105 protein-coding genes and 2 tRNA genes (2 of these 107 cut by a window edge) are annotated in these 113,741 nt (G+C 66.9%); 34 read left to right on the forward strand and 73 right to left on the reverse strand.

The window, feature by feature from the left end; all coding sequences use genetic code 11:
- The 7 genes from ABIC21_RS08690 to ABIC21_RS08720 form a co-directional block, all read right to left on the reverse strand.
- A protein-coding gene (locus tag ABIC21_RS08690; RefSeq protein ID WP_354350003.1) for an ABC transporter permease crosses the window boundary here: on the reverse strand, positions 1-1,498 show its 5' portion. It extends 1,292 nt beyond the left edge of the window; the window shows 1,498 of its 2,790 coding nt (coding positions 1-1,498); it begins with the start codon at positions 1,496-1,498; its stop codon lies beyond the left edge, outside the window.
- Positions 1,499-1,702: 204 nt separating this feature from the next.
- Positions 1,703-3,298 (reverse strand): phosphoglycerate dehydrogenase, encoded by a 1,596-nt coding sequence (gene serA / locus ABIC21_RS08695; RefSeq protein ID WP_354350004.1) that lies wholly within the window; start codon positions 3,296-3,298, stop codon positions 1,703-1,705.
- 116 nt (positions 3,299-3,414) lie between these two features.
- The gene (gene ilvC, locus ABIC21_RS08700; RefSeq protein ID WP_354350005.1) at positions 3,415-4,440 is read right to left on the reverse strand and encodes a ketol-acid reductoisomerase; all 1,026 of its coding nucleotides are present in this window, start codon (positions 4,438-4,440) and stop codon (positions 3,415-3,417) included.
- 81 nt (positions 4,441-4,521) lie between these two features.
- Complete coding sequence (gene ilvN, locus ABIC21_RS08705; protein ID WP_069952167.1) at positions 4,522-5,034, reverse strand: acetolactate synthase small subunit; 513 nt, start codon at positions 5,032-5,034, stop codon at positions 4,522-4,524.
- A 2-nt stretch (positions 5,035-5,036) separates the two neighbouring features.
- On the reverse strand, positions 5,037-6,935 hold the full coding sequence (locus ABIC21_RS08710) for an acetolactate synthase large subunit (RefSeq protein ID WP_354350006.1): 1,899 nt from the start codon (positions 6,933-6,935) through the stop codon (positions 5,037-5,039).
- A 417-nt stretch (positions 6,936-7,352) separates the two neighbouring features.
- Positions 7,353-9,074: a dihydroxy-acid dehydratase gene (gene ilvD, locus ABIC21_RS08715; protein WP_354350007.1), complete on the reverse strand. Its 1,722-nt coding sequence runs from the start codon at positions 9,072-9,074 to the stop codon at positions 7,353-7,355.
- A 98-nt stretch (positions 9,075-9,172) separates the two neighbouring features.
- Positions 9,173-10,141, reverse strand: coding sequence for a LysR family transcriptional regulator (locus ABIC21_RS08720; protein WP_354350008.1), 969 nt, complete (start codon positions 10,139-10,141; stop codon positions 9,173-9,175).
- A gap of 104 nt (positions 10,142-10,245) precedes the next feature.
- Between ABIC21_RS08720 and ABIC21_RS08725 the strand changes: the two genes are divergently transcribed.
- The 3 genes from ABIC21_RS08725 (at position 10,246) to ABIC21_RS08735 (ending at position 12,523) form a co-directional block, all read left to right on the forward strand.
- Positions 10,246-11,202 carry a sunset domain-containing protein gene (locus tag ABIC21_RS08725; RefSeq protein WP_354350009.1) on the forward strand — a complete coding sequence of 319 codons (957 nt, stop codon included), beginning with the start codon at positions 10,246-10,248 and terminating at the stop codon, positions 11,200-11,202.
- Positions 11,203-11,253: 51 nt separating this feature from the next.
- Positions 11,254-12,330 (forward strand): PQQ-dependent sugar dehydrogenase, encoded by a 1,077-nt coding sequence (locus ABIC21_RS08730; RefSeq protein ID WP_354350010.1) that lies wholly within the window; start codon positions 11,254-11,256, stop codon positions 12,328-12,330.
- 117 nt (positions 12,331-12,447) lie between these two features.
- Positions 12,448-12,523, forward strand: a tRNA-Lys gene (locus ABIC21_RS08735).
- Between the two features lie 181 nt (positions 12,524-12,704).
- On the opposite strand, the gene ABIC21_RS08740 is transcribed toward ABIC21_RS08735, so the two are convergent.
- The 5 genes from ABIC21_RS08740 to ABIC21_RS08760 form a co-directional block, all read right to left on the reverse strand.
- Positions 12,705-12,884: a hypothetical protein gene (locus ABIC21_RS08740; RefSeq protein WP_354350011.1), complete on the reverse strand. Its 180-nt coding sequence runs from the start codon at positions 12,882-12,884 to the stop codon at positions 12,705-12,707.
- Positions 12,881-13,291 (reverse strand): hypothetical protein, encoded by a 411-nt coding sequence (locus tag ABIC21_RS08745; RefSeq protein ID WP_354350012.1) that lies wholly within the window; start codon positions 13,289-13,291, stop codon positions 12,881-12,883. The genes ABIC21_RS08740 and ABIC21_RS08745 overlap by 4 nt, the downstream gene beginning before the upstream one ends.
- Before the next feature lie 196 nt (positions 13,292-13,487).
- On the reverse strand, positions 13,488-14,222 hold the full coding sequence (locus ABIC21_RS08750; RefSeq protein WP_354350013.1) for a hypothetical protein: 735 nt from the start codon (positions 14,220-14,222) through the stop codon (positions 13,488-13,490).
- A 187-nt stretch (positions 14,223-14,409) separates the two neighbouring features.
- Positions 14,410-15,021 (reverse strand): hypothetical protein, encoded by a 612-nt coding sequence (locus ABIC21_RS08755; protein ID WP_354350014.1) that lies wholly within the window; start codon positions 15,019-15,021, stop codon positions 14,410-14,412.
- Positions 15,018-15,203, reverse strand: a complete 186-nt coding sequence (locus ABIC21_RS08760; protein ID WP_354350015.1) for a hypothetical protein — start codon at positions 15,201-15,203, stop codon at positions 15,018-15,020. Before ABIC21_RS08760 ends, ABIC21_RS08755 begins: the two co-directional genes overlap by 4 nt.
- A 100-nt stretch (positions 15,204-15,303) precedes the next feature.
- Here ABIC21_RS08760 and ABIC21_RS08765 point away from each other — a divergent pair, with 100 nt between their 5' ends.
- Entirely contained in the window at positions 15,304-16,305 is a 1,002-nt protein-coding gene (locus ABIC21_RS08765; RefSeq protein ID WP_354350016.1) for a CAP domain-containing protein, read from the forward strand.
- 119 nt (positions 16,306-16,424) lie between these two features.
- Entirely contained in the window at positions 16,425-16,559 is a 135-nt protein-coding gene (locus ABIC21_RS08770; RefSeq protein WP_354350017.1) for a hypothetical protein, read from the forward strand.
- A 27-nt stretch (positions 16,560-16,586) separates the two neighbouring features.
- Here ABIC21_RS08770 and ABIC21_RS08775 read toward each other — a convergent pair whose 3' ends face one another.
- On the reverse strand, positions 16,587-16,727 hold the full coding sequence (locus ABIC21_RS08775) for a hypothetical protein (RefSeq protein WP_354350018.1): 141 nt from the start codon (positions 16,725-16,727) through the stop codon (positions 16,587-16,589).
- 108 nt (positions 16,728-16,835) lie between these two features.
- Complete coding sequence (locus ABIC21_RS08780; RefSeq protein WP_354350163.1) at positions 16,836-17,309, reverse strand: MarR family winged helix-turn-helix transcriptional regulator; 474 nt, start codon at positions 17,307-17,309, stop codon at positions 16,836-16,838.
- A 129-nt stretch (positions 17,310-17,438) separates the two neighbouring features.
- Here ABIC21_RS08780 and bcp point away from each other — a divergent pair, with 129 nt between their 5' ends.
- The 7 genes from bcp to ABIC21_RS08815 all read left to right on the forward strand — a co-directional run bounded on the left by bcp (position 17,439) and on the right by ABIC21_RS08815 (position 26,763).
- Positions 17,439-17,912, forward strand: coding sequence for a thioredoxin-dependent thiol peroxidase (gene bcp, locus ABIC21_RS08785; RefSeq protein ID WP_354350019.1), 474 nt, complete (start codon positions 17,439-17,441; stop codon positions 17,910-17,912).
- Between the two features lie 198 nt (positions 17,913-18,110).
- Positions 18,111-18,752: a GAP family protein gene (locus ABIC21_RS08790; RefSeq protein ID WP_354350164.1), complete on the forward strand. Its 642-nt coding sequence runs from the start codon at positions 18,111-18,113 to the stop codon at positions 18,750-18,752.
- Positions 18,753-18,840: 88 nt separating this feature from the next.
- A tRNA-Leu gene (locus tag ABIC21_RS08795) sits at positions 18,841-18,922 on the forward strand.
- 241 nt (positions 18,923-19,163) lie between these two features.
- The gene (locus ABIC21_RS08800; RefSeq protein WP_354350020.1) at positions 19,164-19,838 is read left to right on the forward strand and encodes a fasciclin domain-containing protein; all 675 of its coding nucleotides are present in this window, start codon (positions 19,164-19,166) and stop codon (positions 19,836-19,838) included.
- Positions 19,839-20,173: 335 nt separating this feature from the next.
- On the forward strand, positions 20,174-21,841 hold the full coding sequence (locus ABIC21_RS08805; protein ID WP_354350021.1) for an ABC transporter substrate-binding protein: 1,668 nt from the start codon (positions 20,174-20,176) through the stop codon (positions 21,839-21,841).
- Positions 21,842-21,920: 79 nt separating this feature from the next.
- A complete protein-coding gene (locus ABIC21_RS08810; protein WP_354350022.1) occupies positions 21,921-23,426 on the forward strand; it encodes a malate:quinone oxidoreductase in 1,506 nt (501 codons plus the stop codon).
- A gap of 70 nt (positions 23,427-23,496) precedes the next feature.
- Positions 23,497-26,763 carry an efflux RND transporter permease subunit gene (locus ABIC21_RS08815; RefSeq protein ID WP_354350023.1) on the forward strand — a complete coding sequence of 1,089 codons (3,267 nt, stop codon included), beginning with the start codon at positions 23,497-23,499 and terminating at the stop codon, positions 26,761-26,763.
- 26 nt (positions 26,764-26,789) lie between these two features.
- Here the strand turns inward: ABIC21_RS08815 and ABIC21_RS08820 are convergent, their stop codons facing one another.
- The 4 genes from ABIC21_RS08820 to ABIC21_RS08835 form a co-directional block, all read right to left on the reverse strand.
- Positions 26,790-31,028 carry a Pls/PosA family non-ribosomal peptide synthetase gene (locus ABIC21_RS08820; protein WP_354350024.1) on the reverse strand — a complete coding sequence of 1,413 codons (4,239 nt, stop codon included), beginning with the start codon at positions 31,026-31,028 and terminating at the stop codon, positions 26,790-26,792.
- 81 nt (positions 31,029-31,109) lie between these two features.
- Positions 31,110-32,531: an aspartate kinase gene (locus ABIC21_RS08825; protein ID WP_354350025.1), complete on the reverse strand. Its 1,422-nt coding sequence runs from the start codon at positions 32,529-32,531 to the stop codon at positions 31,110-31,112.
- Between the two features lie 113 nt (positions 32,532-32,644).
- Positions 32,645-33,916, reverse strand: coding sequence for a diaminobutyrate--2-oxoglutarate transaminase (ectB, locus tag ABIC21_RS08830; RefSeq protein WP_354350026.1), 1,272 nt, complete (start codon positions 33,914-33,916; stop codon positions 32,645-32,647).
- A gap of 320 nt (positions 33,917-34,236) precedes the next feature.
- Entirely contained in the window at positions 34,237-35,253 is a 1,017-nt protein-coding gene (locus ABIC21_RS08835) for a M20/M25/M40 family metallo-hydrolase (protein WP_354350027.1), read from the reverse strand.
- 243 nt (positions 35,254-35,496) lie between these two features.
- On the opposite strand from ABIC21_RS08835, the gene ABIC21_RS08840 reads away from it, so the two are divergent.
- Entirely contained in the window at positions 35,497-36,627 is a 1,131-nt protein-coding gene (locus ABIC21_RS08840; RefSeq protein WP_354350028.1) for an LLM class flavin-dependent oxidoreductase, read from the forward strand.
- Positions 36,627-37,088, forward strand: coding sequence for a MarR family winged helix-turn-helix transcriptional regulator (locus ABIC21_RS08845; protein WP_354350029.1), 462 nt, complete (start codon positions 36,627-36,629; stop codon positions 37,086-37,088). Before ABIC21_RS08840 ends, ABIC21_RS08845 begins: the two co-directional genes overlap by 1 nt.
- A 103-nt stretch (positions 37,089-37,191) precedes the next feature.
- Here the strand turns inward: ABIC21_RS08845 and ABIC21_RS08850 are convergent, their stop codons facing one another.
- The 3 genes from ABIC21_RS08850 to ABIC21_RS08860 form a co-directional block, all read right to left on the reverse strand.
- Positions 37,192-37,998 carry a transglutaminase-like domain-containing protein gene (locus ABIC21_RS08850; RefSeq protein ID WP_354350030.1) on the reverse strand — a complete coding sequence of 269 codons (807 nt, stop codon included), beginning with the start codon at positions 37,996-37,998 and terminating at the stop codon, positions 37,192-37,194.
- Positions 37,999-38,072: 74 nt separating this feature from the next.
- The gene (locus ABIC21_RS08855; protein WP_354350031.1) at positions 38,073-38,918 is read right to left on the reverse strand and encodes a hypothetical protein; all 846 of its coding nucleotides are present in this window, start codon (positions 38,916-38,918) and stop codon (positions 38,073-38,075) included.
- 29 nt (positions 38,919-38,947) lie between these two features.
- Positions 38,948-39,097: a hypothetical protein gene (locus ABIC21_RS08860; RefSeq protein ID WP_354350032.1), complete on the reverse strand. Its 150-nt coding sequence runs from the start codon at positions 39,095-39,097 to the stop codon at positions 38,948-38,950.
- Between ABIC21_RS08860 and ABIC21_RS08865 the strand changes: the two genes are divergently transcribed.
- Together ABIC21_RS08865 and ABIC21_RS08870 are read left to right on the forward strand one after the other, a co-directional pair.
- On the forward strand, positions 39,096-39,770 hold the full coding sequence (locus ABIC21_RS08865; protein ID WP_354350033.1) for a DUF1684 domain-containing protein: 675 nt from the start codon (positions 39,096-39,098) through the stop codon (positions 39,768-39,770). The two genes, ABIC21_RS08860 and ABIC21_RS08865, sit on opposite strands and share 2 nt — an antisense overlap.
- A 4-nt stretch (positions 39,771-39,774) precedes the next feature.
- The gene (locus ABIC21_RS08870; protein WP_354350034.1) at positions 39,775-40,275 is read left to right on the forward strand and encodes a GtrA family protein; all 501 of its coding nucleotides are present in this window, start codon (positions 39,775-39,777) and stop codon (positions 40,273-40,275) included.
- 74 nt (positions 40,276-40,349) lie between these two features.
- On the opposite strand, the gene ABIC21_RS08875 is transcribed toward ABIC21_RS08870, so the two are convergent.
- The 6 genes from ABIC21_RS08875 to ABIC21_RS08900 form a co-directional block, all read right to left on the reverse strand.
- Positions 40,350-41,507: a cysteine desulfurase family protein gene (locus ABIC21_RS08875; RefSeq protein ID WP_354350035.1), complete on the reverse strand. Its 1,158-nt coding sequence runs from the start codon at positions 41,505-41,507 to the stop codon at positions 40,350-40,352.
- The gene (gene nadC, locus ABIC21_RS08880) at positions 41,504-42,496 is read right to left on the reverse strand and encodes a carboxylating nicotinate-nucleotide diphosphorylase (protein ID WP_354350036.1); all 993 of its coding nucleotides are present in this window, start codon (positions 42,494-42,496) and stop codon (positions 41,504-41,506) included. Before nadC ends, ABIC21_RS08875 begins: the two co-directional genes overlap by 4 nt.
- Positions 42,493-44,436 (reverse strand): L-aspartate oxidase, encoded by a 1,944-nt coding sequence (locus ABIC21_RS08885; protein WP_354350037.1) that lies wholly within the window; start codon positions 44,434-44,436, stop codon positions 42,493-42,495. The genes nadC and ABIC21_RS08885 overlap by 4 nt, the downstream gene beginning before the upstream one ends.
- Positions 44,433-45,746 (reverse strand): quinolinate synthase NadA, encoded by a 1,314-nt coding sequence (nadA, locus tag ABIC21_RS08890; RefSeq protein WP_354350038.1) that lies wholly within the window; start codon positions 45,744-45,746, stop codon positions 44,433-44,435. Before nadA ends, ABIC21_RS08885 begins: the two co-directional genes overlap by 4 nt.
- Positions 45,743-46,453 (reverse strand): NUDIX hydrolase, encoded by a 711-nt coding sequence (locus ABIC21_RS08895; RefSeq protein ID WP_354350165.1) that lies wholly within the window; start codon positions 46,451-46,453, stop codon positions 45,743-45,745. The genes nadA and ABIC21_RS08895 overlap by 4 nt, the downstream gene beginning before the upstream one ends.
- Before the next feature lie 220 nt (positions 46,454-46,673).
- On the reverse strand, positions 46,674-47,147 hold the full coding sequence (locus tag ABIC21_RS08900; RefSeq protein WP_354350039.1) for an Lrp/AsnC family transcriptional regulator: 474 nt from the start codon (positions 47,145-47,147) through the stop codon (positions 46,674-46,676).
- Between the two features lie 175 nt (positions 47,148-47,322).
- Between ABIC21_RS08900 and ABIC21_RS08905 the strand changes: the two genes are divergently transcribed.
- The 7 genes from ABIC21_RS08905 to ABIC21_RS08935 all read left to right on the forward strand — a co-directional run bounded on the left by ABIC21_RS08905 (position 47,323) and on the right by ABIC21_RS08935 (position 55,544).
- Positions 47,323-48,735, forward strand: coding sequence for an amino acid permease (locus tag ABIC21_RS08905; RefSeq protein WP_354350040.1), 1,413 nt, complete (start codon positions 47,323-47,325; stop codon positions 48,733-48,735).
- Between the two features lie 152 nt (positions 48,736-48,887).
- The gene (locus ABIC21_RS08910) at positions 48,888-49,946 is read left to right on the forward strand and encodes a thiamine pyrophosphate-dependent enzyme (protein WP_354350041.1); all 1,059 of its coding nucleotides are present in this window, start codon (positions 48,888-48,890) and stop codon (positions 49,944-49,946) included.
- Positions 49,939-51,009, forward strand: coding sequence for an alpha-ketoacid dehydrogenase subunit beta (locus ABIC21_RS08915; RefSeq protein ID WP_354350042.1), 1,071 nt, complete (start codon positions 49,939-49,941; stop codon positions 51,007-51,009). Before ABIC21_RS08910 ends, ABIC21_RS08915 begins: the two co-directional genes overlap by 8 nt.
- Entirely contained in the window at positions 51,002-51,331 is a 330-nt protein-coding gene (locus tag ABIC21_RS08920) for a biotin/lipoyl-containing protein (RefSeq protein ID WP_056426240.1), read from the forward strand. The genes ABIC21_RS08915 and ABIC21_RS08920 overlap by 8 nt, the downstream gene beginning before the upstream one ends.
- Positions 51,332-51,335: 4 nt before the next feature.
- Entirely contained in the window at positions 51,336-52,163 is an 828-nt protein-coding gene (locus ABIC21_RS08925) for an alpha/beta fold hydrolase (RefSeq protein WP_354350043.1), read from the forward strand.
- 430 nt (positions 52,164-52,593) lie between these two features.
- Positions 52,594-53,775 (forward strand): hypothetical protein, encoded by a 1,182-nt coding sequence (locus ABIC21_RS08930; protein ID WP_354350044.1) that lies wholly within the window; start codon positions 52,594-52,596, stop codon positions 53,773-53,775.
- A 587-nt stretch (positions 53,776-54,362) separates the two neighbouring features.
- On the forward strand, positions 54,363-55,544 hold the full coding sequence (locus tag ABIC21_RS08935; RefSeq protein WP_354350045.1) for a hypothetical protein: 1,182 nt from the start codon (positions 54,363-54,365) through the stop codon (positions 55,542-55,544).
- Between the two features lie 85 nt (positions 55,545-55,629).
- On the opposite strand, the gene ABIC21_RS08940 is transcribed toward ABIC21_RS08935, so the two are convergent.
- The 3 genes from ABIC21_RS08940 to ABIC21_RS08950 all read right to left on the reverse strand — a co-directional run bounded on the left by ABIC21_RS08940 (position 55,630) and on the right by ABIC21_RS08950 (position 59,207).
- The gene (locus ABIC21_RS08940; RefSeq protein ID WP_354350046.1) at positions 55,630-56,985 is read right to left on the reverse strand and encodes an MFS transporter; all 1,356 of its coding nucleotides are present in this window, start codon (positions 56,983-56,985) and stop codon (positions 55,630-55,632) included.
- A gap of 193 nt (positions 56,986-57,178) precedes the next feature.
- Positions 57,179-58,633 (reverse strand): 4-hydroxyphenylacetate 3-monooxygenase, oxygenase component, encoded by a 1,455-nt coding sequence (gene hpaB / locus ABIC21_RS08945; RefSeq protein ID WP_354350047.1) that lies wholly within the window; start codon positions 58,631-58,633, stop codon positions 57,179-57,181.
- 37 nt (positions 58,634-58,670) lie between these two features.
- Positions 58,671-59,207, reverse strand: a complete 537-nt coding sequence (locus ABIC21_RS08950; RefSeq protein ID WP_354350048.1) for a flavin reductase family protein — start codon at positions 59,205-59,207, stop codon at positions 58,671-58,673.
- A 187-nt stretch (positions 59,208-59,394) separates the two neighbouring features.
- On the opposite strand from ABIC21_RS08950, the gene ABIC21_RS08955 reads away from it, so the two are divergent.
- A complete protein-coding gene (locus ABIC21_RS08955) occupies positions 59,395-60,111 on the forward strand; it encodes an IclR family transcriptional regulator (protein ID WP_354350049.1) in 717 nt (238 codons plus the stop codon).
- Between the two features lie 116 nt (positions 60,112-60,227).
- Positions 60,228-61,751 (forward strand): 5-carboxymethyl-2-hydroxymuconate semialdehyde dehydrogenase, encoded by a 1,524-nt coding sequence (hpaE, locus tag ABIC21_RS08960; RefSeq protein ID WP_354350050.1) that lies wholly within the window; start codon positions 60,228-60,230, stop codon positions 61,749-61,751.
- Between the two features lie 89 nt (positions 61,752-61,840).
- Here hpaE and ABIC21_RS08965 read toward each other — a convergent pair whose 3' ends face one another.
- From ABIC21_RS08965 to ABIC21_RS08990, 6 genes are all read right to left on the reverse strand, one after another.
- A complete protein-coding gene (locus ABIC21_RS08965) occupies positions 61,841-63,259 on the reverse strand; it encodes an MFS transporter (RefSeq protein WP_354350051.1) in 1,419 nt (472 codons plus the stop codon).
- Positions 63,260-63,390: 131 nt separating this feature from the next.
- The gene (locus ABIC21_RS08970) at positions 63,391-66,495 is read right to left on the reverse strand and encodes an AAA family ATPase (protein WP_354350052.1); all 3,105 of its coding nucleotides are present in this window, start codon (positions 66,493-66,495) and stop codon (positions 63,391-63,393) included.
- Positions 66,492-67,670, reverse strand: coding sequence for a metallophosphoesterase family protein (locus ABIC21_RS08975; RefSeq protein WP_354350053.1), 1,179 nt, complete (start codon positions 67,668-67,670; stop codon positions 66,492-66,494). Before ABIC21_RS08975 ends, ABIC21_RS08970 begins: the two co-directional genes overlap by 4 nt.
- A gap of 145 nt (positions 67,671-67,815) precedes the next feature.
- Positions 67,816-68,784, reverse strand: coding sequence for an MIP/aquaporin family protein (locus tag ABIC21_RS08980; protein ID WP_354350054.1), 969 nt, complete (start codon positions 68,782-68,784; stop codon positions 67,816-67,818).
- Positions 68,785-68,855: 71 nt separating this feature from the next.
- On the reverse strand, positions 68,856-69,233 hold the full coding sequence (locus ABIC21_RS08985; RefSeq protein ID WP_354350055.1) for a DUF202 domain-containing protein: 378 nt from the start codon (positions 69,231-69,233) through the stop codon (positions 68,856-68,858).
- A complete protein-coding gene (locus ABIC21_RS08990; protein WP_354350056.1) occupies positions 69,230-69,586 on the reverse strand; it encodes a YidH family protein in 357 nt (118 codons plus the stop codon). The genes ABIC21_RS08985 and ABIC21_RS08990 overlap by 4 nt, the downstream gene beginning before the upstream one ends.
- A gap of 132 nt (positions 69,587-69,718) precedes the next feature.
- Here ABIC21_RS08990 and ABIC21_RS08995 point away from each other — a divergent pair, with 132 nt between their 5' ends.
- Positions 69,719-70,834, forward strand: coding sequence for an ADP-ribosylglycohydrolase family protein (locus ABIC21_RS08995; protein WP_354350057.1), 1,116 nt, complete (start codon positions 69,719-69,721; stop codon positions 70,832-70,834).
- 54 nt (positions 70,835-70,888) lie between these two features.
- Here ABIC21_RS08995 and ABIC21_RS09000 read toward each other — a convergent pair whose 3' ends face one another.
- Entirely contained in the window at positions 70,889-71,449 is a 561-nt protein-coding gene (locus ABIC21_RS09000) for a DUF4395 domain-containing protein (protein WP_354350058.1), read from the reverse strand.
- A gap of 79 nt (positions 71,450-71,528) precedes the next feature.
- Positions 71,529-72,548 (reverse strand): 3'-5' exonuclease, encoded by a 1,020-nt coding sequence (locus tag ABIC21_RS09005; RefSeq protein WP_354350059.1) that lies wholly within the window; start codon positions 72,546-72,548, stop codon positions 71,529-71,531.
- A 136-nt stretch (positions 72,549-72,684) separates the two neighbouring features.
- Here ABIC21_RS09005 and ABIC21_RS09010 point away from each other — a divergent pair, with 136 nt between their 5' ends.
- Positions 72,685-73,452 (forward strand): VTT domain-containing protein, encoded by a 768-nt coding sequence (locus ABIC21_RS09010; RefSeq protein WP_354350060.1) that lies wholly within the window; start codon positions 72,685-72,687, stop codon positions 73,450-73,452.
- 233 nt (positions 73,453-73,685) lie between these two features.
- Here the strand turns inward: ABIC21_RS09010 and rdgB are convergent, their stop codons facing one another.
- The 6 genes from rdgB to clpS form a co-directional block, all read right to left on the reverse strand.
- Complete coding sequence (gene rdgB / locus ABIC21_RS09015; RefSeq protein ID WP_354350061.1) at positions 73,686-74,375, reverse strand: RdgB/HAM1 family non-canonical purine NTP pyrophosphatase; 690 nt, start codon at positions 74,373-74,375, stop codon at positions 73,686-73,688.
- The gene (gene rph / locus ABIC21_RS09020) at positions 74,372-75,130 is read right to left on the reverse strand and encodes a ribonuclease PH (RefSeq protein WP_354350062.1); all 759 of its coding nucleotides are present in this window, start codon (positions 75,128-75,130) and stop codon (positions 74,372-74,374) included. Before rph ends, rdgB begins: the two co-directional genes overlap by 4 nt.
- A 101-nt stretch (positions 75,131-75,231) precedes the next feature.
- Positions 75,232-76,029 carry an MBL fold metallo-hydrolase gene (locus ABIC21_RS09025; RefSeq protein WP_354350063.1) on the reverse strand — a complete coding sequence of 266 codons (798 nt, stop codon included), beginning with the start codon at positions 76,027-76,029 and terminating at the stop codon, positions 75,232-75,234.
- Positions 76,026-77,066 carry a glutamate racemase gene (gene murI, locus ABIC21_RS09030; RefSeq protein WP_502935977.1) on the reverse strand — a complete coding sequence of 347 codons (1,041 nt, stop codon included), beginning with the start codon at positions 77,064-77,066 and terminating at the stop codon, positions 76,026-76,028. Before murI ends, ABIC21_RS09025 begins: the two co-directional genes overlap by 4 nt.
- A 121-nt stretch (positions 77,067-77,187) precedes the next feature.
- On the reverse strand, positions 77,188-77,754 hold the full coding sequence (locus tag ABIC21_RS09035) for a DUF2017 domain-containing protein (protein WP_354350065.1): 567 nt from the start codon (positions 77,752-77,754) through the stop codon (positions 77,188-77,190).
- Positions 77,747-78,130, reverse strand: coding sequence for an ATP-dependent Clp protease adapter ClpS (clpS, locus tag ABIC21_RS09040; protein WP_354350066.1), 384 nt, complete (start codon positions 78,128-78,130; stop codon positions 77,747-77,749). The genes ABIC21_RS09035 and clpS overlap by 8 nt, the downstream gene beginning before the upstream one ends.
- A 154-nt stretch (positions 78,131-78,284) precedes the next feature.
- On the opposite strand from clpS, the gene ABIC21_RS09045 reads away from it, so the two are divergent.
- From ABIC21_RS09045 to ABIC21_RS09055, 3 genes are all read left to right on the forward strand, one after another.
- Positions 78,285-79,613 carry a nicotinate phosphoribosyltransferase gene (locus ABIC21_RS09045; RefSeq protein ID WP_354350067.1) on the forward strand — a complete coding sequence of 443 codons (1,329 nt, stop codon included), beginning with the start codon at positions 78,285-78,287 and terminating at the stop codon, positions 79,611-79,613.
- A complete protein-coding gene (locus ABIC21_RS09050; protein WP_354350068.1) occupies positions 79,613-80,311 on the forward strand; it encodes an isochorismatase family protein in 699 nt (232 codons plus the stop codon). Before ABIC21_RS09045 ends, ABIC21_RS09050 begins: the two co-directional genes overlap by 1 nt.
- Positions 80,312-80,396: 85 nt before the next feature.
- Positions 80,397-80,747 carry a hypothetical protein gene (locus ABIC21_RS09055; RefSeq protein ID WP_354350069.1) on the forward strand — a complete coding sequence of 117 codons (351 nt, stop codon included), beginning with the start codon at positions 80,397-80,399 and terminating at the stop codon, positions 80,745-80,747.
- A gap of 166 nt (positions 80,748-80,913) precedes the next feature.
- On the opposite strand, the gene ABIC21_RS09060 is transcribed toward ABIC21_RS09055, so the two are convergent.
- From ABIC21_RS09060 to ABIC21_RS09095, 8 genes are all read right to left on the reverse strand, one after another.
- Positions 80,914-82,698 (reverse strand): DEAD/DEAH box helicase, encoded by a 1,785-nt coding sequence (locus tag ABIC21_RS09060; RefSeq protein WP_354350070.1) that lies wholly within the window; start codon positions 82,696-82,698, stop codon positions 80,914-80,916.
- Positions 82,699-82,927: 229 nt separating this feature from the next.
- Positions 82,928-83,236 (reverse strand): DUF3039 domain-containing protein, encoded by a 309-nt coding sequence (locus ABIC21_RS09065; RefSeq protein ID WP_502935983.1) that lies wholly within the window; start codon positions 83,234-83,236, stop codon positions 82,928-82,930.
- 90 nt (positions 83,237-83,326) lie between these two features.
- Positions 83,327-84,109, reverse strand: a complete 783-nt coding sequence (gene nagB, locus ABIC21_RS09070; protein WP_354350072.1) for a glucosamine-6-phosphate deaminase — start codon at positions 84,107-84,109, stop codon at positions 83,327-83,329.
- A 106-nt stretch (positions 84,110-84,215) separates the two neighbouring features.
- Positions 84,216-85,787 (reverse strand): transporter, encoded by a 1,572-nt coding sequence (locus tag ABIC21_RS09075; RefSeq protein ID WP_354350073.1) that lies wholly within the window; start codon positions 85,785-85,787, stop codon positions 84,216-84,218.
- Positions 85,769-86,575 (reverse strand): ABC transporter ATP-binding protein, encoded by an 807-nt coding sequence (locus ABIC21_RS09080; protein ID WP_354350074.1) that lies wholly within the window; start codon positions 86,573-86,575, stop codon positions 85,769-85,771. Before ABIC21_RS09080 ends, ABIC21_RS09075 begins: the two co-directional genes overlap by 19 nt.
- A 76-nt stretch (positions 86,576-86,651) precedes the next feature.
- A complete protein-coding gene (locus ABIC21_RS09085; RefSeq protein ID WP_354350075.1) occupies positions 86,652-87,752 on the reverse strand; it encodes an NADH:flavin oxidoreductase/NADH oxidase in 1,101 nt (366 codons plus the stop codon).
- The gene (locus ABIC21_RS09090; protein WP_354350076.1) at positions 87,752-88,762 is read right to left on the reverse strand and encodes a tetratricopeptide repeat protein; all 1,011 of its coding nucleotides are present in this window, start codon (positions 88,760-88,762) and stop codon (positions 87,752-87,754) included. Before ABIC21_RS09090 ends, ABIC21_RS09085 begins: the two co-directional genes overlap by 1 nt.
- A gap of 134 nt (positions 88,763-88,896) precedes the next feature.
- A complete protein-coding gene (locus tag ABIC21_RS09095; protein ID WP_354350077.1) occupies positions 88,897-90,678 on the reverse strand; it encodes a DUF8094 domain-containing protein in 1,782 nt (593 codons plus the stop codon).
- A 328-nt stretch (positions 90,679-91,006) separates the two neighbouring features.
- On the opposite strand from ABIC21_RS09095, the gene ABIC21_RS09100 reads away from it, so the two are divergent.
- Positions 91,007-92,179, forward strand: coding sequence for an AI-2E family transporter (locus ABIC21_RS09100; protein ID WP_354350166.1), 1,173 nt, complete (start codon positions 91,007-91,009; stop codon positions 92,177-92,179).
- A gap of 83 nt (positions 92,180-92,262) precedes the next feature.
- On the opposite strand, the gene ABIC21_RS09105 is transcribed toward ABIC21_RS09100, so the two are convergent.
- A complete protein-coding gene (locus tag ABIC21_RS09105) occupies positions 92,263-93,075 on the reverse strand; it encodes an alpha/beta hydrolase (protein ID WP_354350078.1) in 813 nt (270 codons plus the stop codon).
- Positions 93,076-93,122: 47 nt separating this feature from the next.
- Positions 93,123-93,476 (reverse strand): Rv1322 family protein, encoded by a 354-nt coding sequence (locus ABIC21_RS09110; protein WP_354350079.1) that lies wholly within the window; start codon positions 93,474-93,476, stop codon positions 93,123-93,125.
- A gap of 59 nt (positions 93,477-93,535) precedes the next feature.
- On the opposite strand from ABIC21_RS09110, the gene nucS reads away from it, so the two are divergent.
- Positions 93,536-94,231 (forward strand): endonuclease NucS, encoded by a 696-nt coding sequence (gene nucS, locus ABIC21_RS09115; protein ID WP_354350080.1) that lies wholly within the window; start codon positions 93,536-93,538, stop codon positions 94,229-94,231.
- A 310-nt stretch (positions 94,232-94,541) separates the two neighbouring features.
- Entirely contained in the window at positions 94,542-94,745 is a 204-nt protein-coding gene (locus ABIC21_RS09120) for a cold-shock protein (RefSeq protein ID WP_024365900.1), read from the forward strand.
- Positions 94,746-94,942: 197 nt separating this feature from the next.
- On the opposite strand, the gene ABIC21_RS09125 is transcribed toward ABIC21_RS09120, so the two are convergent.
- The 14 genes from ABIC21_RS09125 to ABIC21_RS09190 all read right to left on the reverse strand — a co-directional run bounded on the left by ABIC21_RS09125 (position 94,943) and on the right by ABIC21_RS09190 (position 108,523).
- Positions 94,943-97,498 (reverse strand): bifunctional lysylphosphatidylglycerol flippase/synthetase MprF, encoded by a 2,556-nt coding sequence (locus ABIC21_RS09125; protein WP_502935978.1) that lies wholly within the window; start codon positions 97,496-97,498, stop codon positions 94,943-94,945.
- Positions 97,495-98,889: an alpha/beta hydrolase gene (locus ABIC21_RS09130; protein ID WP_354350081.1), complete on the reverse strand. Its 1,395-nt coding sequence runs from the start codon at positions 98,887-98,889 to the stop codon at positions 97,495-97,497. The genes ABIC21_RS09125 and ABIC21_RS09130 overlap by 4 nt, the downstream gene beginning before the upstream one ends.
- A gap of 5 nt (positions 98,890-98,894) precedes the next feature.
- Positions 98,895-99,326 carry a DUF2550 domain-containing protein gene (locus ABIC21_RS09135; RefSeq protein WP_354350082.1) on the reverse strand — a complete coding sequence of 144 codons (432 nt, stop codon included), beginning with the start codon at positions 99,324-99,326 and terminating at the stop codon, positions 98,895-98,897.
- 10 nt (positions 99,327-99,336) lie between these two features.
- The gene (locus tag ABIC21_RS09140; RefSeq protein WP_104172348.1) at positions 99,337-99,621 is read right to left on the reverse strand and encodes a F0F1 ATP synthase subunit epsilon; all 285 of its coding nucleotides are present in this window, start codon (positions 99,619-99,621) and stop codon (positions 99,337-99,339) included.
- Between the two features lies 1 nt (position 99,622).
- The gene (gene atpD / locus ABIC21_RS09145; protein WP_354350083.1) at positions 99,623-101,077 is read right to left on the reverse strand and encodes a F0F1 ATP synthase subunit beta; all 1,455 of its coding nucleotides are present in this window, start codon (positions 101,075-101,077) and stop codon (positions 99,623-99,625) included.
- Between the two features lie 80 nt (positions 101,078-101,157).
- On the reverse strand, positions 101,158-102,051 hold the full coding sequence (locus ABIC21_RS09150) for a F0F1 ATP synthase subunit gamma (RefSeq protein WP_354350084.1): 894 nt from the start codon (positions 102,049-102,051) through the stop codon (positions 101,158-101,160).
- A gap of 76 nt (positions 102,052-102,127) precedes the next feature.
- On the reverse strand, positions 102,128-103,765 hold the full coding sequence (gene atpA / locus ABIC21_RS09155; protein ID WP_354350168.1) for a F0F1 ATP synthase subunit alpha: 1,638 nt from the start codon (positions 103,763-103,765) through the stop codon (positions 102,128-102,130).
- 87 nt (positions 103,766-103,852) lie between these two features.
- The gene (locus ABIC21_RS09160; RefSeq protein WP_354350085.1) at positions 103,853-104,677 is read right to left on the reverse strand and encodes a F0F1 ATP synthase subunit delta; all 825 of its coding nucleotides are present in this window, start codon (positions 104,675-104,677) and stop codon (positions 103,853-103,855) included.
- Entirely contained in the window at positions 104,677-105,225 is a 549-nt protein-coding gene (locus ABIC21_RS09165; protein ID WP_056426116.1) for a F0F1 ATP synthase subunit B, read from the reverse strand. Before ABIC21_RS09165 ends, ABIC21_RS09160 begins: the two co-directional genes overlap by 1 nt.
- Before the next feature lie 58 nt (positions 105,226-105,283).
- A complete protein-coding gene (gene atpE, locus ABIC21_RS09170; protein WP_009356484.1) occupies positions 105,284-105,487 on the reverse strand; it encodes an ATP synthase F0 subunit C in 204 nt (67 codons plus the stop codon).
- An 80-nt stretch (positions 105,488-105,567) separates the two neighbouring features.
- Complete coding sequence (gene atpB, locus ABIC21_RS09175) at positions 105,568-106,368, reverse strand: F0F1 ATP synthase subunit A (protein ID WP_354350086.1); 801 nt, start codon at positions 106,366-106,368, stop codon at positions 105,568-105,570.
- Positions 106,369-106,459: 91 nt separating this feature from the next.
- Complete coding sequence (locus tag ABIC21_RS09180; protein WP_354350087.1) at positions 106,460-106,789, reverse strand: hypothetical protein; 330 nt, start codon at positions 106,787-106,789, stop codon at positions 106,460-106,462.
- Positions 106,782-107,267, reverse strand: a complete 486-nt coding sequence (locus ABIC21_RS09185; RefSeq protein ID WP_354350088.1) for a hypothetical protein — start codon at positions 107,265-107,267, stop codon at positions 106,782-106,784. Before ABIC21_RS09185 ends, ABIC21_RS09180 begins: the two co-directional genes overlap by 8 nt.
- Before the next feature lie 122 nt (positions 107,268-107,389).
- Positions 107,390-108,523: an MraY family glycosyltransferase gene (locus ABIC21_RS09190; protein WP_354350089.1), complete on the reverse strand. Its 1,134-nt coding sequence runs from the start codon at positions 108,521-108,523 to the stop codon at positions 107,390-107,392.
- Positions 108,524-108,819: 296 nt separating this feature from the next.
- Here ABIC21_RS09190 and ABIC21_RS09195 point away from each other — a divergent pair, with 296 nt between their 5' ends.
- Entirely contained in the window at positions 108,820-109,716 is an 897-nt protein-coding gene (locus ABIC21_RS09195; RefSeq protein ID WP_354350090.1) for a glycosyltransferase, read from the forward strand.
- Here the strand turns inward: ABIC21_RS09195 and ABIC21_RS09200 are convergent.
- From ABIC21_RS09200 to rho, 5 genes are all read right to left on the reverse strand, one after another.
- The gene (locus ABIC21_RS09200; protein WP_354350091.1) at positions 109,713-110,480 is read right to left on the reverse strand and encodes a WecB/TagA/CpsF family glycosyltransferase; all 768 of its coding nucleotides are present in this window, start codon (positions 110,478-110,480) and stop codon (positions 109,713-109,715) included. The genes ABIC21_RS09195 and ABIC21_RS09200 overlap by 4 nt on opposite strands.
- On the reverse strand, positions 110,477-111,253 hold the full coding sequence (locus tag ABIC21_RS09205) for an L-threonylcarbamoyladenylate synthase (protein ID WP_354350092.1): 777 nt from the start codon (positions 111,251-111,253) through the stop codon (positions 110,477-110,479). The genes ABIC21_RS09200 and ABIC21_RS09205 overlap by 4 nt, the downstream gene beginning before the upstream one ends.
- 36 nt (positions 111,254-111,289) lie before the next feature.
- Positions 111,290-112,162, reverse strand: a complete 873-nt coding sequence (gene prmC / locus ABIC21_RS09210) for a peptide chain release factor N(5)-glutamine methyltransferase (RefSeq protein WP_354350093.1) — start codon at positions 112,160-112,162, stop codon at positions 111,290-111,292.
- Positions 112,163-112,179: 17 nt separating this feature from the next.
- Positions 112,180-113,253, reverse strand: coding sequence for a peptide chain release factor 1 (gene prfA, locus ABIC21_RS09215; protein WP_354350094.1), 1,074 nt, complete (start codon positions 113,251-113,253; stop codon positions 112,180-112,182).
- A gap of 232 nt (positions 113,254-113,485) precedes the next feature.
- Positions 113,486-113,741, reverse strand: partial view of a transcription termination factor Rho gene (rho, locus tag ABIC21_RS09220; protein ID WP_354350095.1) — the end only. It continues 1,892 nt past the right edge of the window; 256 of the gene's 2,148 nt are visible here — the last part of the coding sequence; its start codon lies off the right edge, out of view; its stop codon occupies positions 113,486-113,488.

Consider the following 113,741-nt stretch of genomic DNA (forward strand, 5'->3'; position numbering starts at 1 on the left):
GGTTGACGTCGCCGGCCACTTCCTTGACCTGCTCGGCGTCGAACGTTCCATAGACCATGGCGAGCGGCGTGGCGAGCTTCTTGCCGGTCTCGAGGTCTTCGCGGTAGGCGCGCTCGTCCACGGGCTTGCGCTGTGTTTGGTCGACGGCGGCGCCGTTGGCTGCTTTCTCCGGGAGACGGTTCACGGTAACCCAGTCGCCGGGGGTGGCGCTCTTGTCGACAGCACCGTTGCCCGCGGTCTCGCCGTCCTGATACTTGGGCGCGGAAGCGAAGTCCGTGCTCCACGTCGCGGGGTTGTAGAGGCCTTGGCTGAAGCCCCCGGTGTCACCGAGCAGCTGCGTCAGGTCCTTGGACCCCGGCCAGGCCAGCGCGAAGGGGGACTTCGAGACGAACGGCAGGTAGTCCTTGTCCAGCGAGCGGGTCACCGTCCCGACATCCTTGACCACGTTGCCGGAATCGTCGATTTCCTCGATCTTGACCGAGTACTTCAGGTCAAGGGACGTGCCGGAGCGGACGATCAGCGGGATCGCCTGCGAGTCCTCGGTCAGCAGCCCGTTGCGCCTGGCCTGCTGGTACTGGCTCATCAGCGGGGCCCAGTACTTGAGCTTGACGCCGAGGAAATCGGGGCCTTCCTTGAGTTCGTCCATGCCGATGCCGGTGGTGAAGAGGCTCTCGAAGTGGCGGCCGATGGCGCCGGCGTTGCGGGCGTCCGCGGGCGGCGCCTTTTCCAGCGGGGCGAGGAAGTCGCCGGCGCTGCCGAGCAGGGCGCGTTCGGCGACGGGGTCGACGGCGACGACGGATTCCGTCACCTGCGGAGCGAGCGGAAGTGAGACCGAGAGATTGAAGAGGTTGTGCTCGGAGCCGCCGGCCGGGGCCGGGAACTTGATGCCGGTCTCCCCCTCCGGGGCATCGATGCGGACGTTCTTGCCGCCGGCAACCTGCTCTTCGACGAGCCGGGCCTTGCCGAGGGAGCCTTCGGCCATGGTCTTGAACAGGGTTTGGTCGGACTTGCCGTCGGAGCTGACGGCGCTGGCGGTCAGCCGGTAGTTCTTCAGCGTGTCGGACAGGACCGACTCCGCGGCCGGCCATTTGCTCGGATCGGTGGCGCTGGGGTCCCCGGCGGTGCCGGCGAGCCCGGCGTTGAACCCGAGGTAGTCGGTGGCATCCAGGCGCGGGGACTCGAGGTTCTGGGTGACGCGGGAGACGAGGCTGATGGGGGCCGCCACGGAGGTGCCGGAAAGCTTGCGGAGGGACTCCAGCTGGTCGAAGCTGATGCCGCCCTGGCCGGTGGCGATGTCCGGCTGCATGAGCCCGCCGTTGTCGTCGGCCTTGGCCTGGACAAGAATGTCGTAGAGCCCTCGCGAGTTCTGGTCGACGGTCCGGTTCAAGGCGGCCTGCGACTGACCCTGCACGAGGACCGACAGGCACATGGCCGCGATCAAAATGGACGCGGTCAGCAGAAGCACTCGGCTTCTGATGAACCTCTGGACGGCGTTCATTGGGCTCCTGAAAGCTGGATTGCGTGCGCACACCTCAGTTCATTCCATGCGGAAGTGAAGGCGTCCCCTGCCGGGTGTGCAAAAGTAAAGGCCGGGCTGCCGGCCGGATCCGAAATTCGGACCTAGCCATTGTACGCAGACCAGCCGTAGGTTCGCGGACACCGGCGGCGGCTCTGACTGCCGCCGGTGTCCACGCTGAAGACATCAGTCCTCGAGGTCGACCTCGCGCACCATGTCAGCGCCGATGCCGGCCTTGATGGCGTCCAGGACCTGCTGCGGGACCGAGCTGTCTATGGTCAGCAGTGCGAGCACCTGGCCGCCCTCATCCTGCCGCGCGACCTGCATGCCGGCGATGTTGATGTTGTTCATGCCCAGGATGTGGCCGATGGTGCCGATCACGCCGGGGCGGTCCGAGTAGGCGACCACCACGAGGTGTTCGCTGATCGGGATCTCCACCTCGAAACCGTTGATGCCGACCAGCTTCTGGACCTGCTTGGGCCCCGTCAGCGTGCCGGCGACGGAGATCTGCGTGCCGTCGCTGAGGGCGCCGCGCAGGGTCAGGACGTTGCGGTAGGACTCGGTATCCGGCGTCGTGATCAGGCGGACGTTGATGCCGCGCTGCTCGGCGATCACGGGGGCGTTGACGTACGAGACCTGCTCGGTCACGATGTCGGCGAAGATGCCCTTGAGCGCCGCGAGTTCGAGCACCTTGACGTCGAGGGACGAGATCTCCCCGGCGACCTCGACGTCAAACTGGGTCAGCGAGGCGTGCGTCATGGCGGTGAAGATGCGGCCCAGCTTCTCCATCAGCGGTATGCCGGGGCGGACGTCCGGGGCGATGACGCCGCCGGCGACGTTGACGGCGTCGGGAACCAGTTCCCCGGCCAGGGCGAGGCGGACGGATTTGGCGACCGAGACGCCGGCCTTTTCCTGCGCTTCGTCCGTGGAAGCGCCCAGGTGCGGGGTGACCACCACGTTGTCGAGCTTGAAGAACGGCAGGTCGGTGCTGGGTTCCTTGACGAAGACGTCGACGCCGGCACCGGCGATTTCGCCGGACTCCAGCGCAGCGTAGAGCGCCTCCTCGTCGACGAGGCCGCCGCGGGCGACGTTGACGACGTACGCGGTGCTCTTCATCTTCTTGAAGGACTCCGCGCCGAGCATGCCGACGGTCTCAGGCGTCTTGGGCATGTGGATGCTGATGAAGTCCGACTGCGCGAGCAGCTCGTCCAGGGTCACCAGCTGCACGCCGAGCTGGGCGGCACGGGCCGAGGTGATGTAGGGGTCGTAGGCGAGGATCTTCGTGTCGAAGCCCTTCAGGCGGGCGGCGACGAGGGCGCCGATCCGGCCCAGGCCGATGATGCCGATCTTCTTCTCGAAGAGTTCGATGCCGGTGTACTTGGAGCGCTTCCACTCGCCGTCCTTGAGCGCGGCGCTGGCCTGCGGGATGTGGCGGGCCAGGCTCAGGATATGGCCGACGGTGAGTTCCGCGGCGGAGACGATGTTCGAGGTGGGGGCGTTCACCACCATGACACCGGCCTGCGTGGCGGCCTTGATGTCGACGTTGTCGAGGCCGACGCCTGCGCGGGCGATCACCTTGAGGTTCTTCGCGGCGGCGATGGCCTCGGCGTCCACCTGGGTGGCGGAGCGGACCAGGATCGCGTCGACGTCGGCGATCGCAGAGAGCAGCTGGGAACGGTCGGCGCCGTCGGTCTGCCGGATTTCAAAGTCCGGGCCAAGGGCATCGATCGTGGCGGGCGAAAGTTCCTCAGCGAGGAGTACTACAGGTTTGGTGCTTGTCACCGGTGACCTCTTTAGCTCTCTTGTATATCAGGTGGGGATTTTGGTGCAACGGGTGGTGCCTACAGCAGGGAAGCCGGACCCCAGTGATGGTGTCCGGCTTCCCTGCCGGTCAGTGCCTAGCGGGCTACTGAGCCTTCGGTGTAGTCGTCTTCGTTCTTGATCCAGGAGAACAGCTTGCGCAGTTCGCGGCCCGTGGCCTCGATCGGGTGGTCCTCACCCTTCTTGCGCAGTGCCTTGAACTCGGGGGCTCCGGCGTCCTGGTCGTCGATGAAGCGCTTGGCGAAGGTGCCGTCCTGGATGTCCGCCAGGACAGCCTTCATGTTTTCCTTCACGTCCGGGGTGATCACGCGCGGGCCGGAGACGTAGTCGCCGTACTCAGCGGTGTCGGAGACGCTCCAGCGCTGCTTGGCGATCCCGCCTTCCACCATGAGGTCCACGATGAGCTTGAGCTCGTGCAGCACCTCGAAGTAGGCAACCTCGGGCTTGTAGCCAGCCTCGGTGAGGACCTCGAAGCCGTACTGGATCAGCTGGGAGGCGCCGCCGCAGAGGACAGCCTGCTCGCCGAACAGGTCCGTTTCGGTCTCTTCGGTGAAGGTGGTCTCGATGACGCCCGCACGGGTGCCGCCGATGGCCTTGGCGTAGGACAGGGCCAGTTCCTTGGCCTTGCCGGACGGGTTCTGCTCGACGGCGATCAGGTCGGGCACGCCGCGGCCGGCTTCGAACTCGCGGCGGACGATGTGGCCCGGGCCCTTGGGGGCAACGAGGGCGACGTCGACGTCTGCCGGGGGCTTGATGTAGCCGTAGCGGATGTTGAAGCCGTGGCCGAAGAACAGGGCGTCGCCCGGCTGCAGGTTCGGGGCGATGTCCTCGGCGTAGACGTGGCGCTGGACCTGGTCCGGGGTGAGGACCATGATGAGGTCGGCTTCGGCGACGGCGTCCGCGACGTTCAGGACGCGCAGGCCCTCGGCCTCGGCCTTGGCGCGGGACTTGGAGCCTTCCTTGAGGCCGACGCGGACGTCAACACCGGAATCGCGCAGGCTGAGGGCGTGGGCGTGGCCCTGGGAGCCGTAACCGATGACGGCGACGGTGCGGCCCTGGATGATCGACAGGTCGGCGTCGTCGTCGTAGAACATTTCAGTCACTGGGGTGTCTCCTTTTGAGTGGATTCTTGGGTGGTGCTTGTCGGTGAAAATTTGTCGAAAGCTGGTGCCTTGCGCGGTTTCTTACGCGCTGCGTAGGGCCCTGTCGCTCATGGAGCGGGATCCCCGCCCAACGGCCAGGGTGCCGGACTGCACGATTTCGCGGATGCCGAAGGGCTCCAGCACTGAGAGCAGTGCCGTGAGCTTTTCGGGGTGGCCCGTTGCCTCAATGACCACGGACTCTGTGGAGACGTCGACCACTGATGCGCGGAACAGGTCTGCAGCCTGGGTGACCTGCAGCCGTGTTGCGGCATCCGCACGTACCTTGACCAGGATGTGGTCACGCTGTACGGAAGATTCGGAGGTGAGTTCAACGATCTTGATCACGTTGACCAGCTTGTTCAGCTGCTTGGTGATCTGTTCGATGAGCTCACCGTCGGCGTCGACGACGACGGTCATCCGGGACATGCCCGGAACTTCGGTCGGGCCGACGGCCAGGGAGTTGATGTTGAAGGCCCGGCGGGCGAAGAGGCTGGCGACGCGGGTCAGCACACCGGGCTTGTCTTCGACCAGAACGGACAGTGTGTGGCGGGTCATGTTCAGTCCTCCTCTTCCCATTCCGGGGTCATGTTGCGGGCAACCTGGATCTGGTCATTGCTGACTCCGGCGGGGACCATCGGCCACACCATGGAGTTGGGGCTCACGACGAAGTCAATGACCACGGGGCGGTCGTTGATCTCCAGGGCCTTCTGGATGGTGGCGTCGATGTCCTCGTCGCGGTCGCAGCGGAACGAGGCGCAGCCGTAGGCGTCCGCCAGCTTGACGAAGTCCGGGATGCGGACGGTGTCGTGGCCGGTATTGAGGTCGGTATTGGAGTAGCGGCCCTCGTAGAACAGGGTCTGCCACTGCCGCACCATCCCCAGCGAGGAGTTGTTGATGATGGCAACCTTGATCGGGATCTTGTTGATCGCGCACGTCGCCAGTTCCTGGTTGGTCATCTGGAAGCAGCCGTCACCGTCGATGGCCCACACCACGCGGTCCGGGTTGCCCACCTTGGCGCCCATGGCGGCCGGCACGGCGTAGCCCATGGTGCCGGCGCCGCCGGAGTTCAGCCAGGCGTGCGGGCGCTCGTACTTGATGAACTGCGAGGCCCACATCTGGTGCTGTCCCACGCCGGCGACGTACACGCCTTCGGGGCCGGTGAGGGCGCCGATGCGTTCGATCACGCGCTGAGGGGCGCTGAGGCCGTCGTCGGGTTCGGTCCAGCCCAGCGGGTAGGTCTCCTTGAGGTTGTTCAGGAAGGCCCACCAGTTGGTGTAGTCCGGGGTGCCGGAGACGGCGAACAGGGCGCGCAGGGCCTCGCTAAGTTCCGGGATGATCTCCTTGACCGAGCCCACGATCGGGACATCGGCGGTGCGGTTCTTGGAGATTTCGGCCGGGTCGATGTCCGCGTGGATGACCTTGGCGTTCGGGGCGAAGGACTTCAGGACGCCGGTCACCCGGTCGTCGAAGCGGGCCCCGAGCGTGATCAGCAGGTCCGACTGCTGCAGCGCGGTCACGGCGGAGACCGTGCCGTGCATGCCCGGCATGCCGACATGCTGGGGGTGCGAGTCCGGGAACACGCCGCGGGCCATCAGGGTCGTGACCACGGGGGCGCCGGAGAGTTCGGCAAGTTCCAGCAGTTCCGCCGAGGCGTGCGCCTTGACGACGCCGCCGCCCACGTAGAGCACGGGCTTGCTGGCCGCCGCGATGAGGCGGGCTGCCTCGCGGACCTGCTTGTTGTGGCCCCGGAGGACCGGGTGGTAGCCGGGGAGGTCGATCTTCGGCGGCCAGGAAAAGGTCATCTGACCCTGCTGGGCGTCCTTGGCGACGTCCACCAGGACGGGACCCGGGCGGCCGGTCGAGGCCAGGTGGAACGCCTCGGCCATGACGTGCGGGATGTCGTTAGGGTCGGTCACCAGGAAGGAGTGCTTCGTGATCGGCATCGTAATGCCGACGATGTCCGCTTCCTGGAAGGCATCGGTACCGATGACTCCGCTGGAGACCTGGCCGGTGATGGCCACCATCGGCACGGAGTCCATGTGGGCATCCATGATGGCGGTCACGAGGTTGGTGGCACCCGGACCCGAGGTGGCGATGCAGACGCCGACCCGTCCGGTGACCATGGCATAGCCTTGCGCGGCGTGGCCGGCTCCCTGTTCGTGACGGACCAGAATGTGGTTCATTCGGGAGGCCATCAAGGGGTCATAGGTGGGCAGGATCGCGCCACCGGGCAAACCAAAAATATCGTCCACGCCGAGTTCTTCGAGCGAACGGACAATTGCTTGTGAACCGGTCATCACCGTCGGGGGTACGACGTTGTTCGGTCCAAGGACAGGAGAGACGGCAGCAGTGTCGGCGCCGGCGTCAGCCGGACGCTCGGCGCGTTCCGGAGCCTTGTGGGCTCCAGCGGACTTAGTGGCCATCAGCGAGGGGCTGATCGGCGATCCTTTGCTCATCGGACTCTTCCTTTGTGGATCTTCGGTTGGATCTTCAGTGATCGTGGAACTGCTGGTGTTGCGTGATGCTGGTGTACTGGTGGTGCTGGTGTACTAGTGGTGCTGAAATAAAAAAACCCCTCAGCCGGGCGGCTCTTCGAGGGGTTTGCGCGTGACGGTTCGTTACCAGTGAAGGCTATGGAGCCACGCGCTTGGTAAGGACGACGGAGACACCTGCAGAGGCGCCGACGGTAACGAATGCGATCATGCGTTCAGTTTTCCCTCATAGTGAGACGCGTGTCAACGAGCCCGCGCCATGTCTCACTATCTGGACTTCGTTGTCCACTGATTGAACTCATCCCCAACTAGCTCGCAGTTACGGGCCGCTCTGACCGCTCAAAACGGCCTCAAGTGCGAGCTAGTTGGGCCCAGCGGCTTCTAGCCGCAGTAGGCGCCGGTGGAGGCGCTGTGGACGAGCTTGGCGTACTTGGCGAGCACACCCTTGGTGAACTTGGCCGGGAGCGGCTCCCAGCCGACCTTGCGGGCTTCGAGCTCCGCCTCGTCGACCAGGAGGTCGAAGCTGCGGGCGGCGATGTCCACGCGGATCCGGTCGCCGTCCTTGACGAAGGCGATGGGGCCGCCGTCGACGGCTTCCGGGGCAACGTGGCCGATGCAGAGGCCTGTAGTTCCGCCGGAGAAACGGCCGTCGGTCAGCAGCAGCACGTCCTTGCCCAGTCCCGCACCCTTGATTGCGCCGGTGATGGCCAGCATCTCGCGCATGCCCGGTCCGCCCTTGGGGCCTTCGTAGCGGATGACGACGACGTCGCCGGCCTTAATCTGGCCCTTGTCGAGCGCGTCCAGGGCGCCCTGCTCGCGTTCGAAGACGCGGGCGGTGCCCTCGAAGACGTCGGCGTCGAAGCCCGCGCTCTTCACGACAGCACCCTCGGGAGCCATCGTGCCGTGCAGGATCGTGATGCCGCCGGTCTTGTGGATCGGGTTGTTCATGGCACGAAGGATCTTGCCGTCCAGGTCCGGCGGGTTGATCGCCGCGAGGTTCTCCGCGACGGTCTTGCCGGTGACGGTGAGGCAGTCCCCGTGCAGCAGACCGGCGTCGAGCAGCGCCCGCATAATGACCGGAACGCCGCCGATCTTGTCGACGTCGGTCATGACGTAGCGGCCGAACGGCTTGAGGTCACCCAGATGCGGGATCTTGTCGCCAATGCGGTTGAAGTCATCCAGGGTCAGCTCAACCTCGGCCTCGCGGGCGATGGCGAGCAGGTGCAGCACGGCGTTGGTGGAACCGCCGAAGGCCATGGTCACGGCGATCGCGTTCTCGAACGCCTTCTTGGTCATGATGTCGCGGGCGGTGATGCCCTTGCGCAGGAGGTTGACCACCGCTTCACCCGACTTGCGGGCAAACTCGTCGCGGCGGCGGTCGGCCGAGGGCGGCGCGGCCGAGCCGGGCAGGGACATGCCCAGTGCTTCGCCGATGCAGGCCATCGTGTTGGCGGTGTACATGCCGCCACAGGCGCCTTCGCCGGGGCAAATGGCCTTTTCGATGCGGGTCAGGTCTTCGAGGCTCATCTTGCCCGCGGCGCAGGCGCCGACTGCTTCGAACGCGTCGATGAGGGTGACTTCCTTTTCGGAGCCGTCCTCAAGTTTGACCCAGCCCGGCATGATCGAGCCGGCATAGAGGAAGACGGCGGCAAGGTCCAGACGGGCGGCCGCCATGAGCATGCCGGGCAGTGACTTGTCGCAGCCGGCCAGCAGCACCGAGCCGTCGATGCGCTCGGCCTGCATGACCGTTTCCACGGAGTCGGCGATGACCTCGCGGGAAACCAGGGAGAAGTGCATGCCCTCGTGGCCCATGGAGATGCCGTCCGAGACGGAGATCGTGCCGAACTGCATGGGGAAACCGCCGCCGGCGTGCACGCCTTCCTTGGCGCCCTGGGCAAGCCGGTTCAGGGAGAGGTTGCAGGGAGTGATTTCATTCCAGGAGCTGGCCACACCAATCTGCGGCTTGGCGAAGTCGTCGTCCCCCATGCCGACCGCCCGGAACATCCCGCGCGCCGGGGCGGCGTGGATTCCGTCGGTAACGACCCGGCTGCGGGGCTTGATGTCCGGTTTGGTGTCTGTCGCTGTTTGGGTGTCCTCACTCATGGGTCAAAGTCTAGGGCTCTGCCGCGGGGCCCAACGACCCGGAATGGAGGATTAAGCGTAAAACCGGGAATGTTTCGACCAAATAGTGGACTTCCGTCTCACTGTATGGACACATGGGGGTCGGCGATCCAATTGAGGTGAGCGGCGTCACGAAGTTCCGGGGCTTGCGCAACGGCCTGCGCCTCCGCCCTGAGCAGCGTGAGCACCTGCTGGATGGTGGTCCGGGCCGCCACGTCGGGGCGGGCGAGGGCAACGATGCTGCGGCTGGCCTTGACCCCGGCCAGCGGGCGCAGCACGAAGCCGCGGCCCTGGTTTTTCAGGGCGGTGTAGCGCGGCAGCAGGCTCAGCCCGTGCCCGGCGCTGACCAGGGCCTCAAGGACCCTCAGGTCGGGGAACGTCTGGGCGCGAACCGCAGGGGAATCGGCCTGCACTTCGATCTGGCGGAGCACCGTGTCGAACGGGAACCCGTCGGGTACGCCCATCCACGGGAAACCGATGACGTCTTCCGCCCGCAGCGTCGACTTTCCCGCGAGCGCGTGGCCTTCGGGGACGGCGACGTCGAGGGGCTCGTCGAGTAGCGGCACGACAGTAAGTCCGAGCCGGGCAAAGACATCGGGCCCATCGACGCTGTGCGCCAGCACGATGTCGTAGTCGGACGTCAGGCCGGCGAATCCGGCCACGTTGGGGTCCTCGAAGTGGGCCTGGAAGCGGAGCCCGTCAATGGATTTGACGCGGTGCAGGAGACCGGGCAGGAACATCTCGGCGGCGCTCGGGAAGAACGCGGCTTTGACATGGGTCTGCCAGCCGCGCCGGTAAGTGTCGATGGTCGCTTCCGCGCGGGCCATGGCGGTGGAAACCTCGGCGGCGGCCCCTGCCATCGCGAGTCCGGCCTCCGTGAGGCGCACTCCGCGGCCCGACTTCTCGACCAGGACGACCCCCAGTTCCTCCTGCAGGGTCTTTAGCTGCTGCGAGACGGCTGAGGGCGTCACGTTCATGGCTTCCGCCGTGGCGCCCACGGTGCCGCGGTCGGCCAGCTCGCGGAGAATGCGCAGTCGCTTGAAATCCATGATGTGAGGCTACAGGGCGGCGACTTGGAGGGTGGACAGGCCCCTTGAGGCAGACGTACCGTCAAGCGACGGCAACCTTGCCTCATGGACAGAAAGGCTCTGCTATGGATTGGATTATCTGGCTCGTCGTCATCGTCGTGATTGTCGCGATCGTCTGGTGGCTGCTTAATCGCAACAGCTCCCGCCGCAGCTCCGGCTCAGCCGGCCCCGGGACCGCCGTCACACCCGATTCCGCCACTCCCCATCTGCACGACGTGGACAACGACGCCACGCACCGTGGCGCCCTTTCCGACGGCGGGTCTGGCCCGTCCGCGTCGGCCGCCGGCCTTGCCTCGACGCCCACGGCTGCCGGTTTCCACCAGGCCGAACCCGAAACCGAACCGGAACCGGCGCCCGACGCAGCGGCCGCCGCTGAACCTTCCACTGAAGCCGCGGCTGTGGCGGCCCCGGCCGGGGCTGGCCCCGAGTGGGAAACCCAGTGGTCCGAGACCCCGCCGGCCGAGCCGCATGCCGAACTCCATCAGCAGCCGGGCGCCAGCAGCCGTGGCGACCAGACGATGGGCGCTACCGCCGCCGGTGCGGCGACAGGAGCCCCGGTGCACCACCGGGAATACACCGAGCCCCACGCCCCCACGCTCCCCGGCGCCGAATCCGCCGCGGCTGAGACGGAGACAGAGGCTGGCGTGGACGCGCAGGACGAAGCAGGCCGGACTGCCGCGCCGGCTACACATCCGGCGCAGGCGCCGGCTGAAGCCACCACTGCCGAGGCCGAGACCCGGCAGACTGCCATGTCCGCGGCGGCGTCCGAAACGGCAGCGGGCCACACCGCCGAACCCGCCGGCCATCTCGCCGTCGACCAGCCGTATGGCGAGGGATCGGCAGCACCAGCGCCTGACGGCAGCGGCCCGGAGGGCTTCACGGTCAAGGGCAACGCCTCCTCGATGGTCTACCACGACGAGACCAGCCCCGCCTTCGAGTCAACCCGCGCCGAGGTCTGGTTCCTGTCCGCGGCGCACGCCGAGGCTGCAGGCTTCCGGCCGCCGCGGCGGACGCGGCAGTAGCCCGGTGAACGGGCTGCCTGGGCCCGGGGAACGGATCCCGGGGCGCCGTTGATGACGACCAAGTTGGGGCGGTGGGCGGGCCTTCCGGTCGCCGTCGCAATTCTATTAAGCGGCTGCACCCCGGGCGGCGGGGGCGGCAGCACCTCGCCCGCCCCCGAGCAGCCGACGGTTGCAGCGAAAATCGACGCCGAACTGCAGCTGCCGTGGTCCACGGTCTTCCTGCCCGACGGCACAGCCGTCATTTCCGAACGCGACAGCGCCCGACTCCGGAGCATCGAGCCCGGCTCAGGCAACGGGCGGGCCGGCACCATTGGGACGGTGCCCGACGTCGTACCCGGGGGCGAAGGCGGGCTGTTGGGGCTGGCACTGTCCCCGGACTACGCGAGGGACCGGCACCTCTACGCCTACTTCACCTCCGCGAATGACAACCGGATCGCGCGGCTGCGGCTCGAGGAGCGTGCCGGGAAACTGGAGCTGGGACCCTCGGAAGTCATCTTCACCGGAATCCCCAAGGCCTCCACCCACAACGGCGGCCGGATCCGGTTCGGACCGGACGGCCACCTGTACGTCGGCACCGGCGATTCGCAGCGCCGCGGACAGCCACAGGACGCCAACGCCCTCGGCGGCAAGATCCTGCGCCTCACACCGGAGGGACGCCCCGCTCCGGGGAATCCCTTCGGCGACAACCCGGTGTACAGCCTGGGCCACCGCAACGTCCAGGGGCTCGCCTGGGACAGCGCCGGCAGACTGTGGGCGAGTGAATTCGGGCCCGATGTCGACGACGAGCTGAACCTGATCGTCCCTGGCGGCAACTACGGCTGGCCGGAGGTGACCGGCGCCCCGCACCGCACCGGGTTCCTTGATGCGAAGGTGGTGTGGCCGTCCACGGCGGAGTCCTCCCCCAGCGGGCTCGAAATCGCCGGCGACACGGCCTACCTGGGCGCCCTTCGCGGACAGAGACTGTGGTCGGTTCCCCTGAACGGCGAATTCGCCGGTGATCCTGTGAGCTATTTCACGCGGACGTACGGGCGGATCAGAAACGTTTCGCTGGCTCCGGACGGGCGCCTGTGGGTGCTCAGCAACAACAGAAACCCTGATTTTGTGCTGGTTTTGCAACTGCCGGAGTAGCTCCCGCGCCGGCCGCCCGGCCCGATTTCACACTCCGCCCAAACTCGTGTAGAGTTTCATGTCGTTGCGGAGAACAACGCGGGAACAAAAAGACCGCGCTGAACGAAAACAACAGATGCACCTCTAGCTCAACTGGCAGAGCAATTGACTCTTAATCAATGGGTTCCGGGTTCGAGTCCCGGGGGGTGCACCAGCAAAGGAAACCCCGTCTTCACTGGCCGAAAGCCATGAAGGCGGGGTTTTGCTTTGCCCGGATTAGGCGCAAGGGGCTTTCTGTGGGTTATTGATTCCGACGTTCTTCCGCCCGCATGAGCAACCGAGGACGGGATTGGGCTGGGGGCCCGTTGGGCAAGGAGGTCCGGCAGGGGAAGGGATCAGACCGGCTTCTTGGCCAGGTCTTTCACCCATTCGGGGGTGACTTTGCCCAGCCTGCGGTCGGTAACCAGCCGGAGGCGGGCGGCCCGGATCTTGACGCGCTCCTCCGCACGGGAAGGAACGGCCTGGACGCGCTGCGTCCCGGCCTGCGGGTACTTGTTCTGCGAAACGGTGCTCACTGGTCGACCTCCTCTGCTGCCTCGTCTGTTTCTTCATTGTCCGGCACAGCGGCACGTGAGTCCAGCACCGCCTCCTCTTCCTCGAGCGGCTCCTGCCACGCTTCCTCAACGATCTTCAGCTCTTCCCTGGTCGCCAATCTGCTCGCAGCGAGGACCTCCAGAACGGCCAGGCCCATGGCCTGCCGGTCCGGATCCGAGTCGAAAGAGGCGTCCAGACCCCATTGCGCGCGACGCCACCACTCGGCCCGGTTATCCGCGCGGCGCTTTTGCCACAGGGCGGCCGCGGCGATCAGGCCGGCAACGACGGCGGCGATCAGCGGGGCGAACGCCGCCCACACCTGCCAGGCCTCGGGCGGGGCGGATTGGAGAATGATGGTCGCCGGAGACGGCGAAGGAGTCGGTGCCACGGGGCCATTCTAGGCGCGGACACCGACGGGCCCGTTCACGCTGCCGCGGGCAGTCGCTGGTACTCCTGGGGCGTCAGGGCGAGGCCGTCGAGGGCTTCACGTTCATGCCGGTTGCCGAGGGCCGCGGTCAGCTCCATCATTTCGTCGCGCGGGGCGTCGCGCGGGCGAGGACCGCTTCTGTCATCAAGGGTGCCTGCTAGGTTTCCCGCGGCGCCGGAGGTGTCAGTCCGGCGAAAGGTTCGAGCCGCTCCGTGAACTCATCCCGGTCCGCGTCACGCAGGAGCCCGTTCGCGCCATAGCTGAGGCTGACCGTGTCCAGCTGCCAGCCAGACCCGGAAGGTGGGGCAAGGCGTTCCTTGAAACGGCCTGTTGCGTCCTTGGAGAGGTCCTGGAAGGTGAAGGACAGCCACTGGCCAGCGGGCCCCTGTGCCATCCCGGACACGATCACCTGAGTCTCCGGCGTCAGTCCGCCAAGGTCACTCATGCGCTGCTCATCAGTCCACCGGTCGAGCGTGTCGATGACGGGCGCCGAGTACCCGTACCTGGCGATGACCGTCCCGACGATTTCCAACGCACGCTGTTTGTCCGCCCAGTCCCGGGGCACGCTGGTGCTTTGCGAGGGAAGCGCATTCACGACAGTCAAAAGGGATTCACCTCCGAAGTAATTCTGGATCCGGTGGACAAATGGGTCGAAATCGTCCCGCCCTTCCGTTGGCGGCGCCCATTCCAGCCCAAGCTCCGCCGTTAGGGCAGCCCGGACCTCGGCGATCATGTCTTGCCCCGCGGCATGCGCCTCCTCGGGGGTGGGACCGTGCAGAATTTCCTGGGGGTTGACTCCTGCGACGCCCGGATACTCACGCCAGTACACAGTGCGCTCCCTTCCATCGGCGTCCGTGACCACAGTGACGCGGCCAACGGCCTGGCTGATCATGAAGTCCCCAACTGCGACGGCAGGAATCGCGATCAAGGCACCCACAATGACGAAAATCGCGACGGTCCTCTGCCTCCGGCCGGACCATGTTCTGGAGTTCCTGTTCATCTACTCCCCCAAGCTGCTCTTACCCAGAGGCTACAACGCCGCCGAAGGACCGGACAGCAACGTCAAGTCCAAGGAGACCTTAAGGCTTCCAGGTACTGCGCGGCTGCGGATCCTTTGTCGACAACGCCTTCTGACCGCTCACTGGCCACACCGCCAGGCCACCGGCGAGCACGGCAGCCAAGCCAAGCGGCCATGGAAAGAGTGGTTCCCATGCGAATGCCGGAATCATGGCCGGTAGCGCGGACACCAGCCCCACGCCCGCCCGCTGGGGCAGTCGCCCGCTGCGGAGGGCCTCCACGCCGAGCATGAACACTCCAATGAGAGCAGTGAACAAGCCTGCCAGCAGAACCAGCCACGCAGCCGTCCGGGCATTATCCGGATCATATGGGAGGTCCGAGAAGATCCGGAATTCAGCGAAGTTCCCGGCCATCATCGCGATAAACCCGATTACGACTATCGTGGCGCCGGCCTTGCCCAGCAGGGTGGCGCCGAATCGGTAGCGGGCAGTGAGTCCCAGAAAGCCACAGGCCATGAGTGCGAATGTGAATATCCATAGCTGCGCCGCTGCTTCGTACCTTTCATATTGGGCCGTGCCGGGAGAACCCCACGCGGGCATAAAGGAAGCGATGGCAATCCATGCGACCCCTCCAACAATTCCGAGTACACCCGGCACTGCATAACGCGGTTTCATCCGTCCCACTCTCGCGCGTCATCCCCAGCACGTATGGCGAAATAGTAGTCCTGGAACGTATATTCCGGGGCTTTCTCAGTGCTTGCTGTCAGGCGTGCGACCAGGTTTTCGAACCGGTAGCGGGTGTCGCCGACGACGACCTTGTCGATGACCGTGATGACGGCGGATCCTGCGACGTTCATTGCCTCGTTGCATGGGTCCCGGCGAGCCGGTGGCTTCAACTGGCCATCGGGAACGTACGATCCTGGCGGACGCATAATCCGCCCGGCTATGAAGGGACACATGAACATCAGCAAGAGACTGGGCGCATCACTGCTGACCGCGGCACTGGTCCTGGGACCGATCGCCGCAGCTACCGCCAGTCCGGCAGAGGCAGCCACCCAGGCCGCGCCCTCCACACTGAGTCTCTTCAAGGCGAGCAACCGGAAGACCATCATCGAGACCTTCGACGGCATCAACGCCTTCCGCGCGTCCAAGGGCCTGAAGCCCCTGAAGTTCAACGTCGCCGTCGCCTCCATCTCCCAGAAGTGGAGCAACCGGATGGCTGCGAGCAGGGAGTTCACCCACAACAGCGATTACGTTTCCGGTGCCCCGGCCGGATGGGATGCCGCGTCGGAAAATATCGCCTGGTACACCTGGGCGCCCAGCGGCCAGCGGTTCGTCGACATGTGGATCGACTCGCCTGCCCACAACGCGCAGATGTCCCGTCCCGGTGATGACTACATGGGCATCGGCATCAGCTCCCGGAACGGGGCAACTTACGCGACCGCCAACCATTTCAGCTACCGTGACGGGATCATCCCGGCCGGCTCCTACAACCACCCCCGCGACTATTTCAATGGCCGTCCGGCCCTCAGCGGTGCCGCCACCGTCACCGCCCCGGCCCCGGCATTCCACTGGACCACGGGCCGGTACACCATCCCCGCCCGGGCCGGGGTGACCTACTCCGTGGAAGGAAAGATGCTGAAAGCAGGGACGCACAAGGCCCGTAACCGGAAGGTCGTCATCACCGCCAAAGCGGTCCCCGGCTACAAACTGTCCGGCCCTTCGAGCTGGAGCGGCGATTTCCGCAGGACGGCGGCTCCGGTGAGGCCGGCCATGAGCAGCAAGTCCAACCGCTACACGATCCCGAAGCAGGCCGGCGTGACTTTCCTGGTGAACGGCAAGGCCGTCAAAGCCGGAACGTACAGGGCGCCCAACGCCAAGACGCTGAAGTTCACCGCAGAGACCGCCTCGCCCACCTATCGGCTCACGGGCACAGCAGCCTGGTCCTACCGCTTCTGATCCTCACACTGTGTCTGCAGCCTGCGTGGGTGCCTCTCAGGCCCTCAGCGTCTTGGACCACGGGGCGGCGTGCTGCCGGTAGAGTCGGCTCCAATCATCCGAATGGGAGTGGGGAACCGATGAGGCTTGAGGGATGGCACGTGATGGTGCTCCTGTCGATGCTGGTGATGGCCGCCGTCGTCGTCGTGGTCGTAACGTTCATCGTCCGCTGGACACTGCGTTGGACCCGGAGGAAGAACGGCGGCGGCGGCTAGGACCCGCACTCGGGCAGACCCGTGCGTTCAGGATTTACGCCGGACTGCAACGGCCAGCTGGAAGTGGATGGGCAGCGCCAGCTGCACCGGTGATGCCCCGACGGGCTCGTCGAGCAGCTCGTTGATCGAGGTCTGCCCTTCCAGCTGCACAGTCGGGTTGGTGTCCATCCCTCGAGCCTATGCGCAGACTGCGCCCGGTCCGCTGAGGGACACGGATCTGGCGGGAACGGAGGGTGAAGAGTCCAAGACAAGTCTTGCGTTGGCTGGAAGCGCGGCCTAGTTGGCCTCGACCGGCAAGCTGGGTTCCGCTGTGGTGACAATCGTCTTTACGTCGGCCGAGGAAATCCTGGTTGCCAGTTCCGTGACGACTGCCTGGAGTTCCTGGCGCAGGACATCGGGATCGATGGAGGCGGCGGCGAGCACGGACCGTTCCATGTCCGCGGCTTCAGCAACGGCCTCGCGGCCCCGGTCGGTCAGGGATACGACGTGGCTGCGCCGGTCGGAGGCGCTCCGCTGGCGGGAAATATGGCCGTGTGCTTCCAGCCGGCTTAGGGTCTTTCCCATCGTCTGCGCCTGGACGCGCACCAATTGGGCAAGTTGAGCCTGGGTCATGGGTCCGTTGACGGAGAGCACTTCCATGGCGATGACCCCGGCATGGGTCAGGCCAATGGCCCCCAATTTTTCGTTCCAGGAGTGTTCAACAAGGCGTGCTGCCGTGGACAATAGGCGCCCAGTGGGCCAGCGATCCATATCAGGCATACCAAAGAGTATAGCGAGCGAACGATTCGGCGCCGCCACCAACGCTCATTAGGCTGGTATCTCGCCACCTGGGGACCACGCGCTGTCCACCCGGTGTCCAACCCCGAGAAGGAGCACAACGTGCCTGAACGACTCATCCCCGGTGATACGGCGCCGGCTTTCACGCTGAAGAATGCGGAAGGGCAGGACGTCTCCCTCGGGGACTTCCGCGGCCGCAGCACCGTCGTCTACTTCTACCCGGCCGCTTCCACCCCGGGGTGCACAAAGCAGGCCTGCGATTTCCGGGATTCCCTGGCGTCGCTGCAGCAGGCCGGCTACGAGGTAGTGGGCATTTCCCCCGACACCGTGGACAAGCTCGCGAAGTTCGCAGCCGCGGAGGGACTCACCTTCCCCCTGCTGTCAGACCCCGACCACACGGTAGCCGAGGCCTACGGGGCCTGGGGCGAGAAGAAGAACTACGGCAAGACGTACGAAGGCCTGATCCGGTCCACGGTGGTCGTCGACCCCAACGGCCAGGTTCTCGTCGGCCAATACAACGTCCGGGCCACCGGGCATGTCGCAAAGCTCCGCCGGGACCTTAGAATCGACGCCTAGACGCACTCGTTCAGTCGCCCGGGTGCCCCTCAGCATCAATCCGTGGCAGCCCCATTCACCGCGGTGCAGTTCCCGAGCGCCGCGCTCACCCGCTGTAGGTGATGCGTGCCAGGATTCTGCGGGCATACGTTCACTGAAGGTCCAGGTCACTCCGACGTCACGGGATGGAGTACTGTGCTTGAACTCGTTGCGGAGTTGGTGCCACAGGCTGTTGGCATGGCGGCCAGTCCTCTTCCGCTGATCGCGGCGCTACTGACGATCCTTTCCCCGAATGGCCGGGGCAGGAGCATTGGCTTTGCCGTGGGCCGGGTTTTCGCGGTCCTGGTGACGGTGGTTGCGGTCGCCGGTTTGTCCGAACTCGCCACCCAGGGGTCAGGCGGTACCCGCGCGGGCGCAGTCCTCAGGCTCGTGCTTGGCCTCGTGTTCGTCCTCCTGGCACTCTCCAAGCTCCGTTCGCGGCCGAGAGACGACGCCGAAGCGAAGACCCCCGCATGGATGCTGGCCCTGGACGGGATGTCGCCGGCAAAGGCCCTGCGGACGGGATTCCTGGTGACCGCAATCAATCCGAAGGAACTGATCTTCGGCATAGCGGCCGGCGTCGTGATCGGCAGCGCCACGCTCCCATTCGGCATGGTTGCCGCGGCCCTGTTCATCTATACGGGAATCGCGACGATCACCGTCGTGGTGCCGGTTGTGGCGTATCTACTCATCGGCGCTCCGGTGCGCCGAGTGCTGGAACCGGTCCGGACATGGTTGGTTCGCTACTACAACATCATCATCGCGGCCGTGCTCGCCATCATTGGCGCAGTCATGATCGGCAAAGGCCTCGTGGGCTTCTAGGTGTTCCGTCAGCCTGGGCTGCGAAATGTACAATGGAGCCTGGCATCCGCTGTCGACGGTCTTGGCACCTGACAGGCGACGACGCCGCGCGCGAGTGGTGGAATTGGCAGACACGCAGGATTTAGGTTCCTGTGCCTTCGGGCGTGGGGGTTCAAGTCCCCCCTTGCGCACACGAGAGAGCCCCGGTCTTCGGACCGGGGCTCTCTCGTTTTTACTCTGAAAGCTGCGCACGAATTGCTCAGAATCATGCGCACAAAAAAGAATTTTCATCCTGCACCCATCCGTTTCCCCGGACCCCGCGAATACCCATTGAGACACCAACCAAGGGTCGGTGCCCAACAAGTCGGAACAGGGCCAAAGCGGCAACAGTTCGCCGCTGGCAACGATCGGCACAACAAAGGAGAAACCGAAATGCAGACCATCAAGCGCACGACTCTTTCCGTTGCAGGAATCGCCGCTGCAGCCATGCTCAGCCTCACTGCCTGTGGCGGAGCAGCCACCACGGCACCTGCCTCCTCGGCTCCGGCCGCCACGCCGATGGAATCAAGCATGGCACCGTCACCGTCCACCAGCTCGGCAGCAGCCATGGATCCGGCCGCCAACCTCGTCGGGGCCGGCTGCGCAGGCTACGCCGCACAGGTCCCCAGCGGCGCCGGCTCGGTCTCCGGAATGGCCCTTGACCCGGTAGCGGTCGCGGCCTCCAACAACCCGATCCTCACCACCTTGACCGCCGCAGTGTCCGGCAAGCTCAACCCCAAGGTCGACCTGGTGGACACCCTGAACGGCAGCGAGTTCACGGTCTTCGCTCCGACGGATGACGCCTTCGCCAAGATCGACGCCGCCACGATCGAAACGCTGAAGACGGACGATGCCCTGCTCAGCAAGATCCTGACCTACCACGTTGTTCCGGGCAAGATCAGCCCGGACGAGATCGTCGGCACGCACGCCACGGTCCAGGGTGGTTCCGTGACGGTCACCGGCACCAAGGACGCCCTCAAGGTCGACGACGCCAACGTCGTCTGCGGCGGCGTCATGACCGCCAACGCCACTGTCTACATGGTGGACTCCGTCCTGATGCCCAAGTAGACAGCACTGAACGCTCCTGCTGCGGTTCCAGCCTGACTCACTGGACCAACTAGGAGAAAGGAAGGCCCGCACCGATGGTGCGGGCCTTCGTTTTTGTTCCTCTGGTATGCCACGTGGGCAGCGCCTGCGTTGGGCTCGGGCAGGGCCTCCGCCCGGCCCTGCATGGCTCACAGTGACCGTCCGGGCCGGTCAACTAGAATGGCCCTGTTCCGCAGCCGGCGGTCCATCCAGTACCCCGAGGTGATACCCGAGTGCCCAAAAGTACAGTGTCCAGCCGTACCGCACGCCCCAGCGATGCCGGTCCAGCACTGGCCCACGGAGCGCGGACCCGTGCTATGCGCCGCATCGCAGCCGGTCTTGGTGCTGCGCTCCTGGTGCTGCCGCTCGCCGCCTGCACCGGCACCCCCGGACCGGGGCCCGCCTCCGCCAGCTCCACTGATGCCGCTGCCAGCCCCACGAACGCCGCCCCCAGCGCCGTGTTCACCTTCGGCACGGCCTCGCAGCCGCTTGGCCTGGACCCGGCCCTCGTTTCCGACATCGAGTCCTACCGGATCACCCGCCAGGTCCTGGAGGGACTCGTCGGTGTGGACCAGACCACCGGAGAGCCCACGCCGCTGCTGGCCACCGAGTGGGCGTCCAGCAGCGACGGCAGGGCCTATACGTTCAAGCTCCGGGAGCAGGTGACCTTCCAGGACGGAACCGCCTTCGACGCCGCGGCCGTCTGCAGCAATTTCAACCGCTGGTTCAACTTCCCCGACATGCTGCGACAGCAGGCGCCGGGGACGACGTTTAAGGGCGTCTTCAAGGCCCACGCCGATCAGGCATCGCTCTCCATTTACAAGGGCTGCACCGCCGTGGCCCCGGACAACGTGACAATCGAGCTGACCCAGCCCTTCACCGGGTTCCTGCAGGCCCTCACGCTCCCCGCCTTCGCCATCTCCTCGCCCCAGGCCCTCGCGGCCCAAAACGCCGACCAGCTGAACCAGAGCCGCGAAGGCCAGCCAGTCTCCGCCTACGGGCTCCACCCCGTGGGAACCGGCCCGTACGTCTTCAGCAGCTGGGACCCGGACAGCATCACGCTCGCCAGCAACAAGGACTACTGGGGGGACAAGGGCCAGATCGGCACCATTAACTTCGTCACCTACGACCACACGCAGACCCGGATGCAGGCCTTGCTCGACGGCAAGATCGATGCCTACGACGCCGTGACCGTTGGCAACTTCGACCAGCTCGTGAAGCGCGGCCAGCAGATCATCCAGCGCGATCCCTTCTCCGTCATGTACCTGGGCATGAACCAGGAGGTGCCGATCCTGCAGAACCTTAAGGTCCGCCAGGCCATCGAAATGGCCCTGGACAAGGACACGCTGATCCGCCGGTTCTTCATTGACAACACCGCCCAGGCGACGCAATTCGTCCCACCCAAGCTCAGCGGCTTCAACAACAACGCCCCGTCCCTGGGCTACAACCCGGCAAAGGCCAAGGAGCTGCTCACCGAGGCCGGCTACCAGGGCGAGGAACTGAAGTTCTACTACCCCCTGAACGTCACGCGGCCATACCTCCCGACGCCGGAAAAGGTCTACGCGGAAATCAGCAAGCAGCTGACCGCCGTCGGACTCAACATCAAGCCTGTGCCGGTCGAATGGTCCGACGGCTACCTCCAGAAGGTCACCTCCCCCGGCGACCACGCCCTCCATCTGCTCGGCTGGAACGGCTCCTACTCCGACGCCGACAACTTCGTCGGACCGCTCTTCGGCGAGAACACCGGCGAGTTCGGCTACCAGGACCCGCAGGTCTTTTCCAAGATTGCCCGGGCGCGCGGGCTGCCGGACGGCAAGGAGCGGACGGAGCAGTACCAGACCATCAACGCGCAGATCGCCGCCACTGTCCCCGCCGTGCCGATCGCCTTCCCGATCTCGGCCCTGGCCCTGTCGGACCGTGTGCTGAAGTACCCGGCGTCGCCCGTTCTGAATGAAGTTTTCACGAAGGTGGAGCTAAAGCCTTGACGGACGGAGCCAATTTCAGTATGTGGCGGGTCCGGGGATATTCTGTGACAGCCAGACCCGCTGCTATCGGAGACTGATTGTGACTTTCATTTCCAAGACCCAACATGCCGACGTCGTCCTGATTGGCGGCGGCATCATGAGCGCCACGCTCGGTGCTTTCCTGAAGCAGCTTGAGCCGAACTGGACGATTTCCTTGTTCGAGAAGCTCGACGAGCCGGGTCTGGAGAGCTCCGGCCCCTGGAACAACGCCGGCACCGGGCACGCCGCGCTGTGTGAGCTCAACTACTCCCCCGCAGCCAAAGACGGCTCCGTGGACCCCGCCAAGGCAATCCTCATCAACGAGCAGTTCCAGCTGTCCCGCCAGTTCTGGTCCCACCTCGTCACGAACGGCATGATCGGCTCCCCCAAGGGATTCATCAACACCGTTCCGCACATGAGCTTCGTCATCGGCGAGGACAACACCAAGTTCCTGCGCACCCGCTACGAGGCGCTGAAGCCTAACCCCCTGTTCCGTTCGATGGAATACTCCGAGGACCACGCCCGGATCGCCAAATGGGCCCCGCTGATCGTCAAGGGCCGCGACCCGAAGCAGCGGATCGCCGCCACCCGCGCCGCGGAAGGGACCGACGTCGACTTCGGTGCCCTCACCCGGGAGCTGACCACCTACCTCGGGAACAACGGCGTGGAGGTCAACTACGGCCACGATGTCTCGGGCATTAAGCGTGCGTCCGACGGCGGCTGGGACCTCTCGCTCAAGCACCCCAAGTCCGGCGAGCACGGCTCCATCCACGCGAAGTTCGTCTTTGTCGGCGCCGGCGGCGGGGCCCTGCACCTGCTGCAGGCCTCCGGGATTCCGGAAAGCAAGGGCTACGGCGGTTTCCCGGTCTCCGGCCAGTTCTTCCGCTGCACCGACGAGACGCTCGCGGGCCAGCACAGCGCCAAGGTCTACGGCCAGGCCTCCGTTGGCGCCCCGCCCATGTCCGTCCCCCACCTGGACACCCGCTTCGTCAACGGCAAGCGCTCCCTGCTGTTCGGCCCGTACGCCGGCTTCTCCACGAACTTCCTGAAGAACGGCTCCTACCTGGACCTGCCGCGATCCATCCGGCCCTCCAACATCATCCCGATGCTGGCCGTGGGCAAGGACAACATGGACCTGACCGCCTACCTGATTAAGGAAGTCGCGAAGCGGCACGGCGCCAAGGTCGAGGCCCTGCGCGAGTACTACCCCGCCGCGCAGGACGGCGACTGGGAACTCATCACCGCCGGACAGCGTGTACAGATCATCAAGAAGGACCCGAAGAAGGGCGGCGTGCTGCAGTTCGGCACCGAAGTCATCGCTGGCCGCGACGGAACCATCGGCGCCCTGCTCGGCGCGTCCCCCGGCGCGTCCACGGCGGTGCCGATCATGATCGAACTGCTCCAGAAGTCCTTCCCGAAGCAGTTCAAGGGCTGGCAGCCCAGGTTCAAGGAGATGATGCCCGGCTATGGCGTCAAGCTCAACGAGAACCCGGACCTCGCCGCCCGGCTCGAAGCCGACACGGCTAAGGCACTGCAGCTCGAACCGGTCAACGCCGCGCGCAACTGACGCCCGCTCCGGGTTGCGGCCGGTTTGACCCCTTGGAAGCCCGTCCGTCAACCCATCAGGAGACCTTGAGATGTTCCGGCTCGCAAAATTGTCACTGGCCAACCGGGCCCTGATCGCGCTGGTGACCGTCTTCGCATCAGTGTTCGGCGTGATCACGATGTCCTCGCTCAAGCAGGAGCTCATCCCGTCGATCGAGTTCCCGCAGATCACGGTCCTCACGTCGATTCCGGGCGCCTCCCCCGAAGTCGTGGACAAGCAGATCAGCAGCCCGCTGGAGACGGCCCTCAAGGGCGTGGAAGGGCTGGAGTCGACGTCGTCGACATCGCGCAACGGTGTCTCGCAGATCAGCATGGTGTTCACCTATGGCTCGAACCTGGATCGTGCCCGGAACCAGATCGACCGTGCCATCTCCAATGCCAAACGGTCGCTGCCGGACGACGTCCAGCCGCAGGCGATCGCCGGAAGCATCAGCGATTTCCCGATCGTGTTCCTCGCGGTCTCCTCGGACAGGCCGCTCAGTGAACTGAACGCCGATCTGGCCCGGCTTACGGTCCCGCGGCTGCAGAAGCTCGACGGCGTCCGCGGCGCCGAGGTGACCGGCGGCGCCACGCAGCACATCAAGATCCTCCCCCGCCCCGAGGCCATGGCGGCGTCCGGCGCGAGCATCCAGTCCATCAGCGAGGCCCTCAGTAACAACGGGGCGCTCGTTCCGGCAGGCACCATCGAGGAGCAGGGCAAAACGCTGTCGCTGCAGATCGGCAGCCCGGTCGATTCGATCGACGCCATCAAGGCGCTGCCGCTGGGCGGCACCAACAACGCCGCGACCGTTGGCAGCGTGGCGGACGTCAGCATCACCGAGGACGCCCGCACCTCGATCACCCGGACCAACGGCAAGGAAACCCTGGCCCTGTCCGTCACCAAGAAGCCCGAGGGTGACACCGTGGGCATCTCCCACGCGGTGAAGGACTCCATCCCTGAGCTAGAGGCCGAGCTCGGCTCCAATGCGCGGTTTACACCGATCTTCGACCAGGCGCCGTTCATCGAAAAATCCATCAAGGACCTCACCACCGAGGGCCTGCTGGGCCTGGGCTTCGCCGTCGCCGTGATCCTGGTGTTCCTGATGTCCGTCCGCGCCACCCTGGTCACGGCCGTTTCCATCCCCCTGTCCCTCCTGATCACGTTTATCGGGCTCTCGGCCACCGGCTACTCGCTGAACATCCTGACCCTCGGCGCGCTCACCATCGCGATCGGCCGGGTGGTGGACGACTCGATTGTGGTGATCGAGAACATTAAGCGGCACCTGAGCTACGGCGAGGCGAAGATCACCGCAATCCAGACCTCCATCCGGGAGGTCGCCGGTGCCATCACGGCGTCGACCCTCACCACCGTGGCCGTCTTCCTGCCCATCGCGTTCGTCGCCGGCCTGGCCGGCGAGCTGTTCCGGCCGTTCGCGCTGACCGTCACCATCGCACTGCTGTCCTCGCTGCTGGTCTCCCTGACCATCGTGCCGGTGCTGGCGTACTGGTTCCTGCGGAACCCCGCCGAGAAGGCAGGCACAGCCCGGGAAGCCACAGCCCAGCAGTCTGCCCGGGAGGTCGCGGTGAGGGCCCATGAGGCGGAGCAGCGCACCGTCCTGCAGCGCGGCTACCTCCCGATCCTCACCAAGACCCAGAAGCACCCGGTGGTGACCCTGATCGCGGCCGTGCTGGTCCTGGCCGGCACCGCCGCCATGACCCCGCTGCTGGCCACTGACCTGCTGGGCAACTCCGGCGAAAACAGCATGACCGTCCGGCAGGCGCTCCCCGCCGGCACCAGCCTGGCCGAGGCCAACGCCTCGGCCGTCAAGGTCGAGGAAGTCCTGCGGGAGATCGACGGCGTCAAGGACGTCCAGGTCACCACCGGCAACGCCCAGACCGGCTTCTCCGCGCTGCTGTCGGCAGGGGCCTCGAACTCCAGCTTCACCGTGGTGACGGAGGAAAAGGCGAACCAGGGCAAACTCAAGGACACCGTCCGTAGCGAACTTGCCGGCATTCCTGATGCCGGCAAGATCACGGTGGGCTCGCAGCAGGGCGGCTTCGGCACGTCCTCGACCGTGGACATCACCCTCAAAGCTGCCACCACCGCCGATCTCCGGACCGCAAGCGATGCCATGGTCAAGGCCATGGAAGGCGTCCCCGGCTCCTCCGAGGTGGCCACCAACCTGGCCGCCAGCCAGCCCGTGGTCCAGGTCAAAGTAGACAGGGCCAAAGCCGTCGCCGCAGGCCTGAGCGAGGAGCAGGTGGCCGGCGTGCTCGCCTCGACCATCAGCCCCATCCCGGCCGGAACCGTGCGGATCGACACCAACGACTACCCGGTCCGCATCGGCGAGGGCACCCGCTTCACCAGCATCGACGCCGTCCGCCAGACCCCGCTGCCGACGGCGGCCGGTCCCGTGCCGCTGGTCAGCATCGCCGCCGTGGAGCAGGTCGATGTCCCCGTCTCGATTACCGCCAGCAACGGCCAGCGGACCGCCCGCGTATCCATCACGCCGTCGGGCGCCAACCTCGGCGCGGTCAGCACCGAAGTGCAGGCCCGGCTGAAGACCGTCCAGCTGCCGCCCGGCGTCACGGCAGAAATCGGTGGCGCCACGACCCAGCAGGCCGAATCCTTCGCCCAGCTCGGCCTCGCCCTGCTAGCCGCCATCGCGATTGTCTATGTGATCATGGTGGCCGCGTTCAAGTCGCTGATCCAGCCGCTGATCCTGCTCGTCTCGGTGCCGTTCGCGGCCACCGGTGCCATCGGGCTGCTGCTCATCACCGGCGTGCCGCTGGGCCTGCCCTCGTTGATTGGCATGCTGATGCTGGTGGGCATCGTGGTGACTAACGCGATTGTGCTGATCGACCTCATCAACCAGTACCGCCAGCCGCATAACGGCGAACCCGGGATGAACGTGGCAGACGCGATCACCCACGGCGCCCGCCAGCGCCTCCGGCCGATTCTGATGACCGCGCTGGCCACCGTATTCGCGCTGACGCCGATGGCCCTGGGCCTGACCGGCGGCGGGGGTTTCATCTCGCAGCCGCTCGCCATCGTGGTGATCGGCGGCCTGATTTCCTCCACCGCACTCACCCTGGTCCTGGTGCCGGTGCTGTACCGCCTCGTGGAGGGACGGCGCGAGCGGAGGGCCCTGGCCAAGGCCGGGCCGGGTGCCGGGTCCGGTTCGGACGACAGGGCGGATCCCGGGGCGGGTGCCGCCCGTTCCCGCGGCCGTGGCCGCCGGGCTGCCCCCGGGGCCGTCCCCGATGACTTTCCGGACGACGTTCCCGACGACGCACGGGTCCCCTCGGGCTCGCATTAAAAGTCGCTGGGCCGCGGGGTAACCCGTCAGATCCGGACCGCCTTTTGGCGGCGTGGAGCCTGGGTGCCGTGGGGCGCCCCCGCGGGTGCATGGGCTCCGCCGGCCGTTCGCGTCACTGCCCGGTGGCGGGGCCCGCTGGGCAGAGGGGCCGGGCGCTGGTCCCGCGGCGGGCTCACTTCCCGTGCCGGGTTGCCGACGTACGTAGCGTTTTCCGGGACATCTTCGCCCTTCATCAGGAACGCGTCAGCTTCGAGGGTCGAGCCGTCGCCCATCGTGACCCCGTAGTGGACGAAGGCTTCGACGCCGATCGTGCAGCGGTCGCCGAGAACAATGTAGCCGGATTTGAAGGTTCCGTCTTCGAGGGAATGGCCTTGGATGACCGTTCCTTCGTTGAGCGCACAGTCATCACCGATGGTCACCAGTGTCTTCTCCGGTATGCCGCAGCCTGCGTCGTAGAGCCGCTTGCCAACCTTGATGCCCAGCATTCTCATGAACATGGACTTGAACGGTGTCCCACCGAAGGGCGCCCCGCCCAACAGCTTCCACAGCAGCTCGTGCCGCCAGAAGTAGCGGTCGTAGATCGAACAGTACTCGGGCTTGAGGCGGCGGAACCCCATGACCGAGCGCTCGACCAGTATGGCGAAGAAGGTGCTGAACAGCATGAAGCCGAGCATGGCTGCGGAGACCGCCAGCACGCCGATGTAGCCGTGCGCCGAAACGGCGACGGCGGCGGTGAGCGTACCGGTGTACAGCAGGAACCAGCGCACGGCCAGGAATATTGCCATGCTCCTGATGTTGTACCGGTTCTTCGCCGGGAGGAGCCGGTTCTTTTCCTCTTCAAGCTTCTCTTCATCGAACTGTGCGTCGCGCTGCACAGACCGGGGGATTTCGAAGGGGGGCGAGCCCAGCAGACCTACGTCCGACCGGGTGGGACCGTCGATCGGAACCATCACTTTGGTGCCCAGAAGGCAGTTCTCCCCGACCCGGGCGCCTATCGGGAACGTGATGTCGTTGCCCAGGAAGTTGCGGCCCGCGACGCTGACACGTGAGAGGCGGAAAGATGTGCTCGAGAAGTCCGCGTTCATCATGTTCAGGCCGTCCGAGGCCATGGTTCCGGATCCTACGGTGCTCAGGAACGGCGACTCCTGGCCCACTGCCGGGCCGAAGTTTGATCCGGTCTGCACCACTTTGCCCAGGTCATAGCCCAGGGCCTTGAGGTAGTGCACGATGTAGGAGCTGTCACCGAAGAGGTTCTTATAGATCCCGGCGTTGGAGATCCCGGCCATCATCCTCTGTAGAGAATAGTGGACTCCGTACAGCGGATAGACCTTGTCCGGAGTGAGGAAGAGGTTCAGCAGACGCGGAACGCCGAGGACAAAAATGAGGCCAGTTATCAGTCCGACGATGAACATGATCAGTGTCACGACCAGTGCGTCGACAAAGAACGCCAACGCGCCTAATTGCAGGTGTCCGGTGTCCAGGTAGGAGGGCAGCAGGGCGGCAAGCCCGAGGACAGCGACCGGGACGACGAGCACAAGGCGGTTGAACAACTGGAGCAGGCTGAAGATCACTCTTCGGCGTGTGCTGCAGTTCGCTTCCGGAACCCGCCGGAATTGGGTACTGGTGCGCTCGGCTGGGGAGCCATGCCAACTTTGACCATCGGGTACCGCCTGCGACGTCTGAAGTGCCGAGGCGTGGCCCAACTGGGTGTCATCCCCCATCGAGGTGCCGATGTCGAACGTGGTCTTCTCCGACACCAGGACGTTCCTGCCAAAAGTCACCGGACCCTTCTCGAGGACGCCCGGGCGTGCCCGGTAGCAGAGGAAGAAGGAGTTCTTATGGATGACGGTGTTGTCGCCGATGGTGAGCAGGTCGGTGCACACCGGCACCGTGCGGGAGAAGATCACCACGCCCTTGCCGATCTTTGCCCCCAGGAGCCGCAGGTACAGCACATAGATCGGTGATCCCGCAAACAGGACGAGGGGATTGGCCCGCGTCAGGGTCTTGACAGCCCAGAACCGGACGTACGCCATGCTCCAGATGGGAATCAGCCCCGGCTTCCATCTCCCCACGAGGACCCATTTCACGAGTATTGGGGTCAGTGACAGGATCAGGAAGGTGGCTATCCCGAAGCCCACGGACCGCAACCACATGTCGAGGGGTGTGGTTCCACCGGACACCCATTCGAAGCCGAAAACCAGCAGCCAGCCGGCGTACATTGTGTAGCCCAGAAAAACGAGCAACTGGATGGCACCACAGAGAACGTACTGGAAGGAGCTGGCGCGGGGCAACGTCGCCGGCGGCGCATCGTCAACCGACTGGGCAGCCGGGACAAGGTCCGCCTCGATGCGCCTGGCCTGCAGACATTCGGCCAGCTGCCGAACCGTTGGATGCTGGTAGATGTCCTGCATTGCCGCTGGCGGCAGCCCTGTTTCTTTCCTGACACGCGCGCAGAAGTGAGCCATCAGCAAGGAGTCCGCGCCCAGGTCGTTGAAGAAATGCGCGTCCGTGGACACTTTCTCGAGGCCCAGCACGGCACCAAGCTGCTCAGCCAGAGCCGTCTCGGACTCCGTGGCCGGAGCAGTGTAGGAACCGTTGCCCGCCAGGCTAAGCCTGTGCGTGGGCTGTGGCAAACGCTTCCGGTCCACCTTGCCGCTGGCCATCATGGGCATGGACTCCAGCTGCTCAAAATACCCGGGAACCATATAGCCGGGAAGCCGCGTGCGCAGCATCTGCCGGATCTCGCCGGCGTCGATGCTCGTGACGTCCTGGCGAAGGGTGTAGTAGGCGGCGAGCTCCACCGATCCGCCCTCCGGTTCAAAGGTCTGAACCACTGCCTGGGCGATCCCCGGAAGCTGCAGCAGAAACGATTCGATTTCGGTCAGCTCGATGCGGTACCCACGAATCTTGACCTGCGTGTCGATCCGCCCAAAGTATTCAATCTCCCCTGCAACATTGATCCGGCCCAGGTCCCCGGTACGGTAAATCCGGCCGGAGGGATTGTTCCCGATCCCGAGGAAATCCGGAATGAACGCCCGCTCGGTCAGATCCGGACGGTTGACGTACCCCCGGGCCAGCCCCACGCCGGCGAGTCCGATCTCCCCCGATTCACCGGCCGGCAATGCCCGGGATTCCTGAGGGTCCAGAATGACAGCCGAGTACGTGGGCAGGGGTACCCCGAGGGACACGGGCCGATCGGGGTCGAGGAGAGCCCACGTCGCCGTGACGGTCGCCTCGGTGGGCCCGTAGACATTCAGGAAGCGGCGGCCCGGGCGGTGCCAGCGGGTGACGAGATCCCGGGGGCACGCCTCACCGGAGACCAGCAGGAACCTCAGGGCGGGCAGATCATCGTCAAGGGTGGCCAGCAGAGTGGGCACGCAGCACAGGGCTGTGATGTGCTTCTCCTGCAAGTATTCGGCCAGCTCCGCCCCCAGCAGGCTGGGTCCGCCCGGTTTTGGCACCAGAGTTGCCCCTGCCATCCACGACACCCAGATTTCCTCGACAGAAAAGTCAAAGGCGATCGTCATGCCCTGGTAGACCCGGTCCGAGGACTCGATGCCATAATACGCGGACGCCACCCGGACAAAATTGCATATGCTGGCCTGCTCCACGGCCACGCCCTTGGGCCGTCCGGTCGAACCCGAGGTGTAAATAATGTAGGCGAGTTCATCACTCGACCCGCCCATCTCCACCCCTCCTAACCGGGAGGAGTCTTCCGCGTCAACGTGCGCCTGCACGTGGTCAAGGCACACGGTCTGGGCGGCGACTTCCGGCAGCAGGTCCTTGAGATGTGACAGGGACAGAACCAGCGCCACATCGGCGTCCTCAACGATGTACTTGAGGCGGTCAGGGGGGAACCCCGGGTCCAGGGGCACATAGGCCGCGTGGATTTTAAGAACAGCCAGCATGGCAACGTAGGCGCGCCACGGCTGGTCGAACAGCAGCGCGATGCGGTCCCCGGGGCGGGCCCCACAGGCCAGGAGGTGGCGGGCCAATTGATTCGCCCGGCTATCCAGCTCCGAATAGCTCAAGACCACGTCGCCGGCATCCACGGCAATCTGGGATCCCAGTCCATCGTCCCGCAACCGGTCACAGCGGTCCTCGAACAGCTGGTCCAGCCGCTCGCCTTGGTGCCAGCGGGCAGCCTGGTCCGGAGTGGCCGACGTCAGGACCGTTCCCTCCACCGCGCCGCCGTCCGCAAAGACCTTTCCGCGCAGCTCCGCGGGGGCGGTGGCGCCATTTTGGACCCTCACCTTTTTACTCATGGATTGCCTCTTTCACGTGAAGTGACGTGCCGCGGACAAGCTGGTGGTTCGCTCGAAACCCAGACGCGACTACCGTGCCGTTCACCGGATGATCTGCCGTTCCGTCAATTGCCCCCGCGAACCAGGGCTGGACGCCAAACCCCTGAGGTCAAAGCCCCAGCGGATGTCGCTGTCCCAGGTACGGTCGGGGGCGGACGGTGGGCCAGACCTTGCCGGCACCTGGGCGTCCGGGGCCATGCCAAACGCCAGCCGGACGGCGCGCTCAGCCTCCGCAAGCCGCTCGGCGCCGGTGATGGCCGCAACATAGGTCTCCGATATTTCGACGAGATCGACGTCGATGCCGGCTTCCGAGAGGGTCCACAGGAAGGTGCAGACGACGTCCGGCGAGGACCGCATGCCCACGCCGGTGACTGACACGCGGCCGACTTCACCGCGGTGCTCCAGGCCTTCGAACCCTATGGTCCTTTGGGCAGCGCCCAGCACTGCGAGGGCCGGAGACGCCTCGGGTGCAGGAACTATCAAGGCAACGTTGGAACGCCTGGAACCTGAACCTGCCGCGCTTTGGACGATTGTCTGGACATTCACCCCTGACCGCGAAAGAACCTGGAACAGTCGCGCCATGCTTTCCGGTTCCTCGGGAACTCCGACAACGACAACTCTCGCGGCCGAGTTGACTCCGCTAACGCCGGTCACGACGGGTTGCTCCCGCACGGGCTTCCGGAAGGGATGGCGGTCAAGACCCGGCAGGATCAGTGTTCCCGGCGCCGGCACGAACGACGACCTGACATGGATCGGAATGCCGAAGCGACGGGCGTATTCCACACACCGCAGGTGCAGTACTTTGCACCCGGAGGCCGCGAACTCGAGCATTGCCTCGCTTGAGAGAACGCCGATCTTGCGGGCCTTCGGGACGATGCGAGGGTCCGCGGTGTAGACACCCTCCACATCCGTGTAAATCTCGCAGATGCCGGCACCCAGTGCCGCGGCCAGCGCCACGGCGGTCAGGTCCGAGCCACCCCGGCCGAGGGTGGTGACCTTCTTGCCTTTCTTCGTGCGGCCCTGGAATCCCGCTACGATAGGCACTTCCCCGCGGTCCAGGGAGGTGCGGATGCGGTCGGGCCGGACGTCGGTAATTTGCGCCCTGCCGTGAACGCTGTCGGTGATGAGGCCTGCCATACTGCCCGTGAACGTGACGGGCGCCAGGCCTAGATCCGCCAATGCGATGGCCAACAGGGCCGATGACACGAGTTCGCCGGTGCTCAGGAGGGCATCGAGGTCGCTGGGCCGCGGTCGACGGGAAACTCCGGCCGCGAGGTCGCACAGTTCATCAGTAGTGTCCCCCATGGCAGATACCACTGCCACGACCTGGTATCCGTTCTGCCGCGTTCTGGCGATCCTCTCGGCAGCCCGGAGGATGCCGGAGGGGTCCGCAAGAGACGATCCCCCGAACTTCTGTACGACGACGGACCCTTGCGGCATCGCCTTGTCCCATTCGTCTAGCACGAGCCGAGACCCTCCGGTCCAGCCTGGTTTGCCGCTGCTTTCTGGGTGCTCATCTGCCGTTCCTAAAATCTGATCGGTCGCTTGTAGCTGTCTATTTCCGTCTGCAACATGTCCTAGGCAATGGACTTCACCGCAACCTTTCCGCCGGTCACTGACTCGGCGGCTCCGGCCAGAATGTCGAGCCCCCTCATGAGGTCCTCGGCATCGATAGTCAGCGCGGGCATGGTCTTGATGACCTCCCCTTCAGGCCCGGAGGTTTCCACCAGAAGGCCGCGGGCGAACGATTCGGCCGCGATCCTGCCTGCCGTTTGGTGGTCGGGGTAGTAGATGCCCGCGAGCAGGCCCCGACCCCGAACACGGGCACCTTCGGTTCCCGCTGCGATCTGGGCCAGCCCCTGGTGCAACTGCGAAGCAAGGCCTGCGACTTTCGCTTCCAGGGTCCGATCCCCCCAGTAACGCTCCAGGGCAGCAGTCCCCGTCACGAATGCGGGGTTGTGGCCCCGGAAGGTGCCGTTGTGCTCGCCGGGCTTCCAGATGTCGTGCTCCGGTTTGAAGAGTGTCAGGGACAATGGCAGGCCGAAGCCTGAAATCGACTTCGACAGGCAGACGATATCCGGGGTGATGCCGGCATCCTCAAAGCTGAAGAACGTGCCCGTTCGCCCGCATCCTGCCTGTACGTCATCAACGATGAGCAGGATGCCGTGCTGGCGGCACAGTTCCGCCAGGCCTTGGAGCCAGGAGGCGCGGGCGGCTCTGAGCCCGCCTTCACCCTGGACTGTTTCGACGATGACGGCGGCGGGCTTGTCGACGCCCGAGCCGCTGTCTTCGAGGGCGTGGCGGAGCCACAGGAAGTCCGCCGTCTGGCCGTCAAGGAACCCGTCATAGGGGATGCTGGAGGCGTTCGTCAGCGGAACCCCGGCGCCCGCCCGCTTCATGGAATTACCCGTCACAGCCAGGGAACCAAGAGTCATCCCGTGGAATGCGTTCGTAAAACTGAGGATATGGGGCCGACCGGTTACCTTTCGAGCCAGCTTCAATGCCGCCTCCACCGAGTTTGTTCCCGTGGGCCCGGGAAACATGACTTTATAGTCATACTTCCTGGGCTTGAGGATCAGTTCGTGGAAGGTTTCCAGAAAGCGCCGTTTGGCTACTGTCTTCATGTCGAGGGAATGAACGATTGCGCCGGAAAGGAGATATTCAACGAGTGGCCGCAGCAGCTCAGGATTGTTGTGTCCGTAGTTCAGGGCTCCGGCGCCGGAGAAGAAATCAAGGTAGTCCCTGCCGTCCTCACTGTAGAGCGTGCTGCCCGACGCCCGATCAAAGACCGTGTCCCAGGCGCGGCAGTATGTGCGGACTTCTGATTCAAGGACTTCAAAAATATCCATGAGTAGCTTTCCTTCGTTCTATTCCCCGGCCCTCATAGGGCTCAGACATCCGGAAATCGGTCACGGGCACAAAGTATTGCGGCGCAATGCCGCCGTCAGGAGGCGTAACCGGTCATGATTCAAAGGTATGGAACGCCGCTAAATTACGGATCCGTAGGCCATACTCGAATACTTCATCAATATCCGGCCCGCCCTACTTAGCTGTACTTACACGGGCTGATGTCAGCATCAAGTAGTCCGGAACCCGCCCCATAGCCCCGTTGCCGCGTCCTATTTCTGCGCGGCGGGCGGGGTTGCCCAGCCCGGCGGTTGCCCGGAACTCAGCCCCGCGGGGCCAAGGCGTAGGTGGCGGTGGCATAGGCCAGGGCGGCGGACATTTCCTTGAGCAGGTCCGCGTTGGTGTTACTGATGGTGTCGCAGGCCTCGTGGTAGCAGGAATCGAGGTCCTTGCCGGCCACACCGCCGTAGGACTGCACCTGGGCCTTGGTCTTGCGTTTCACGTCGCCGCTGAACAGCCCGCCGCCGGGAATTCCGGCCCGCAGGAACGCATCGTAGTCGGACCCGCCGTCAAAGGGCGTTGTCTCGGCCGGCAGCGAGTTCTCCTCGAAGAAGCGGAAAAAGACGTCCTCGATCTGCTTCGACCCCGACGGCCCGGCCTCCTCGAAATCCGACCCGTCGCCGTCGTGAATGGAGCGCACACCGTTCGGGGAGGCCAGCATGTCCACGTTCAGGTTTGCTGCGGTCTGCGATTTCTCGGACCCGCTCAGCTCATCGACGTAGTGCTGGGACCCGAAGAGGCCGTCCTCCTCGCCGCCCCAGAACGCAAACCGGACGCGGTTCACCGGCGTGATCCCGCTTTCCTTCAGCCAGGCGGCGGTCTCAAGCATGGCCGCAACCCCGCTGGCGTTGTCGTTGATCCCTGGCCCCTCGCGCACGGAGTCCAGGTGGCCGCCCACCACCACGGTGTTCTCGGCACTGCCGGCCGTGTCGGCGAGGATGTTAAAGCTCTCCACCTGCTTGCGGCCCCTGCCCTCGCCCCGGAAGGTGAAGCTCTGCCGGACCGGGGAATACCCGGCAGCGCGCAACTGCTCCTCGACGTAGCGCGCGGATTCCTCATACCCGGACGTCCCCGAGGCGCGGTTGCCATCATTGTCATCCGCGACGCGCTGCAGCGCCTCCAGGTGTTCCACCATGCCCCGGCCCTTGAACTCCGCCAGCACCGCGCGCGCGTCCACCCCGGCCGCAGGCTCCAGCCGGGAAGCCGTGCAGCCGGATATCACGAGGCTGATCGCAAGCAGGATTGCGGCGGCAGCGGCCTTCCCGAGCCTTCTCATCATGTGGGCATCCTCCAGGGTACGAAGATAACGCCCAAGCCGCTCCGGGGAAAGGCCTTGTCCGGGTCGCGTGGCTCCAAGCCGGCAGTGAGGTATCCGCCGCCCGCCCATGCCGCCCGGCGCGGGCACCGCTGGGGGAATATTCTGCCGCGGCGGACGTTATACTCGTCGATAGATGCAAATGCATGTATATCGGTTATAGTTAAATACAGCTCCCGGAAGTCTCCGGCCACGGAAAGGCACATCATGCAGATCGGCGTCTTCAGCGTCAGCGATATCACTACCGACCCCACCACGGGCCGCACACCCACGGAGCACGAGCGCATCAAGGCGTCCGTGGCGATCGCCAAAAAGGTCGAGGAAATCGGCATGGATGTATACGCCATTGGCGAGCACCATAACCGGCCCTTCTTCTCCTCCTCCCCCACCACCACCCTGGCCTACATCGCCGCCCAGACGGAGCGCATCATCCTGTCCACGGCCACCACGCTGATCACCACCAATGACCCGGTGAAGATCGCCGAGGACTTCGCCATGCTCCAGCACCTGGCCGACGGACGTGTGGACCTGGTCCTGGGCCGCGGCAACACGGCCCCCGTCTACCCCTGGTTCGGCAAGAACATCCAGGACGGAATCGAACTTGCGATCGAGAACTACAGCCTGCTGCGCCGCCTCTGGGACGAGGACACCGTCAACTGGTCCGGCAAGCACCGCACGCCGCTGCAGAACTTCACCTCCACGCCGCGACCGCTCGACGGCGTCGCCCCCTTCGTATGGCACGGTTCCATCCGCACGCCGCAGATCGCGGAGGTCGCCGCCTACTACGGCGACGGCTTCTTCGCGAACAACATTTTCTGGCCCAAGGAGCACTACCAGCAGCTCATCGGCCTCTACCGCGAGCGCTACGAGCACTACGGCCACGGCAAGGCCGACCAGGCAATTGTGGGCCTTGGCGGACAGTTCTTCATGCGGAAGAACTCGCAGGACGCCGTCAAGGAGTTCCGCCCCTACTTCGACAACGCCCCGGTCTACGGCCACGGCCCGTCGCTCGAGGACTTCACCTCGCAGACCCCGCTGACCGTCGGAAGCCCGCAGGAGGTCATCGAAAAGACGCTGACCTTCCGTGAGTACTTTGGCGACTACCAGCGGCAGCTGTTCCTGATTGACCACGCCGGCCTCCCGCTGAAGACCGTGCTGGAGCAGCTGGACCTGTTCGGCGAAGAGGTCCTGCCGGTCCTCCGCAAGGAATACGCCGACAAGACCCCGGCCCACGTCCCCGAACCGCCCACCCACGCCGGCCGCGTCGCCGCATCCCTGGCCGCCGCCGGTCAGTCTGCCAGCGACGCCGACAGCCGCGCCGGCACCCAGAGCGTGTGATGTCCACGAAAACATCCGAGTCACCGGTGCGCCTGGCCGCGGAAACCTGGGAATCCCTGTTCCGCGCCCAGGTGGCGGTCATGCGCCGGCTGCAGGCCGGCCCCGCTTTCAAGGGCCTCGCCATCAACGAGTACGACGTGCTGTTCACGCTCTCCCGATGCCCGTCCGGCTGGCTCCGCCAGAACGAGCTCAACGACCACGTGCTGCTGAGCCAGTCCAGCCTGAGCCGGCTGGTGGAGCGGCTCGAGAAGCGCGGCCTCGTGGAGCGCATGCCGGCCCCCGACGACGGCCGCGGCGTCCTGGTCAGGCTCACCGAAGCGGGCTGGGAGCTGCAGAAGCAGATCGGCCGGGAGCACGTCCGCGACATCGCCAACCTGGTGGGTCCGGCGCTGACGGCAGCCGAGCAGCGGGAGCTGCTGCGTCTGACCGAGAAGCTGCGGGCGGCGGTGGCGGCGCGCTGACCCGCGGCTTCCGGCCGGCGGCTATTCAGCCCGGCCGCTGAATTTCGGGCCGGGAAAGTTCTAATACACCGCAGCCGAACCCGCTCGCGCTGCGGTGGCTTCCCTACCTGAGGGTGACCAGCGCCGCCGGATCCTCGTCCGGCAGTTCGCCGTCGACGACGGCGGTGACGTTAAGGTGCGTCAGCGAGAGGCTGCCGCCCACCGTCGACAGGAATGCGGTGTCCGAGGAATCCCGGCCAGCGGTGATCCGTAGCATGCTCTCTCGCGGTGCCAGCCCTGTGGGGTCGATGACGTACCAGGCGCCGTTGATGTGGGCCTCCGCCACAGCGTGGAAGTCCATGGGGCTCAGTCCCGGGGCGTACACCGCAGCCAGCCGGGCGGGAACATTCTTGGCGCGCAGCAGTGAGATTGCCAGGTGGGCGAAGTCCCGGCAGACGCCGCGGCGGTGCAGCAGGGTCTCGACGGCCCCGTCGGTCCCCCGGGACGATCCGCTGATGTAGCGCAGCTCGCTGAACACCCAGTTGCGCACCGCGTGCACCAGCTCGGTACCCTGCACGCCGCCGAATTCCGCGTAGGCCGTCGGCAGAAGCCGGTCGGACTCGGCATATCGGCTCGGCCGGACGTAGCGGATGAGTTCCATCAGCCGGGGTTCCTCCGGCAGGGCGAAGCCGGTGACGGTGGCCGTGTACTCCACGAGCACCTCGGTGGGATCGGCGAGTTCCATGTAGTGGAAGCGCCCGCCGTGGTGGTCCGAGAGCTCGGTGAGCGGGACATCCTCGCCGCCGGAGGTCACGGACAGGGACTCCACGAACCCGCTGTAACCGGTATTGCGCGCCACGGACACCGCCAGTGCAACCTTCGTGTCGGCCACGGTCTTGAAGGCCATGCGGGCGGCTACAGAGCGTTCCATGTATCTCCGGGGTGTGAGGGTTACGGCGGGTGCAGTCACCGCTTCCGGCCCGGTTGTGTGCGGGCGGTGCGGGACTAGTTTTTGATCTCCAGAGACATTAGCATCCGCTGGACGTTGGCGAATTCCGAGCCTTCGTTGACGTATTTGGCGGCCTGGTCGAGGGTGTCAAAAGCCCGGGCCGGGGCGACCTTCTCATCCGTGGCGAACGCCTTCAGCTCTGTCAGGTCGGCGAAGGAGTAGTCCCCCTTGCCCTCGGGACCGCGGACCAGGTTCTGCAGCAGGCAGGACTTTCCCTCCGTGCCGCCGACGACGTTGGTGATGCCGTAGGAGCCGAAGTACTTGTAGCCCTGGATCACCCGGTACACCACCCGCGGGTCGATGGTGCCCTCGCCGCCGCGGCGCGGCAGGTCCACCGGGACACTGCTGACGACGACGTACGGTTTCGCGGCGTCGTCCGCACACGCCGGGGCGGGCCGGGGCGGGAGGCCGGTCTGCAGGGTGGCGAGGTAGCCGCCCTTGGCGTCCTTGACCTCGATTTTGAGGGCGCCGGGCAGGGTTCCCTGCTCCGGGGTCACCGACTGGGCGATCCACTCCTGCGGGAGCTCGAAGCTGACGGTCTTCGCCGGATCGGTGAAGACCTTCCAGGCCGCCGCCGTCGAGCCGGGTTCCGCCGCGCCGGGTTCCGCCGCGCCGGAGGCGGTGGATCCCGGGGACGCGCCCGGCGTCGTGCTGCCCGCGGACGGATCGGTCGGGGACGCTGTCCCGGAGGCGCTGGTGCCCGGGGTGCCGCCGGCCGTCCAGGCGGGGGCGCCCTTGCCTTCGCTGCTGCAGCCGGAGAGAGCGGCGCCCGCGAGCGCCACGGCAGCGGCGATGCGGACGCAGCGTGCCGAGGTCCGCCGGAAGGTATCCGTCCCAGTCATGGTGCCAGCGTAACGGGACATCGTGCCGCTCAGAGCTCCCGGATCAGCGTTTCGTGGAAGCTGACCCCGCGTCCCGGCGTCTCCAGCGTAATCTTCCCGTCGACGGCGTGGATGGACGCCCGTGCCCCGCGCCCGGAGGCGCGGTTCGCCGCAGGGAAAGCGGGATACGCTGGGGACATGGCGGATCAGGATTTTGGCTCGACGGATTTCGGGGCCCAGGACAGCGTGGCGGACATCTCCGCCGTCGACATTGCGGACTGGCGGCTCCGGACCTTTGCGCTGTACGCCAACGTGCGGAAGATCGCGGCCGAGGATCCTGCCGAGGCGCATTCCTACTGGCGCCAGGAGCGGGACAGGATGTTCGGCACGCACCCCGCGTCGCCGCTCACAGCGGCCGCCAAGTCCAGCTTCGGCGGGCTGAAGACGGCCGATTACGATCCGATCTACCGCTTCCACATTCCGCTCACGAACGAGGGCGCCGGGCGGGAAATGAACGTCGAAACCGGCACCGACGGCCTGGTCCGGTTTGTCCGGCTGGGCACCTTCGACCTGCCGGAACTGGGCCAGCTCGCCGTGTGGAAGCTCAACGGCTACGGCGGCGGCATCTTTGTGCCGTTCCGTGATGCCACAGCCGGGCAGCCCGGCGGCAGCTACGGGGCGGGCCGCTACCTGCTCGACACGATTAAGGGCGCCTTCCACGGCGTGCAGGGGTCCGGCCCGGAGGCCGAGTTCGTCGTCGACTTCAACTTCGCCTACAACCCGTCCTGCGCCTACAACGAGGCGTGGGCATGCCCCCTCGCCGGCCCCTCCAACCGCCTGGCCGTGGAGATCCCTGTCGGCGAGCTGTACTGAGCGGATGGATGCCCAGCTCGAGCAGCTCGCCGCTGCCCCCGCTCCTGCCTCTGCCACCGCCACTGGCGTGTCGTCATCCCGCCGACACCGCGGCGTCCTCCGCTTCCCGCTGGTCCGGCAGCTGCTGCGGTTCACCGCCGTCGGTGTTGTCTGCACGGCCACATCGCTGGCGCTGTATGCCTTCCTCCGTCCGCACCTCGGCTCGCAGCCGGCCAATGCGACGGCGCTCATCCTCACGTCACTGATGAACACGGCCCTGAACCGCCGGCTGACCTTCAAAATCACCGAACGCCACCGGATGAAGCGGGACCATCTCAACGGCCTGATCGTGATCCTGGTGGCGCTGCTGATCACCGGCGGAAGCCTCGGCGTCCTGCACTGGATCAACCCCGCGGCCACGGTCACCGACGAGCTGTGGACCACCACGCTCTCCGGCTTCGCGGCCACAGCCGTGCGCTTCACCCTGCTGCGGCACTGGATCTTCCGCCGCGCCCGGCACCGCTGACCCCGCGGTTGCCCTGTCAGATAACGTCTCTCTGAGGGCCCCAGAACAGCATTAAGTGACAGGGCAACCCGGGGTCAGGGGGCGCCGAGGGCCTGGACGCTGCCGACGGCGGTGCGGACCGCCGCCGCCGCCTCCTGCAGCTCCGCCGCCGTGATGGTGGAGTCGAAGCTGAAACGGACCGCGGTCTGGGCAACCTCGGCGTCGATGCCCATCGCCCGCAGCACCGGGGACGGCTCGTCCGAACCCGCCGCGCAGGCCGAGCCGCTGGAGCAGATGACCCCCAGCCGTTCGAGCTCCAGCAACACGGATTCGCCGCTGGTCCCCGGGAAGCAGAAGGAGGCGACCGAGGGCAGCCGCTCGCTCGGATGGCCGGTGAGGACCGAGCCCGGAACCCGGGCCCGCACCGAATGGATGAAGTCATCGCGCAGGGCCGCGACGTGGGCCGCTCGGTCCCCCTGTGAGTTCCGGGTAAGGGTGAGCGCCGTCGCGAGGGCCACGGCCCCGGCCACATTTTCGGTCCCCGACCGGCGCCCGCGTTCCTGCCCGCCACCGTGGATCACCGGTTCCAGCCGGATCCGGCCGCGCACGAACAGGGCCCCGCTGCCTTTCGGTGCCCCCAGCTTGTGTCCGGAGATGCTCAGGGCGTCCACGCCCAGTGCTGCGGTGTCGAGCGGGAGCCAGCCGGCGGCCTGGACGGCGTCGGTGTGGAAGGGGATTCCCTGCGCCCGGGCCAGCGCGGCCAGCCCGGCGATCGGCTGCACGGTGCCCACCTCATTGTTGGCGTACATGATGCTGACCAGGGCGGTCTCCGGCCGGAGCACGGCGGCGAGGGCCTCCCCGGTGACGCGGCCGTGGGCATCCACCGGCACCACGTCGACGGCGAAGCCGTGCACACGCTCCAGGTAGCGGGCCGACTCCTCCACTGCGGGATGTTCGACGGCGCTGATCACCACGCGGTCCAGCCGCGGGTCGCCCGCCCGTCGGGCCAGGGCGATGCCTTTGACGGCCAGGTTGTCCGCCTCCGTGCCCCCGGAGGTGAAGACCACTTCGCCCGGGCGGCAGCCCAGCGCCCGGGCCGTCGCTGTCCGTGCCCCGGCGAGCGCCGTGGCTGCCGCGTCACCGAGCGAGTGGTGGCTGGAGGGGTTCCCGAACTCCCCCGACAGGAACGGCCACATGGCTTCGAGCACCTCGCGGCGGACCGGGGTGGTGGCCGCGGCGTCGAGGAAGATCATGGCGCCGCCTGGCCGGCTGTCTGTTCGGGCGCCTGTTCACTCTCCTGGATGCCGGATTCACGGCCCTGTCCGGTGCCGAGGCCCAGCTCAATGTCGAGTCCCAGGTCCAAGGCGGCGACACTGTGCGTGAGTCCGCCGATCGAGATGACGTCAACGCCGGTGGCGGCGATGCCGGCAACAGTAGCCAGGTTGACGTTGCCGCTGGCCTCGACCCGGGCGCGGCCGGCCACCAGCGCCACCCCGGCCGCGAGGTCCGCCAGCGTGAAGTTGTCCAGCATGATGGTGTCGACCCCGGCCGCCAGCACCGGTCCGATCTGGTCCATGCTGTCCACTTCCACCTCAAAGTGGGTGGTGTGCCCCAGACGCGCTTTGGCCTCCCGCAGCACGGCAGTCAGCTTCGACGGGTCTCCCCCGGTCAGGACGGCCAGGTGGTTGTCCTTGGCCAGCACGGCGTCGGAGAGTCCAAAGCGGTGGTTGGCTCCGCCGCCGCAGCGGACGGCGTACCGTTCCAGCACGCGCAGCCCCGGCGTCGTCTTGCGGGTGTCAGTGATACGCGCCCCGGTGCCCTCCACCAGGGCGACAAACTCCGCCGTCTTCGTGGCGATGGCGCTCATCCGCTGGACGAGGTTCAGGGCCACCCGTTCGGCGAGCAGCACGGCGCGGGCGTTCGCGCGGACCCTCGCGAGCACGGTGCCGGCGGCAAACGCGGCGCCGTCGGCCACCAGGAGTTCGACGGCGGCGTCCGGGTCCGTGAGCTTCATCGCCGCCGCGAACACCTCCCCGCCGCTGAGCACGCCGGGCACGCGGGCAGCCAGGACCGCCGTCGCGCGCGCGTCCGCCGGGATGAGTGTCTGCGAGGTGATGTCACCGTACGGGGCATCCTCCAGCAGGGCCGCCCGCAGCACAGCGTCGACGGCTGCTGCGGGGAGGGTTCCGGCGAGCGCCGTCGCCGGGAGGGCGGCCGGGCGGGCTGCGGCGGGTGCTGTCATGACGGGATCCTTTGTTTCGGACGTGATGCTTTGGCATGCCGGTGGCCGTGTGCGCCGGCCGGCGGGTTGGAGCGGGCGGGGGCTGCGAGCAGGGCGGGCGCGGCGGCTGTCGCGTCGGCCCTGTAGTGGGCGCCGACGGAGCCGGTCCGCTGCCGGGCGGCCGCCACCAGGAGTTGCGCGGCGAGCAGCAGGTTCCGGTCCTCGTGCTCCCGCGGGTCCACTGCGTCCGTCGGGCTTTCGGGACGGACGACCGCGGCCCACGAAGTCAGCACGTACTCCGCCTCCCGCAGTTGCTCCCCGCTGCGCAGGACCCCGGCGTCCGCAGTCATCAACCGCCGCAGGGCCTCGCGGGAAAATGGCCCGGGACCAGCCTCAGTTTTCGCAACACCAACCTCGGGGGCCGCCGGTAGAGTTCCTTTCCCCCCGAAGTCGCGCGGCAGCGCTGCGGAAGCGTGCGTCAAGGGGAGGCCGCCCGCGGCCGTGGGCCCACACGATCCGGGTTCCCTGGCCGAGCTTGCGAGGCTAGGGCGATCGTGGGGAGCACGCGGAGCAGTGCCGTCGTGCGACGTGCCATCAAGCGGGGCCGGAGTGCCGTCGTGCGACGTGCCATCATGCGGGGCCGGAGTGCCGTCGTGCGACGGGTCGTCACCGAGGATTGCCTCCACCGCCCGGCGGCCGAAGACCAGCCCTTCCAGGAGTGAATTGCTCGCCAGCCGGTTCGCGCCCTGTGCGCCGGTACACGCGACTTCACCGGCCGCGAACAGTCCCGGCACCGACGTGCGCCCCCAGAGGTCGGTGGACACACCCCCCATCCAGTAGTGCGCCGCCGGGGACACCGGGAGCGTCTGCGTGGTCCAGTCGTAGCCGGCGGCGCGGGTGGCCGCGGTGATGGTGGGGAATCGCCGGGCCAGGAATCCCGGCCCGCGGGCGGCCTCGATCCCCCGGGCGTCCAGGAAAACGGGGCTGTCCGCCGGCGCACGGGTCGCGGCGAGGTGCAGGGCAATGCTGCGGGAGACAACGTCGCGCGGCGCAAGCTCGGCGTCCGGGTGGTAATCGGGCATAAAACGGTAGCCGGCGGCGTCCAGCAGGACGGCGCCTTCCCCGCGGACCGCCTCGGAAATGAGCAGCGCCGGCGGAGCACCGGGCACTTCGTCCGCCGCGAGCGTCGTCGGGTGGAACTGGAAGAATTCCAGGTCCCGGACCGCCGCCCCCGCCCGCCAGGCCAGGGCCAGGCCATCGGCAGTGGCGACGGAGGGGTTGCTGGTCCGGGCGAAAATCCGTCCGGCACCGCCGGTGGCCAGGAGCACCGCGTCGGCGTCCAAATGCCGGGGTTGCCCGTCGGCCAGGTAGGCGACGCCGGTGACCCGGGCGGCGCCTACCTGGCCCTCGCCGGGGTGTTCGGTGAGCAGGTCCGTGACGAAGGCTCCGGTCTCGACCCGCAGCCGGCCCCGGTCCATGTGGTCCAGGACGGCGCGGTCCAGGACGGCGGCGACGAGGGCGCGGGCGATGCACGCACCTGTCGCGTCGCCGCCGGCGTGCAGGATGCGGGCTGCCGAGTGTGCCGCCTCGAGGCCGAGCGCCGGGCCTCCGCCGGGTCCGGCGTCGAAGCGCACGCCGTAGCGGCCCAGGCCGGCGATGTCCCGGACGGCCTCGGTGCACAGGACACGGACGGCGTCCGGGTCATTGAGCCCGGCCCCGGCGGCGAGGGTGTCGGCGATGTGGGCCTCCACGGAATCTCCCGGTGCCGCTTCGCCCGGCGCGAGCACGGCCGAGACGCCGCCCTGGGCGTAGAAGGTATTGCTCTGCTCAAGGGTTCCCTTGCTCAGGAGCACCACCTCGCAGGCGGGCCCGCCGTCGAGGACGGCGTCAGCGGCGAGCAGCGCGGCGTACAGCCCGGCAATGCCGCTGCCCACCACCACCAAACGCGGCGGCCTGGTCACGGCCGTGCCGCCAGCATCCGTTCGAGGGCTACCCTTGCCGGGGCGGCGACGGCGTCCTCCACGGCGATGCGGTTGACCACCTCGCCCCGGACCAGCGCCTCCAGGACCCAGGCGAGGTAGCCGGGGTGGATGCGGTACATCGTGGAGCAGGGGCAGATCACCGGGTCCAGGCAGAAGATGGTGTGCTGCGGATTTTCCGCGGCCAGCCGGTTGACGAGGTTGATCTCGGTGCCGACGGCGAACGTGGTGGGCTCGGTCGCGGCGGCGATGGCCTTGCGGATGAAATCCGTGGAACCGGCGGAATCGGCGGCGTCCACCACTTCCATGGGGCATTCCGGGTGCACAATCACCTGGACGCCCGGGAACTCGGCGCGGGCCTTCTCGATCTGGCCCACGTTGAAGCGCTTGTGGACCGAGCAGAAACCGTGCCACAGGATCACGCGGGAGTCCGCGAGGGTCTGCTCGTTGTTGCCGCCGAGGTCCTTGCGCGGGTTCCACATCGGCATCTGTTCGAGCGGCACCCCCATGGCTTTGGCGGTGTTGCGGCCGAGGTGCTGGTCCGGGAAGAACAGCACGCGCTGGCCGCGCTCAAACGCCCATTCCAGGACCGTGGCGGCGTTGGAGGAGGTGCAGACGATGCCGCCGTGCTCGCCGCAGAAGCCCTTGAGCGCGGCGGAGGAGTTCATGTAGGTGACCGGGATGACCGGGACCCGGCCGTCGGCGTCGGGCTCGGTACCGAACAGTTCCTCGAGCTGTTCCCAGCATTCGGTCACGGAGTCGATGTCCGCCATGTCCGCCATCGAGCAGCCCGCGGCCAGGTTGGGCAGGATCACGGCCTGGTCCAGCCGGGACAGGATGTCCGCGGTCTCGGCCATGAAGTGCACTCCGCAGAAGATGATGGCCTCGGCGTCCGGGCGGGTCAGCGCGGCGTTGGCCAGCTGGAACGAGTCACCCACGAAATCGGCGTATTCCACCACCTCGTCACGCTGGTAGAAGTGGCCCAGCACCACGGCGCGGTCCCCGAGCGTTGCCTTGGCTGCCCGGATCCGCGTGTCGAGTTCGGCGTCGCTGGCACGCTTGTACTCCTCCGGCAGCTGTCCCTGACGCGGCGTCGACGCCGGGGCGTGGTCCGCGACGGAGGCGCCGGGTCCGTAGGCGGGCACACCGGCAAGGGCCTCGGCGAGGTCGAAGTCCCAGGGCCCGCGGGCGAGCGTCGGACTGCAGGTGGAGGCGGCTGCAGCAATGCCCTTGGCGCTGCTCGCGGCCTGTTCGCGCGTGATCAGCTGGATGGCCGTGTTGACGCTGCTCATGGTGTGCTCCTGTTGTCTGGGTCAAGGCCTGGGCGGCCGGTGAAGCGGTAGAGACGGGGCGGGCGGTGTTTGCCGCCCTGAAGGTACTGATCGGTTTCTTCGATTTCGGGCGTCGCCTTGACCTGCCGGCGGAAGTTGGCCGGGTCCAGCTCGCGGTCCAGGACGGCCTCGTAGACCTCCCGGACCTGGGCCAGGGTGAAGTACTCGCCGAGCAGGTGGTACGCGATGGAGCCGTAGGCCATCTTGTTGCGCAGCCGCCAGAGCGCGTAGTCGATGATCGCGTTGTGGTCGAAGGCCAGTTCGCCGAGCCGGTCCGCGCGGAACCAGCGGACGTTTTCGGATTCGTCCGCGAGCGCGGCCTCGGTGGGCTGCACCAGCGCCCAGTACACAATCGAGACGACGCGCTGGGTGGGCGAGCGGTGCAGGCCGCCGAAGGCGTACAGCTGTTCGAGATAGCTGGGCGCCAGGCCGGTGGTCTCCTGCAGGTTCCGCGAGGCGGCGTCCTGCAGCGACTCGGAGTGGGTCAGCGGCCCCCCGGGCAGGGCCCACAGCCCCTTGAAGGGTTCGCGGATCCGGCGCACCAGCGGGATCCAAAGGGTGGGGCGTCCGGAACGCTCGCTGGGGCGGAGGGCGAAGATCACCGTGGAGATGGCCAACGACGGCGGCGCGAGCTGGCGCTCGGCGACGTTGGCAGCTGTTGTGTAGATGGCGATTCACCCCGCATTTCCGGGCTCCGGGCGGTCGCTTGGGACGGCCCGGACGGTCCGGCCCGACCGCCGGAGTAGTTATAGTCAAATTGACTAGAACTAATTCTACGACGTTGGCCGCCGGGCGCAAAATGTTGCAGCTCACACTGTTCGCATGGGGTCGGGCCGCGGTGGAAGCCAGGCGGATCCGAGGCGCCGGCCGGGCCGGGGCGGGCGCGGCTCACCGTCCCGCGGCGGCGGCTTCCAGCAGCGGGAGGGTGCGGCCCTGGAAGTGGGTGTTCAGCACAATCACCGAGGACGAGCGCAACACCGTCCGGGTGGCGATCATGGCATCCAGCACGCGCTGCAGGTCCGGGTTGGAGCGGGCCGCGATGCGGGCCATCAGGTCCGAGCCCCCGGAGACGGTGTGGATTTCGATCAGTTCCGGGATCGCCGCGAGGGCCTCCACCACGGCGTCGTGCCCCAGGTCCTGGTTGATCGTCAGGGAGCAGAATGCAACGACGGGAAACCCGAAGTGGGCCGGATCCGGCTGCGGTACCCACGAGCCGATGACGCCGCTGTCCTGCATCCGGTCCAGCCGTGACTGCACGGTCGCGCGGGCCACCTTGAGCACACGCGAGGCCTCCAGCACCGAGGCCCGCGGTGAATCGGTGAAGAATCGGACAATTTTCGCATCCAGGGCATCAACGTCCATCGAATCCTCCTCCTGTGGACGCTTTCGTACCACAAATCATCATGGAAACGTCGCCGCCGACTAACAAACTGTCACCATGCTCTCACGCTCGGCGCTCGGATACTGCGCTCCGGAGCGGTAAATTCAATAGGTCCCATAAGGACCCAAGATCAAAACCACAAGAAGGTTCGCAAGCATGACAATGAAGTCCACCGCGGAGCGCCCCGGCCTGAAACTCGGCCACAGCATGAAGCCACGCCAACTCACCATGATGGGACTCGGCAGTGCCATCGGCGCCGGCCTGTTCCTGGGTTCGGGGGCCGGAGTCCAGGCCGCCGGCCCCGCCGTCCTCATCTCCTACCTCGTCGCCGGAACGCTGATCATCCTCGTGATGTGGGCCCTGGGCGAAATGGCAGCCGCCAACCCCAACAGCGGCGCATTTTCCGTTTACGCCGCCAAGGCCATGGGCAGGACTGCGGGAGCCACGGTCGGATGGCTCTGGTGGCTGCAGCTGGTGGTGGTGATCGCCGCCGAGGCCCTCGGCGCCGCCGCCCTGCTGTTCACGGTCTGGCCTGTCATTCCCGTCTGGGCCCTGTCACTGATCTTCATGGTCGTGTTCACCGTGATCAACCTCGCCGGGGTGAAGAACTTCGGCGAGTTCGAGTTCTGGTTCGCCATCCTCAAGGTGGCCGCGATCCTGCTGTTCCTGGGCATCGGTACCGCCCTGCTGCTGGGCTGGCTTCCGGCCGTCGAGTCCCCCGGCCTCACTAACTTCACCGCCGACTTCGCCCCCGCCGGCCTGGGCGGAATCGCCACCGCGCTCTTCGTAGTGATCTTCGCGTTCGGCGGCACCGAGATTGTCAGTGTTGCCGCCGCGGAGACCGAGAACCCGCAGCACAGCGTGGGCCAGGCGATCCGCACCGTCGTGTGGCGGATCCTGGTCTTCTACATCGGCTCCGTGTTCGTCATCGCCGCGGTCCTTCCCTACACGTCGGAAGAACTTGCCTCGCCGTTTGCCGGCGTCCTCAACGTGGCAGGCATCCCCGGCGCCGGTGCCGCCATCACGCTGGTGGCCGTCGTCGCGCTCCTCTCGGCCCTGAACGCAAACCTCTACGGCGCATCCCGGATGGTCTTCTCGCTGTCCGAACGCGGCGAGGCCCCCCGCTTCCTGTCAAAAATCAACAAGGCACGGGTGCCGATGCTCGCCGTCGGCGTTTCCGTGGCGTTCGGCTTCCTGGCCGCCGTGCTGGAACTGCTCTTCCCGGAGAAGATCCTCCCGGCATTGTTCCAGCTGGTCGGCTCGACCTGCCTGATGGTCTGGGGCTCCGCGCTGGTGTCCCAGCTGATCCTGCGCCGCCGCGCGGACCGCGACGGCACCGTCCTGCCGCTGCGAATGAAGGGTTTCCCGGGCCTGACGATCTTCGGCCTGGTGCTCCTGGCCCTGATCTTCGCCGTCGGCTTCAGCAGCCCGGAGAGCAGCAAGCAGCTGGTCAGCACCATCATCCTGGTCGCCGGCATCGCCGCGGCCTGCTGGATCGGTGCCCGGCTTACCCGCAACCGTAGCGCGGCACCGGCCGAGCAGACCGAACCCGCCGACGCCGGGAAGTAGCACTCCGGGCATTAGCCGGACCGGGCCCCACAACTGACCAGACTGCACAAAATGTCAAGCCCGACGCCAGTCCGGCTAGCACTCTTGTGCAGGCTGGTCAGTAATTTAACCGCTGATTGCACACCGCACTGCGGGTGACTAGGGTCACAGCCATGGACACACTTCCCGTGGCTTCCGGCGATGCCGCCGAACCGCTCACTCCCGCCCAGCTCCGCGAGCTCTATTGCCTGATGGTGGCCGTCCGCCACCTCGATACCTCGGCCATCGGCTGGCAGCGCCAGGGCATCATCCCCGGCTACGCACCCGAACTCGGCCAGGAGGCGGCCCAGGTGGGCAGCGGCTACGCCGTGGACACCACCCGGGACTTCGTCTTCCCCACCTACCGCGAGATGGGGGTGGCCCGCACCATGGGCGTGGACATGGTGGCGTACATGTCCACCCACAAGGCCACGTGGCACGGCGGTCTCTACGATGCCCTGGAATCCCGGCTCGCCCCGATCCAGGCCGTCGTGGCCGGCTCCGTGCTGCACGCCGTCGGCTGGGCCCACGGCCAGACGTTGTCCGGCCGTGCCGGGACAGGCTCTGACGGCAAACTCGGCGTTGCGCTGACCTACTTCGGCGACGGCGCCTCCTCCCAGGGCGATGTCCACGAGGCCCTGAACTTCGCCGCGGTGATGAAGGCCCCCGTGGTGTTCTTCGTCCAGAACAACGGCTGGGCGATCTCGGTTCCCACCGAACGCCAGGTGGCCGGCGGCTCCGTCGCGGGCCGCGCCGCCGGCTACGGCATGCCGGCCCTGCGGATCGACGGCGACGACGTCGTCGCCGTCGTCGAGGCCACCCGCCGCGCCTTCGCGCACGCCCGGGCCGGGAACGGCCCCGTCCTCATCGAGGCCATGACGTACCGCCGCGGCCCGCACTCGACCTCGGATGATCCGGGACGCTACCGCTCGCTCGATGAGGAGCGCGACGGCGCCGGCTTGGACCCGCTGGAACGGTTCCGGCAGCGGTTGCTCGCCGACGGCATCGCCGACGAGGCGTTCTTCGCCGAGGCCCTCGCCGCGGCCAAGGCCGAGGAGGAACAGATCCGCACCGGCATCCAGGCGCTCGGCTCCCGCCCCGGCACCGAAATGTTTGACCTGGTCTTCCAGGAAACCACCCCTGCCCTGCAGGCCCAGGCCGCCAATTGGCGCGAGGAGTCCGAACATGTCTAACTCGATACTCGAAGGCGCAGCTGCCGCAGGCTCAACCCGGGACGCCGCCGCAACCGCCGCCGCCGCAACGACCACCGTGATGTCCATGCAGCAGGCCCTCAACCGGGCCCTCGACGAGGTGCTCGCGGAAGACCCGAAGACCCTGATCTTCGGCGAGGACTGCGGCCGGCTCGGCGGCGTCTTCCGCATCACCGACGGCCTGCAGGCCAAACACGGCGAACAGCGCGTCTTCGACACGCCGCTGGCCGAATCCGGCATCCTCGGCATGTCCGTGGGCCTGGCCATGGCCGGATTCCACCCCATCCCCGAGGTCCAGTTCGACGGCTTCGCCTACCCCGCCCTCAACCAGATCGTCTGCCAGATCGCACGGATGAACTACCGCAGCCGCGGCACCCTGCCGATGCCCATCACGCTGCGCGTACCTAGCTTCGGCGGCATCCGCGCCCCCGAACACCACGGCGAAAGCCTCGAGGCGCTCTTCGCCCACGTGCCCGGGCTCAAGGTCGTCTCGCCGTCGACCCCGCACGAGGCGTACCACCTGCTCAAGTACGCCGCGTCGCGGCCGGACCCGGTGATCTTCATGGAGCCGAAGTCACGCTACTGGCAGAAGGGCGAGGTGGACCTCGCCAGCCACGATGCAGCCGGCGGCTCCCCCACCGGGGCGAAGGTCATGCGCGAAGGCCGGCACCTGACCCTCGTCGCGTGGGGCGCCATGGTGGCCCGCTGCCTCCAGGTGGCCGAACTCGCCGCCGAGGACGGGATCGACATCGAGGTCCTGGACCTCCGCTGGCTCAAGCCGATCGACGCCGCGTCCCTGGCCGCCTCCGTGCGCAAGACGCGCCGCGCCGTCGTCGTCCACGAAGCGCCGCTCACCTCCGGTCTGGGCGCCGAGGTGGCCCAGCTGATCACCCAGAGCTGCTTCGACACGCTCAGGGCCCCGGTGGAGCGGGTTACCGGCTTCGATGTCCCGTACCCTTCGGGAGACCTGGAAGACGAATATATCCCGAACATTGACCGGATCCTCTTCGGGATCCAGCGAGTATTGGAGTACAAACGTGGCTGAAATTTCCTTCCCGCTGCCGGACCTCGGCGAGGGCCTGATCGAGGCAACCGTGCTGGAATGGCTCGTAGCCCCGGGCGACCAGGTGGAGCGCAACCAGCCACTCGTTGAAGTGGAAACCACGAAATCAGCCGTTGAATTGCCCAGTCCGCAGGCAGGTAAAGTGGTGCGTATCCACGGCGGGCCCGGCGACAAAATCAATGTCGGCGAGCCCCTGATTGTGTTTGAGGTGCCGGACAACACCGCCGGCATCGTGGGCACGGTCCCGAAGGAAGAGGCACCGAAGCGCCGGGTCCGCCTGAGCGCCGTACTTGATGAGGACTGACACCATGAGCGGCAGACACACCGGCGAACAGCATTCCCACACCGTCGAGGGCACCGACCCCCAGCTGTATGTTGGAGTCCATGAGCCCGCGTCCGACGCCGGGCTGCGCCCCGTGCTGCTGCTGCACGGTTTTTCCTCCTCCTCCAAGCTCAACTGGGAGGACACCGGCTGGCTCACCGCGCTGCTGGAGGCCGGCCGCCGCGTCATCACCGTGGATCTGCCCGGCCACGGCCGCAGCGGCGCCCCCGAGGACATGGACTCCTACACGCCCAGCAGGATCCGCGCGGATCTGCTCCAGATCGCGTTCGACGCCGGCGTCCGCCCCCTGCGCGACGGCGACCCTTCCAGCGGACTGGACCTGGTCGGCTACTCGCTCGGCTCCCGGCTCGCCTGGGAGTTCGGCGCCACCCAGCACGAGCTGGTGCACCGGCTGGTGCTGGGCGGACCCAACGTCGCCGATCCGCTGGCCGACTTCGACCTCGTTGCCGCGCAGCGCCACCTGGCCGACGGCACCCCGATCGCCGACGCGTCCACTGCCGGACTGCTGAAGATGGCCCAGATGCTGCCCAGCAACAACATCTTCTCGCTGCTGTCCCTTGTGGAAGCCGTCAAGAGCGAGCCGTTCGATCCCGCCGAGGCCGTGCCGCATGTGCCGATGCTGCTGGTGGCCGGGGAAAAGGACGACCGTGCCGCGTCGATGCCGGAACTCGCGGCACTCGGTGCCAAGGCGGGCGCCATGGTCGAGCAGCTGCTCCTCCCGGGCCGGAACCACACCAACGCCATCACCAGCCGCGCGTTCAAGCAGGGGGCCATCAGCTTCCTGGGCGTCTGACCCCTCCGCCTCAATACAACGCGGGGTCACTTCGCGTCCATCCGCGTCGTTCGGATGGGCGTGAAGTGACCCCGCGTTCTTTTTCAGGGACCTGGTCCGGGTCTGAAAGTGGGCACCTCCGACGAGCCGTCCGTCCGCCCAAGCTTTTTACAGGGTGCTGTCTCTATCTTGTCCCATACGGGGCGTGCTAGCGCAGGTCAGCAGATGGTGGCACGGGCGCCATGCGGCCTCGTGGGCGCGGGAGATCGGGGACCAGCGGGATTCGTGGCCTTCCGCCGGTTCACCTTGGCCGATCGTCTCAGCATTGGAGCGCAGTATGCCGTCTCAGGGGAAATTCGGAATCAGCCGGCGTTCGGCGCTGGGCCTGGTCGCAGCGGGTTCGGTGCCCGCTCTTGTAGGGTCCCTTGGTGCCCCAAGAGCAAACGCAGCCGTGCCGACGGAACTGCAGGCCTCCACGGTCTACGCTCCGCAACGGGCACCCCTTACGGCCACCAACCTCACGGCCACAGCCAAATTGCAGTCCGACATCATGGTTGTCATGAACAGGTACCGTACCCGGGGCTGGAATTGCTACAGCAACACTCTGAAAGAAACACTTGACGAAGGCGTCACGTGGAAAGTCGTTCGGACGTTCCCCGGAGAATTCATCGAAGCAGTTCTCCCGCTGGAAAACGGGGAACTGCTGGTGTTCATCCAGATCACGGCGACCACCATGCGTAGGGTCTACCTTTCCAAAGGGTATGGGACGGGATCCACATCCTGGTCAGTAGTACTGAAGGGCTCCAATCCCCAAGTCAAGTTCGCTTCGTCCTGGGGGCTTTCCGTCTACAAGAACATCGTCCTGGCCAATGAATATGGACCGAAATCCGGATACACCTGGAACGGGGGTACCGAAATCATCGCCGAGGGCAAGAACGCCCGCTACACCTATCTGTCCCTGGACTTTGGAAAGACCTGGACCACCATCTTCGACTTGAATGCCTGGCTGACCAGGAAAGGCCGCAAAACAAAAGGCCAGCATCTCCATGGAGTGGCTTGGGATCCGTTCTGGAACCGCATTTGGCTCAATTTTGGAGACAACATGTCGGGAGCGGCCTCTAACGGCATTCTGTATTCTGACAACCTCGGTTCAACGTGGAAGGAGGCCCACTTTTTCTCCGGTACCAATGGAACTCAGACTGTCGGCATTCTGCCCCTGCCTACTTGCATTCTTTTTGCCGGTGACGTCAATCCGTCCGGCCTCCACCGCATCAACCGGTTCGAGGGAAAAATACGAAACCGCCATTACACCCTCGATCTCGCCTACGATGCCCCGGCCAGCCTGGGGATGCATCTCGGGCAAGGTATCAGCTATGTCCGTCGTAGCGGAGAGGATGTGCCCGCCTTCTTTGGCTTCTGCCCGGACGTTGTCTCCGGGCCCTCCTTTGTGATCGCAACTTACGACGGATACACCGTGAGAGAGGTCTGGCGGGACCCGGGGGCACGCCCCGCCGGGAAGGGAATCCGCAATGTCGTCGGGCCGACGCTCCGGGGCAACCTCATCGTGGCCTCAAACGACGGCCGGGTGGCCGGGAAATGGTCAGAGTTCAAGGGCAAAGCCCCGGGCTATTAGGAATACCTCCCGGTTCCGTGATTTGACCGTCGTCGTCGCGGTTCCGCCGCCTCGATGGACGCACAGCCGCCCCTTCAGCAGCCCCATGACGTAGTGTTCAGCCTCTTCATTCCCGACCACTTCCGCGCCCTCGGGAGCTATTGCCGTGCCTTCGGGCAGGTGCACGACGACGTCCGGCTGCCGGGCAGCCGGTAGAAGAACCAGCGAAAGTCCGGGGCGCTGCCAGGCCCGCCCACCACCCGCGGCTCACCCGCGGCATGAAATAGGCGCCGCCAACGGGCCGTCTTTATGCCCAAGCTTTTTACAGGTTGTTGTTTCTATCTTGTCCCTTACGGGGACGTAAAAGCGCAGGTCAGCAAGATGGCAGGGACAGCATGCGGCCTCGTGGGCGCGGGAGGTCGGGGACCAGCGGGATTCGTGGTCTTCCCGCCGGTTCACATTGGCTGATCGTCTCAACATTGGAGAGCAGTATGCTGTCTCAAGGGAAATTTGGAATCAGCCGGCGTTCGGCACTGGGCCTGGCCGCTGCGGGTTCGCTGCCCACCCTCCTAGGGCCCCTTCATGCGCCCGCAGCAGCTCACGCCGCAGTGTCTACAGAACTGGCTTCCGCGAGCTACGTGTCGCCGGAACGCGAACCCCTCGCCGCCACGACCCTGACCTCCACCTCCAAAGTACAATCCGAAATCATGGTCGCCATGGATAGGAACCGTTCGCGGGGCTGGAACTGCTACAGCAGCACGCTGAAAGAGACGCGCGACGAGGGGCAAACCTGGAACGTCGTTCGGACGTTCCTGGGTGAATTCATCGAAGCGGTTCTTCCTCTGGACAACGGTGAACTGCTGGTGTTCGCCCAAATTAATGCGACCACCATGCGAAAGGTCTATCTTTCCAACGGGTACGGGGCAGCATCTGCATCCTGGTCCGTTGTACTGAACGGCTCGAACCCACAGGTCAAGTTCGCCTCGTCCTGGGGTCTATCTGTCCATGAGAACATCGTTCTGGCCAATGAATACGGACCGAAATCCGGATACACGTGGTCCGGGGGCACGCAGATTATCGCCGAGGGCAAGAATGCCCGCTACTCCTACTTGTCCCTGGACTATGGGAAGAGCTGGACGACCATCTTTGATTTGAATAACTGGCTGACCACAAAGGGAAGAAGTACGAAGGGCCAGCATCTTCACGGAGTGGCTTGGGATCCCTATTGGGATCGAATTTGGCTCAATTTCGGCGACAATATGTCCGGAGCAGCGTCCAATGGAATTCTCTACTCTGACGATCTCGGCTCCACCTGGCAGGAGGCGCACTTTTTCTCCGGTACCAACGGAACTCAGACCGTCGGAATTCTACCCATGCCCAAGTGCATCCTTTTTGCCGGCGACGTTAACCCCTCAGGTCTCTACCGAATCAACCGCTCCCAGCGAAAGATACATAGCGGCCACTACACCCTGGAGCTTGCATATGACGCACCTGCGAGCCTGGGGATGCATCTCGGGCAAAGCATCAGCCGTATCCAGCGGGTAGGGGATGATGCGCCGGCTTTCTTTGGCTTCTGCCCGGACATTGTCTCCGGACCATCCTTTGTGATCGCAACCTACGACGGATACACCGTGACCGAGGTATGGCGCGACTCGGAAGCACTCGCCTCTGGCAAAGGTATCCGGAACGTGGTGGGCCCGACTCTCCGGGGCAACCTCATCGTGGCCTCAAGCGACGGCAGAGTGGCTGGGAAGTGGTCCGAGTTCAAGGGCAAAGCCCCAGGCTACTAAACGGGGCGCCCGGCTTAGTGCGTCTTCTAAGAAATCAGGAGGGGCGCGGACCTTGCGGCCCGCGCCCCTCCTGGATTGCTTGGTGCTAGTGCCTTGCCGCTACATCCGTTGCGCCGTGGCTGACGCCGAGCGGGCGGCCCCGGGTTTCCCCGGCCAGCAGGACGCCGGCTGCGGAGATGACGCAGAGGATCATGATGTAGATGCCGATGGAGCCGGTCCACCCGGTGCCCTGCAGCAGGACCTCCGCGATGGTGGCCGCGAACGCGCCGCCCAGGATGGCACCGAAGGCGTAGCCGATCGAGATGCCCGAGTAGCGCACGTTGGCCGGGAACATCTCGGCGTACATCGCGGACATCGGGCCGTAGGACAGGCCCAGGCCGATGGTCAGCACGAACAGCGCGACGCCGTAGAGCAGGATGTTCTTGGTGTCGATCAGGGCGAACATCGGGATCATCCAGGCGAAAACGATGCCGTATCCGATCAGGAAGGTCTTGACGCGGCCGATCTTGTCCGACAGCCAGCCGCCGACCAGGGTGAAGATCAGCCAGCCGAAGGATGCCAGCGTGGTGGCCAGCAGGATCTGCGCGACGGGCATCTTCAGGGACTTGGTGGCGTAGGAGATGAAGAATGCGATCAGCAGGTAGCCGGCAGCGTTGTTGCCGATGAAGATCATCGTCGAGTAGAGCACGGCCTTCTTGTGCTTGCGGATGAGCTCGCCGAGCGGAGCCTTGCTTTGTTCCTTGCGTTCCTGCATCTCCTTGAAGACGGGGCTCTCAGCCACCGCGCGGCGGATCAGGTAGCCGACGACGATCAGCACGATGGAAAGCAGGAACGGCACACGCCAGCCCCAGGAGGCGAAGTCTTCCTTGGACATGCTCGTGTTGAGGAAGAACAGCAGGCCGGTGGCAAGGATCATGCCGACCGGAACACCGATCTGCGGGTACGCGCCGAACAGGCCGCGCTTACTCTTCGGAGCGTGCTCGACTGCCATGAGGGCGGCGCCGCCCCATTCGCCGCCGGCAGAGAAGCCCTGGATGATGCGCAGGAGGATCAGGAGGATCGGAGCCCAGACGCCGATCTGGGCGTAGGTCGGCAGCATGCCGATCAGCGCCGTGGCGGCGCCCATCATGATGAGGGTGAAGACCAGCATGGCCTTGCGGCCGAGGCGGTCACCGAGATGGCCGGCGACGATGGCGCCGAGCGGGCGGAACAGGAAGCTGATGCCGATGAGGGCGAAGGACAGGATCTGCGCCAGGCCCGGATTGGAGGCGTTCAGCGGTGCCAGGAACAGCGGCGACAGCAGCGTTGCCGTCAGCTGGGCGAAGATGAAGAAGTCGTACCACTCGATGGTGGTCCCGACCAGGGTGCCCGCGAGGACCTTGCGTTCCTCATGCTTGCTGCTGGGGCCCGCCTCGGAATCGACACTTGAAGTTGCGGTCATTGGAACTCCGTTGCTGGGGGCAGAGGTACTGCCCGGGGTGGGTGCGATGGAATAACTGAATGCCTCTAGCATTTACTGATCGAACGGTCAGTTAGTATTCAGAATCTTACTATGAAATGTGTGATAGGGCACACATCTTGCGAAAAAAGCCCTGACCTCCCCCAAAAGAGGCGGTATGGTCCCTCGGCGGCGGTCAGTCGGTGCGGTTCAGGAACTCCCGCACCCGGGCCCTGACGGGCCCGCGGTCATAGCTGTTCACCATGGCTCCGGCCATCCGGACCGGATCGCCGAAGAAGAAGTATTCGTACAGCGACTGCCGGCCGGAGAATCCGGAGACCGAGGCGTCAAAGGCCAGCTTGAACAGCCTGACGCGCTCCGGGCCGGTCAGCGACTTACCCTGCAGGTACATCTCGATGTCCGCCCGGGCGTCGCTGTTGACGTCGGCCTCGCCGGGGAGGGCCATCAGGCCGGAGGCGGAAAACTTGCGGATGATCTGCGGGAAGCGCTGGGCTGCCTTCGGGTACCAGTTGCGGGCGGCGTTCAGCGACGACCATTTCGGCAGCATGACGCCGGCGTCGTTGAGCTGCGCATCCACCTCGGCGGCCCGGACCAGTGCCCGGCCGATCTCGACGTCGATAATCAGCTCGGCGATGTCCTCCTGGATGTGCTGGAAACCGTCGATGCCGATCGAGTCGGCGAGTTCTGAGGCCAGGCCCAGGAAGAACTCGCTCTTGGCGATGGTGCGGGTGACCACCTGGTGGGTCATGAGGGCGCCGGCGCCGGTTTCGGAGTAGAAGCCGTTGCACAGCTGCGGGTTGCCGAGCATGAAGATGCGCTCGCTGGGAACGAAGACGTGATCGAACACCGCGACGGCGTCCATTTCCTCGTAGCGCGACGCGAGCGGCTCGTCGTGGGTGCTGCCGCCGTTGTACAGCGACGTGCGGCACAGGTAGCGCAGGCCCGGCGTGTCGTTCGGGATGGCAAAGGCGTACGAATACGGGGCATCCTCCGGGGTGCCGCGCAGCACCGTGGACGGGAAGACGAGTAGCTCGTCCGCGATCGGGGCGATGGTGGCCAGCATCCGGGCGCCGTGGATGACAATGCCATCCTCGCGCTCCTCGACAATCCGGGCCGACAGCTGGCCGCCGAGCTGCTCGGAGCCGGAGACGGAACGGTTGACCTGAGGCGGGATCAGCGTGTGCGTGGCAAGGACGTCGTTCTCCCGGGCCCACTCATAGTAGTTACGGATGTTTTCGCCGAACCTGGGGTCGGCTTGGGAAAACCACTTCTCGGCCGTGCTGAGGGCGGTAAGCGAAGAGTTCATGTAATCGCCGGAGCGGCCCAGGAAGCCGTTGGAGGACTCGGCCCAGGTGGAAATGGCGCGGCGGCGGCGTTCAAGGTCCTCAACGGTCTTCGGCACCAGGAAGGAGGCGTTGACGAGGTCGCCGCTGGTGGGCGACGTGTATGTCAGCGCGTCCTGGTATTTCGGGTCGTGCTGCATGTCGAAGAGCTTGGCGTAGGAGCGCGCCACGTTGCGGAACGCGGGGTGCTCGGCGATCTTTTCGCTGACAACCTCACCGTCGATCACCACGTGGGGTGTCATGGCGTTGAGTTTGTCCAGGTACTGCTGTCCGGTACGGATGCCCATTGTTGTAGTCTCCAGTCGTCGTTGAGCTGAATCGGAATCAGAGCAGGTCTTCCATGCCCAGCTGGCTCTCCGGGATGGTGGTGAAGGAGCTGTTTGCGTAGGCCAGCGCATCGCCGCTGCGGTAGTCGAAGTCGACGACCTTCCCGACATAGAGCGTGTGGTCGCCGCCGTCGTACGCCGCCCAGGGCTTGCACTCAAAGTAGGCAAGCACGTGGGAGAGCCGCGGGGCCGTTCCGCCCTCCACCCAGGGCGGCTCGGGTCCGGGGCGGCCGGCAAAATGCATCGCCAGGTGCCGCTGCTCCGCACCCAGGATGTTGACCGTGAAGGGCCGGCCGGCGAGCTCGTCGTGCGCTCTGGCGGTGCGGGCGATGCTCACCAGCACCAGGGGCGGCTCCATGGACACCGAGGTGAAGGAATTCACGGTGATGCCGTGGCGTTTCGTGGCGCCGTCAAAGGTCACAATCGCCACTCCGGTTGCGAACCGGCCCAGGCTGCCGCGGAAGTGGCGGGCCCGCGCGCCGGACGAGCCGCCCGGAGCCGCCGGGACAGGCTCGGTGCGGGGCTTGGCAATCATCGGTGATCCCTTGCGTTGCGTGATGGCTTTTTGCCGGCGGTGCGGGCTGCCGGGATGCGCCCGGTCGATGGAAGTTCTATAATCGAACAGATAGTTCTCATATGGAACGCTAACGCACTGCGAGGCGGGGCACAAGGGCCTTACGGCGCATCCGGGCTCCCCGCCGCCCCGCACCTAGGATGGACAAATGACCCCGACCGCCGGCAGCGCCCAGGCTTCCCCGTCCCAGACGTTGTCGCGCGGCATCCGCGCCCTTGAAATCCTGGCCGACGCCCAGCAACCGCTCACTATCGCCGAACTGGCCGATGCCATGGGCGTGCACCGCTCCGTGGCCTACCGCATTCTCCGCACCCTTGAAGACCACTCGCTGCTGGTGCGCGACGACGGTGGCCGGGTCCAGCCGGGCCCCGGCCTTGCCGTCCTGGCCAGGGGAGTTTCCCGGAACCTGCAGACGGCGGCGTTGCCGGAGCTCACCCAACTCGCCAATGCGCTGACGATGAGTGCCTTCGTTGCCGTCTGGGACCACGCGGAATGCGTCACGCTTGTCTCCGTGGATCCGCGCCACACCGGCGCCGCCGTGGTCCAGCATCCAGGTTCGCGGCATCCAATCAGCGCGGGCGCGCCAGGCATCGCGATCCAGTCGGCGTTGTCCGAAGCAGAATGGGCCGCCGCCGCACCCGGCATCCCCTACAGGGCCGAAGCGGCCGAGGCACGCCGGCGCGGATATGCCGCCAGCCATGACGAGGTCATCTCCGGTGTCTCCTCGCTGGCCGTGCCGATCAGGGTTCCGGGCGGGCGGCCGGCGGCTCTTGCCGTCGTATACATCCGCGCCGCCCAGGATCCCGAGGAGGTCGCCGCAGCACTGGCCGCGAGCGCCGGACGCATCGAGAGCCAGCTGGGCTGACACGCCTGGGCTCTCTCCCCGCCGGCCGCCGAGCCTCCTTTCGGGAGCGCTTGACAAGCAGCCACGTCTCAGGCAGTTTGTATCGTATACGATTTCATACTCAATGAGGAGATGTGATGGCTGAGCACTACATCCCAGACGACCTACCGACGCGCATCCGCCACTACATCAACGGCGAGTTCGTTGATTCGGTCAGCGGCAGGACCTTCGACGTCCTGGACCCGGTCTCCAACACGAACTACGCCACCGCCGCCGCGGGCCAGAAGGAGGATATCGACCTCGCCGTCGCCGCTGCCCGGAAGGCTTTCACCAGCGGACCGTGGCCGAAGATGAAGCCGCGGGAACGCGCCCGGATCCTGAACCGGATCGCGGACGCCGTCGAAGCCCAGGAGACCCGGCTGGCGCAGCTGGAAACCTTCGACACCGGCCTGCCGATCACCCAGGCCAAGGGCCAGGCACTCCGTGCCGCGGAGAACTTCCGGTTCTTCGCGGACCTGATCGTCGCCCAGTTCGACGACGCCATGAAGGTCCCCGGCGCGCAGATCAACTACGTGAACCGCAAGCCGATCGGCGTCGCCGGCCTCATCACGCCCTGGAACACCCCGTTCATGCTCGAGTCCTGGAAGCTCGCCCCTGCCCTGGCCACCGGCAACACCGTGGTCCTCAAACCGGCCGAATTTACTCCGCTCTCCGCGTCGCTCTGGGCGCAGATCTTCAAGGACGCCGGCCTGCCCGACGGTGTGTTCAACCTGGTCAACGGCCTCGGCGAGGAAGCCGGCGACGCGCTCGTGAAGCACCCTGACGTCCCGCTGATCTCCTTCACCGGCGAGACCACCACCGGCAAGACCATCTTCCGCAACGCTGCCGAGAACCTCAAGGGACTGTCCATGGAACTGGGCGGCAAAAGCCCGGCCATCATCTTCGCCGACGCCGACCTCGACGCCGCAATCGACTCCACCCTGTTCGGCGTCTTTTCCCTCAACGGCGAGCGCTGCACCGCCGGCTCCCGGATCCTGGTCCACCAGGACATCTATGAGGAATTCTGCGACAGGTACGCAGCCCGCGCGAAGAACATCGTCGTCGGCGACCCGCACGACCCGAAAACGGAGGTCGGCGCCCTGGTCCACCCGGAGCACTACGCCAAGGTGGCCCGGTACGTGGAGATCGGCAAGTCCGAGGGCCGGCTGCTGGCGGGCGGCGGGCGGCCCGAGGGGCTTCCGACCGGCAACTACATCGCGCCCACCGTGTTCGCCGACGTCGCCCCGGACGCGCGGATCTTCCAGGAGGAGATCTTCGGCCCCGTCGTCGCGATCACGCCGTTCGCGGACGACGCCGAGGCACTGGCCCTGGCGAACAACACCCGTTACGGGCTGGCGGGCTACGTCTGGACCAACGACCTGACCCGGGCGCACAACTTCTCACAGAACCTCGAGGCCGGCATGGTGTGGCTCAACAGCCACAACGTCCGCGACCTCCGCACCCCGTTCGGCGGGGTCAAGTCCTCCGGACTGGGCCACGAGGGCGGCTACCGCTCCATCGATTTCTACACCGACCAGCAGGCCGTCCACATCACCCTGGGCACCGTCCATACTCCTAGATTCGGCCACACCCCCAAGTTCGGCGCCTCGGCGGTGCAGTAGCACCCAGCCACCGATGCCCTATCACTTCTGGTGCTTCTCAGGCGCTCAGAGCAACCAGAAGTGATAGGGCTTCCGCAGGGTCATCGCGGTCAGCCGGCCGCGGCCGTCTTGGTCCGCCGCCGGAGGACGACGGCGGCTGCCGCTCCCAGCAGGAACAGGGCCGTGGCGGCGCACACCGGCACCAGGAACGCCGTGGAGTAGCCCTGGTGCTGTGCCAGCTGCCCCGCGACGGACGAGCCGATCGCGGTGCCGGCCACGATGCCGCTGGCCAGCGCGGTCATGACCGTGCCGAGCTTCCCGGCCGGGGCGACGAGTCCGCCGATCGCGAAGACGGTGACCATCAGCGGTCCCACCGGGAGGCCCAGGACCAGGAGCACCAGGATCATGGGAAGTGCCGTTGAGGGCAGCACCAGCAGCAGCGCCAGTCCGGCCATCAGCGCCGCGCAGGCCAGCCAGCGGGCATTGGCCGTGAACCGCTGGGGCCAGTACGCCACCGACAGGGCCGCCGCGGCGGAGCTCAGCCCCATCACGGCGTAGAGCAGCCCGGCCAGTTCGGAGGTGGCGAAGCTGGCGGAGAAGGAACTCAGCGAGGTCTGGGTGGAGCCGAAGAACGTGCCCATGCACACCATGGCCAGGACGGGAAGGGCGACGGCGGCGAAGGCACCCGCGCGCTGCCCGGCCGTCAGGGAAGCCCGGAGCTGCTTCTTTTGCGCCACACCGGCCGCTGTCCGCACCGGCGTTCGGATCACCGCGTGATGAGTGGCGTGCACGGCGAAGGCCGGAACGAGCGTGATGGTCAGGGCCGCGGCGAGGGCCAGCGGGAGCCACGGTGCGATCAGGCTGGCCAGGATTCCCACCAGCGCCGGGCCCAGGACGAAGGTCAGTTCGTCGGCGGTGCTTTCGTAGGACAGGGCGGCGTCCAGGTCCGCAGGGTTCGCGTCGCGTCCGCCGCGGGAGGTCAGCGCCATCCAGCGGACTCGGGCCAGGGATCCGACCTGCGGGCAGCTTGCACCGGCGACAAAGGCGGCGGCCAGGACGGGAACGGCGGCGGCCAGGTCCTGTCCGCCCGGGATCAGGTAGGCGGCCAGGATCAGCACGATGACGGCCACGGAGTTGAAAATTGCGGCAAACAGCAGCACCGGGCGTTGGCCCAGCCGGTCCGCCAGTGCGCCGAAGACGGGGGCGCCGAGTGCGGATCCGATGCCAACGGCACCCGCCACCACCCCGCCGACTGCGTAAGATCCGGTGACGGCGGTGGCGAGGGTGAGGGCTCCGACCGTGAGCATTGCGAGCGGGAGGCGGGCGAAGAGCCCGATCGGGATGAAGCTTCTGCCGGCAAGCAGCGGCAAACGGGAGAACCGCCCGCCAGTGGGCGGTTCCGTCGCAGTCGAGGATCCGGGTGCATTGGCCGTTTTCGGCGCGATGGCAGTTCCGGTAAGGGCAGCTGCGTTCTCAGGAACATGGGGCGCCACGCAAACGGGCGCCGGAGAGGGCGTTGAAAGTGTCATGATTCCGGGTTCGTTCAATGGTGCGCATCGTCCCTCCTCCCGATGCGCGCGACCCGGTAACTCAGCAATTATAGCCGCATTTGCCCGAAGGCGCAGGCCCGGCCGCTGTGGCGGCCGGGCCTGCGCGCGGATCAGACCGGGGCGTCGTCGGAAATGTGCAGGGTGGAACCGTTGCGTCCCTTGACCACCTGGAGCTGGGTGCTGATGCGCTGCTTCATTTCCCCCACATGGCTCACCAGGCCGACGACACGGCCGCCGTCCCGGAGCCCCTCCAGGGCGTCCATCACCTGCTCGAGGGCCTGTTCGTCGAGGCTGCCGAAGCCCTCGTCCACGAACAGCGTCTCGATGTCCACACCGCCCGATTCCTGCTGCACCACATCCGCCAGCCCGAGGGCCAGCGCGAGCGAGGCCATGAAGGACTCGCCACCGGACAGCGTTGCGGTGTCGCGCCGCTGTCCGGTCCACTGGTCCACCACCTCCAGGCCGAGGCCGGATTTGGCGCCCCGGGCCGCCTTGGCGTCCGTGTGCTGCAGGGTGTAACGGCCGTCGCTCATCCCGATCAGCCGTTCCGAGGCTGCCACTGCCACCTGTTCGAGCCTCGCGGCAAGCACATAGCTGTTCAGGCTCATGCGGTAGTTGTTGTCTCCCGCGCCGCGGGCCACGTCGGCGACGGCGCTCAGCAGCTGCGCCCGTTCGCGCGGTTCCCGTCCGGACTCCGCAAGCTGCGCGTAGCTGGAAGCGATGGCACCCAGGGTCCCCACGAATTTTTCCGCCAGGCCGGCCGCGAGGTCCGCGTCCCGGGCTGAGCGTTCCGCCGCCGCGGCGTCTACCCGGAGCTGGTCCACGAGCCCCTCTGCCAGGGGCCCCTCCGTTTCCAGCTCGCGGGCCGCGAGCACAAGTTCCTCGCTGGCGAAGAGTTCCTCGATCCGGGCCGCCTCGTCCTGTCCGGCACGGACGGCAGCTTCCAGCGCGGCGGCGTCCGCGGCCGGGAGCAGGACAGCCCGGGCCGCGTCCGCGGACTCGAAGCCTGTGCCCGGCAGCGCCAGATCAAGCTGCAGCCGGGCTTCCGCGGAACGGGCCGTGGCCTGTTCAAGCCGGGTGCGCGCCGCCTCGGCGCGTTCCAGCACGGCGGCGGTGCCGTCCAGCGCTGCGATGCGCCTGGCCAGGACCGGGTGGCCCGCCCGGAGTTTCCCGAGGGCCAGTTCGAGCGAGTCAGCCTGGTCCCTAACTTCCGTGAGGGTGGATTCGGTCTGGGCGATGCCGGCCGCCGCGGCCGCCTGGCCCCGTTCGGCGCCGGCGATCTCCTCTTCCAGCTCGGCGTGCCGCACGCGGCTGGCCGCAAGCTCCGCCGCCGCGCCGCGCGCTTCGGCAGCACGTTCCTTCGCCAGGGCCGCCTCGAGGGCGGCGTCCTCGGGCTCGGTGTTGCCGCCCTGGGCCGCCAGCACGGCGACGGCCTGCTGGGCCTCGGCCAGTTCACGGTCGAGCGCCGCCAGCGCGGCCTCCGCCACCTCGCAGGCGTGCTGCGCGGTTTCCTCGGCTTCGGCCACGGTCAGGGCGGACGCCGCAGCCGGGGCAGGTGCAGGGTGTTCAGGGCTGCCGCACACAGCACACGGGACGCCGGGCTGCAACTGGGACGCGAGTTCCGCGGCAGCGTTGGCCAGCCGTTCCTCGCGGAGATCGAGCCATAGCTGGCGGCGGTCCTGGTACTCCTGCCGGGCGCGGCCGTGGCGTTCGGCGACGGCTCCGCAGTCCTTTCCGGCCGCGGCGTAGCGCCGGACCAGGACCAGCAGTTCCTCCGCGGCGGATGCCTCTTTCGTCCGCAGCTGCACTTCGGCGGCGAGTTCCTCGAGCGGACGCAACCCGGCGGTCAGCGCATCGGACTCCTGGCGCAGGGCGGCCAGGGCAGCAGCCCCCGAGGTCCGCCCGTCTTCCAGCTGCGCCAGGCTAAGGCGCAGCTGGGCGGTGCGGCTCCGCAGTCCGGTAAGCCGGTCTTCATCGGGCAGCCGCTCGTCCAGCACCGCACGCAGTGAACGCAGTCCCCGCAGCGCGGAGCGCAGGGCCTCGCCGTCGTAGGTGGAGCTGTCAGCGCCGACGGCGCTGCTGAGGGAGTTCCCGGGCTCCGGGTCCGGGACGCCGCCCCCGGTCCCGTTCCGCAGCGCGGCGAGTTCGGGGTCGGTGAGGGCGGCCGTGCGCAGTTCTTCCGCGGCAACGGCCATGGCAGCCTTGGCCAGGCCCTCGGCCGTGCCTGCACTGTCCACCGCATGCAGTTGGCCGCTGAGGACTTCGGCCTGGCGGTGCAGGCCGAGCTGTCCGCTCCTGGCAGCGACTGCGGGGGCCGCGGCCTCCGCCTCGGAGCGCCGGCGTTCGGCCGCGGCCAGCTTGGCCTGGCGGGAAGCACGCGCTGTCGCGGCGTCCCGGGCGGACAGGCAGCCGGCCCGCAGTCCCTCGGCCTCCAGCGCGGCGGCCCGGCGCTGCTCCGCTACTGTGCCAGCCTGCACCCGGAGCCAGGAGAAGAAGGAGTCCGGGTCGGCCCGGTCCGGGGCAGCTGCGGTGTCGAGCTCCAGCGTGGCCGTTTCGGCTTCCGCCTGGACGAGCAGGAGCTCGAGCTGATTATTGAGGCCGGCCACCTCGGCGCGGGCGGCCTGGGCCTTGCGGCCGAGTTCCTGCTCCACTGCCTCAAAACGCTGGGTGCCAAAGAGGCTCTGCAGCAGCTCAAGGCGGTCGGCGGCCTTGGAGCGCAGGAAGGCGGCGAAGTCGCCCTGCGGCAACATCACTACGCGGGTGAACTGGTCCCGGTTCATGCCAAGGACATCGGCGATCTCGGCGCCGGCCTCGTCGTTGCGGCCGGACTTTTCGATCCATTCGCCGTCGACGCGTTCGCGGAGCAGTGTGTTGGCCTGCTGCACGGTGAACCCGTTGCGGCCCCGGGCGCTGGGTTTGTCCCAGGCAGGGGAACGGGATACTTCGAAGTGCCGCCCGCGGGCGGAGAACTCGCACGTGACGCGGGGCTCGGCCGCGGCGTCGGCGTGGTCGCTGCGCAGCCGCTTGCCGTCCTGCCGCGCGCCGGGCACGGATCCGTAGAGCGCGAAGCAGATGGCGTCCAGGACGCTGGTCTTGCCTGCCCCTGTGGGACCGTTCAGGAGGAACAGCCCGTGGGCGCTCAGCCGGTCAAAATCGATGTGTTCGGTGCCGGCGAAGGGTCCGAAGGCGGAAATCTCGAGACGGTGGATCCTCACAGCGAAATTCCTTCCAGGCGCACGGATTCCAGGGCTTCTGCAAGGACCGCCGCCTCACCGTCGTCGGCGGCCCGGCCTCGGACGTGCTCCAGGAAGCCGCAGCAGACGGACAGGTCGTCCTCGGCCTCGGCGAGCCTGCTGCTGTAGCTGGTTTTGGCGGCGGCGCCGGCACCTTCCGGGTCGAACCCCAGCACCAGGGTGTCGGGGAACCGCGAGCGCAGCCGTTCCATCGCCTGCGCCGGGCGCTGGGCGTCGGTCAGGGTGATCTGGCAGTACGCGGATTCAGCCCAGCCGTGCTCTTCGGCCAGGAGCAGTTCCTCCAGCTTGCCGCGCAGCACGGCCAGGGTCCGGGGCGCCTCCCACAGCACCTCGCGGACCCGGCCGACGCCGGCCGCGTCAACGTCCACGAGCCAGCTTCCCTTCTTGTGCTGTGCTTCGGAGAAGGAGTACGCGAGCGGGGAACCGGAGTAGCGGACGGCGGGCGAGAGTTCCTGCCGGCCGTGCAGGTGGCCCAGCGCCGTGTAGCCGAAGCCGTCGAAGAGGTCCAGCGGGACGGCGCCGACGCCGCCGATGCTGAGGTCCCGTTCGCTGTCGGAGCTGATGCCGCCGCTGGCAAAGGTGTGGGCGAGCACCACGGAATGGACGGTCCGTGTTCCGGCCCGGGCCGCAAGGTCGGCGCGGATCCGGTCGGTGGCGGCCCGGGTCACCTCAAAGTGGCTGGCGGTGTCGACGCCGAGCTGTTGGGCCACGAGCCGCGGTTCCAGCCAGGGAATGCCGTAGACGGCGAGCACCGGTCCGGCGTCCGGATCAGCAGGGTCGAGCGGGAACAGCACGGGCTGGTCCAGCTCGGCGAGCCGGGTGCGCAGGTGCACTCCCCCGCGCTCCAGCAGCCGGGAGGCGAAGCCGAGCCGGATGGCCGAGTCGTGGTTGCCGCTGGTCAGTACCACCTGGGCGCCGGCGCCGGTCAGACCCGCAAGGGCATCGTCGAGCAGGCGGACGACGTCGACTCCGGGCAGGGCGCGGTCGTAGACGTCGCCGGCGACCAGGACGACGTCGACCGCCTCGTCCCGGACGAAGCTGACGAGCTGGTCGACGAAGGTGCGCTGGGCATCAAGCATCCCGACGCCGTGGAACGACCGGCCCAGATGCCAGTCCGAAGTGTGCAATAACCGCATGCTCCTACGGTATCGGCTGGCACCGACAGGATTGCGCCACCGCTCCGGGACAGCAACGCGGGGTCACTTCCGGCCGGTCCCGCTGCGTGGGATGGGCGGGAAGTGACCCCACGTTGCAGTTTGGGGGGCCGGCGCGGGCTGCGGACTATTCGCCGCGCCTGTCGAAGAAGTCGCGCGCCTCGTCCTCGCCAGCCGTGGGGCCGGCGGGTGCCGTGCCGCGTGAGGGTGCCGCCGTGCGTGTCTTGTCCGCGGGCGCCCCCGCGCCGGCCCCGGACTCCCCCGGCAGACTGCCGTCCGTGTCCTCATCCACTGCGTCAGCTGCGTCGGCCTGCGAGTCAGCTGCAGCCGCGGCCGGTGTCAACAGCGCGACGCCGCGGAACACCAGTCCGGCAAGGGCCGCGCCCGCCAGCGGGGCAACCCAGAAGAGCCACAGCTGCCCGAGCGCGTCGGGGCTGCTGAAGAGCGCCGATGCGGTGGCGCGCGCCGGGTTGAAGGGCGTGTTGCCGGGCGCCTGGCCGAGCTGCAGCAACACCGCCATGGTCAGGCCGACGGCGAACGGTGCCGCGAGCCGTGACGGGTTCCGGGCCGCGGTGGTGCCCAGGAAGACGGCCACCAGCAGGGCGGCGCCGAGCACCTCGATGAGCAGCACCCCGGCCAGCGGGACCTGGATGATCGAATTCTCGCCGAAACCGGCGGTCACCGTATCAAAGGCGGTCCTGGTGTCGGCGATGTTGGGGACGGTGCGCAGGATCGCGAAAAGCGTCACCCCCGCGAGCAGTGCGCCCACCAGTTGCGCGCCCACGTACGCCGCGGCGTCCGCGGGCCGAAGGCGGCCCGCAATGGCGTGTCCCGCCGTTACCGCGGGATTGAAGTGCCCGCCGGAGAGGTACCCGAACGCCAGCATCGCCGCGGTGAGCGCCAGCCCCGCGGCCAGGGAGGCGGAGAGCGGGTTCGACTGCGGAATAGTGAACAGCGGAACGCCCAGGCCGGCGACCACCACGAAGAACGTTCCGACCGCCTCGGCGGACAGCCGGGCCAGCAGCCCGGCATGCGCCGGATCGGGGGTGGCCGCCGGCCGGTCCGGGGACGCGGGGGCTGGCGCAGGCGTGATCATGTCAGGAATTCCTTTGCTTGGGGTCAGCCAGCAGTCTGCCAGCGGAGTCTGGACGTTCGCTGGACCCGGGCTCAGCGTCCCAGCGCAATGGCGGCGACGGCGCTGGCGCCCAGCACGGTGACCCCGGCGGCGGCCCAGCGCATAAGGGAGGCCGGCGGGGCGTAGGAGGAGTGCCGGAGTTGCCGTGCCCGGGCCAGGACGCACAGGCACAACACCGCTGTGGCGACCATGGCCGCCAGGGCACAGACCCCGAGATAGTCGGTGGTCCCGGCCCCCGTCCATCTGACGTAGTCAGGGTCCGGCGCGGCGGCGGCGGGCTGCGAAGCTGCAATCGCCCAGCTGCGCCAAATGAGCAGGTCGGCCGCGAAGAGCGCCAGCAGCGTCCGGCTCCAGGACAACGAAGTCCGCTCCGGCTGCAGCCCGGGGTCCCGGACGGACCCGGTGCTCACCGCGCCGCCAGGAGCAGCACGGCCAGGATAAACGCCGCGGCCGCCACCCCGATCGTCATCACGAACATCACGCCGGAAAACGGCAGCTCGCGGTCGTTGCGCATGGCCTCTTCCATCTGCCCCCAGCGGCGGTAGGCCACGATGGCGAGGACCGCGCCGATGATTGCCAGGGCAACGCACATGGCGACCCGCAGCGGGGCGGGGGCGATGTCCGGGAACAGCTGGTCAATACCAAGGGCTCCCACGATCAGGGCGAGGGATGTCCTGATCCAGGCCAGGAACGTCGTTTCGTTGGCGAGGGAGAAGCGGTAGTCAGGCCTGGCTCCGGTCTTCCGCCACGCTGGTTCGCGCATTCGTCCCTGCTGTCCCGGTGTTGACTTTTGCGGTGTTGACTTTTGCGGTGTTGACTTTTGCGGTGTTGACTTTTGCGGTGCCGTTCGCTGCTGGCCGGCGACTGCATGGGGCCGGGGGTAAAATTCTAAGTCATGAGCACCGAGCCCGTCACTACCCCCGGACCATCCCCCAGCCCGTCGCACGAATCCCGGATCCACGGGTGCCTGCTGGGCGGCGCGCTGGGTGATTCACTGGGGTACGCCGTGGAATTCGACGACATCTCCACCATCCGCGGCAAATTCGGCCCGGACGGGCTGCAGGACTTTTCAGCGCTCGACGGCGGCAGCCACTTTTCGGACGACACCCAGCTCACGCTGTACACCGTGGACGGGCTACTGGAGGCGCTGGAGTGGGCCAACTCGGGCGTGGCCGCGGACACGAACGCGTGCCTGTGGCTCGCGTACCTGCGCTGGCTCGCCACCCAGGATGTTCCGGTCCCGGAGGCGGCTCCGTTCCAGCCGCCGCGCTGGATCGATTCCCACGGCGTCCTCAAGCATCGCCGCGCCCCGGGGAACGCCTGCCTGAGCGGACTGGCCACCGGAGAGATGGGAACGTTCTTCCGGCCGGTCAACCCGGACTCCAAGGGATGCGGCACGGTGATGCGCTCCGCCCCGTTTGGCCTCATCCCCTACATCGCAGCGGACGCCATCTACAAGCTCAGCGCCGACGCCGCCTCTCTCACCCACGGGCACCCCGCCGCCCGGCAGAGCGCTGGGATCTTCAGCCTCGTCATCCATGCCCTGACCGCCGGGCACGGCCTGCGCGAGGCAGCGGACTACGCCCTCGGACAACTGGACGCCGGCCACCTGCGCAAAGGCGAGGAACCCGACCCCGATGTTGTCGCCCGGCTGGAGGCCGCCCTCCGGCTTGGCGCCGCCGGCGTGCTGCTGGAGCCCGAGGACCTGGTCCGCGAGCTCGGCGAAGGGTGGGTGGCGGAGGAGGCACTCGCCGTCGCGCTCTATGCGGTCCTGGCCACGCAGCCGGATCCGACGGCGTCTGCCGGGCACCCGGAGACCCACTTCCGTGCGGCTATCGCCGTCGCGGTGAACCACAGCGGCGACAGCGACTCCACCGCGTCGATTGCCGGCAACATCCTGGGCACGTTCTACGGTGTGGAGTGCCTTCCGGCGCAGTGGCTCGAAGCGCTGGAGGCGCCGGAGGTCATCCGGGGCATGGCGTCGCAGCTGGCCGCGGTCACCGGCGCCTGATCCGGCGCCCGCTGTTCCGGCGCCCGCTGGTGCGCCGGACGGGCAACCCGGTACTCAGGCGCGGCGGAGCGAGATGTTGTTGCAGGCCTCGCAGATGTCCTCGGGGATCAGGCCGCGGCGCTGCAGGAAGCCGAAGATGGCGCAGCCGAGGCAGAAACCCGCGAACGCTTCCAGCGACGCGGCGACAATCAGGACCGCGAGCAGGATCCAGGCGGCCGGCGCCAGCCCCGCGGCCAGCAGGACGGTCGCGGCGGTGGACACGGCGGCGCCGATGCCCTGGGCGAAGCGCTTCGGCGGCCCCGGGACCAGCCGGGTCTTTCCCAGCCGCGGCGTCAGCACCTTGACGGACAGCTGGGCGAGCGGTGAGATCCGCGGGCCGAACAGGACGCGCAGCCAGAATCCCGCGGCGATCACGGCCAGGCCCCAGCCGAGGCCGGTCAGCAGCGTCACCACGGACAGCAGCACCACGAGGGCGGCGGTGACACGGGCCGCGTACTCGTTGACCGGGTTCGGAAAGGCGAAGACCGTCCGCCAGTCGATTCCGCTCCTGCGTGCAGGTGAAAATGCACTTGCGGGTGCCGCAGGCGCGGGAGGGGCCGGGGTCGGTTTGCTCATCGTCCAAGGCTAGGAGCAGGCCCGCCCCGGGCGGAATATTTGTTGCGCAGTATGACCGCGAATGCCCCGACCGGCAGGGTCAGGCAAGTGCCGCCGGGGCGACGTGGCCGCCGACCATCTGCAGGAATTCGCCCTCGGACAGGACCTCGATCCGCTGGCCCCGCCCGTGCAGCTCCAGCACCCGCCGGGCCTTGCCGGTCAGGCGGCCGGAGCGCAGATCGGCGGCGACGAACCCGTCGCCCACCACCAGGACAGTGGTGCGGGCCGTGACCCGGCTCTCCGGCCGGGCGCCGAGCTCGGCGGAACGGATCTTCGCCTCGGGACGGGTGATGGCGAGTTCGCCGGTGAACACCACGGTCTGGCCGAACAACGGGTGGCCTGCCTCGGCGAAGGCGTTCGGCAGCGGATTGGCGCCCTCTTCCGGCCAGCCGGGCTGGTAGGCCCGGACCGGAGCCGCCGTGGCCGCTCCCCCGGCGAGTGCTTCCAGGGCTGACAGGCTGGCCTTGGAGAGCGGGTCCCGCAGCGGGTCGAACGCCGCCTGGCGGGACACCGTCAGGCCCAGGGACAGGTAGAGCTCCGCGATGCTGCCGGCGCCGTTGCGCGCGGCGATATCAATCAGGATCCCGGCGCACGCCCGCGCGTCCTCGGCGGCGTCGTGGTGGTTGACCAGCGGAACACCGGCCTCCTCGGCCGCGTAGGGCAGCGAGTTCGACACCAGGGAGTAGCACCGGCGGGCCAGCATCACCGTGCAGACGTAGTCATAGGCCGGGCCGGGCAGTCCGGAGACCTCAAGGCCGGAGCGGATCACGCCGAGGTCGAAGGCGGCATTGTGGGCAGCCAGCACGTCGCCGCCGATGAAGGCACCGATCTCCGGGAAGAGCTCTCCGAAGCGCGGCAGCCCGGCCACCTGTTCAGGCCTGATGCCGTGGATCCGTACGTTGTGGTGGTCGAAGCGGTCGTGGTTTTCCGGCGGCCGCATCAGCCACGAGGCCTCGTCGACCACAACACCTCCGCGCACCTTGCTCAGGCCAACAGCGCACGGTGAACCGCGGAAGCCGTTCGCGGTCTCAAAGTCGATCGCCGTAAAGTCCAAACCCACGCTCCAACTTTACTGCCGGATTGCCGCCGCCCCGCACGGCGACCGCCGTGCCGCGCCCACGACATGGCCTGTGCCCATCCCCAGGAAGCGCCCGACGGCGGCTGTCCAGTACCCTTGACAGGTGAACCATTTAGCTTTGAGCGACTTTGCCGTGTCCACGATCGGCGGCGTAGGCCCGGTACAGCCGCAGCTGGCCTCGTTCCTGCCCGACTGGCTGAACCCCCAGGTCTTCCTGGCCGACCCCGCCCTCGCCCCCTGGGTGGTGCTGCTGGTCTGCGGCATCATCTTCGCTGAGACGGGGCTGCTGATCGGTTTCTTCCTGCCGGGCGACTCGATGCTGTTCACGGCCGGGCTTCTCGTGGCCACGGGGACCATTAAGGTCAACATCTGGGCCTTCATTGCGCTGATCATCGTCGCAGCCATCATCGGGAACCAGGTCGGCTACCTGATCGGCTCCAAGGCCGGCCCGGCCATCTTCAACAAACCGAATTCCCGGCTCTTCAAGCGCGAAAACGTGGAGAGCGCCCACGCCTTCTTCGAGAAGCACGGCGGCAAGGCCCTGATCCTGGCCCGCTTCGTGCCGATCATCCGGACCTTTGTCCCGGTGATCGTGGGCGTCGCGCAGATGGACAAGCGCAAATTCTTCCTGTTCAACGTCGTCGGCGCGGTGCTGTGGGGCGGCGGTGTGACGCTGCTGGGCTACCTGCTGGGCGACACCTTCCCTTGGGTCCGCGAAAACCTGGACATCATCTTCATCGTGATCGTCCTGCTCTCCGTGATCCCGATCGGCATCGAAGTCGCCCGCGGTTTCATCGCCAAGCGCCAGGCCGCGCAGTACGGCACGGACGTCGTGGAGGAGTTCATCGAGGAGCACGAGCCCGAAGAGGAACGCAAGACCCCGTAACCCCGTTCCGGACAAGCAGTCCGGACACGCAGTCCGGACAGCCAGCTCAAACGGAAGGCGCCCCACAATGTGGGGCGCCTTCCGTTGTTTAGCTGCGTCTATGTCTAGCTGCGCGTTGTCTTCGGCTGTGGCCCCGGCGGCTGCGGTCCGGGGGCACTTTGACGCGGACACGCCGCGGACGCCGGGCGAAAGGGCCGGAATCGTGCCAAAGGCGCCCCGGACGGCGGCAGCGGCTACCTTCCGGACAGGGCCTCCACGATGGCCGGGAGCAGCGCCCGGAACGCGTGCCCGCGGTGGCTGATGGCGTTCTTCTCCGCCGGGCTCAGTTCGGCGCAGCTGCGGTCCATCCCGCTGGGCTGCAGCACCGGGTCGTAGCCGAAGCCGCCGGCCCCGCGCGGTTCGCGCAGCAGCGTCCCCTCGAGCTGCCCGTACTCCACGACTTCCCGGCCCTCGCCCGGGGCAGAACCTGCGTAGGAAGCGGGGACGGCCAGCGCCGCGGCGCAGACAAACGCGGCGCCGCGGTGCCCGTCGGGAACGTCGGCCAGCTGGTCCAGCAGCAGCTGCAGGTTGGCGGCATCGTCCCCGTGGCGGCCGGCCCAGCGGGCCGAGAAGATGCCGGGCGCCCCGCCGAGCACGTCGACGGCGAGGCCGGAGTCGTCGGCGATCGCCACGAGCCCGGTCGCCTGCGCCACAGCGCGGGCCTTAAGCAGTGAATTCTCGGCGAATGTCACGCCGGTCTCGGCGACGTCAGGGGCGCCGACCGCACCGGCATCCACCACCTGGGTGTCGACGTCGAGGCCGGGCACCTGCCCGCGCAGCAGCTCACGAAGTTCCCGCAGCTTGCCCTGGTTGTGCGTGGCGAGGACCAGCACCGGCGCAATTCCGTGTTGTCCGACGGTGTGCCGGGCAGCGCCTGCTGTCACGGCGCTTCCGCCAGGGTTTCGCGCTGGATGGCGGCGAGCTGCTCGGTGCCCATCAGCGCGAGGTCGAGCAGTTTGTTGAGCTCGTCACGGTCGAAGGGGGCGCCTTCGGCGGTGCCCTGGACCTCGACGAACTTGCCGGACCCGGTGACGACGACGTTCATGTCGGTCTCGGCCCGGACGTCCTCGACGTACGGCAGGTCCAGCATCGGGACGCCGTCGATGATGCCGACGGAGACGGCGGCGATCGTGTCGACCAGGGGCTGGGCATTGCGGGCGATCATCTTGTTCTCGCGGGCGAAGCGGATGGCCTCGGCCAGCGCCACGTAGGCGCCTGTGATGGCGGCGGTGCGGGTTCCGCCGTCGGCCTGCAGGACATCGCAGTCCAGCACGATGGTGATTTCGCCGAGGGCCTTTGTGTCGATGATGGAACGCAGCGAGCGGCCGATCAGCCGGGAGATCTCGTGGGTGCGGCCGCCGATTTTGCCCTTGACGGACTCGCGGTCGGAGCGGGTGTTGGTGGCGCGCGGCAGCATGGCGTATTCGGCGGTGACCCAGCCGCGGCCCTCGCCCTTGAGCCAGCGCGGGACGCCCTCTGTGAGGGAGGCGGTGCACAGCACCCGGGTGTTGCCGAACTCGATCAGGGCCGATCCCTCGGCCTGCTTGGACCAGCCGCGGGTGATGCTGATCGGACGGAGCTGATCGGGGGTACGGCCATCGGCGCGGATGATGGGGGCAGTCAGGGCTTCGGAAGTCATGCCCCCAGCTTATCGACCCTGGGCGGGCCGGAAGGGCACGCCCACCCGTCCGGGCAGTTTCCGGAGCTTTCCGTACCTGGCCGGACCAGAGAGGGGCAGGCTCAGATCGTGTAGTGCACGCCTGCCACGGCCACGGCCACATGCTGGCCGAAGACGTCCTTGGCTTCGGCCATGACGGTCGTCGGGGACGTCCAGACCGGGATGTGGGTCAGCAGCAGCCGCCGGGCACCGGCGGCGACGGCGGCCTCGCCGGCCCGTTTGCCGGTGAGGTGCACGTCCTTGATGCCGTCGTCGCGGCCTTCCTCAAACGCCGCCTCGCAGAGGAACAGGTCGGCGTCGCGGGCCGCGTCCTCCAGCCCGCTGCAGGAGTCGGTGTCGCCTGAGTAGCTCAGCACCCGGGTGACGGGGTTGCCGTCCTTGTCCGGCTCGGTGACCGCCACGCGGAGCGCGTAGGCCTCCTCCACCGGGTGGTTGACGGCGTACGGGGTGACCGTGAACGGGCCCATGGTGACGGGCTTGCGCTCGGACCAGTTGCTGAAGTCGAATTCCTCGTGCATGCCGGGGTCCAGGTCCAGGCCGTAGGCGGTGGCCATCCGGTCGGCGGTGGCGGCGGGCCCCCAGACCGGGATCCTGCCCCGTCCCCAGCCGCCCGGCTTCCAGCGCACCGCGACGTGCAGCCCGCACAGGTCCATGCAGTGGTCCGGGTGCAGGTGCGTGAGGAATATCCCGTCAATGTCCTCCAGGTCCGTATACCGCTGGATGGCGCCGAGCGCCCCGCTGCCGAGGTCCAGGACGATCTTCCAGTTCCGCTCGCCGTCGCTGGCGGTCAGCAGATAGCACGACGCCGGCGATCCCGGCCCCGGAAAGGATCCCGTACAGCCCACGATGGTCAGCTTCACAGCAGGGTTCCCCCGCCCGCGGATCCGCCCACGAAGTTGGAGATCCGGGGGCGGCCCGCACCGGCCTGCGCGGCGGCGATCATTTCCGGCGTGATCCGGGCCAGGCTGCCCGTGGGGTACTGGGCCGCGACATGGTCCACGTGGCGGACGCTGAGCACCTCGGGTCCGAGGAAGCGCCGGGCGAGGTGCTCGAACTGTGCTGCGTCCCCCGTGGCGATGAAATTGTGCGACGGGGCCGCGGCGTCGGTCCGTTCCAGCCCGCGGGAGGCCAGGGCGCGGTAGACGTCCTTGGCGGTCTCCTCGGCGCTGGAGACGAGCGTGACGTCCTCCCCCATCACGTAGGAGATGACGCCGGTGAGCAGCGGATAGTGCGTGCAGCCCAGCACCACGGTGTCCACCCCGGCGGCCCGGAGCGGCTCCAGGTATTCGCGGGCGACGGCGAGCAGCTCCGGCCCAGTGGTGATGCCGGCCTCGACGTAGGGCACGAACGCGGGGCACGCCGCGGACGTGATGTGCAGGTCCGGGGCGGCGGCGAAGGTGTCCTCGTAGGCGCGGGAGCCGACGGTGGCAGAGGTGCCGATCACCCCGACGCGGCCGCTGCGTGTGGCGGCGACGGCGCGGCGCACGGCCGGCTGGATCACTTCGATGACGGGGATCCCGTAGCGGGCGGTGTAGCGTTCCCGGGCGTCGCGCAGCACGGCGGCGGACGCCGAGTTGCACGCGATGGTCAGCAGTTTCACGCCGGAGTCCACCAGCTCATCCATCACGCCCAGGGCATTGGCCCGGACCTCGGCGATGGGGAGCGGGCCGTAGGGGCCATTGGCGGTGTCGCCGACGTAGAGGATCGATTCGTTGGGCAGCTGGTCGATGATGGACCGGGCCACGGTGAGTCCGCCGACGCCGGAATCAAACACACCGATGGGACGCGACCCCATCTGGCTGGCGGCCTGGCTGGCGGACTGGGTGCTGGCGCTGTTGCTCGCTGGGGAGTCCGCAACAGCTCCCGCTGCCGGATCCATGCTCGATGCTGAAGTCATGATTATTCGAGGATAGGGCTTAGCCGAGGGTGCGGCCATCTCATTGTGTCGTCCGACTCATGTCGAATGTGTCACACGCGCCCGGCACCCGCGCTGCCCGCCGGCACCTCGGGTCCGCTACTCAGCCGCGCGTGTCCAGCGACTGCAGCATCGCCTGGACCAGGGATTCCTGCAGCCAGGTGGTGAAGTTGTAGACCAGGGCCAGGTAGCTTTCGACATCCTCGGCCTGGGACCAGTCCTGCATCAGGTGCACGTGCCCGGCGTCCTCGTCGTCCCGGATGTCCAGGCGTTCGGCCAGCACCAGTCGGACGTCGTTGAGCGCCGTGGACCAGTGCCGCGCGTCGGCGGGGGTCAGGACCAGCTCATCCTTGTCCAGTCCGAGGGACGCGGCCTTCAGGGCGCCGATCTTGCTTTCGCGCAGCGACCGCTCGGTGTACCGGCGGAACTCCAGCGAGGCGGCGTCGTCGTTCTTCGAGACGTTCGGGAGCAGCCGGCGCAGGGCCCGGTCCGAGGGTTCGCGGGCCTCGGCGTCGAGTCCGACGAGCGCGGCGAGGGGGTCCTGGTTGGCGCGTTCCTCGGGCTCCAGCATGGACACGACGTCGTCGAAGAGGCTGCGCAGCAGTTCCCGTTCGGCCGGTTCCAGGTAGCCGGTGATGCCCTTGATGCCGTATTTGAATGCCTTAGCCACGTTTTCCCTTGCCCTTGCCTGATCCTCCGCCTGATCCGGCGCCGCCGGAGCCGCTGCCGGTGGCCTTTTCCACCGTGGCCCAGAGGCCGTAGCCGTGCATCGCGACCGCGTGCTGCTCCACCTGCTCCTTGCTGCCGTGCGCCACGATGGAGCGGCCCTTCTTGTGGACTTCGAGCATGAGCTTGTTCGCTTTGGCCTCGGAATAGCCGAAGTAGCTGCGGAACACGTAGCTGACATAGCTCATCAGGTTCACCGGATCGTTCCAGATCACGAGGTTCCAGGGGATGTCCGGGGCGGACAGGACATCTGTCGACGTCACTGTTCCGGTCTGGGTGCTCTCCTGGGTGTCAGGGCCGAGCGCAACGCTGAGGGTCATCTGTCCATTCTATGGGGATGCTGGGCCCACGCCGGCGAGGGCCCCGCGGCGAAGCGAAGCGAGACGTGGGAGCCGGTGGGTGGGCCCACGCCGGCGAGGGCCCCGCGGCGAAGCGAAGCGAGACGTGGGAGCCGGTGGGGACTAGAGTGAATTTGTGAGTTCATCAGCTGGCTGGGACCGTCCCCGCACGTCCCTGTACACCGATCATTACGAGCTGACCATGCTGCAGGCCGCGCTGCATTCCGGCGCCGCCCACCGCAAGTCAGTGTTCGAGGCCTTCGCCCGGCGCCTGCCGGACGGGCGCCGCTACGGCATTGTGGGCGGCACCGGCCGGCTGCTGGAGGGTATCGCGGACTTCCGCTTCGGCGACACCGAAATCGATTTCCTCCGCCGCACCAAGGTGGTCAACGAGGAGACCCTGGACTATCTGGCCGGGTTCTCCTTCTCCGGCGACATCTGGGGCTACGCCGAGGGCGAAGCGTACTTCCCGAACTCCCCCATCCTCATCGTCGAATCCACCTTCGCCGAAGCCTGCATCCTCGAGACCTACATCCTTTCGATCCTCAACCACGACAGCGCCATCGCCTCGGCGGCCTCGCGCATGATCACCGCGGCCGGCAGCCGCCCCTGCGTGGAGATGGGGTCGCGCCGCACGCAGGAGGAATCCGCCGTATCCGCTGCCCGCGCCGCCATCATCGCCGGCTTCGACAGCACCTCGAACCTGGAGGCCGGCCTGCGCTACGGGCTCAAGACCGTGGGCACGGCCGCGCATTCCTTCACCCTGCTGCACGACACCGAGCGCGAGGCCTTCGAGGCGCAGATCGCCTCGATGGGCGCCGGCACCGCGCTGCTGGTGGACACCTACAACGTCGAGACAGCGGTGCGCGCCGCCGTCGAACTGGCCGGCGACAAGCTTGGTGCGGTGCGGCTGGACTCCGGCGACCTGGTGGCGCAGGCGCAGTGGGTGCGCCAGCTCCTGGACGAGCTGGGCAACGAGCGGACCCGCATCATCGTCACCTCCGACCTCGACGAGTTCGCCATCGCCGCCCTGCAGTCCGCCCCGGTGGACTCCTACGGCGTCGGCACGTCCCTTGTCACCGGGTCCGGTGCTCCGACGGCCAGCATGGTCTACAAGCTGGTCAGCCGGACGGACGACGACGGCGACTTCGTCTCCGTTGCCAAGGCCGCCAAGAACAAGACCAGCAAAGGCGGGCGCAAGTACGCGCTGCGCAAGCTCAACGAGCGCGGCACGGCCACCCAGGAGATCATCGGCGTCGGACACCGCCCGGACGACGACGGCAATGACCGGCCCCTGCTGCAGCACTTCGTCAAGAACGGCGAACTCCTGCCGGGCTGGACCGGGGCGGAGGGTGTGCTCCGCGCACGCCAGCGCCACGCGGACACCATGAAGGAGCTTCCCGCTGTCGTCAACCGGCTGCAGCGCGGCGAAGCGGCCATCCCCACCATCTACGAGGAGAACTGATGTCCCGCGCCCTGATCATCGTCGACGTCCAGAACGATTTCTGCGAAGGCGGCTCCCTGCCCGTCGAGGGCGGCGCGGATCTCGCCGGTGCCATCAGCGAGTACGTTGACGCCCACCACGGACAGTTTGACCACGTCGTGGCGACCCAGGACTGGCATATCGACCCGGGCGCGCATTTCTCCGATGACCCGGACTTCGTCGACAGCTGGCCCAAGCACTGTGTGGCCGGAACCCGCGGGGCCGAGCTCCACCCGGACCTCGACACCGAATACATCCAAGCCTTCTTCCGCAAGGGACAGTACACCGCGGCGTACTCGGGCTTTGAAGGGCTGCTCGCCCCGGACGACGCCGTTCCCTCCGGGGACCGGAAGCCCGGCGCCATGCCGGTCGCCGGAGGTGCCACCGGCAGCGCGGCCGGGGCCGCCGACGCCGAGGCCGCCGGCAGTGATTTCGCCGCGGGCAGTGATTTCGCCGCGGGCGAGGATGCGATCGGGCTCGACGACTGGCTGCAGAGCCACGACGTCGAGGAGGTTGTGGTCGTCGGGATCGCCACCGACCACTGCGTCAAGGCGACCGCGCTGGACGGGGTGCAGGCCGGCTATTCCGTGACCGTGCTGCGGGATCTGACCGTGGGTGTGGCCGAGGACCTTGACGATGCCGTCGCGGAGATGGAACTTGGCGGGGTCGACATCGTCTGACCCGCTGACGGGAAAGCGGTGCCGCCGAAGTAGACTCGAAATCCTTGCCAATATCGTCTGACCCGTAAGAACCCCGGAGTACACCATGAAGAAGACCCTGACCGTCCTGATCGTTGCCGGGGCCCTGCTCGGCGCTGCCGGCTGCTCGGCCGCCCCGCAAGACACCACTGCCGAAACCTGCGCCCGGGTCCAGACCGTCGGCGCGGGTCCGACCTCCAACGAGGACAAGTCGGGCATGATCCGCCTCGCCAACCGGCTCCGGCCCATCGAGGCCGCCGCGTCGGCGGAACTCCAGGCTCCGCTGCTCTCCATCATCGAATTCCTCGACGAGTCGGCCAAGGAAACGCCGGACTCCGCCAAGCTCCAGGAGATGCAGGGCAGCTACACGGCTGCCGGCCAGACCCTCAGCGAGCTCTGCGGCGCAGGCGGCCAGTAGCGGCCCGCCGCCGCCGGCGGAAAGACACCGGCGGAAACCCGCCGGCGGAAAGACACCGGCGGCAAGCCGCGACACGTCGCCGACAAGCCGCACAGACAAGCCGCACAGACAAGGGACCGGGGCAGGACTGAACAGTCCGGCCCCGGTCCCTTGTCTGTCCCGGCGGTTACTTCCGGCCGATGAACCAGTCCTGAAGTTTACGCAAACGGGTCTGCAGCTGCTCCTCGTTCGCCTGGGCCACCGCCGGGCCGCCGCAGACCGTCCTGAGCTTGGTGTGGATGACACCGTGCGGCGTGCCCGTACGCGCCGACCAGGCCGCGACGTTCTTCGCCAGTTCGGTGCGCAGGTCCATCAGCATGCGGTGGTCCGGCACGGCCGGCACTGCAGCCGGGGCCGCACCCTGCGGGGCGCGCGCGTTCTTGCGGTTGAGCTGCTCGTGCTGGCGCTGGCGCAGCAGCGTGCCGACCTGTTCGGCGTCGAGCAGGCCGGGAATCCCGAGGAAATCCATTTCGTCCTCCGAGCCCACCTCGCCGCCGGTGCCGAACTCGCCGCCGTCGAACAGCACGCGGTCGAAGGAGGCCTGCGAATCCAGGGCCTCAAACTTGCCCTTGGTCAGCGAGTCGGAGGCCTTCTCCTCGCGGTTCGCCTCGTCCATGAGCGAGTCTTCCGGGTTGAAGAGGCCGTCGCCGTCCTCCTTCTCCGGGCGGTCCAGGGCGTGGTCCCGCTCGGCCTCCATGGAGTTCGCCAGCGCCATCAGCTGCGGCACGGAGGGCAGGAAGACCGATGCCGTCTCGCCGCGTTTCCGGGCTCGCACGAAGCGCCCCACGGCCTGGGCGAAGAACAGCGGCGTGGCGGTGGAAGTCGCGTACACGCCGACCGAGAGCCGCGGCACGTCCACGCCTTCGGAGACCATGCGCACGGCCACCATCCAGCGTTTCTCGCTGGCGGTGAACTCCTCGATCTTGCTGGAGGCCTTGGTGTCGTCGGAGAGGATCACCGTGGGCGACTCGCCCGTGATCCGCTTCAGCTGCCCGGCGTAGGCGCGCGCGTCCTCATGGTCGGTCGCGATGACCAGCCCGCCGGCGTCGGGAACCGTCCGGCGCACCTCGCTGAGGCGCTTGTCCGCCCCGGCCAGGACCGCCGGGATCCATTCGCCGGCGGGATTCAGCGCGGTCCGCCAGGCCTGGGAGGTGACGTCCTTGGTGACCGCCGACTCGCCGAGTGAGGCTGCCATCTCCTCGCCGGCGCTGGTGCGCCAGCGCATCTGCCCGGAGTAGGCCATGAACATGACGGGACGGACCACGTGGTCCCGCAGCGCCTTGCCGTAGCCGTAGGTGTAGTCCGCCTTGGACCGCCGGATCCCGTCCCGGTCCTGGACGTATTCCACGAACGGGATCGGCGAAGTGTCGGAACGGAACGGCGTACCGGTCAGCGAGAGCCGGCGTGCTGCGGGCTCGAAGGCTTCGCGGAGCCCGTCGCCCCACGACAGGGCCTCGCCGCCGTGGTGGATCTCGTCGAGGATGACCAGGGTGCGGGCGGCCTCGGTCTTGGCCCGGTGCAGCATCGGCTTGCTCGCCACCTGGGCGTAGGTGACCGCGACGCCGATGAAGCCGCGGCCGTGCTGGCCGTCGGCGTTCTTGAAGTTCGGATCGATGGCAATGCCCACCTTGGCGGCGGCGTCGGCCCACTGCCGTTTGAGGTGGTCCGTGGGCGCCACGATGGTGACGCGGTTGACGACATTGGCCTCGATCAGCATGGAGGCCACCCGGAGCGCAAAGGTGGTTTTGCCGGCGCCGGGCGTAGCGACCGCAAGGAAGTCCCTGGGATGGGTGGTGAAGTAGCTGTCCAGGGCCTCCTGCTGCCAGGCACGGAGCTTCGGCGCGGTGCCCCAGGCAGCCCGCTCGGGATACGCGGGAGGAAGCACAGGTCCGCCAAAAAGTGTCTCTGTCACTTAGGTCCCCTCCATTCCGCGCACTGCTGCCGCTGCCGGAGAAACCCAAGTAAGCACAAAAAAACACCAATCTTTTCGGATGAACCGTAAGCAATCACCGGCCAGCATGGGCCGGGCATCATTCACCGGGAGAACAGGGGTCCCCGGCGCACCGCGGCATGCCTGAGGGCCAAGGCACCGGGGGCGCGGTGACGCACGAAGCCCTGGCGACGCCGCTTATACGGCAGCGCTACTTGTCGCCGGAACCCTTGCCGCCGTCGTTGCCCGGCCGGAGGCCCTCATAGACCTCTTTGCATTCCGGGCAGACGGGGAACTTTTTGGGATCGCGGCCCGGAGTCCAGACCTTGCCGCACAGGGCGATGACGGGCTCGCCGGACAGCGCGGATTCCATGATCTTTTCCTTGCGGACATAGTGCGAGAAGCGTTCCCGGTCACCGGGTTCCACTTCCTGGCGCAGTTCCTCGCGCTCGATCGTGGCCGTCGACGTCCCGGCTCCGGAGAGCTCGCGCATCGGGTCGTTTTCGAGAGGATCGGTCATGCTGTTCATGAGACCCATCTTAGCCGCTGGATCTGAGGGCGGTGCGACGGACGGTCCGTGGCATGGCGCTTTCACCGCGAAAAAGGTGAGCTACAGACCCTGCCATGACGGCTTGTTCTCGTAGCTGTGCCGGTAGTAGTCGGCGAGCCGCAGCGACGAGGCGGCGGCCTCATCGAGCAGGATCGTGGCGTGCGGGTGCAGCTGCAGCACGGAGGCCGGACAGATGGCGGCGACCGGTCCCTCCACGAGGTCGCGGACAGCCTGGGCCTTCTGCGCGCCGGTGGCGATGAGGATCACATGGCGGGCCTCCAGGATGGTTCCCAGTCCCTGCGTGACGACGTGGTGCGGGACCTTGGACAGGCTCCCGAAGAACCGTGCGTTGTCCCGGCGTGTCTGCTCGATCAGGGTCTTGATCCGGGTCCGGGAGGCCAGGGATGAACCGGGCTCGTTGAACGCGAGGTGGCCGTCGGTGCCGACGCCCAGCAGTTGCAGGTCCACTCCCCCGGCCCCGCGCAGGGCGTCCTCGAAGGACCGGCAGGCGGCCGGGATGTCCGCGGCCGAGCCATCCGGCCCACGGACGTTCGCCGGATCGATGTCGACGCGCTCGGTAAACTCACGCCTGATCACCTCACGGTAGGACTCCGGGTGGCCGGGCGGCAGCCCCACATACTCGTCGAGGGCGAAGCCGCGCACCCGGCTGAAGTCCAGGCCGTCCCGTTCGTGCCGCAGCGCCAGTTCGTTGTAGACCGGCAGCGGGGATGAACCGGTTGCCAGGCCCAGGACGGCGTCTGGCCTGCGCCGGAGCAGCTCCTCGATCGCATCCGCCGCGAGGGCGGCAATCGGCTTGCTGCCGGAGAGAATGACGACTTCCATGGCCCTGCCTTTGCCCTTGCCTGTCCCGCTGCCCGTGCTTGTGCCGTACCCGTTGCCGGATGTGCCTTAGGGGCAGGGTATCCCAGTCCCGGCCACCGCGCGCGGGTCAGCGGTTGACGGCCAGCTGGGCCAGCAGTTCCGGCCCCCGGGCGTCGAGCCATTTCCCGCCCAGCCGGACCCCGGCGGCGAACAACGCGAGCCCCAGGACGGGGCCGAGGACCAGATTGATCCAGCCGGGGACAGCACTGCCGGTGACGAATTGTGCCACGAGCAGCGCCGTTTCGGGGAGCACGAGCAGGAGCAGGACGCCCATGCCGCCGAGCTGCACCGCCATGGTCTGCGCCACATTGCCCGGCGGTTTCTTGAAGGGGCTGTCCCCAGGCAGCGGCACGGCGACGGTGTAGCGTGCCGACACCACCGAGGACAGGCCCACTCCGCTGAACAGCACACCGAGCGACACTCCGAGCACACCGGGCAGGAGCTGCCAGTCCGCGCCGAACAGGAACGGCAGGACGCTGAGCGCCAGCACCGCCGGCAGGGCGAAGACCAGGCATGCCACGGCACGGCCCAGCCGGTCGTGGACCCCCTTCAATCCCGTGGCGAGGTGCAGGGCGAAGGCCGTGTTGTCATAGGAAACATCTGTGGAGATGGACCAGGCAAGCAGGAACGCGGTCAGCGGACCGATGAAAAGAAGCATTCCGTAGGTCCCGGTCTGCGCGGCCTGGAACAGCAGCAGCACCGGCAGCAGCGGCACGACGACGAGGGCGCCCGCGTAGCGGGGGTCCCGGAGCCAGTAGCTCAGCGATCGCGCAGCGACCGCACCCGTCGGCGTCGCCGGAAACAGCCGGAAGAAGCCCAGTCCGCCGGCCCTTTTCCTGGAGGTGCCGGCGTAGGGCGGCGTCACGAGCGCCCGCTGCAGCAGGACCTTCCAGCACAGCGCGAGTCCGGCCAGCGTGGCCAGGGCGATCAGGAACTTGAGCGCCGCGGCGGCGTAGTTCGCCGCGGCGAGTTCGCCGCCGAGGGACCACGCGGCCCCGGCCGGGGTCCAGGACAGCGTCCGGGCCAGTCCGGTCAGGAAGTCCCCGGAGCTCTCAATCCCCTCGGCGACACCCGCCACGATCGGACCCATCAGGACGAGCGGAATCAGGAAAATCACGGCGCTGGCATCCTTGAAACGGCGGGAACTTGCCAGCCCTGCGGTGGCCGTGGTGGCCACCTTGGACAGCACAATGCAGCTCAGCACACCAAGGACCGCCCCGATCAGCGCGCCCGCCGCGCCCGGCAGGCTCCGGGACCAGGTCCCGACGGTGCCCAACGCCACGAGGGCGGTCGCCGTGCCAGGGATTCCGATCAGTCCGCCAAGGGCCAGGCCGGCCAGCAACTGCGGCATCGGCACGGCGAACGTGGTGAACCGCGCCGGGTCCAGGGTCAGGTCGGCGGCGGAGGCAGCGACCGGCACGACGGCCCAGCCCAGCAGCGCGGCGGCACCGCCCAGCACTACGACCGTCTGCGCCACGCCGGCATCCGCCCCGCGGAGGAGCAGCAGCCCCGAGATGCCGAGCGCCACAAGCCCCAGCGCGTACAGGGCGCCGACGCCAAGGCCCAGAAGCTGCCAGGGGCTCCGCCGGACGCTGTTGCGCAGCAGGGTCAGCTTGAGCCTTAAAAGGTGCGTAACCATTCCAGCCCCTCTGTGTGGTTGCGTCCGCCGACCAGCTGGACGAAACGGTCTTCGAGTGTCTCCCCCGCGCGGACCGCGTCCACCGTCCCGGCGGCGAGGACCCGCCCGGCGGCGACGACGGCGACGTGGTCGCACATCCGCTGGACCAGGTCCATGACGTGGCTGGAGACAATGACAGTGCCGCCGGAAGCTACATAGCGGTCCAGGATGTCGCGGATGTTAGCGGCGGACACAGGATCCACCGACTCGAACGGCTCGTCGAGTACCAGCAGCCGGGGCGCATGGATCAGCGCGGAGGCGAGGGCGATCTTCTTGGTCATGCCGGCGGAGTAGTCCACCACCAGCGTTCCGGCGTCAGGGCCCAGGTCAAGGGCGGCGAGCAGTTCCCTGACGCGTGTGGCCACCACGGCCTTGTCCATGCCCCGCAGCAGCCCGGCATAGCTCACCAGTTGTTCGCCGGTCAGCCGGTCGAAGAGCCGGACGCCGTCCGGGAGGATGCCCATCAGCTTCTTGGCCTCCAGCGGCCGCCTCCAGACATCCACGCCGTGCACGAACGCCGTGCCGAACTCGGGCCGCAGCAGTCCGGTGGCCATCGACAGCGTGGTGGTCTTGCCGGCGCCGTTGGGGCCAACGATCCCATAGAACGAACCCGCCGGAACGTCCAGGCTGATACCGTCGACGGCGATCTTGTCCCCAAAGCGCTTGGCGAGCCCCCGCAGCGACAGGGCGGGAACGGCCAGACCCGCCTGGTTCTCGGGGGCGGGCGGACGAGGTTGCTCGTAAGTCATGTCGCTAGACTAACCGCCCCGGCACACGGAGGGGATCGTCCGCAGGGCGTACACCTCCGCTCGGACCCTCGTCCTGCTAGAAGGAGTGGCGGGGAATGGCTCGTTCGTACTGCGGGGGCCACGCCGCCTCATGGCCCAGTTCGAACGCAGCCCGCAGCCACCAGTGCGGATCCCGAAGGGCGGCGCGGGCGATAAAGACACCGTCAGCCTGGCCGGTGGCGACGGCATGTTCGGCCTGGCCGGCCGAGGTCAGCAGCCCGACGGTGCCGGTCTTGACCCCGGTTTCACGCCGGATCCGGGCGGCGAAGCCGGTCTGGTAGCCGGGTCCCACCGGGATCTGCTGGTAGGCAACGGCCCCGCCGCTGGAGACGTCCACCAGGTCCACTCCGTGTTCAGAGGCCGCCCTGGCCATCCGCACCGAGGCTTCGACGTCGATGCCGCCCTCGGCCCAGTCGGAGGCCGAGATGCGGAGCAGCAAAGGCATGGACTCGGGAATGACGGCGCGCACGGCATCGACCACGGCGAGGGTCAGCCGGTTCCGGCCGGCCTCGTCACCGCCCCATTGGTCAGTGCGGTCGTTGACGAGCGGACTCTGGAACTGGTGCAGGAGGTAGCCGTGGGCGCCGTGGATTTCGATGGTGTCGAAGCCGGCTCCGACGGCCCGCACCGCCGCGGCAGCGAAATCGGCGATCACCCCGTGGATCTGCCCTTCCGTCATAGCCGAGGGGGCCTCGTAGCCGTCGAAGGCTCCGGTGCCGGGACCAACGGTGGGCCAGCCGCCGTCGTCGGCAGCCACGGTGCCCTTATGGCCGGAGAAGGGCCAGTAGGACGAGGCTTTCCGGCCGGCGTGCGCCAGCTGGGTGCCGATCTTGGTGTCCGCCGTGCCGTGACGGTGAACGAAGGAGGTGATCCGCTCCCACGCCGCCGCCTGGTGGTCGTTGTAGAGTCCAGCATCCCGCGGGCTGATCCGTCCGGCGGCGTTGACCGCGGCGGCCTCCGTGAGGATCAAGGCCGCCCCGCCGGTGGCAAAGGAACCCAGATGCATCAGATGCCAGTCGTTGGGGACACCCTCCCCGGTTTCCGGCTCGCAGCTGTACTGGCACATGGGAGACACCCAGCCGCGGTGCTGCAGGTGCAGGGAGCGCAGTTCCAGCGGCGTGAAGAGGGCGGAGCCCACTAGAAGAGCACCCGGGCAAGGTTCTGGCGGGCTTTCGCCACCCGGTCGTCGCCGGTGCCGACGACGTCGAACAGTTCCAGCAGCCGGATCCGTGCCGTTTCCCGCTCCGGGCCGAAGTTCCTGCCGATGAACGCGACGATGCGGCCGAGGCCGTCCTCCACGTGCCCGCCGGCGACGTCCAGGTCGGCCACGCTGAGCTGGGCGTCAAGGTTGTCCGGCTCGGTGGCTGCCTGCTGGCGCAGGGCTTCGGTGTCGACGGCGGACAGCGGCTGGAGCCTGCCCATCAACTCGACCTGCGCAAGTCCGGCTTTGGCCTCGGCGTCGGCGGGCATTTCGAGAAGGGCCTGGCGGTAGGCGTCCGCGGCCGCATTGTAGTCCCCGGCCTCGATGGCGTCGAACGCCTTCTGGTGCAGGGGCGGCAGCGGCGGAACCTCAGGCTCGGCAGCGCCGGGTCCGCCCGTGCCGATTTGCCCGGTCACACCGTTGGCGGCGGCGACCTTGAGCAGTTCGTCCAGCAGGCTGCGGACCTGCTGTTCCTCGGCGCCGCCCTGGAAGAGGGGAACCGGCTGGCCGTTGACGAGGGCCACGGCCGTGGGAACGGCCTGCACCTGGAACGCCTGGGCCAGTTGCGGGAACACGTCGACGTCGGCGGCACCGAGAACCAGCCGGCCATCGTAGCCGTCCACGATCCGCTCGAGGACGTCCACAAGTTCGGCGGAGCCTGGCGAGTAGGCCGCCCAGAGCGCTACCACGACCGGGACCTTGGCTGACAGCTCCACGAGCTCCTGGAAATTGGCTTCGGTAATGTCAACCCGGAGCGGCCGGCGTGGTTGCTCCGCGGCACCGTTGCCCGCGGCCGACGCCGCGGGCATCCCTGCGCCACCGGCGGCGCCCGCCGCGGCCGGCGGCGCCGCGGGTCGCTGTTTCAGGGAGGACAGGTCGACCGCACCCCGCAGGTTGAGCGGGTTAGCGGCAGTCGGCGGGACCGGGCGGGATGCTGGCGAAGTCATGGTTCCACTCTAGCCATATCGGCCCGGGCCGGTGCCACTTGGAGGAGCCTGACAACAGAAAGGACCCGGCCTTGCGGCCGGGTCCTTTCTGTCAGCAGGTGTTCTGCGGTGCCTGTGCCGGGTGTGGCTGGGCCCTACTTGAAGCTGGCTCCCACGAGGCCACGGGTGGCGGCCACGAGCTTCATCGGGTCCTGGGACCCGGCCGGCGGGATGTAGACGGCAACGGACTCGGCGAAGTTCAGCACCATGCCGGTGCTGGTCTCCCTGCCGCCGGCCAGGGCCGCTGCGTCGTCACCGATCGTCAGCTTGTCCCCGGACGCCTTGGGAGTGCCATCGAACGCGAAGTCCAGGCGTCCCAGGGCCAGCGCCCCGCCGTCGGCGGTCCGGAAGACCGCAACGCTCTCCGGGACCAATTTGTGGGTGAAGGCAAAGTTTCCGTTGACGCCAGAGGCCACCACGTCGGCCTGGTAGGCCAGCGTGTCCGCGATGTACGGGGAGGATGCGCCCTCGGCGAGCTTGTCCTTGAACGCGGAGTCGGCGGAGTTCAGCCGGTCGCCCAGGCCGCCCAGTGCTTCCTCACCGCTGTAGAGCAGACCCGACTTGTCGGACGGTGCCAGCGTCTCGGTGCCGCCGCGGGCGATCCCCGGGAAGGTGGTACCCGGCTGCAGCGGCGTACTGAGGACCAACTTGTAGTTATCCCGCGGCGAGGCCTGGGTCAGGGTGAGCAGTTGCGGAACGACGTTGCCCTCGCCCTGGGTGACCGCCATGACGGTGCGCGGCCAGTTGCGCTGCTCGGTGACCACTGTGGTGAGGAGCTTGGTGGCACGGACCGGCATCCGGGGCTCGTAAGAGCCGACTTGGGAGCGGATCTTGTAGTTCTGCGTGCGGACCTGCAGTTCGGGTCCGGCCACTCTCGGCTCCAGCTTGCTGGCATCCTTGGCGGCGTCCCCGGCATCGACCGCGCTGGCAACCTGCTCAAGGACGCGGCGGAACTGGGCATCGAGCAGGACCGGTGATGCCGGCGCCTGCCCCGCTGCGGCAGACGAAGCGCCCGGCGCGGGGGCCGGCGTCTGGCTGGCCTGGGCCGCCACGCCGCCGCCGGCGACGGCAGTGGCTGTGAGTACGGCCACGACCACGCCGGGGCGGCGCAGTCGCCGGGTCGCAACGGCCGGTGCGGCGTTGAGCTGCTCGGAGGTGTTCTTCGGGCCGGTGCCCTCTAATTCGGGGCCCTGCGGGGCAAGGTCCTTGGAATCAGCAGCCGGCGTCCCGGCGCCGGACCTGCGCTTGCCGGTCCCGGCGCGCGAGCCCGACTTGGGTTTGAGTACCAGCAGAGCGGCGCCGGCCAGGATCAGCAGGCCGCCGATAACCATCAAAGGAATGGCCCACGGTGTGGAAGTGTCGTTGGGGAAGGTCATGGTGATTGACGCGGGGGCCGGCTTCGTGCCGTCCGTCGCGAGGAGCAGTGCCCAGTCGCCGTCGGCAGGCGGTGTCCAGTTGTACTTCAGCTCGCCACTGGCATTCTCCATGCTCACCCAGAGGTCCGAGCCGGCCGGCGAAGGCGCGGCGGCTTCCCCGTCAGCATGGGTCAGCTGCAGTGCCTTGCCGTCCTCGGAGACGCCGGAGACGGTGTTGTGTGCGGTGGCGCCGACCCAGGCGTCGACGTCGTCAGGGCGGCCGGCGGCCAGCATGAAGCTGCCCTCCCCCTTGACGCTGATCGTCACTGTACCGTCGCGCAGCGTGCGGAGCTTCTCGTCGAACACGGTCAGCGGCGCGGCAGCTGCATCTGAGGGGGCGGTGGCGGTCACGGTCTCGGGCGGAGCCCAGAATGTCTTCTGGCCGATTCCGGCCAGCAGTGTCAGGAGGCCCAGCAGCACAAGTGCAACTGCAGTCTTGAAACGCAAAATATTACCTATCATCAGCGGACACTTAGCTTCAATAGTAACCGTTTTGTTACCACAGAGTCAGATCGGAGCGTTTGTCAACCCCTCCCGGGTTTCCCGCGCAAGCCTGAAAAGAGCGCCGTAACAAGGCTGCTGATAGTGTTTGCGGTGATCATCACACTGGGGCCGCTGCAGCGCCTCCGCCGGGGATATACAGAGAATAAAGGGCTTCATCGCAGTGACTGGACACACGGACTCGTCCCCCTCAGGACCGGAAGAAAACCAGGAATCCGGCAGCATGGTGGGCAGTCCGCAGGAGCAGGTATCCCCCCGCCGCACGGCCCTGGCCGGGGTCCTGAACTCGATGGCCCACCGCTTGCGCCAGCCCCTTCCGGGAGCCCAGCCGCGGCTCCGCTTCGAGATGCCCCCGGAGCAGGAGGACGACGGGGTGGCGCCCGAGACCGAGACGGGCACACGCTTCGGCAACCCCGGCCCGCGGATGTCCTCCCAGCACCCCCTCTACGTCGGGTTCATGGGGACGGTCGGCGTCGGCGTGGCCTTGCTTGTCTACTGGATCGGCTCCAACACCACGCAGCTGATCCTCTGGATCGTGGCGGCGCTTTTCATCGCCCTGGGCCTGGACCCGGTGGTGCGCTGGCTCGAGGGGAAAAGGCTTCCGCGCGCCGCGGGCATTGTGGTCGCCGTTTCCACGCTGGCCCTGGGCGTCGCGGCCTTCTTTGCCACGCTGATCCCCACGATCGTCCAGCAGGTCACCGAGATCGTCGAAGAGGCGCCGCGCTGGATCCAGGATTTCATCAACTCCGACTTCTTCCGCAGCATCGACAACCAGTACGGGGTGCGCGAACGCATCACCCAGGAGCTGGAGAAGTTCGTCAACGACCCGGCGGCGATGGGCGGCATCTTCGGCGGTGTCGTCGGCTTCGGCTCCACCGTGGCCAACGGGCTCTTCGGCGCCCTGATTGTGCTGGTGCTGAGCCTCTACTTCCTCGCCGCCCTGCCGGCCATGAAGAAGTGGGGCTACCGGCTGGCCCCGCGGTCCCGCCGGGCCCGGGTCGAGGCCCTGTCCGAGGAAATCACCGGGTCGGTGGGCAACTACGTGATCGGCCAGGCCGTCGTCGCCCTCGTGAACGCTACCTTCGCGTTCATTGTGATGACGATCGTCGGCGTCCCTTTCGCCGTGCTGCTGGCCTTTGTGGTGGCCCTGCTGGCCTTCATTCCGCTGGTTGGCGGCCTGATTGCCGGTGTCATTGTCACGCTCATCGCCCTCACGGCGGGCTGGCAGACGGCCGTGGTCTATGCCGTCTGCTACTTCGCCTACCTGCAGTTCGAGGCATACTTCATCTCCCCGCGCATCATGCAGAAGGCCGTCGCCGTGCCCGGCGCCGTCGCCGTCATCTCGGTGATCGCCGGCGGCAGCCTGCTCGGTGTCCTGGGCGCGCTGATCGCCATCCCCACCGCGGCCGCCATCATGCTCCTGGTCAAGGAGATCTTCATCGTCCGCCAGGACAAGCACTAACACTTTCTGCTACGGAAAAGGACAGCCGCTGCGTGGATCCACGCAGCGGCTGTCCTTTTCCGTAGCAGAAAGACCAGAAGCCCTCAGGCGTGCGCCGTGGCCACCGGACCCGCCCATTCGTGCGGCAGTTCGGTGCGGGTACTGCCGTCGCCGGCACGGCCCGGCAGTACTTCGTCGACAATCTCGTTCAGCACCCGGCCGGCGTACTTCTCCCCCACCCACAGGTGTTTGGCGCCGTCCACACCCACGACGCGGGCTTGCGGAACCACCCCGAAGCGCTCCGTGGCCTCGGCCGGCTGGAGGTAATCGTCAAGCTCCGGAACCAGGACCTTGAGCGGCTTGTGGGAGGCTGCCCATTCCTTGAGGTGCACCTCCGTGGCCCGGTGCAGCGGCGGCGAGAGCAGGATGGCACCTTCCACTTCGGAGGCCACCGGTTCCGACGCCCCGTACATCAGCGCTAGCTCGGTACCGAAGGACCAGCCCACGAGCCAGCGGTTCGGCAGGCCGCGGTCGACGGCGAACTTCACGGCCGCCTCGACGTCGAGGCGTTCGCCGATTCCCTCCTCGAATGCTCCGTCGCTGGTTCCCCGCGGTGATCCGGTGCCGCGGGTGTTAAACCGGAGCACGGCGATCCCGGCCAGGGCGGGCAGGCGGTAGGAGGCTTTCCGGTAGACGTGCGAGTCCATGAAGCCGCCGTGGGTGGGCAGCGGATGGAGCGTGATCAGGGTGGCCTTCACCTCGCCGGATTCCGGGAGCGCCAGCTCGCCGACGAGCCGGTGTCCATCGCTGGTGCGGAGCTCCACGTTCTCCCGGCGGGCCGGGAGAACAGTGGAGGCGCGGATCGCGGTCGGTGCGGAAGGCTGGCTGAAGACGTACGACGCCGGGTCAAAACTCATGCGTCCAGCTTAGCGAAAGCAGCCGGCGAAACAGTCCGTGCCGGCACTCAGCGGTACCGGTAGCTGCGCGAGGTCCAGCAGTTGGTATGCCAGTGCCGCCGCTCCGCCAGGCCCGCGGCGGCGCCGAACAGATGGGACTCGGACCACACAACGAGATGCGCCACGCCGGGCAGCACCGCCGTCGAACAGCCCGGACAGATATAGGTCTTCTCCGCACGGCCCGCGGTCACGGGCCGGACCGACCATTCGCCGTCCGGCGCGCTCTCGCGCCGCGCAAAGCCCGAGCGCGCGCGTTCCAGGTCCAGTTCCGGCACGGGTCCGCCCTTTGCTCCGGGTTTGGCGGCTTTGCCCGAGCCGGCGCGTCCTGACACGGCGCGGCGGGGGCGGTTGGAACGGGGCATGGTTCCATTCTGCCCCAGTCCGGGTGCCCGTAGTCCCTGCAGACGGTAGTGTTGACCGGGTGCGTTTAGTCATAGCCCGTTGCTCCGTTGATTATGTCGGCCGGCTCAAAGCCCATCTCCCGCTCGCCACCCGGCTCCTGTTGGTCAAGGCCGACGGTTCCGTTTTGGTCCACTCGGACGGCGGGTCCTACAAGCCGCTGAACTGGATGAGTCCCCCGGCATCCCTGCGGGTTTCCACCCCGGACGAGGTGGACGTCGAGATCGGCGTGGTCGAGCAGTGGACCGTCCAGTCCGCCAAAACCGACGACCGGCTCATCATCAACATCCATGAGCAGCTGCATGACACGTCCCATGAGCTTGGCCAGGACCCCGGCCTGATCAAGGACGGTGTCGAGGCGGACCTGCAGCGGCTTCTGGCCGACCAGATCGAACTCCTCGGCAACGGGTTCTCCCTCATCCGCCGCGAGTACTTCACCGCCATCGGCCCGGTGGACATCCTTGCCAGGGACGCCAACGGCGCCACGGTGGCCATCGAGCTCAAGCGCCGCGGTGACATCGACGGCGTCGAACAGCTCACGCGCTACCTCGAACTGCTTAACCGGGACCCCCTCCTGGCTCCTGTCCGCGGGATCTTCGCCGCCCAGCAGATCAAGCCCCAGGCCAAGGTCCTGGCCAACGACCGCGGCATCGACTGCGTCACCCTCGACTACGACGCCATGCGCGGCGTCGACGACGTCGAATCCCGGCTTTTCTAAAAGGCTCCGGGCCGGCCGGCGGACACCCGCGGACCCACGGAATGCGCCGCCGTCGGCGTTCCTCGATTCTTTGTACAAAATTTATGGAATTGTGCTCCGGGCCCGTTGACCTGACGCAAACGGCATGAAATTCTTATACGAGTCTTTGTGTAGGTGTTTTTTCATGCTCGCAAGACATGTTGCGAGCGTGGAGCTCCTGCTGCTGAAGTCCGGTTGATCCGGTCCCACAGCCAAGGTTCTTCTCGCGGAGTGACCAAGTCCGGCACGAAGTGTGCCGGCCTTAACCAAGATCCATAATGAGGAGATATACATGGCACAGGGAACCGTCAAGTGGTTCAACGCTGAAAAGGGCTTCGGCTTCATCACCCCGGATGACTCCGATGGTGATGTCTTCGTTCACTACTCTGAGATCCAGACCGGTGGCTTCAAGACCCTCGACGAGAACGCTCGCGTTCAGTTCGAAATCGGCCAGGGCGCCAAGGGCCCCCAGGCTACCGGCGTAACGCTGGTCTAGTACCCCGCAGCTCAACTGCCCGCGGCAGTCTCCGCGCATGATCCCCGGCTTCCGAGCCGGGGATCATTTTTTTGCGGTGCCCCTGGTGTCCCCCGGATGCCCTCCGGGGGCACATTGACACGGACACCCGCGGACAGCGGACCCTATGCCCGGAATCGTGTCCAAAGGCGCCCCGGACGGCGAATGGCCACGCGGAATCAGCGCACGAGGGTCCTCAGCAGCCGCGCACTTTGCCGCACGGACAATCCGGGCAGATAGGCGCGGCTCAGCGCCCTGCCCATGGCCGGCAGCTGCAGCGGGTCCTGGTAATAGAGATACAGCGTCCGGTAGTCGGGTTTGAACCGGGACTTGAACGTGGCCAGGGAACGGAAGCCGTACACGGGCTCGAGCGCTTTCCCGACGACGTCGAGGATCCTGGCCAGCGCCTCGGGCCCGGCCCCGTCGCCGGGAGCAGCCGCCACCGCGTCAGCATCCTTCGCCAGCGGGGATCCGGACAGCGAGATGACCTCCACCGAACTCCGGAGCTCCTGGACCGCCGAGGCGATCAGGAACTCCATCACGCCGGGGAAGGCATCGCCGCGCCGGCGCATGAAGTCCAGCGTCCAGCTCACGAGGCGGCCGTCCGCATACACCGGCAGCCAGCTCGTGACGCCCTGGACCTGCCCCTCGGCGTCCACCGCGAGGCAGCAGAGCACCTCCGGGTCCTCCAGCTCATCGATGCCACCGAGCGTGAAGCCCATCTCCGGGACGGACTTCTGGGCGGCCCACTCCTCCGAGACCTCGCTCAGCTGGGCGCGCACCGCCGGCGCGAAGTCTGCGTAGCGCCCCCACACCGCGCGCACCCCGGTCTTCTTGGCCCGGTTCAGTGCGGTCCGGACATTCTGCCAGTCCTTGCCCTTGAACTCGAGCGAGCGCACGGCCAGCCGCGTCTCCTGTGCCACCGCCACCCGCCGGAACCCGCGGCCCTTCAGCAGCGGCCACAGCTCGTCGGTGCAGGAGTAGAAGCACGGAATGAGGGCATGCTCGGCGGAGTACCTGATGAAGCCCGCCGCGGTGTCCTCGCGGAACGCCGCCGGGCCGAAGGGTCCCGCCAGCGTCAGCGCAACGTTTCCGTGCAGCTGGTAGGCCACTCCCCCGCGGCCCTCCGGCGCGAACCAGTACTTGTTGGGCTCCCACAGCGCCATCCAGGACAGGGAATCGCCGCCCTGGCGGATCAGGCCGCGGGCCACGTCGCGGTCCACCGCCCCTTCGTCGCTGAGGTGCAGCCGGCGCTGCAGGACCACCCAGACGGCGGCCAGGGCGACCGCCCAGAAGATGATGCCGGAAGCGGCGAAGAGGAACGCCTCGGCGGCGTTCCGGCCCTCGAAGATGCGGCTGTAAATGCCGGGGATGGGCAGTGGCAGGTACTGGCGGGAGAGCTCGGCAGCCAGGCCCATCAGGCCGCCGTCGCGCTCCATGCCGCCGGCGGCCAGCCAGACTCCGGTATAGCCGGACGCCAGCACGAGCCAGGTGCCGCCGACCACCGCGGCGAGGGCCCGTCGGGCCCCGCGACTTGTCTCGACGCGGAACTGGCGGCGGTTCGCTGCGAGCAGGACAACGAGCACGAGCGGGACCACCACAAGGGGCAGCACGTGCACGAACCCGGACCCCATCACGCCGGTGTGCGGCCGGTTGGCGTACTGCGGAATCCTGGCGAACAGGGACAGGTAGACGGCGGCCATGGCGGTCACGGCGAGCTGGAGGGTGATCGCGATCCGCAAGGCGAGCCGGCGGCCGTGCCGCATGCCGTCGGCGCAGATGAGCAGCAGCACCACGGGCACCACCGCCAGCGCGAGGCCCAGCGGGCCGGCGAAACCGGCGCGGCCGGCTTCAAGGCAGGTGGCGTCGATGGTGCCGCCGCAATTCTGCTCAAGTTGGTTCAGCGTGGGCAGCGGGTTGAGCACGACGTCCCGCAGCAGTGCCAGCGGCCCGGTGGGGGTCCGGACCGTGGCGGTCAGGATGGGTCCGACGGCGAAGATCGCCACGGTGAGGGCGAGCAGGTTGCGGGTTTCGCGCCCAGTGGAACGGTGCCGGTGCAGGGTGCCCTTGTCACCCTGGATCCACCATCCGGCCGCCAGCCCCGCCATTGCCCCGGCGAACCCGACAACGGTCTCGGCATGCCCCACGTACAGCACGAGCATCAGGGAGACGGAGACGACGGCGGTGCGCAGCCGCCGCTGCCACAGCGTGGGCAGCAGCCCGCTGGACGCCAGCGACACGGCCAGGACGGCCGCGTACGGGCCCATAAGCCGCGCGTCAACCATCCGGCCAAGCCAGCCGTCGTCGGCATAGCGGGCGAGTTGTGTCACCAGCAGGAACAGCGTCACCGCGGTGAACTGGGCGGCGAAGTAGAACACGGCCGTGCGCCGTGTGCCGAGCTGCCGCTCGGCGAGGCCCAGCAGGAGGAGGATCATCAGCGCGGCCGCGGCGTAGGCCAGCAGGTTGGTGGCGAAAAACATCGAGCCGAACAGCGGCCACCAGTTCCCGGCCTTCAGCTCGGGGGCACTGACGGACGCCACGTGAAGCAGTGATTCGGGCGGCCCGGAGAGGAAGCTTCCGGTGGCCGCGCCGGTGATCAGGAAGGCCGCGAGGACGGCGAGGGTGAAGGGAATGGCACGCAGGTGGCCCAGTGACTGCCGCAGGCCCTCGCGGCCCAGGCCCAGGAGGGAGGCGGCACCGGTGCCCTTCTCCCTGGCCGTTGCTGCCGGGCTCACTGCGGAATGCCCCAGCGGGACGCCAGGAAGTCGAGTCCGAAGGGCAGCCCCTTTGACCCGGTCTCCCACGAGTGCCCCGCATCGGGGACCAGGCGCGCTTCCACGGTGAACCCGGCGGCGCGCGCGGCGTCGGACAGAACCTCCAGGTAGCCGATGAATTCAGGGTCCCGCTCGCCGGCGGCGAAGTAGAGGGCGTGACCATCAAAACGGTGCTCCCGCATGAGCCGCAGCGGCGTCTGGCGGTCGAACGCTTCGGTATCGCCGCCAAAAGAGGCTGCGATGGTCTTCTCCCGCTCCTTGGCGAGGGCGGGTTCCTGCTCACTGGAAAAAGCCAGGGCGGAGCTGTAGATGTCCGGGTGGCGGGTGACCATCTGTAGGGCGCAGGTCGCGCCGAAGGAGAATCCCCCGGCGGCCCAATGTCTGGCGTCCGGATCCACGTCCAGCGTCCGGTTGATCCAGGCCGGCACGTCCTCGGCCAGGAATGTGTCGGCCTGGGCGATCATGCTGTCCATGCAGAGGGTGTTGCCCGCGGCGGACCCGTTCGGGTCCACGACGACGACCACCGGGGCCACGCCCTGGTGCGCTGCGGCGTACCGGTCCATGCGGCTGCGCAGTGCCCCGCCGGTGAGCCAGTCCGCCGGGGCGCCCGGCTGGCCGGCGAAGAGGACCAGGACGGGAAGGGCCGGACGGGGCGAGGCCTGGTAGGCAGGCGGCAAATAGACATAGGCCTCGCGGCTTTCAAAGCCTGAGGCGGTGCCGGGGATTCCGGCCCGCCGCAGCACGCCGCCCTCGGGCAGGTCAGCCGGCATGCTCCACTCGGCCAGGCGGACCGAGGCGGAGGGGCCGGGGGCGCGTTTCAGCCCCTCCTCCAGTGGCTGGATCCGGGCCAGTGCGGTGCCTGTAAGGTCACTCACCGTGTGGTTGAGGCCGAAATAGCCGTTGATCTGGACCGCGGACAGCAGGACGACGCCGAGCAGGGCGGCCGTGGACACCGCCGTCGTCCGGGCGCGGTGCCGGGAGCCAACGCGGCCGGGGGCCCGGGCGTCCGGGGCACGCCAGGCGCCCCACAGGCGCATCAGCCAGAGCAGCAGCGCCGCAACGGCGGGAAGGGACCAGGCCAGGACCTCGCGCGGAAGTTCCCCGGGGAAGACCGAAAAAACGTAGATCATCGCCCAGTGCGCCCCGGCCAACAGCGCAGCGGCAGCCAGGACCGCGGCGGCGGAGGCAAGCGGGAGGGACGGCCAGCGGGGGGCGGCTTGACTTCCTGCGGCGGCCCGGCGGGCGCGGTGGCCGCCCCGCCACAGCAGGTAGAGCAGGCCGGCGCTTCCTGCAGCCCAGGCAATCCACAGCACCGGCCCGTCGACGAGCCGAAGGTCTTCGAGGAAGTCCACCGCGGCTAGCGCCAGGTGCCGACGCCGATGACGGGCCCGGCCTCAAGCCAGGAGGAGAGACCCGTGTAGGCGTCGAACCGCATCGCCAGCAGGACGTCCTGCCCTTCGTACCGGAGTTCGACGATCACGGCGTCGGGCTGGACTTTGACAAGCTCGGATTCGGTGGGTTTGCGCCGGCCGGTCAGCTCCAGCGAACTCCGGCGGAAGGTGTGCTTCGGCCGCATGCTCAGCGAGGCAAGGCGGAACCACTCAAGGTCGTTGTCCTGATAACGACAAACCCCCATCTGCCAGCTGTTTCCAGCCGTGCAAATGGAGGCGTCCACCGTGCCCAGGGCGCGCCGCAGATTGAAGCGGCGCACCCCGGAAAGGCACAGTGCAAATACCAGCAACGCAAAGACCGTTGCCAAGGCGATGAACGGAAAAACAGTATCGTTCATCAAGGTCGTGCTAGCGGATCCCCGCAGTAGCCGCGTCGCCCATTTGGGCGTTGTCAGCAACAATGACGACCCGGTTGTTGTCGACGGAGAAGAACCCGCCGTCGACGACTACAGCAATGCGGTCACCGGAAACAGGCTCAATGGCCAGCTCACCTTCGGCCAGAATCGCCAGCAGGGGCGAGTGGCCGGGCAGGATTCCGATTTCACCATCGCTGGTGCGGGCCTTGACCATCTTGGCCGCTCCGGACCACACGAAGTGGTCCGCTGCGACAATCTCAACCTCAAGCTCAGCCATATTACTTGGTCTGTTCCTGGATCTTGGCCCACTGGCGCTCAACGTCATCCAGGCCGCCGACGTTGAAGAACGCCTGCTCTGCGATGTGGTCGAGTTCGCCGTCGCAGATCGCGGTGAAGCCTTCAACGGTGTCCTTGATGGACACGGTGGAGCCCTCGACGCCGGTGAACTGTTTGGCGGTGTAGGTGTTCTGCGAGAGGAACTGCTGGATGCGGCGTGCACGCGACACGACGATCTTGTCTTCTTCAGAGAGCTCGTCAACGCCGAGGATGGCGATGATGTCCTGAAGTTCCTTGTTCTTCTGCAGGATCTGTTTCACGCGGACGGCCGTGTTGTAGTGGTCGTGGCCGATGTACTGCGGATCCAGGATGCGGGAAGTCGACGTCAGCGGGTCAACGGCCGGGTACAGACCACGGGAAGCGATTTCACGGGAAAGTTCCGTGGTCGCGTCGAGGTGTGCGAAGGTCGTGGCCGGGGCCGGGTCGGTGTAGTCATCTGCGGGGACGTAGATGGCCTGCATCGAGGTGATCGAGTGGCCCTTGGTGGACGTGATGCGCTCCTGCAGGAGGCCCATCTCGTCAGCCAGGTTGGGCTGGTAGCCCACGGCCGACGGCATGCGGCCGAGGAGGGTGGAAACCTCGGAGCCTGCCTGGGTGAAGCGGAAGATGTTGTCGATGAAGAGCAGCACGTCCTGGTTCTGAACATCGCGGAAGTACTCCGCCATGGTCAGGGCCGACAGGGCCACGCGCAGACGCGTTCCCGGCGGCTCATCCATCTGGCCGAACACAAGGGCGGTGTCCTTGAGGACGCCTGCCTCTTCCATTTCAACCCAGAGGTCGTTACCTTCACGGGTACGCTCGCCGACACCGGCGAACACCGAGGTGCCGCCGAAGTTGCGGGCAACACGGGTGATCATTTCCTGGATCAGCACGGTCTTGCCGACACCGGCACCACCGAACAGACCGATCTTGCCACCCTTGATGTACGGGGTGAGAAGGTCGATGACCTTGATGCCGGTTTCCATCATCTCGGTGGAACCCTCAAGCGTCGCGAAGGCCGGAGCCTTGCGGTGGATGGGCCAGCGCTCGGTGATTGCGAGTTCCGACTCAGCCACGTCCAGCGGCTGTCCGAGGACGTTGAAGATGTGTCCCTTGACGACGTCGCCGACCGGCACGGAGATGGGGGCACCCGAGTCCACTACAGCGGTGCCGCGGACAAGTCCGTCGGTTGCCTGCAGGGAGATGGCACGAATGACGTTGTCGCCGAGGTGCAGGGCAACCTCGAACGTGATCGTCTTGGTCTCACCGTTGAGAGTAATCTCGGTGGTGAGTGCGTTGTAAATCGAGGGGATTGCGTCAGCCGGGAATTCGACGTCGACAACCGGGCCAATAACACGTGCAATACGGCCGGTAGCACCGGTCGTCGCGGCTACGTGTTCGGTAGCAGTGGCAGTCATCTCTCTCACTTCACTCAGTAGATGGCGTTGGGGTTAAGTTTACTTTGGTGCAGGTACAGCTGGACCCGAGCCCGGGGTGGCTAGGACGCGTTCAACGCGTCGGCACCTGCCACGATTTCGGAAAGCTCCTGCGTAATTTCAGCCTGGCGGGCAGTGTTGCGCAGACGCGTGAACTTCTTGATGAGCTCCGTGGCGTTGTCGCCGGCGGACTTCATTGCCCGCTGGCGGGCAGCGAGTTCCGAAGCTGCTGCCTGCAGCATCGCGGCGAAGATGCGTGATTCGATGTAGCGCGGCAGCAGAGCGTCAAGAACCTGCTCCGTTTCCGGCTCGAATTCGTAGAGGGGCAGGAGGTCCGACTCGGACGCGGCCTGCTCTTCGACAACCTCAAGCGGGAGAAGACGGATAACCGTCGGCTCCTGGGTGACCATGGACTTGAATCGGGTGTAGACGACATGGATCTCGTCGACGCCGCCCTCTGCATAGTCCGTCGCAAAGTCAGACAGCAATGCCTCGCCGATTTCCTGTGCGGTGGCAAACTCCGGCGCATCCGTGCCGCCGGTCCAAACGCGCCCGTAGGGACGGTTCCGGAAGTCGAAGTAGGCCTGCGCCTTGCGGCCGACCAGGTAAAACTTGACTTCCTTGCCCTCCTCGACGAGCAGCTCGTTGAGGCCTTCCGCCTGCTTGAGCACGCTCGCGGAGTACGAACCTGCAAGGCCACGGTCCGAGGTGATTACCAGGACGGCGGCCCGGCGGATCTGCTCCGGCTCGGTGGTCAGCGGGTGGTCGATTTCGCTCTGGCTTGCGACAGCAGAAACGGCACGCGTGATGGCGTTTGCGTAAGGCAGTGAAGCTGCTACGCGTGCTCGGGCCTTCCCGATGCGCGAGGTAGCGATCAGTTCCATCGCCTTGAAGATCTTGCGCATCGACGTCGTCGAGCTGATCTTCTGGCGGTAGACCCGGATCTGGGCTCCCATACTTATCCTTTCCTAAGATCCCGATGGCCGGGACTGCCGGAACCTAAGTGGGCTCCGGCAGTCCCTGCCAGCGAAACTAGCGCTTCTGCTTGACGATTTTTTCCTGGTCGACCTGTGCCTCGTCGATGGGGGCGTGCTCTTCGTGCCCCGCACCAACCAGCTGGCTGTCTCCCTCGCCGAAGAAACCCTTCTTGAAGTCCACGATCGCGGTCTTCAGAGCTTCTGCAGTGTCATCGCTCATGACGTTGGTCTGGGCCAGCGTCGTCAGGATGGAGGACTTGTGCTTGAGGTGCTCCAGGAACTCGGTCTCGAAGCGGCTGATGTCCTCAACCGGAACGTTGTCGAGGTGCCCGTTGGTGCCCGCCCAGATGGAGACGACCTGGTTCTCAACCGGGAACGGTGAGTACTGGCCCTGCTTGAGCAGTTCCATCAGGCGTGCGCCGCGGGTCAGCTGCTGGCGCGATGCGGCGTCGAGGTCCGACGCGAACATTGCGAAGGCCTGCATGTCGCGGTACTGGGCCAGTTCCAGCTTCAAGGTACCGGAGACCTTCTTCATGGACTTCACCTGGGCGGCGCCACCAACGCGGGAAACGGAGACACCCACGTCGACGGCGGGACGCTGGTTGGCGTTGAAGAGGTCCGACTGCAGGAAGATCTGGCCATCGGTGATGGAGATCACGTTGGTCGGGATGTAGGCGGAGACGTCGTTTGCCTTGGTCTCGATGAGCGGCAGGCCGGTCATCGAACCTGCACCGAGCTCGTCGGAGAGCTTGGCACAACGCTCCAGCAGGCGGGAGTGCAAGTAGAAAACGTCGCCCGGGTAGGCTTCGCGTCCCGGCGGGCGGCGGAGCAGCAGCGACACTGCACGGTAGGCCTCGGCCTGCTTGGAGAGGTCATCAAACACGATGAGGACGTGCTTGCCGCCGTACATCCAGTGCTGGCCGATGGCCGAACCGGCGTACGGTGCCAGGTACTTGAAGCCTGCGGGGTCGGACGCGGGGGAAGCCACGATGGTCGTGTATTCCAGTGCGCCGTTGTCCTCAAGGGTCTGGCGGACAGCCGCGATCGTGGATGCCTTCTGGCCGATGGCTACATAGATGCAGCGCACCTGCTTGTTGACATCCCCGGAAGCCCAGTTGGCCTTCTGGTTGATGATCGTGTCGATGGCGATGGCTGACTTGCCCGTCTGACGGTCACCGATGATCAGCTGGCGCTGGCCGCGGCCGATCGGGATCATGGCGTCGATAGCCTTGAGGCCGGTCTGCATCGGCTCGTGGACCGACTTGCGCTGGGTCACGCCGGGTGCCTGGAGCTCCAGGGCACGGGTGGTCTCGGCCTTGATCTCGCCGAGGTCATCGATGGGCTCGCCCAGCGGGTCGACTACGCGGCCGAGGAAGGCGTCGCCCACCGGTACGGACAGAACCTGTCCGGTGCGGTGAACTTCCTGGCCCTCTTCGATGCCGGTGAAGTCACCGAGGATGATGACGCCGATCTCGCGTACGTCGAGGTTCTGGGCCAGGCCCAGTGTGCCGTCTTCGAAGCGAAGCAGCTCGTTCGCCATGACCGAGGGAAGGCCCTCAACACGGGCGATGCCGTCACCTGCGGTTGTTACACGGCCGACCTCTACGCGCTCTGCGTTTCCGGGTTCGTAGGACGCCGCGAACTCGTTCAACGCATTACGGACGTCGTCGGCGTTGATGGTCAATTCGGCCATCTGCAGTCCCTGCTCTCCTGTTTTCGTGATCATCGTTGCTCACGATGACCGGGGTTTCGTTTCGTTTAGTTGTGCTGGTCCGGCTGGCTAAGCAAGCTGGCGGTGGAGCTGGCCCAGGCGGGCGAGGACCGAAGCGTCTACCACTTCGTCACCAACCTGGATCCGGATGCCACCGATCAGTGCCGGGTCAACGTTCATGTTGATCTTGAGCTCGCGCCCGTAAAGGGCATTCAGCCCCGCCTGCAGACGGCTGGTCTGTGTCTCCGTCAGCGGACGGGTGACGCTGACCGTTGCAATCCAGCGCTGCTGGCGCTTGGCTGCAAGCTCCGCGAAACGACGGACGAGCTTGGTTGCCTTGAGGCCACGGGGCTGCGAAACTGCCTGTCCGATAAGGACCTTCGCTTCCCCGCTCGCACCGGGTACGAGCTTTTCGGCGAGGGCAACCTTGGCGGCCGACCCAGCCTGCGGCTCGGAAATGGCACGCTGCACCTCGTGGTTGGACCCGACAGTCTGGTTGAAGGAGAACAGATCGTTCTCCAGCGCTTCCAGCCCGGTGATCCCCGAGGCAGAGACGGCAGACTTGTTCTCAGCAACGGCAATTACCACCGAAGCGGCAAGAGTCTCGAGTGCATCGCCGATATCCCGGGCAGACGCCCAGCGCGAGCCGGCCAGTCCGCTCGCAATTTCCACAGCATCCGCGGAGACTTTCCCGCCGAAGAGCTGCTTGATAAGCGCCGACTTTTCGTCACCGCTGCGGGACGGGTCAGTCAGGGCGCGGCGCAAGCCAGCCGAGCTGTCCACCGTTCCCAGGATTCCGAAGAGTTCCTTAGCCAACTGCAGCGAGGCGAAGGGAAGCTTGGCTTCCAGCGCCACCAAGGCCGCGGTGAGCGATTCGCTCGATACACCTGCCATTACTTAGCTGCACCTGCGTTCTGGTTCTCCAGATCTGCCAGGAAGCGGTCAACCACACGGGCTGAACGCGCGTCGTCCTCGAGGGACTCGCCAACGATGCGGCCTGCCAGCGTGGTGGCGAGCGTGCCAACTTCCGTGCGCAGCGACACAACGGCCGCCTGGCGCTCGGACTGGATCGCCGCGTGTGCCTGTGCCGTGATGCGGGCAGACTCGACAGCTGCCTTCTCCTTCAGGTCCGCAAGGATCTGAGCGCCTTCGGCACGTGCTTCCTCGCGGATGCGGTTGGCCTCGGCACGGGCATCGGTGAGCTGCTGCTTGTACTCTTCGAGAGCAGCAGAAGCCTCTGCCTGGGCCTTTTCAGCCTTGGCGATGCCGCCTTCAATGGCCTCCGCACGCTCTGCGAAGGTCTTCTCGAACATCGGGACAACGTACTTGACCACGATGAACATGAGGACAGCAAAGCCGGCGAAGACGACAAGCATTTCCCAAGGATTGGGAACGAGAGGGTTGGCGCCCTCTGTGGCGGCTGAGATGATCAGCTGATTCATAATTCACCCGTCCTTATCTACTCGGTTCTGGATGTTCGCTTAGTTCTAAAGTTCGGAACTAGAGAACGAACGCGAAGACCAGGCCGAGGATGGCGAGGGCTTCAGTCAGCGCGAGGCCGAGGAATGCGATCGGCTGGAGCACGCGCTGTGCCTCCGGCTGACGTGCCACGCCGTTGATGTAAGCGGCGAACACGAGACCAACACCGATACCACCGCCGATTGCGGACAGACCGTAACCTACGAGGTTGAGATTGCCTTCCATTTTTTTCCTTTCAAGATGCCATCTATGTGGCAGGTTGTTTGGTGTGCTTCATCCCCCGTGAGGGGAAGATTTTGGGGTGCCTAGTGGCTATCCGCGTGCAGCGCGCCTTCAATGTAGATGGCGGTCAGCAGGGTGAACACGTAGGCCTGCAGCGCCATGATCAGCGCTTCCAGCATGTACATGGCAATCGCGCCGCCGAGGACGAGGACCGAGGTGCCCTTCAGGAGGATGTTCTCCTGCATGACGAGGAACTCGATGCCCGAACCGGCGATCATCACGATCAGGTGGCCGGCCAGCATGGTCGCGAACAGACGGAGGCTGTGAGTGACGGGGCGGACCAGGAAGTTGGAGATGATCTCGATCGGAATGACGATCGGAAGAATGTAGACCGGGACTCCGGACGGCACGGTGGCCAGCTTGAAGTACTTCAGGCCGTTCTTCTTGACGCCGATGGCGATCCAGGTGACGTACACGATTCCGGCGAGCACGTAGGCGCCGCCGACGTGCGAGAAGCTCGGAAGCTGGATCACCGGAATGGCGCCGTAGATGTTGTTCACCAGAATGAAGAAGAACAGGCTGAACAGCAGCGGGACATACTTCATGAAGTCTTTGCCGCCGATGATGTCCTTGGCGATGCCGTTGCGGACGAAGCCATAGGCGGCCTCGCCGGCGAACTGCATTTTGCCGGGAACAAGCTGCCCCTTGCGGGCAGCTAGCAGAAAGAATGTGGCGATAATAACGACCGAAAGGATTACCAGCAGCATCTGCTTGGAGAATCCGTCGGCCGCCCCCCACGGCACGATTGCCGGCAGGTGCATTTCATCAATTCCAGGAGGCGTAAAAGTTCCTGAATCTTGGGCCGGGAGCGCAAGCGCGATCAACGCGTTTCCTCTCTGCAGTGTCCATCATTGGGCGTTGGTAGGGGCAAGGCGACGTTTCCGTCGCACCCTCCCCCTGTGAAATTATTTGGCATTACTGATCCTCGTCCTGAGACGGACCACGTGCAGCATTGTCCCCGCCGGCGGATTTATCCGGGCTGGTGAGGCCGTGCATATGAGAAAGATAGAACCCTCCCGCGGCTCCCAGAAGGGCGCCTGCGAGCACAATCCAGCGGGTTCCCCACAGATTATCCAGACCCCACCCTATCAAACTCCAGACGAGGATTCCGCCAACAATGTAGCTGAAGACGGCGATGCCGGCGTTGTATCCGCCGTCGCGTCCGTTGTCGGAAACACCGGGGGCTCCGGACGTGTTTTCCCGGGTGCGGGCCTTGTTCGTGGGGCGCTCTTTGCGGCTAAACATCGGTGCCGCCTTCCGGGGTCTGGGGGTCGTTGTAGAGCTGGAGCCGGGCCTTGCTGAAACCATAGATTTCAGCGGCCTGCCACACGACCACGGTCACGACGGCGCCGGCCAGGAACCAGCGTCCGTTCAGCCACTCGGGGCTGCCGATGGCAAAGAGCACCACGGCAAAGCCGACGACCTTGATGAAATAGGTGGCCGCAAACAGGCCGATGGCTCCGGAGGAGTGATTGCGTCCGCCGAAATGGCCGACCAGGAGGCTGATCGAGAAGAACGCGATCACCAGCCCCCCGCCGAAGAGGGACGACATTGCCGCAGCCATGCCATCGAGCAGGAGAGCCGCCAGGCTGGTGAGCAGCAGGGCGCCGCCGCCCACGGCCGAACTGATGGCCAGCAGCCGCAGCCACAAAGATTTTGTGGGACCAGAGACACCAACGGGTCCGGCGCCGGACGTTCGTCCGGGGTCGGCGTTGGAGGTCATATGATCCCAATCGTCGAGGGTGGTTTGCTGCTTACGGTGGCGCGGCGAAGGACCGCACATGAATTCTACATGAGATAGAAATTATTCGGAAAAGCCCTGCACGGGGCGGTTCCTCTTCGGTGTCATTCTTCCTCGGCCGAAGAACGCGGCCCCAGCCCGGGAGCCCGGTGGCGCAGGTACGGCCAGGCCGTGACGCCGGCCATGATGGTCATCGCGGCCAGGTTAACGACCATGACGACCTGCCACTGGAAGACGGCCAGGGCGAGGCCTCCGAATGCCAGCACGCAGGTCCACACATACATCAGGATGACCGCACCGCGGTGCGAATACCCGATATCCAGCAGCTTGTGGTGCAGGTGGCCGCGGTCCGCCGACCACGGCGAACGCCCGAGCGCCGTGCGGCGCACGACGGCCAGGCCGAGGTCCAGCAGCGGCAGGAACAGTACCGCAAAGGGAAGCAGGATCGGGATGATCGTGGGGATGCCGTTGGCCCGGTCGTACAGCCCGGAGGTGATCTGGCCGGTGGACACGATGCCCGCCGAGGCCATGATCAGGCCGATCAGCATGGCGCCGGAGTCTCCCATGAAAATCTTGGCGGGGAACCAGTTGTGCGGCAGGAAGCCGATGCAGGCGCCGACCAGCACAGCAGTCAGCAGGGTGGCCAGGTCCGAGCGGTCCAGCAGGATGGCCGTTCGGTGCACCCAGTACGCCGTCAGGAAGAATGCCGTCCCGCCGATGATGGCCACGCCGGCAGCCAGCCCGTCCAGGCCGTCGATGAAGTTGAACGCGTTCATCGTCGTCACGATCAGTCCGGCAGTCAGCGCGATGCTCACGGCGTCGTTCTCGATCACATACGGCTCGGGGATGAACGGAATGATGGTCATCCGGACTCCCCAGGTCGCCACCACCAGGGCCGCGGCGCTTTGGCCGATGAGCTTGACCCACCAGCGCAGGTCCAGCAGGTCGTCCGCCACGCCGACCAGCACGATGACGGATGCACCCGCAAGGATCCCCCAGGGGGCGTCGTTGTTCCGGAAGATGTCCTTGACGAAAAACGACTGGCTGGCGATGAGCAGCGCCACGAAGAACCCGGCAAAGATTCCCAGTCCGCCCAGCCTCGACACGGGGGTCGAGTGCATGTCGCGGCTGCGGATCGGGGAGTACAGCTCCATCCGGTTCCCGACAAAGCGGGCACCCCAGGTCGCCGTATAGCTCACGACTGCCGCTGAGAGCATCATGAGCAGGTACATAATCACTGCGAAGACACCCGCTTGGAGCCGTCGGCGCAGGGCACACCAGGTTTCACAGCCCGGAGCCACGGTAATGCTCCGCGGCTCCGGGGGTGGGGTGAACTCATTTGCTGTGGGTCTGTCTTGCGATAAATGAAACTTCTCCGTCGCCGCGCGCAGGGCAGGCAGTGCGTAGTGCCTGACAGGGCTGTATTACAGTGGACTCTAGTCAAGATACTAACGCCAACGGCCACTTGTCTTCGCGTCACACGGCCCATTGCCGGCGGGAAAACCACCGACGGCCGTGCTGAAAGGAACACTCGATGACCCTGTCGGTTGCAGTTGCTGCCGTGACGTTTGACCGTCCCCGGGAGCTGGCAGTTCTGCTGAACGCCATCAACAACCAGACGGCATCGGTGCGTTCGATCTGCCTTGTCGACTCCGGCACGGTCCCCGCGCAGGGTGTCGCGCAGGCGCACGACAATGTGGATTATGTCCGGTCCGAGGCCAACCTTGGCGGTGCCGGAGGGTTCTCCCTCGCGATCCTCAAGGCGGTCGCCACCGGGGCCGACTGGATCTGGATGATGGACGACGATGCCGAACCCGCCGACCCGGAATGTCTTGCCACGCTCGTCCGCGAGGCGGAGTCGCGGGACCTCGAAGCCGTCGTCCCGCTCGTGGTCGCCCCCGGCCACCCCGACCAGCTTTCGTTCTTCTTCCGCCTGGACGGGAAAGTCACCCACGACCGCGCCGCAGTGGAGAAGATTGGCTTCCTGGAGAATGACGGCCACTTCTTCAACGGCGCCCTGATCCGCTCGGACGTCTTCTTCAAAGTCGGACTGCCGGACATGCGCCTGTTCATCCGCGGTGACGAAGTGGACTTCACCATCCGGCTCCGCAAGGCCGGCATTCGCTTCGGTACTGTGACGACGACGGCGATCACGCACCCGCACGCCTTGTCCGAGACCCAGCACGTCTATGGCGCCCGCTGGCATGTCATCGTGCCGGAATCGGCGTTCAAGCGCTACTTCTATTACCGGAACCGCGGGTACCTCATCCGCCGCCATTTCCGGGTTAAGTCGTTCGTCGCGGACGTTGGCGGCTACCTCGGTTACTTTCTGCGGCGCGGCGACCTCCGCGGCCTGGCCGACTGGTTCGGGGCGTTTTCCGCCGGGCTGCGCGGCAAGGGCTTTGGCCCCCTCAAGGACCAAAAGTTCTAGCGCCTGGGCTGTAGCCGGCGCCGGATCAGCAGGCCGGTGAGCAGCCAGGGCTCGCCGAAGACCCGGTATGCGACCCGCCGGGGGTGCAGAATCAGCCGCCAGGCCCATTCCAGGCCCAGCCGTCCGAGCCACCTCGGTGCCAGTTTCTGGATCCCCGCAATTTGCTCGATCGCTCCGCCAACAGCACAGTAGACCGCCGGAGGCAGCGAGGCCAGCCAGCGCTCGAGAACTTGTTCCTGCAGCGGCATGCCCAGCCCGAGCAGCACCAGCTGCGGCCGGAACTCCGAGAGCCAGGTGACCGCCGACTCCTCGAGCTCATCGTTCCAGCCCTCCCCCGGCATTCCGGCCACACGGGCCTGCGGGACGATGTCGGCGAGCCTGGCCACCGCCTGGGTGTTCGCCTCTGGCCCGGCGCCGATCACGGCGATCCGCTCGAGACCGTCGACGTCCGCCAGCGCAGGGATCCAGTCCGTGGAACCCAGCCGGTAGTCCATGACGGCCCCCGCGTTCTGCCGGGCGCCGCTGCCACGGGCCCAGAGCATCAGGACCGGGGCGCCGTCGATCAGGACCACGTCACTTTGATCATAGAAGGCCCGGAAGGCCGGGTCGGAATGGCACAGTGTGACGCTGTGCAGGTTGTGTCCCACGACCGTGCGGGTAGTGCCTTCGGCCACGAAGCGGTTCAGCACGCCTGTCAGTTCAAGGGCAGTCAGGGGCGTCGCGTCCACGTCAAGGATGGGGACGCGTTGTCGCTGGAGGGTCATGCCGTGCCGGCCCCGGTGTTTGGACGTTCCGCAGCCTCAGCGGGCTGCGCGGTTTCAACGTTTCCAGCGGGCTCCTCCTTTGCCGCGGCCACCTGATCCGCAGCCTCCGGTTCCTCGCCGACTCCGAGCACTGACGGGACTACCTCGCGGAGCCGGTCCAGGCTGATGGCGCCCTGGCGGACCACCCGCAACGGCATGGCGGTGGCATCAACGATGGTGGACGGCAGGGCGTCGGCGCCCTCGGCCGGACGGGGCCCGCCTTCGAGGTACACCTCCACTGACTCGGCAAGCTGGGCTTCGGCCTCGGCGGCGGTCAGTGCCGCCGCCTGGCCGGTGCGGTTCGCCGAGGAGACGGCCAGCGGCCCGGTCAGCGTCAGCAGGTCCTGCGCGACGTCGTCGGCCGGGATCCGCAGGGCGACGGTGCCCCTGGTCTCGCCAAGATCCCAGTCCAGGGACGGCTGGGCATGCAAGATCAGCGTGAGTCCGCCCGGCCAGAACGCCTCGGCCAGGCGCCTGGCCTCGGCCGGAACATCCGTGGCGAGCCCGTCGAGGGCATTGAGCCTGGGGATGAGGACCGGCGGCGGCATCTTCCGGCTGCGGCCTTTCGACGCCAGCAACAGGGTCACCGCGAGCGGGGAGAACGCATCGGCCGCAATCCCGTACACGGTGTCAGTCGGCAGGACCACGCATTTGTGGTCCCGGATGGCCCGCTGGGCATGTTCAAGTCCGGCAGCGCGCTGCTCAGCTGCTGTGCAATCGTAGCTAGTCGTCACTGGCCTATTCTTTCATCACTTCGTGCGTTGCCCTGTTCACCGCGGGGCAGCCGGGTCGGCGAGGACGGCGCTGGTGGCCCGGTCCCTGCCGTTGAGGTCGCGGTGGGTTGCCACCGCGCTCCACAGCCCGGATCGCTCCAGCATCGCGGCGATCCAGTCGGCCTGGACTTCGGCGTGTTCCATCACGAAGTAGCCGCCGGGAACCAGCAGCCGGGCCGCGGAGGCCGCGGCCGCCGTCGGAAGCTCCATGCCGTCCGCTCCCCCGCCGTACAGTGCCTCGGGGGGATCGTGCAGTGCCACTTCGGGTTCGTTGGGGACCGCTTCGGCGGGAATGTACGGCGGATTGGAGACAACGACGTCGAACGTCCCGTTGTGCTCCGGCAGGGCATCGCGCAGATCACCGCGGATCAGGTGGACGCCGAGCGGCAGCAGGTTCCGGGCAGCCCAGGCATGCGCGAACTCGCTGAATTCGACGGCGTGTACTTCCGCGCCGGGAACCTCGTGAGCGATCGAGCCGGCGATGGCCCCGGACCCGGTGCCCAGGTCCACCACCTTGGGATGTGCCTGGCCCTGGAGCCGGTCAATCACGAGCTGCACGACCGATTCGGTTTCCGGGCGGGGAATGAACACTCCCGGCCCGACGGCCAGCTCCAGGTAGCGGAAATGCGCGACGCCGGTGATGTGCTGCAGCGGAATGCGCCGGGCTCGGTCGGCGATAAGCTCCTGGTAGCCGTCCGGGGCCGGGGTGTCGCCCAGCATCAGGGCGCGGAGCCGGCCGAGCCCGACGCCGAGCAAATGCTCGGCAAGGAGTTCGGCGTCGGCCCGGGGACTCGGGACGCCCGCTTCGGCCAGGACGGCGGTGGCCTCGCGGACCGCGTCCGCGAGGCTCAGCCCGGTTCCTTCTGTCATCACTGTGCGGGCCGGGACTAGTCGCCGATGGCGTCGAGTCGGGCCTGTTCGTCCATCTCGATGGCCGACTGGATAACCGGTTCCAGGTCGCCGTTCATGACCTGGTCCAGGTTGTAGGCCTTGTAGCCGGTGCGGTGGTCGGCGATCCGGTTTTCCGGGTAGTTGTAGGTCCGGATGCGCTCCGAGCGGTCCATGGTGCGGATCTGCGACTTGCGCTGGGCCGAGTTCTCGGCGTCGATCTGCTCCTGCTGGTGCGCCAGGATGCGGGCGCGGAGGACGCGCATGCCGGCTTCGCGGTTCTGCAGCTGCGACTTCTCGTTCTGCATGGCCACCACGATTCCGGTGGGAAGGTGGGTGATCCGGACCGCGGAGTCGGTGGTGTTCACGGACTGGCCGCCGGGGCCGGAGGAACGGTAGACATCGATCTTGAGGTCGTTCTGGTTGATCTCAAGTTCTTCGGGCTCGTCCACTTCCGGGAGCACCAGCACGCCGGCAGCGGAGGTGTGGATGCGTCCCTGGGATTCCGTCACGGGAACGCGCTGCACACGGTGCACGCCGCCTTCGAACTTCAGCCGTGCGTAGACGCCCTCGGCCGGATCGTTCGAGTTGCCCTTGATGGCCACCTGGACATCCTTGTAGCCGCCCAGGTCCGATTCATTGGCGGAAATCATCTCGGTCTTCCAGCCGCGGGTTTCCGCGTACCGGGTGTACATCCGCAGCAGGTCGGCCGCGAACAGGGCAGCCTCATCGCCGCCTTCGCCGCCCTTGACCTCGAGGATCACGTTGCGGGCGTCGTCCGGGTCGCGCGGGATCAGCAGCCGGCGCAGCTTGGCCGCCGCTGTTTCCAGCGCCGCCTCAAGCTCCGGCACCTCGGCCGCGAACTCGGGGTCCTCGTCCGCCATTTCCTTGGCAGCCGCAAGGTCATCCTGGATGCCGTGCCAGGCATGGTACGCCTCGACGATGCCGTTCAGCTGGGCCGAACGCCGCCCCAGCTTCCGGGCCAGCTTCTGGTCAGCATAAACAGCAGGATCCCCCAGCTGTGCCTGGATAGCGTCGTGCTCATCCAACAGGCCCTGTACGGACTCAAACATTTTCAAACCTCTTTCGACTCTTACAAGTCTAGTAACGCCAACAAAACTGGACCGCGGCTGGCGAGTTAACGACGAAGCCGCACGGATTCTTCCGCCCCGGGAGTGGCATCGGGCCTGCCGGAGCCGGGTGGCTTGCGATCGTAGATCGCAGGCCACCCGGCGGAGGGGCGGGGGCGGAAGAATCCGTGCGGCGTTAGCGCGCGGGACCGCCACTATCGAGCGGTTAGACCAGCTACTTGTCGTTATCGGACTTCGCACCAAGCGTCGTCTTCTGCACCTGCATGAGGAACTCGACGTTGCTCTGGGTCTCCCGGATCTTGTTGGTCAGCAGCTCAAGGCTCTGCTGCGTTTCGAGTCCGGAAAGGACACGGCGCAGCTTCCACATGATCTTGACTTCCTCGGGGGACAGCAGGTTTTCCTCACGGCGGGTACCGGACGCGTTGACGTCCACGGCCGGGAAGATGCGCTTGTCCGCAAGCTGGCGGGAC

Source organism: Pseudarthrobacter sp. PvP090, assembly GCF_040547365.1.
In the GTDB taxonomy this organism is placed as follows: Bacteria; Actinomycetota; Actinomycetes; order Actinomycetales; family Micrococcaceae; genus Arthrobacter.

Excerpts from the sequence above, each read along its gene's own strand:
- ABIC21_RS08955 (WP_354350049.1), top strand. The coding sequence starts at position 59,395 with ATGACCCCGACCGCCGGCAGCGCCCAGGCTTCCCCGTCCCAGACGTTG.
- ABIC21_RS09050 (WP_354350068.1), top strand. The coding sequence starts at position 79,613 with ATGTCCCGCGCCCTGATCATCGTCGACGTCCAGAACGATTTCTGCGAA.
- ABIC21_RS09160 (WP_354350085.1), bottom strand. The coding sequence starts at position 104,677 with ATGGCAGGTGTATCGAGCGAATCGCTCACCGCGGCCTTGGTGGCGCTG.
- hpaB (WP_354350047.1), bottom strand. The coding sequence starts at position 58,633 with ATGGGCATCCGTACCGGACAGCAGTACCTGGACAAACTCAACGCCATG.
- ABIC21_RS09200 (WP_354350091.1), bottom strand. The coding sequence starts at position 110,480 with ATGACCCTCCAGCGACAACGCGTCCCCATCCTTGACGTGGACGCGACG.
- ABIC21_RS09095 (WP_354350077.1), bottom strand. The coding sequence starts at position 90,678 with ATGATAGGTAATATTTTGCGTTTCAAGACTGCAGTTGCACTTGTGCTG.
- ABIC21_RS08760 (WP_354350015.1), bottom strand. The coding sequence starts at position 15,203 with ATGAACGTCGCAGGATCCGCCGTCATCACGGTCATCGACAAGGTCGTC.
- ABIC21_RS09110 (WP_354350079.1), bottom strand. The coding sequence starts at position 93,476 with ATGCCCCGTTCCAACCGCCCCCGCCGCGCCGTGTCAGGACGCGCCGGC.
- ABIC21_RS09000 (WP_354350058.1), bottom strand. The coding sequence starts at position 71,449 with ATGAGCAAACCGACCCCGGCCCCTCCCGCGCCTGCGGCACCCGCAAGT.
- ABIC21_RS08775 (WP_354350018.1), bottom strand. The coding sequence starts at position 16,727 with ATGGACACCAACCCGACTGTGCAGCTGGAAGGGCAGACCTCGATCAAC.
- prfA (WP_354350094.1), bottom strand. The coding sequence starts at position 113,253 with ATGTTTGAGTCCGTACAGGGCCTGTTGGATGAGCACGACGCTATCCAG.
- ABIC21_RS08815 (WP_354350023.1), top strand. The coding sequence starts at position 23,497 with ATGTTCCGGCTCGCAAAATTGTCACTGGCCAACCGGGCCCTGATCGCG.
- murI (WP_502935977.1), bottom strand. The coding sequence starts at position 77,066 with ATGACTTCAGCATCGAGCATGGATCCGGCAGCGGGAGCTGTTGCGGAC.
- rph (WP_354350062.1), bottom strand. The coding sequence starts at position 75,130 with ATGACTTCCGAAGCCCTGACTGCCCCCATCATCCGCGCCGATGGCCGT.
- ABIC21_RS08965 (WP_354350051.1), bottom strand. The coding sequence starts at position 63,259 with ATGACACTTTCAACGCCCTCTCCGGCGCCCGTTTGCGTGGCGCCCCAT.
- ABIC21_RS08980 (WP_354350054.1), bottom strand. The coding sequence starts at position 68,784 with ATGATCACGCCTGCGCCAGCCCCCGCGTCCCCGGACCGGCCGGCGGCC.
- ABIC21_RS08820 (WP_354350024.1), bottom strand. The coding sequence starts at position 31,028 with ATGAGTAAAAAGGTGAGGGTCCAAAATGGCGCCACCGCCCCCGCGGAG.
- ABIC21_RS09105 (WP_354350078.1), bottom strand. The coding sequence starts at position 93,075 with ATGAGTTTTGACCCGGCGTCGTACGTCTTCAGCCAGCCTTCCGCACCG.
- ABIC21_RS08905 (WP_354350040.1), top strand. The coding sequence starts at position 47,323 with ATGACAATGAAGTCCACCGCGGAGCGCCCCGGCCTGAAACTCGGCCAC.
- nagB (WP_354350072.1), bottom strand. The coding sequence starts at position 84,109 with ATGGAAGTCGTCATTCTCTCCGGCAGCAAGCCGATTGCCGCCCTCGCG.
- atpA (WP_354350168.1), bottom strand. The coding sequence starts at position 103,765 with ATGGCCGAATTGACCATCAACGCCGACGACGTCCGTAATGCGTTGAAC.
- clpS (WP_354350066.1), bottom strand. The coding sequence starts at position 78,130 with ATGACCCTCAGCGTTGCGCTCGGCCCTGACACCCAGGAGAGCACCCAG.
- ABIC21_RS09180 (WP_354350087.1), bottom strand. The coding sequence starts at position 106,789 with ATGTTTAGCCGCAAAGAGCGCCCCACGAACAAGGCCCGCACCCGGGAA.
- ABIC21_RS08975 (WP_354350053.1), bottom strand. The coding sequence starts at position 67,670 with ATGCGGTTATTGCACACTTCGGACTGGCATCTGGGCCGGTCGTTCCAC.
- ABIC21_RS09165 (WP_056426116.1), bottom strand. The coding sequence starts at position 105,225 with ATGAATCAGCTGATCATCTCAGCCGCCACAGAGGGCGCCAACCCTCTC.
- atpE (WP_009356484.1), bottom strand. The coding sequence starts at position 105,487 with ATGGAAGGCAATCTCAACCTCGTAGGTTACGGTCTGTCCGCAATCGGC.
- ABIC21_RS08770 (WP_354350017.1), top strand. The coding sequence starts at position 16,425 with ATGAGGCTTGAGGGATGGCACGTGATGGTGCTCCTGTCGATGCTGGTG.
- ABIC21_RS08725 (WP_354350009.1), top strand. The coding sequence starts at position 10,246 with ATGGATTGGATTATCTGGCTCGTCGTCATCGTCGTGATTGTCGCGATC.
- ABIC21_RS09150 (WP_354350084.1), bottom strand. The coding sequence starts at position 102,051 with ATGGGAGCCCAGATCCGGGTCTACCGCCAGAAGATCAGCTCGACGACG.
- ABIC21_RS08910 (WP_354350041.1), top strand. The coding sequence starts at position 48,888 with ATGGACACACTTCCCGTGGCTTCCGGCGATGCCGCCGAACCGCTCACT.
- ABIC21_RS09075 (WP_354350073.1), bottom strand. The coding sequence starts at position 85,787 with ATGGTTACGCACCTTTTAAGGCTCAAGCTGACCCTGCTGCGCAACAGC.
- ABIC21_RS08755 (WP_354350014.1), bottom strand. The coding sequence starts at position 15,021 with ATGAAACCGCGTTATGCAGTGCCGGGTGTACTCGGAATTGTTGGAGGG.
- hpaE (WP_354350050.1), top strand. The coding sequence starts at position 60,228 with ATGGCTGAGCACTACATCCCAGACGACCTACCGACGCGCATCCGCCAC.
- ilvN (WP_069952167.1), bottom strand. The coding sequence starts at position 5,034 with ATGACCCGCCACACACTGTCCGTTCTGGTCGAAGACAAGCCCGGTGTG.
- ABIC21_RS08805 (WP_354350021.1), top strand. The coding sequence starts at position 20,174 with ATGCGCCGCATCGCAGCCGGTCTTGGTGCTGCGCTCCTGGTGCTGCCG.
- ABIC21_RS08995 (WP_354350057.1), top strand. The coding sequence starts at position 69,719 with ATGAGCACCGAGCCCGTCACTACCCCCGGACCATCCCCCAGCCCGTCG.
- ABIC21_RS08800 (WP_354350020.1), top strand. The coding sequence starts at position 19,164 with ATGCAGACCATCAAGCGCACGACTCTTTCCGTTGCAGGAATCGCCGCT.
- ABIC21_RS09120 (WP_024365900.1), top strand. The coding sequence starts at position 94,542 with ATGGCACAGGGAACCGTCAAGTGGTTCAACGCTGAAAAGGGCTTCGGC.
- ABIC21_RS08845 (WP_354350029.1), top strand. The coding sequence starts at position 36,627 with ATGTCCACGAAAACATCCGAGTCACCGGTGCGCCTGGCCGCGGAAACC.
- ABIC21_RS08835 (WP_354350027.1), bottom strand. The coding sequence starts at position 35,253 with ATGATGAGAAGGCTCGGGAAGGCCGCTGCCGCCGCAATCCTGCTTGCG.
- ABIC21_RS08855 (WP_354350031.1), bottom strand. The coding sequence starts at position 38,918 with ATGACTGGGACGGATACCTTCCGGCGGACCTCGGCACGCTGCGTCCGC.
- ABIC21_RS08875 (WP_354350035.1), bottom strand. The coding sequence starts at position 41,507 with ATGATCTTCCTCGACGCCGCGGCCACCACCCCGGTCCGCCGCGAGGTG.
- ABIC21_RS08850 (WP_354350030.1), bottom strand. The coding sequence starts at position 37,998 with ATGGAACGCTCTGTAGCCGCCCGCATGGCCTTCAAGACCGTGGCCGAC.
- ABIC21_RS09195 (WP_354350090.1), top strand. The coding sequence starts at position 108,820 with ATGACCCTGTCGGTTGCAGTTGCTGCCGTGACGTTTGACCGTCCCCGG.
- ABIC21_RS09140 (WP_104172348.1), bottom strand. The coding sequence starts at position 99,621 with ATGGCTGAGCTTGAGGTTGAGATTGTCGCAGCGGACCACTTCGTGTGG.
- prmC (WP_354350093.1), bottom strand. The coding sequence starts at position 112,162 with ATGACAGAAGGAACCGGGCTGAGCCTCGCGGACGCGGTCCGCGAGGCC.
- ABIC21_RS08710 (WP_354350006.1), bottom strand. The coding sequence starts at position 6,935 with ATGAGCAAAGGATCGCCGATCAGCCCCTCGCTGATGGCCACTAAGTCC.
- atpD (WP_354350083.1), bottom strand. The coding sequence starts at position 101,077 with ATGACTGCCACTGCTACCGAACACGTAGCCGCGACGACCGGTGCTACC.
- ABIC21_RS08860 (WP_354350032.1), bottom strand. The coding sequence starts at position 39,097 with ATGTCCCCAGCGTATCCCGCTTTCCCTGCGGCGAACCGCGCCTCCGGG.
- ABIC21_RS08950 (WP_354350048.1), bottom strand. The coding sequence starts at position 59,207 with ATGATTGCCAAGCCCCGCACCGAGCCTGTCCCGGCGGCTCCGGGCGGC.
- ABIC21_RS08750 (WP_354350013.1), bottom strand. The coding sequence starts at position 14,222 with ATGATCAGCCAGGCCGTTGGCCGCGTCACTGTGGTCACGGACGCCGAT.
- ABIC21_RS09055 (WP_354350069.1), top strand. The coding sequence starts at position 80,397 with ATGAAGAAGACCCTGACCGTCCTGATCGTTGCCGGGGCCCTGCTCGGC.
- ABIC21_RS08925 (WP_354350043.1), top strand. The coding sequence starts at position 51,336 with ATGAGCGGCAGACACACCGGCGAACAGCATTCCCACACCGTCGAGGGC.
- nadC (WP_354350036.1), bottom strand. The coding sequence starts at position 42,496 with ATGACAGCACCCGCCGCAGCCCGCCCGGCCGCCCTCCCGGCGACGGCG.
- ABIC21_RS09135 (WP_354350082.1), bottom strand. The coding sequence starts at position 99,326 with ATGAACGATACTGTTTTTCCGTTCATCGCCTTGGCAACGGTCTTTGCG.
- ABIC21_RS08940 (WP_354350046.1), bottom strand. The coding sequence starts at position 56,985 with ATGACCGCAACTTCAAGTGTCGATTCCGAGGCGGGCCCCAGCAGCAAG.
- ABIC21_RS09080 (WP_354350074.1), bottom strand. The coding sequence starts at position 86,575 with ATGACTTACGAGCAACCTCGTCCGCCCGCCCCCGAGAACCAGGCGGGT.
- ABIC21_RS08730 (WP_354350010.1), top strand. The coding sequence starts at position 11,254 with ATGACGACCAAGTTGGGGCGGTGGGCGGGCCTTCCGGTCGCCGTCGCA.
- ABIC21_RS09065 (WP_502935983.1), bottom strand. The coding sequence starts at position 83,236 with ATGACCGATCCTCTCGAAAACGACCCGATGCGCGAGCTCTCCGGAGCC.
- ABIC21_RS08865 (WP_354350033.1), top strand. The coding sequence starts at position 39,096 with ATGGCGGATCAGGATTTTGGCTCGACGGATTTCGGGGCCCAGGACAGC.
- ABIC21_RS08765 (WP_354350016.1), top strand. The coding sequence starts at position 15,304 with ATGAACATCAGCAAGAGACTGGGCGCATCACTGCTGACCGCGGCACTG.
- ABIC21_RS08870 (WP_354350034.1), top strand. The coding sequence starts at position 39,775 with ATGGATGCCCAGCTCGAGCAGCTCGCCGCTGCCCCCGCTCCTGCCTCT.
- ectB (WP_354350026.1), bottom strand. The coding sequence starts at position 33,916 with ATGGATATTTTTGAAGTCCTTGAATCAGAAGTCCGCACATACTGCCGC.
- ABIC21_RS08840 (WP_354350028.1), top strand. The coding sequence starts at position 35,497 with ATGCAGATCGGCGTCTTCAGCGTCAGCGATATCACTACCGACCCCACC.
- ABIC21_RS08780 (WP_354350163.1), bottom strand. The coding sequence starts at position 17,309 with ATGGATCGCTGGCCCACTGGGCGCCTATTGTCCACGGCAGCACGCCTT.
- ABIC21_RS08900 (WP_354350039.1), bottom strand. The coding sequence starts at position 47,147 with ATGGACGTTGATGCCCTGGATGCGAAAATTGTCCGATTCTTCACCGAT.
- nadA (WP_354350038.1), bottom strand. The coding sequence starts at position 45,746 with ATGAGCAGCGTCAACACGGCCATCCAGCTGATCACGCGCGAACAGGCC.
- ABIC21_RS09100 (WP_354350166.1), top strand. The coding sequence starts at position 91,007 with ATGGCCCACCGCTTGCGCCAGCCCCTTCCGGGAGCCCAGCCGCGGCTC.
- ABIC21_RS08990 (WP_354350056.1), bottom strand. The coding sequence starts at position 69,586 with ATGCGCGAACCAGCGTGGCGGAAGACCGGAGCCAGGCCTGACTACCGC.
- ABIC21_RS08720 (WP_354350008.1), bottom strand. The coding sequence starts at position 10,141 with ATGGATTTCAAGCGACTGCGCATTCTCCGCGAGCTGGCCGACCGCGGC.
- ABIC21_RS08915 (WP_354350042.1), top strand. The coding sequence starts at position 49,939 with ATGTCTAACTCGATACTCGAAGGCGCAGCTGCCGCAGGCTCAACCCGG.
- ABIC21_RS09185 (WP_354350088.1), bottom strand. The coding sequence starts at position 107,267 with ATGACCTCCAACGCCGACCCCGGACGAACGTCCGGCGCCGGACCCGTT.
- ilvD (WP_354350007.1), bottom strand. The coding sequence starts at position 9,074 with ATGAGTGAGGACACCCAAACAGCGACAGACACCAAACCGGACATCAAG.
- ABIC21_RS09090 (WP_354350076.1), bottom strand. The coding sequence starts at position 88,762 with ATGACTTCGCCAGCATCCCGCCCGGTCCCGCCGACTGCCGCTAACCCG.